Origin of the sequence: Roseovarius atlanticus, from assembly GCF_001441615.1 — a bacterium.
Classification (GTDB): Bacteria; Pseudomonadota; Alphaproteobacteria; order Rhodobacterales; family Rhodobacteraceae; genus Roseovarius; species Roseovarius atlanticus.
The window spans coordinates 110,244-213,947 of the sequence record NZ_LAXJ01000010.1 but is presented as its reverse complement, the minus strand read 5'-3'; the positions used below and the strand labels follow the sequence as shown (position 1 = coordinate 213,947).

Here is a 103,704-nt window from a genome sequence, read left to right as displayed (position 1 = left end):
GGGAGTGTACTCTCCCGCCGTTTTCTTTTAGGGAACGGGAAACCGTTCCCTTTTTGATGTGCGCCGCGAAGGATGGACATGAAACGAAGCATTGTCTGGCTGGCATCGTATCCGAAATCCGGCAATACGTGGATGCGGATATTTCTTGCCAACTACCTGTCCGACGCGCAAAAGCCGCTTCATATCAATCAGATACAGCAGTTCGGCTTTGGCGATTCCAAACCGGAGCAGTATAGGGCGGCAGCGGGGCGGCCGGTGGATTTCAGCAGCCCGGAAGCGACCTTGCACCTGCGCGACCGTGTTTTGCAGCGTATCGTTGCCAACAATGCAGACGTGAATTTCGTCAAGACGCATAACTGCCGGAATATCGCCTTCGGGACCGAGCTGATTCCGCCGCGATTCACACGGCAGGCGATCTATATCCTGCGCAATCCGCTGGATCTGCTGCTGTCCTACGCGCGGCATTACGGGATGAGCCATGCCGAGACCGCCGAGGCGATCGGGCGGGCGGACAATGCCAACGCGCCGGACGCGACGACGACATGGCAGTTTCTTGGAAGCTGGAGCGACCATGTGAAGGACTGGACCCAGGGCGGGGCCTTTCCGGTGCTGGCGCTGCGCTATGAGGACCTGCTGGACGACCCGCAGACCCATTTCGCCAAGACGCTGGACTTCATGGGGGTGCCGGTGGTGCCCGAGCGGCTGGACCGGGCGATCCGGTTTGCCAGTTTCGACGAGCTGAAGAAACAGGAAGACGCGGGCGGCTTTTCCGAGAAATCGCCCAATGCCGACCGGTTTTTCGCCAAGGGGCAGGCGGGCCAGTGGAAGGATGAACTGGACCCCGCGCTGGTGACGAAGGTGCGGCGGGAGCATAAGCGAATGATGAAGAAATACGGGTATTACAGTGTCTGACCTGCGGCGGATCATCTGGCTGGCCTCGTTCCCGAAATCGGGCAACACGTGGCTGCGCAGCCTTTTGGCGCATTACTTCATGCCGCCGGGAATGGCGCCTGATATCAACAACTTGCGGCAGTTCACCACGGCCGATATCCGGCAGGATTTCTTTGACGCGGCCAATGGCGGGCCGTTCCGGGGGCAAAGCGTCGAGCAGTGGCTGGCGGTGCGCACCAAGGCGCTGCACATGATTGCGGGATCGAAGCCCGTAAAGCATTTCGTCAAGACGCACTGCACGCCGATCCGGCTGGGCAACGTGGACCTTATACCGCCAGCCGTCACGGCGGGGGCGCTTTACATTATGCGCAATCCCTTTGACGTGGCGCCGTCATTCGCACGGCACACGTCGGTTTCGCTGGACGAGGCCATCGACAAGATGTGCGACCCGGAAAACGTGATGGGAACCGAGACGGGTATCCTGGATGCGCTGGGGCGGTGGGATGACCACGTCACCCGCTGGGCCACGGTGCCGGGGATGCCGCGGCACCTGATCCGGTACGAGGACATGCTGGAGCGTCCGGCCAAGGCGATGGAGCGGTTGCTGGACTTTCTGAGCATAAAGCCGGACCGGCCCAAGCTGGCCCGCGCGATCAAGGCCACCAGTTTCGAGGCGATGAAGAAGCAGGAAGAAAAGCACGGGTTCACCGAGCGGCCCGCCGGGATGAAAAGCTTTTTCGCCAAGGGCAAGGCGGGCGGGTGGAAGGACGACCTGACGCCGGCGCAGGTGGGGCGCATCCGCGAAGAATTCGCGCCCGTGCTGGAGCGGTGGTATCCCGAGATGCTGGACGAGACCGCGGAATTTGCCAAGTCCGCCTGAGGCAACGCCTCAAGGACGTGCCGCAACGGTCTGAATTACAAGAATTTCACGCCGGACGCAGGCCGAGGATTTCGCGCGTTTGCGCAAAACTCGCCACGGGGCGGTCGTATTTCGCACAGAGGTCGGCGGCGCGTGCGATCAGCGCCGCGTTGGAGGGCGCGAGCGTGTCGCGGTGCAGCCGCACGTTGTCTTCCAGCCCCGCGCGGGTGTGGCCGCCGGCGGCGATGGCCCATTCGTTGACCACCACCTGGTTGGCGCCGATCCCCGCGGCGCACCAGTTGGCCTTCGGCGCGCGGTCCTGCATGGTCTTGACGTAGAAGTCGAACACCGCCTTGTCGGCGGGCATGGCGTTTTTTACGCCCATGACGAACTGGACATAGAGTTTGCCGGGCAGGGTGCCTGCCTCGTGCCGGGCGATGGCCTGAAGGATGTGGGACAGATCGAACGCCTCGACCTCTGGGGTGATGTCGTGGGCGGTCATCTCGGCAGCCAGCCAATCGACGAGGTCGGGCGGGTTTTCATAGACCCGCGTGGGAAAGTTGTTGGAGCCCACCGACAGAGACGCCATGTCGGGGCGCAGGGGCAGCATCCCGCCCCGCGCCTTGCCCGCGCCCGAGCGCCCGCCGGTGGAGAACTGGACCACGACGCCGGGGCAGTGCTTTTCCAGACCTTCCTTGAGCGCGGCGAACTTGTCGGGGTCCGAGGAGGGCGATTCGTCGTCGTTGCGGACATGGGCGTGAATGATGGTGGCCCCGGCCTCGACCGCTGCGTGGCTGCTTTCGATCTGCTGGCTGACGGTGATCGGCACCGCCGGGTTGTCGGAGGTGCGGGGCAGCGAGCCGGTGATGGCGCAACACAGGATGCAGGGTTTGCCGGAGACGTCGGGCATCGGGCAGCTTTCTGTTCAGGGTCAGGCATTGGCCGCAAAACCGATCCGGTCCGCGGCCCTTTGGACCGCGTTACCCCAAACCGGACGGACGTGGCAAGCCGGTGGCGTCAGTCCATCCGCATGGCTTCGGTTTCAATCCTGATGTCGACCGTGTCGCCGACCATGCCGTTCTCGACGCCGTAGGTCATGCCGAATTCGCTGCGCTGGACGCTGGTCTGCATCGACAGGCCGAGGGTGAAGCGCTTGTGGCCGAAGGGGTATTCTGCGGCCTTGTTCAGCGTCACGTCCAGCGTCACCGGGCGGGTTTCGCCGAGGATCGTCAGCTCGCCTTCGACGGTGCCTTCGGTATCCGAACTGGCGGTGCCGCCGTTGGCGGTGAAGGTGATCTCGGGGTGGTTGGCCACGTCAAGGAAATCCGCCTCGCGGACGTGTTCGTTGCGGCCTTCGTGAAAGGTGTCGACACTGGTGGCGGCGATGGTGACGCTGACCTCGCCCAGCTCGTTGGTCTCGGCGTCGTAGTCGAAGCTGCCCTCGACGCCCGGAAAGATGCCCAGCGTCTTGGCGTAACCGATATGCTCGACGGTGAAATAGATGGCGGTGTGGCTGGCATCGAGCTCGTATCGGGCCATTTCAGCTTGGGCGAGCGCCGGAAGCGTGGCGAGCGGGATCGCGGCGAGCAGGGAGGTCGGGAATTGAAAGGACATGGAATCTCCTGTCATTTGGCGGCGTGTGAGAGTGCTATCGGGGAAAGGTAATGCAAGACGTGGAGGCAGCAACGGAGAAATGCCGGACGGAAAACCTGCGCCTGCGCTGTGCCAGCTGGAATGTGCACCGGGCGAGGGGCGCGGACGGGCGCGTGGACCCGGACCGGGTGCGCGCGGCGATTGCGGCGGTGCTGGGGCCGGAAGGACCGGAGGTGCTGGCGTTGCAGGAGGCCGACGGAGAGTGCCGTCCGCACGGGCGCATCCTGGATGTGGCCGGGATCGCGGCGGATACGGGGCTGGTCTGGCAGCACGAGGACACACGGATGCGCTGGGGGCCGCAATGCGACGGGTTCCTGGGCACGATCCTGTTCCTGCATCCGCGGCTGGAGGTGACCCATCGCGACGTGATCGACCTGCCGGGGCATTGTCATCGCGGCGCGGTGACGGTGGAGGCCCGCGCCAAGGGGGTGCCGGTGCGGATCATGTCGATGCACCTGTCGCTGTCGCAGCCGCTGAGGGTGGTGCAGATGCGCATCATCGGGCAATACCTGCGCCGCCGTCCCGAGATGCAGACGGTTCTGCTGGGGGATTTCAACGAATGGCGGCCCTGGGGCGGGCTGATGTTCAATCACCGGCTTGTGGGGCATCGGTTTCAGGGCGCGGCCCCCCGGAGTTTTCCGGCGGCGCGTCCGCTGTTGCCGCTGGACCGGATCCTGACCGACCGGCCCGGCGCGGTGTCGGACGTGAGGGCGGTCGGTACGGCCGAGACGCGGGCGGCGTCCGACCACTTGCCGATCTGTGGCACGGTCCGTTTGACGCCGCCGTACTGAGCGCGCGGTGTTGAACGATTTGTGATCTGGTCGCCGGGTTCGCGCGTTCTATTTAAATGCAGAACGCACAAGGATAATCCATGGTCGACATCACCCCGCAGAAACAGACCGCGACGCTGACGGTCCGGCCGCCGATGGCGGAGTTTGTCGTGATCGCGGCAGCCATGGCGCTTGGCCTGGCGGCTTTCGCCGTTGCGGTGCTGCCGTCCCCGGGCTGGGCGATGATCGCGTTCGGGTCGTGTGTGGGGCTGGTGGCGCTGGGAGTGCGGCGCAGCTATCCTCATCCGTCGTTCGGCCTGTGCAACACGGTGACGTTGGGACGCGCGGCGCTGTTGTCATTGCTGGCAGGCGTTCTGGCCGATGCCGGTGCCGTGTCGCCCTGGCTGGTCTTCTGGGTCGGGCTGACGATCCTGTCGCTGGACGGGGTGGATGGCTGGCTGGCGCGGCGGTCGCATCTGAAGTCCGACTTCGGCGCGCGGTTCGACATGGAGGTCGACGCGGCGCTGGGGGCGGTGCTGGCGCTTTACCTCATGCTGTCGGGCCGGACGGGGGCCGAGATTCTGGTGCTGGGGTTCATGCGCCACGTCTTTGTGCTGGCGGGCTTGGCGTGGCCGATGCTGCGCGGTGCGCTGCCCGAGTCGATGCGGCGCAAGACGATCTGTGTGGTACAGATCGGGACGCTGATCGCGCTGACATGCCCGCTGGTCCCGGCGGCGGTGGTCGGACCGGTCGCCCTCGCGGCATCGGCGCTGCTGGTGCTGTCGTTTGCCGTCGATACCGCCTGGCTGGTGCGACACCGCCGATGATCCGAGCGCTTGTTCTGTTCGCCGCGGCTGGCGTGATGCTGTGTGTGCTGGCCTTGCCCAACCATCCGGGCCAGATGAGCTATGCCGGCGTCGCCTATTGGCCGATCGAGCTGTCGGTGCTGCTGTTTGCCATGCTGGCCGTGGGCCGGACGCGCGGCGTGGCGTCGGGGCTGGCGCTGGTGGTGGTGGCGGTCACGCTGCTGAAACTGGCCGATCTGGTGAGTTTCGCGGCCTACAACCGCCCCTTCAACCCGGTGTCGGACCTTTTTCTGATCGAGGCGGGAATTGGCCTGCTGAGCGACAGCGTCGGTGCGGCGCGCGCGAGTTTGGTGGTAGTGGGATGCGTGCTGGCGACGCTGCTGGTCTACATGCTGTTGCGCGGCGGGCTGAAAGCGTGGGGCCGGATCGACCTGCCGGGACCGGCCCGTGTGGCGGCACTGGTGGCGGTCCTGGCGGCGGGCGGATGGGCGGTGGCGGATACCGGCCATCACTTGGGCTACTGGACATTCGAGAAAAGCCCGCCGGGATCGGCGCGGACGACCCGCGTGGCTGTGGCCCGCATCGACGACGCGCGCGAGACGATGGCGGACCTTGCGCGGTTCCGCACCGCGGCAGAGGACGATCCGATGCGCGACATCGCGGGCGCGTTCGACCGGCTGGAGGGGCGCGACATCCTGCTGATCTGGATCGAAAGCTATGGTCGGGCCAGCATGGACAATCCTGAGTATGCCCCGACCCACATGGCCACGCTGCGCCGGGCCGAAGACGAGATTGCCGCCGCTGGGCTGGAGATGAAGAGCGGTTGGCTGACCTCTCCCACGGCGGGCGGACAAAGCTGGCTGGCGCACGGGGCGCTGGGCAGTGGGCTTTGGACGGCGGACAATGCGCGGTACGGCGCGATGATCGCCAGCGGGCAGAAATGGCTGTTCGAGCTTGCGTCCGAGGCCGGCTATCGCACGGCGGCCGTGATGCCGGCGATCACGATGGCCTGGCCGGAAAGCGCCGCCATGGGGTTCGAGCATGTGTTCGAGGCCAAGGACATCCCCTATGCGGGCGCACCGTTCAACTGGGTCACGATGCCGGACCAGTACACGCTGGCCACGTATGACGCGCTTTTGCCCGACGACCCGCGCCCGGATTTCATCCAGGTCGCGCTGATCTCTTCGCACGCGCCATGGACGCCCATTCCGGAAATGCTGCCGTGGGATGAAATTGGGGACGGCACGGAGTTCAACGACATGGCCGCGAAAGGCCCGACGCCGCGCGATCTGTGGAAGGACCGGGACGCGGTGCGCGACGCCTATCGCCGGTCGGTGGATTATTCGCTGACGGCGGTGTTTTCGCACGTGGCGCGGCTGGGAGAGGACGCGCCGCTGGTGATCGTGGCGGGCGACCATCAGGCGGCTGGATTTGTTGCGGGCAGCGACAACCGCGACGTGCCGGTGCACATGATCGCGCCGCCGGGCGTGCTGGCCATGATTGACGGCTGGGGATGGAGCGACGGGTTGATCCCGGCCTCCGACCTTGAAGCGCAGCGCATGGACGGGTTTCGCAACGCGTTCATCCGCGCCTTTTCGTCGGTCGAGCAGGTGGCAGAGGTGGCGCCATGAGGCTGTGGGCGATCAAGCTTTGTGCCTCGGCGGCGCTGTTGGCGGCGATGTTGTGGTGGACCGACACCGCCGAGGTGGGCGCGCGGTTGGCGCGGGCCGACTGGCCGTGGCTGGCGGTGAGCCTTGGGGCGCTGACGCTGGCCACGCTGTCGATGGCGCGGCGGTGGCAGTTGACGGCGCAGGCGCTGGACATCCCGATCGGCTTCGGCGCGGCGGTGCGGGAATATTACCTGGCGCAGCTGATCAACTCGGTCCTGCCGGGCGGCGTTTTGGGCGACGTGGGCCGCGCGGTGCGGGTCCGGCGGCAGGCCGACCTGGCACGGGCCGGGCAATCGGTGGCGGCCGAGCGGCTGATGGGGCAGGTGGCGATGTTCGGGCTACTGGCGCTGGGGCTGATCGGCGCGGTGCTGGTGCCGGGCGGGATCGCGTGGCCCGGCGGGGTTTGGGCGCTGCTGGTGGCGTTGCCGGTCCTGTGCGCCGTGGCGCTGTGGGGCGCGCGGCAGTTTCAGGCGACACGGTCCTTTCCGGGGCTGGTGTGGCGGCTGATCGGCCACGGGTGGATCGTGATGCACGCGGTGCTGGGGGCGCTTTTGCTGGTGCTGGGCCTTTACGCCGCGGCGCGGGCGACGGGGTCGGTCATCCCGCCCGAGGGCTTGTTCACAGTGCTGCCGCTGGTCTTTTGCGCGATGCTGGTGCCGCTGTCGGTGGCGGGCTGGGGCTGGCGCGAGGGCGCGGCGGCGGCGCTGTTTCCGCTGATCGGGCTGGACGCGAATGCGGGCGTGGCGATGGGCATCTGTTACGGTGCGATGATGCTGCTGTCGGCCTTGCCGGGCCTTGCGTTTCTGTGGGTGCCGGGCGCTGCGGGCGCGGCGCCGGAAGGGGCGGGCCCGTCATGAGTCGTGCGGTGTTTGCCATTCCCGGGGACAAGGATCAGCGCACGGGCGGGTATGTCTATGACGCGACGGTGCTGGACCGGCTGAACGCGATGGGCGTCGAGACGGCGCATCTGGAGCTGTCGGGCAGTTTTCCGGCGCCGTCCGAGACTGACATGCAGGCCACGTTCGGCGCGCTGGCCGCGGTGCCGCGCGGGCGGCCGATCATCGTGGACGGGCTGGCGCTGGGGGCGATGGACCCTGCGCGTATGGATCGGATCGAGGCGCCGGTGGTGGCCATGGTGCACCATCCGCTGGGCTTGGAAAGCGGGCTGGAGCCGGCGCACGCGCAGGCGCTTTTGCGTAACGAGGCCCAAGTGTTGGGCCGAGTGGCGCATGTCATCGTGCCAAGCGCGCATATCGCGGGGACGGTGGTGCGGGATCTTGGCGTTGCGCGTGACAAGGTCACGGTCGCGCATCCGGGGTTCGAGCGGTCCGCGGACGTGGCACGGAGCGGCACAAAGAAGGCGCAGCCGCCGCTGATCCTGTCGGTGGGGCTGTTGGCGCGGCGCAAGGGGCATGATGTTCTGCTGGAGGCGCTGGGCCTGTTGACTGCGCTGGACTGGCAGGCCGAGATCGTGGGCAAGGTGCATGACGAAGCCACCGCACGGGCGCTGGAGGCGCAGGCCGACAGGCTGGGATTGCAGGACCGCGTGCGCTTTGCCGGCGAGGTCGGAGCGGACGCCTTGCAGAACGCCTATGCGCGCGCCAGCCTGTTCGCGCTGGCCACGCGGTACGAAGGATACGGCATGGTTCTGAGCGAGGCGATGCTGCACGGGCTGCCCGTGGTGTCGTGCCGCGTGGGCGCGGTGCCCGAAACGGTGGGGGATGCCGCGCTGCTGGTGGCGCCGGACGATCCGGCCGCGCTGGCCGGGGCAATCGAGCGCGTGCTGATCGAGCCCGGCACGGCCGAGCGCTATGCCGCCGCCGCGCGGGCGCGGGCACAGTCGCTGACGTGCTGGGATCACACCGCCCGCATTTTCGCCGGCGTTCTGGAACGGATCGCCTCATGACCCGGTTACCCTATCGGATAAACGCGGGTTGCGCCCCGCACCACCCCAAGAAATGGAAGTCCTATGTTCGCTGTTGAAGTCCGCGATCACATCATGATCGCACATTCCCTGCCATCCCCCGTCTTCGGCCCTGCCCAGGGCCTGCACGGCGCGACATTCGTCGTCGACGCCGCGTTCTATACCGAGGATCTGGACGAGAACGGACTGGTCGTGGATATCGGGCTGGCGACCGAGGCGCTGAACGCCGCGCTGGAGCCGCTGAAATACGGCAATCTGGACGACAAGCCCGAGTTCGAGGGCAAGATCACCACGACCGAGTTCCTGTGCCACCACATCTGGGCGCAGCTTCGGGACCATACGAAAACCGAAGGTCTGGGCGATGGCGGGCGGGTGAAGCGCATCCGCGTCCAGCTTCATGAAAGCCATGTGGCGCGTGGGTGGTATGAATCAGATATCTGACACCCAGTTCCAGGCCGACTGGCTGAGCCTGCGCGAGGCTGCGGATCACGCGGCGCGGGATGATGCATTATTGGCGCGGGCGGCGGCGTGTGTGCGGCCCGGGATGCGGGTGCTGGACCTTGGCAGCGGCACCGGCTCGACCGCGCGGGCCTTTGCCGGTGCGGGGTATGACGAGGTGCAGTGGTGTTTTCTGGACACTGACGCGGCGCATTTGCAGGTGGCCAAGGCGCGCCACCCGTTGGCCGAGTGCGTGCAGGCCAGCGTCTGGGACGTGGACGCGCTGCCGCTGGAGCATGTCGGGCTGGTGACGGCCTCGGCCCTCTTGGACCTGATGAGCACGGCTTGGGTCGATGCGCTGGCCGAACGACTGGGGCAGGCGGGCATTCCGTTTTATGCCGCGCTGAGCTTTGACGGCCGGATGCGGTGGGAGCCGCCGATCGCGGCGGATGCGGACGTGACCGAGGCGTTTAATCGCCACCAGCGGGGCGACAAGGGCGGACAGGCGGCGATGGGTCCGGATGCGGCGGCGCTGACCGCGAAAGGGTTCGAGGCGCAGGGGTTCACAGTCTCGCTGGCCGACAGCGCCTGGGTGCTGGGGCCGGACGATGCCGCCTTGCAGGACGAATTCGTGGCGGGCGTGGCCACGGCGGCCGCGCAGGCCGGAGAGGTGCAGGCTGAGACCTGGGCACGCGGCCGGCGCAAGGCGTCCGGGCACACCGCGCTGAGGGTCGGACACGCGGACCTTCTGGCGGTGCCCGCTGGGCATGGGCCAAAGCAGGATGATCGGAGATGAGCATGGAACTGATTGATGTCACCCCAAGGGTCTGGGCCCGTATCCTGGCCGCGCGCAACGACGAGGCGTGCCTGTGCTGCGGCGACTGGAGTTCCGGTGAACGCGCCGCGTTGACGCTTTACGGTGGCATGACGCGCACGGTGTCGGGGCAGAGCGTCGTTGCGCAGATAGGGCAGTCGCTGGACGGGCGCGTGGCCACCGAGTCGGGCGATGCGCAGGATATTTCCGGCAAGGACGGGCTGGCGCATCTGCACCGGCTGCGGGCGCTGGCGGATGCTGTGGTGATCGGTGTGAAGACCGCCTTGCATGACAATCCGCGCCTGACCGTGCGGCTGGCCAAGGGCCGCAACCCGGCGCGGGTGGTGATCGACCCCACGGGCCGTTTGCCCAACGATGCCGGCCTTCTGCGCGACGAAAGCGCCCGGCGGATCGTGATCCAGGCGGTGGACAAGCCCCGCCCAGACGACGTGGAGGTGATCCGCCTGCCGCGCGGCGAGTGGATTTCGCCGGCGCAGATCCTGGCCGCGCTGCGGGGTCTGGGCCTGAACCATGTGCTGATCGAAGGCGGCGGGATCACCATCGCGCAGTTCCTTGAGGCGGGGCTGCTGACGCGGCTGCACGTGGCCGTGGCGCCGCTGTTGATCGGGGCCGGGCCGACGGGTCTGAAAACTTCGCCGGTGCCGTGCCTGGCCGAAGCGCTGCGCCCCAAGACCGAGGTGTACGGGCTGGGCTCGGACGTGCTGTTCGACTGCGCGCTGGCGCCCGAGCCGCCGGCGCAGGTGCTGTGGCCGCATCGCGTGCGCGAACGTCCCGCGTTGCGCCATTGAAAGGAACCCGCCCCGTGCCAGATACCCTGTCCGCTCATCCGAAAGTGTCCCCCATGTCCCGAGTTGCCGAAAGCCTTCTTCCCAATGTCGCCGAGCGCCTGAGCCGGGTGCAGTCCGATCTGCGGCTTGGCTTGCCCTGTCTTCTGACCGATGGGTCGGACCGCGCCGTTGCGGTTGCGGTCGAGACGCTGAGCCAGGCGCGGCTGGACGCGTTGCGCGATCTTTTCGGTGTGCCGGAGCTGGTTCTGACGGGCAACCGGGCCCGGGCGGCGATGGCACCGGTGCAAAGCGCGGATATCTGGGATTTGCCGGTGCGGATCTGTCCGCCGAAGCACGCCGATATGGACTGGTTCATGCGATTGGCCGATGCCGGGCAGGATACCGCCGGGCCGGTTGCGCCGCTACACCGGGTCAGGGACCGGGAAGCGCGGCTGCACGGGCTTGCGCTGAGCGTGGTTAAATCGGCCGAATTGCTGCCCGCGGTGCTTATCTTCGGGCTGGCGGACGGCGCGGTGCTGCCCGAGGGGCTGAGCCTGACGGCGATCGAGCTGACCGAGGCGCTGGGCCATTTCGCGCAGGCGCCCGCGTTGTCGCCGGTGGCCGCCGCAGGCCTACCGGTCGAGGCGCATGACAATGGCCGGCTGCACGTGTTCCGCGACCCCGACGGCCGGACCGAGCACTATGCCTTTGAGATCGGCACGCCCGATCCGGCGCGCCCGGTGCTGGCGCGGCTGCATTCGGCTTGCTTCACCGGGGACGTACTGGGCAGTCTGAAATGCGACTGCGGTCCGCAACTGAGGGCGGCGATGCTGCGCATGGGACAGGAGGGCGCGGGCCTGCTGCTCTATCTCAACCAGGAGGGACGCGGGATCGGGCTGGCCAACAAGATGCGGGTCTATGACCTGCAATCTCGGGGGCTGGACACGGTGGACGCCAATCATGCGCTGGGGTTCGAGGACGACGAGCGCGATTTCCGCGTGGCCGCGGTGATGCTGCGCAGTCTTGGTTTCGGCGCGGTGCGGCTGCTGACCAACAACCCCGCCAAGGTGCACACGTTCCGGGCGCAGGGGATCGAGGTGGTCGAGCAACTGCCGCTGCGGGTGGGCAAGAACATCCACAACAGCGGATATCTGGCGGTGAAGGCGCTGAAATCCGGGCACGCGCTGTGAGCGACGGCGTGGCCCAGGCCCTGTGGATCACCGGCGCGGGCGCGGTCGAGATGCGCGAGACGCCGTTCGAGGCCGGGCCGGGCATGGTCGAGGTCGAGACGCTTTATTCGGGGATCAGCCGGGGCACGGAGCGGCTGGTCTGGACCGGGGGCGTGCCGGACAGCGAGCACGAGACGATGAAGGCGCCGTTCCAGGAGGGCGATTTTAGCTTTCCGGTGAAGTACGGCTATGCCGCTGTGGGCCGTTTGGCGGGCGGAGCGCGCGAGGGTGAGACCGTGTTCGTCCTACACCCGCATCAGGATCGGTTCGCCGTGCCGCAGGAGGCCGCCGTACCGGTGCCTGACGGCGTGCCGCCCGAGCGCGCGGTTCTGGCCGCCAACATGGAAACCGCGCTGAACATCGTCTGGGATGCCGGTGTGTCGGCAGGAGACCGGGTGACGGTCGTGGGAGCGGGCGTCGTCGGGGCGCTGGCCGGATATCTGTGCGCGCGGATGCCGGGGGCGGAGGTGTGCCTTGTCGATGTGGATGCCGCAAAGGCGGGGCTGGCCGAGGCCATGGGGTGCGCGTTCGCGACGCCGGGGCAGGCTGCCGGAGAGCGCGACGTGGTGATTCACGCCTCGGCTAGCGCGGGCGGGCTGGCCACGGCGATCGGGCTGGCGGGGATGGAGGCGACGATCGTCGAGGCCAGCTGGTTCGGCACGCACCGCCCCGAGGTGCCGCTGGGTGGGGCGTTTCATCAGCGCCGCCTGCGGATTGTCGGCAGTCAGGTGGGGCAGGTGCCGCCCGACCGACGGGCGCGGTGGAGCTATCGCCGGCGGTTGGAAAAGGCGCTGGACTTGCTGGCCGATCCCGCGCTGGACGTTCTGATTTCGGGCGAGACGGCGTTCGACGGGCTTGCGGCCGAGTATGGCGCGATACTGCAGGATGCGGCGACGCTGTGTCACCGGGTCCGGTACGCGCCGGTGCGGGGGTGAGTGGCGTGGATCAGGCCCGCAGGCCGCGCAGTGCGCTGGTGCAGGCAAAGATGATCGCCGCGACGCAGACGATGGACGGGCCTGCGGGCGTGTCCAGAACGTAGGCCGATTGCAGCCCCGCCACCGCCGAGACTGCGCCGAGAGCGGCGGCAATGAGCGCCATTTGCTCGGGCGTGCGTGACAGCGGGCGGGCGGCGGCGGCCGGGATGATCAGCATCGCCGCGATGAGCAGGACGCCGACCACCTTGATGGCGACCGCGACCGTGATGGCGAGGGCCAGTGTGAGGATCAGCTGTTCGCGGCGCGGGTCGATGCCGCTGGCATGGGCCAGATCCGGGCTGAGGGTGGAGGTCAGGAGCGCGGACCAGCGCCAGCCGATCAGGCCGACCACCAGCACAGCACCGACCCAGATGACCGCCAGATCGCCGCGCGAGACCGCGAGGATGTCGCCGAAGAGATAGGCCATCAGGTCGATCCGGATGCCCGACAGGAACGACACCGCCACCAGCCCGAAGGCCAGCGCGGAATGCGCCAGTACGCCCAGAAGCGTGTCCATCGCGTAGCCGCGCCCGGTCAGCAGGGTCACGGTTAGGGCCATGGCCAGTGCAACGGCCACGGCGCCGGCGAAGATCGAGATCTGCAAGGCCAGCGACAGCGCCACGCCCAGGATCGCGGCATGGGCGGTGGCGTCGCCGAAATAGGCCATGCGCCGCCAGACGACGAAGCTGCCCAAGGGGGCGGCGGCGCAGGCCACGCCGATGCCGGCCAGCGCGGCGCGGGTCATGAAATCGTCCAGCATCATTCGGCGGCCTTTGTTGCGGGGTCGTCGTGGCTATGGTCGTGCGCGTGATCGTGACCGCAGGTCGCGTCATGGCTGTGGTCGTGATCGTGCCGGTAAAGCGCCAGCGCCCCGCCGGTACCGGTGCCGAAGAGGGCCTGGTATTCCGGCGCCGCCGAGACGATCTCGGGCGTGCCTTCGCAGCAGACATGGCCGTTGAGGCAGATGACCCGGTCGGACGCGCTCATGACCACGTGGAGTTCGTGGCTGATCATGACGACCGCGCAGCCGGTCGCGGCGCGCACCTCTTCGATCTGGCGGTAGAAGGCGGCGGAGCCGGGCTGATCAAGGCCTTGGGTTGCTTCGTCGAGCAACAGAAGGTTGGGCTGGCCGATCAGGGCGCGGGCCAGCAAAATGCGCTGCATCTGTCCGCCCGAGAGGCCCGACATCTGCCGGTCCGACAGGTCGGGCACGCCGGCGCGGTCGAGGGCGGCGGCGATCTGCGCGCGCGTCGCGCCGCCCGGCAGGCGCAGAAAGCGCGACACGGTCATCGGCAAGGTCGGGTCGATATGCAGCTTTTGCGGGACGTAGCCGATGCGCAGGCCGGTGGCGCGGTCGATGCGGCCCGAGCCAATATTCACCGCGCCGATGAGCGCGCGCAGCAAGGTCGTCTTGCCCGAGCCGTTGGGGCCGACGATGGTGACGATCTCGCCCGGTTCTATCGCCAGGGTCACGTCGTGCAACACCCGGGTGGCGCCGTAGCCGACGCTCATATTCTGAACGGACACAAGGCTCATGTGTCGGACTTGTCCGAGCAGGTGGGGCAGAGGCCCTCGGCCTCGACCACGGTGCGCTCGATCCGGAAGCCGGCGGCGCGGGCGGCCTCACCCAGGGCGCCGCGGGCAGGCGTGGCCTGTGCCTCGGCGACCGAATCGCAGGCGCGGCAGATCATGAAGGCGGGCGAGTGGGTCGCGCCGGGATGGGCGCAGGCGATGAAGGCGTTGAGACGTTCGATCTTGTGAACAAAGCCGTTGCCGACGAGGAATTCCAGCGCGCGGTAGGCGACGGGCGGCTGCGAGCCGAAGCCAGCCTCTCGCAGGGCGTCGAGCATCTCGTAGGCGCCCAAGGCCCGGTGTTCGCGCAAGAGGATTTCCAGTGCCTTGCGCCGCACGGGAGTAAAGCGCAGGCCCTCGCGGGCGCAATGCGCTTCGGCCTCGGCAATGGCGGAGGCGATGCAACTGGCGTGGTCATGCGACTCGAACCCGACGGGATCGGTCGATGGCGCATCGTCTGGTCGGCTGGTACTTGTCATATTATAACAGTTCGTATATCCGGTGAGAAATGTTATGTAATCACAAGAGGTCGCCGATGTCCAGAAACCTTGTTCCATGTCTGCTTGCCCCCGTCATCCTGGCCGCGCCCGCCTTGGCCGAAGCACCGCAAGTGGCGGTGGATATTGCGCCGGTGCATTCGCTGGTGGCGCGGGTGATGGACGGGGTGGGGGAGCCCGCGCTGATCGTGGCGCCGGGTGCCAGCCCGCACGAATACAGCCTGCGCCCCTCGGAGGCGGCGGCGATGCAGGAGGCGGACGTGGTGATCTGGATCGGGCCGGACCTGACGCCGTGGCTGGAGGATGCGTTGGGCACGCTGTCGGGCGACGCCAAGGTGCTGAGCCTGATTGACGCCGATGGCACGGTCTCATTGCCGATCCGGGAGAATGCCCTGTTCGAGGCGCATGACCATGGCGCGCACGGGGACGACGGCCATGAGGACCATGGGGATCACGCGCATGATCACAAGCACAGCGCCGAGGCGGATCACGCAGAGCACGCCGGGCATGACCACGAGAATCATTCGGACCACGACGACCACGAAAAGCACGACGACGACCATGCGGAACACGATCACGCGCACGGAGATCACGACCCGCACGTGTGGCTGTCGCCCGACAACGCGTCCACTTGGTTGAACGCGATTGCGGCTGCGCTGTCGGCGGCGGATCCGGACAATGCGGGGGCCTATTTCGCCAATGCCAACGCCGGGCGCGAAGAGATTGCCGGCCTCAAGGCCGAGATCGACAATATTCTCGAGCCTGCACGGGATGGCAGCTTTATCGTCTTCCATGACGCCTATCAGTATTTCGAGGCTGCGTTCGACGTGCCGGCCTCGGGCGCGATTTCGGTGTCGGACGCATCCGACCCCAGCCCGGCGCGCGTGGCGGAAATCCAAGAGAGGGTCAGCGACGCCGGCGTGACTTGCGTGATGGCGGAGCCGCAGTTCGACCCGGGCATCGTGGAGGCCGTCACCGATGGGACACAAGTGACTGTCGGGGTGATGGACCCGCTGGGATCGGACCTGGAGCCCGGACCGCAGCTTTATCCGCAGCTTCTGCGCAACCTTGCCACGGCGCTGGCCGAGTGTCTCTGACCCAGCTCAGCTGCCGGTCAGAAGCTGGTAACCGGGGGTGGTGATCGCCTTGACCGTGGTGATCGGGGCGTCATCCACCCAGGTGGTGCGCTCGATCACCAGAAGGGCGGCACCCGGCTCGGTCTCCAGCAGGTCGGAGAGCCGGGGATTGGCCGAGACGGCGTAGAACCGCAGGTCGAGGCGGGTGTAGGGCTTGTTCAGGACCAGCCATTCGTTCGCGCTCTCTTCGGTGAAATCGAGGTCGTTCACCTCGGGCGAGGTTTCGGGACAGATCCAGCGGTCCTCGAAGATATAGGGGCGTCCGTCGGAGAGGTGCAGCGCCTCGACGCGCAGCATCGGGCGGGACGCGCCGAGCCCGAAGGCGGCGACGACACCGCGCGGCGCCGGGGCCATGCGGCGGCGGATCAGCTGATAGCCATAGCGCGCGCCGCTTTGTTCGACCTCGCGCCTTGTGATGGGAATGTCGAGCGTGGCGCGGGTGACGGGTTCGGCCCGGACGCGGGTGCCGCCTTTGCGCCGCCGCTCCACCAGGCCGCTGTCCGACAGATCCTGCATCGCACGCTGGACGGTGGAGCGGGCACAGCCCAGCTCTTCGGCTATGTCGGCGTCGCGGGGCAGGCGGTCGCCGGGGCCATAGCGACCGGTCAGGATATGTTCGTGGATCCGGTCGCGCACGTCCCGCCACGACAGGCGCGAGTCGGAGGTCATATGTCCTGTCCCAGTGCGGTGACGACGTCGACGAAGGCCCGCGTGATGCGGTCGCGGTCGATGTGGCGTCCATCCTTGACCATGTGGCGGCCCGCGCTCCAGACATCGGTGACGCAACCGCGCCCGCGGCCCGTGAAGATCAGGCTGTCAAGAACCGCGTCGCCGGTGCGGTTGCAGAGGAATTCGTTGTCGGTGGAGACCGCGATGAGATCGGCCAGCTGGCCCTCGGCGATTTGACCCGAGGCGCGGCCGGCCGCCTGTGCCCCGGCGCGGGTGACCGCGTCAAACAGCACGCGGCCGGTGGAGTGGTCCGCTGTGGCCATCGCCGCGCGGCTGCGGTCGCGCAGGCGCTGGGAGTAGTCGAGCGTGGCCAGTTCCTCCCACAGGGCGATGTGGATGTTGGAATCCGAGCCGATGCCGAACCGGCCCGCGGAATCGCGATACGTGTTGCCGTTGAAGATACCGTCGCCAAGGCTGGATTCGGTGATCGGGCAGAGACCGGCCACGGCGCCCGTCTGCGCCAAGGCGCGGGTTTCGGCGTCGGTCATCTGGGTGCAGTGGATCAGGCACCAGCGGTCGTCGATTTCGGCATTGTCCAGCAGCCAGTCGACCGGGCGCGCGCCGTGATGGGCCTCGACTTCCTCGACCTCGGCCACCTGTTCGGCAAGGTGCATATGGATCGGGCCGTCGGGGCAGAGGGCCTGCGCTTGGGCCAGCGCCTCGGGCGGGACGGCACGCAGGGAGTGGGGCGCGGTGCCGATGGTGAAATCCTCCGGCCCGTTGCCCACCAGCGCGGCGCTGTCGGCGTGCAGCCGGGCGAAAAGGTCGGGGTCGCTGCCGAACCGGCGCTGGCCGCCTTGCAGCGCGCGTCCGTCGCAGCCGCCTTGCATGTAATGGACGGGCAGGAGGGTAAGGCCGATGCCGGTGGATTGCGCGGCTTCGGTGATGCGCCCGGCCATCTCGGCAAGATTGCCATAGGGCGTGCCGCCGATGTCGTGGTGCAGGTAATGGAATTCGGCCACCGCGCCGAAGCCCGCCTCGAGCATTTCCATGAAGACAAGCTCGGCAATGGCCTGGACGTGATCGGGGGTCAGCCGGTCGAGGAAGCGGTACATCAGTTTCCGCCAGGTCCAGAAGCTGTCGCGCGGGTCGGGGCCACGGGTTTCGGTCAGCCCGGCCATGGCGCGTTGGAACGCATGGCTGTGCAGGTTGACCGGGGCGGGCAGCAGCAGGTCGACCGTTTGCGCCCCGGGGGCCGGCGTGCGGGAGATTCGCGTGATGCGCCCCTGGTCGATGGTCAGGCAAAGGTCGCTGACCCAGCCATCCGGAGTAAGGGTCTGGCGAGACTGGATTTCCTGCACGGGTGATCTCCATTGACAAAATATGTAGCTACATATTACCGTTATGTAGGCCGCTTTGCAAGGAAGGTAAGAATGCCCGATCATCTGACGATCACCAACGCCACCATCGCCTGCATGGACGCCTCGGAAGACGGCTATGGCCTGATCCGGGACGCAGCGCTGCGGGTGCAGGGCGAACGGATCGACTGGGTCGGGCCGATGGCGGATCTGGGCGACACGTCTGCGGAGGCGCAGGTGATCGACGTGGGTGGGCGGCTTGTGACGCCCGGTCTGATCGACTGTCACACCCATATCGTGCATGGCGGCAACCGCGCCCGCGAGTTCGAGATGCGGCTGGAGGGCGCGAGCTATGAAGAGGTGGCGCGCGCCGGGGGCGGGATCGTCTCGACCGTGACGGCGACGCGGGGTGCTGACGAAGATCTGTTGCTGGCGCAGGCGCTGAGCCGCGCCGATGCGTTGATCGCCGAGGGTGTCACGACGATCGAGATCAAGTCAGGCTATGGCCTTGATATCGAAACGGAACTGAAGATGCTGCGAGTGGCGCGCGCGGTGGGCGAGGCGCGTCCGGTGCGGGTGGTGACATCGTTTCTGGGTGCCCATGCGGTGCCGAAAGGGGCGGATGCGGATGCCTATATCGACGAGGTCTGCCTGCCTGCGCTGGAGGCGGCCCATGCCGAGGGGCTGGTCGATGCGGTGGACGCGTTCTGCGAGGGGATCGCCTTTGACACCGCGCAGATCGCGCGGGTGTTCGACCAGGCCGTGGCGCTGGGCTTGCCGGTCAAGCTTCATGCCGAACAGCTGAGCAATATCGGCGGCACCAGGCTGGCGGCGCGGTACGGCGCGCTGTCGGCGGATCACGTGGAATACGCGGATGAGGCCGATGCCAGGGCGCTGGCCGAAGCGGGCAGCGTGGCGGTGCTGTTGCCCGGTGCGTTCTACACGCTGCACGAAACACAAAAGCCGCCCGTGGCGGCGTTCCGCGCGCATGGCGTGCCGATGGCGGTGGCGACGGACTGGAATCCCGGGTCGTCGCCGATGGGCTCGGTCCTTCTGGCGATGAACATGGCCTGCACGCTGTTCGGCCTGACCCCGGCCGAGGCGCTGGCGGGTACGACGCACCACGCGGCGCAGGCGCTGGGGCTCTATGACCGCGGCGAGATCGCGCCCGGGATGCGGGCGGACCTGGCCATCTGGGATGTCGAGGAACCGGCGGAGCTGAGCTATCGCATTGGCGTGAACCCGCTCTACAAACGGATATTCGGAGGGCGGGCATGACCCTGACGCTGGTGCCGGGCGCGACCCGGCTGGAGACGCTGGAAAAGCTGTGGCGCGGCGGTATGGCGGCGGTGCTGACGCCCGATGCACGGCCTGCCATCGAGGCGGCGGCTGGGCAGGTCGCGCAAGCCGCGCGGGGCGATGTGCCGGTCTATGGCGTCAACACGGGCTTTGGCAAGCTGGCCTCGGTGCGCATACCGCCCGAGGATGTCGAGACGTTGCAGCGCAACCTGCTCCTCAGCCACTGCTGTGGTGTGGGAGAGGTGCTGGAGCCGGAAACCACGCGCCTGATGATGGCGCTGAAGCTCTTGTCGCTGGGGCGGGGCGCCTCGGGCGTGCGCTGGGAGATCTGCGCGCTGATCGAGGGGATGCTGGCCAAGGGTGTCGTGCCGGTGATTCCGTCGCAGGGGTCGGTCGGTGCGTCGGGCGATTTGGCGCCGCTGGCGCATATGGCCGCCGCGATGATCGGCGAGGGCGAGGCGCTGCTGGACGATGTGCGGATGCCCGCCGCAGACGCGCTGGCACAGGCCGGGCTGGCGCCCGTGGTGCTGGGGGCCAAGGAAGGGCTGGCGTTGATCAACGGCACGCAGTTCTCGACCGCCTGCGCGCTGGCGGCGCTGTTCGATGGCGTGCGCGCGCTGAGGGCGTCGATCGTGACGTCGGCGCTGTCGACGGACGCCATCATGGGGTCGACCCAGCCATTGCAGCCCGAGATTCACACCCTGCGCGGCCATGCCGGGCAGATCGACGTGGCCACCGCGATGTCGGCCCTGATGGCGGGCAGCGAGATCCGCGAGAGCCACCGCGAAGGCGACAGCCGGGTGCAGGACCCCTATTGCATCCGCTGCCAGCCGCAGGTGGCGGGGGCGGCGCTGGACCTTTTGCGCTTTGCCGCGCAGACGCTGGAGATCGAGTCGAATGCCGTCACGGACAATCCGCTGGTGATCGAGGCGGGGATCGTTTCGGGCGGGAATTTCCACGCCGAGCCAGTGGCCTTTGCCGCCGACCAGATCGCGCTGGCATTGTCGGAGATCGGGGCCATCGCGCAGCGGCGCGTGGCGCTGATGGTGGACCCGGCGTTGAGCCATGACCTACCGCCCTTCCTGACGCCGGCGCCGGGGCTGAACTCGGGCTTCATGATCGCCGAGGTCACCACGGCGGCGCTGATGAGCGAAAACAAGCATCTGGCGAACCCGTGCTCGACCGACAGCACGCCGACCTCTGCCAACCAGGAGGATCATGTGAGCATGGCGGCGCATGGTGCGCGGCGGCTGCGCCGGATGAACGCGAACCTGTCGATGATCCTTGGTGTCGAGGCGCTGTGCGCCGCGCAAGGGATCGAGGCGCGCGCGCCGCTGGTGACGTCGGACGCGTTGCGGCGCGCGGTGGCGACGATCCGGGCGGAGGTGCCGCGGCTGGAAGAGGACAGGATGATGGCGCCGGACATGGAAAAGGCCGCGGCGCTGGTGCGCGAGGATGTGCTGGCATTCCAGACGGGCGTGGAGGTTTCGCTGTGAGTTTTCTGGAGGTGACGCGCGGGCAGAGCCCACTGGTTTTGGGCCTGCCCCATACGGGAACGGATGTTCCGCCCGACGTGGCCGACGGCCTTAACGAGACCGGGCGGGAGTTGGCCGACACAGATTGGCACATTCAAGCGCTTTACGCCGGGCTGGTGGGCGATGCGAGCACGGTGCGCACGACCATCCACCGCTATGTCATCGACGTGAACCGCGACCCGGAGGGCGCGAGCCTTTATCCCGGGCAAAACACCACGTCGCTGTGCCCGGTGACCGATTTCGACGGGCAACCGATCTGGAAGGAGGGCGCTGCACCCGACGCGGCCGAGATCGCGCGGCGGCGGGAGGCTTATCATGCGCCCTATCACGCGGCGCTGGCGGCGGAGCTGGAGCGGGTGCGGGATATTCACGGGTTTGCGGTGCTCTATGACTGCCACTCGATCCGGTCTGAGATTCCGTTTCTGTTCGACGGCACGCTGCCAGATTTTAACGTGGGCACCGACGAGGGCCGCACCTGCGCGCCGTCGATACAGGATAGCGTGCATCGTAGGTGCGAAGCGGCCAAAGGGTACAGCGCCATCCTGAACGGGCGCTTCAAGGGCGGCTGGACAACGCGACATTACGGACGTCCCGGCGAGGGCCTGCACGCCATCCAGATGGAGCTGGCGCAGTGCACCTACATGCATGAAAGCCCGCCCTGGGACTATGCGCCAGACCGTGCGGATCGCCTGCGCCCGCATCTGAAAACCATTCTAGACGACCTGATCCGTTGGAGGCCCGAATGACCAATCCCCGCCATAACCTGCGCGACATCTACCCGCCGACAGGCACCGAAGTCAGCGCGAAAAGCTGGCAGACCGAGGCGGCGATGCGGATGCTGATGAACAACCTCCATCCGGACGTGGCCGAGAACCCGCATGAGCTGGTGGTCTATGGCGGCATCGGGCGTGCCGCGCGGACATGGGATGATTTCGACCGGATCGTTGCCGGGCTGAAGGATCTGGAGGCGGACGAGACGCTGGTGGTGCAGTCGGGCAAGCCGGTGGCCATCGTGAAGACCCACGCTGACGCGCCGCGCGTGTTGATCGCCAATTCCAACATCGTGCCGCATTGGGCCAACTGGGACCATTTCAACACGCTCGATAAGAAGGGCCTGATGATGTACGGCCAGATGACGGCCGGGTCGTGGATCTACATCGGGTCTCAGGGCATCGTGCAGGGGACCTACGAGACCTTTGCCGAAGCCGGGCGGCAGCACTACGACGGAGACCTGACGGGCAAGTGGATCCTGACCGGGGGGCTGGGCGGCATGGGCGGGGCACAGCCCCTGGCCGCGGTGATGGCGGGCGCGTGCTGTCTGGCGGTGGAATGCAACCCGGACAGCATCGATTTCCGTCTGCGCACGCGGTATGTCGATGAAAAGACGGACAGCTTGGACGAGGCGCTGGAGATGATCGACCGCTGGACCAAGGCGGGCGAGGCCAAGTCGGTGGCGTTGCTGGGCAATGCGGCGGATGTTTTCCCCGAGATCCACAAGCGTGGCGTGCGGCCCGATATTGTGACCGACCAGACCAGCGCGCATGACCCGGTGAACGGCTATCTGCCGCAGGGCTGGAGCATGGCCGAATGGCGCGAGAAGCGCGAGAGCGACCCCAAGGCCGTTGAAAAAGCCTCGCGCGCGTCGATGAAGGTGCATGTGAAGGCGATGGTCGATTTCTGGAATGACGGGGTGCCGACGCTGGATTACGGCAACAACATCCGGCAGGTGGCGCAGGAGGAAGGGCTGGAGAACGCCTTTGCCTTCCCGGGTTTCGTGCCCGCCTACATCCGGCCCTTGTTTTGCAAGGGGATCGGGCCGTTCCGCTGGTGCGCGCTGTCGGGTGACCCCGAGGATATCTACAAGACCGACCAGGCGATGAAGGAGCTGTTTCCCGAGAACGAGAAGCTGCACACGTGGCTGGACATGGCGCGTGAGCGGATTTCGTTTCAGGGATTGCCGGCGCGGATTTGCTGGATCGGGCTGGGCGACCGGCATCGGGCGGGGCTGAAGTTCAACGAGATGGTGGCGAGCGGAGAGTTGAAGGCGCCTATCGTGATCGGGCGCGACCACCTGGACAGCGGCTCGGTCGCGAGCCCCAACCGCGAGACGGAAGCGATGAAGGATGGATCGGACGCGGTGAGCGACTGGCCCTTGCTGAACGCGTTGGTGAACACCGCAAGCGGGGCGACCTGGGTCAGCCTGCATCACGGCGGCGGCGTCGGCATGGGCTTCAGCCAACATGCGGGCGTTGTGATCGTCGCGGATGGTACGCCGGAGGCCGCGAAACGGCTGGAGCGGGTGCTGTGGAACGATCCGGCCTCGGGCGTGTGGCGTCATGCGGATGCGGGTTACGAGAGTGCGATCGACTGCGCCAAGGACCACGGGCTGCGCCTGCCGGGCATCCTGGGGAACTGAGGAATGCACTACGCTCCCGGACAGGAAGACTGCCCGCTGCCGTTTTCGCCTTTCAAGAGCTGCACGGTGCCGCGGCCCATCGGATGGCTATCGACGGTCAGCGTGGACGGCGTGCACAACCTTGCCCCCTACAGCCAGTGGCAGAACCTGACCTTCGATCCGCCCATGGTGATGTTCGCGGCCAACCAGTACCCCGACGGGCGGCGCAAGGACACGGTGATCAACGCCGAAGAGACCGGCTGGTTCGTGTGGAACATGGCGACATTTGAGTTGCGCGAGGCGGTCAACATTTCGGCCATGGCCGTGCCGCCGGAAGAGGACGAGTTCGATGCGGCGGGTGTCACCCGCGCGGCCTGCATCGACGCGCCGGGGATGCGCGTGGCCGAAAGCCCGGCGCATTTCGAGTGCCGCTATCTTTCGACGCATCGCCTGCGCGGCGACAGCAACGCAGGCTGGGTCGATGTAGTTTTTGGGCAGGTTGCCCGAATTCATGTCGACGACGCGGTTCTGACGCCCGAGGGCAAGCTGAACATTGCGAAAATTCAGCCGATCGCGCGGATGGGGTACTACGACTACACTTGCATCAAGGACGTCTTCGAGATGCGCATTCCGAATGCGTCGGGCGTCGCCGAGGACGGGCTGGAAGGCAAGGCCTAGGCTTTCGACACAAACGATAACCCACTGACCAACAAGGAGAGACATTATGGACAGACGCAAATTCCTGACAACCGCCGCCGTGGGCACTGCCGCCGCGCCACTGGCCACCCCGGCCATCGCGCAGGACGTGCAGCAATGGAAAATGGTCACGGCATGGCCCAAGAACCTGCCTGGGCCGGGTGTGGCGGCGCAGATGCTGGCCGACCGGATCACCACCCTGTCGGGCGGGCGGATCGAGGTGAAGCTGTTCGCCGCGGGCGAGCTGGTGCCCGGGCGCGGCGTGTTCGACGCGGTCAGCGAAGGCACGGCAGAGCTTTACCACGCGGTTCCGGCCTATTGGGGGTCGAAATCCAAGGGTATCCTCCTGTTCGGCTCGCAGCCTTTCGGGCTGCGCGCGGACGAGCAGGTGGGCTGGCTGTACCACGGTGGCGGGCAAGAGCTGTACGATGAGATGTACGGCCAGTTCGGCATCAAGCCGTTCCTGTGCGGCAACTCGGGTCCGCAATGGGGCGGCTGGTTCCGTAATGAGATCAACTCGGTCGAGGATCTGAAGGGGCTGAAGTTCCGCACGACCGGCCTTGCCTCCGAGATGTGCGCCAAGCTGGGCATGGCGGCCGAGGCGATGGGCGGGCCGGACATGTTCCAGGCGTTGCAGACAGGCGCGCTGGATGCGGGCGAGTTCATCGGGCCGTGGACCGACAGCGCGCTGGGCTATCAGCAGGTGGCCAAGAACTATTACTGGCCCGGCGTGGGCGAGCCGTCCTCGGCCGAGGAATGCGGTGTGAATGCCGAAGTGTTCGGCGCGCTGCCCGACGACCTGAAAGAGGCCGTGTCGGTGGCCTGCGAAAGCCTCTACAACCCGGTCTGGACGGAATACACCACCAAGCACGCGGCCTCGCTGAAAAAGCTGGTCGAGGAAGACGGCGTGCAGGTCCGCAAGTTCCCGCAGGAAGTGATCGACGCCATGGGCGAGGCCGCCAAGGAGGTGATCGCCGAGCTGCGCGAGGATGACGACGCGCTGGTCAAGCGGATCACCGAAAGCTTTGTCGCCTATCGCGACAGCATCGGGGCCTACATGACCTATGCCGACAACGGCCAGATGAATGCTCGTGCGGCGGTGATGGGCTACTAGGACAAGCAGGCGCGCGGGGATCACCCTCGCGCGTCATGACCCAAGGGGCAGGGAAGGCCGCGACATGCTGGCACTGGCAGGGATCATCGACGGGATCAATCGCGCTATCGCCAGCGTCTTGCGGTGGTTCGCGCTGTTGATGGTGCTGGTGCAGTTCGGCATCGTGGTGGGGCGCTATGTCTTCGGCGTCAATTCGATCTGGGTGCAGGAAAGCGTGCTCTACCTGCACGCGACGCTGTTCATGCTGGCCGCCGGTTACACCCTGCTGGTCGACAAGCATGTGCGGGTCGACATCTTTTATGCCAAGGCCGCCCCCGCCACGCGGCGGTGGATCGACATGGCCGGGCACTTGTTCCTGCTTCTGCCGTCGATGGCGGCTTTGCTGTGGTGGTCGTGGCCGTCGGTGCGCAATTCGTGGAAAATCCTTGAAGGGCCCATTTCGGTGGGCGGGATCGAGGCGGTGTTCCTGCTGAAATCCCTGATCCCGGTCTTCTGCGTTCTGGTGGCGCTGCAATCCATCGCGATCCTGCTGCGGCTTGTCGCCGGGGAGGAACCGGCGTGACCGAGTATCTCGACCTTCTGATGTTCGCGGCCCTGGTGGTGGCGATCCTGTCCGGCTTTCCGGTGGCGTTCAGCATTGCCGGGATCGCGGTGTTGTTCGCCTATCTGGGCTGGGCGCTGGGGGCGATGGATATCTCGCTTTTGGGCGCGTTCGGGCAGCGGGTGTTCGGGCTGATTTCCAATCAGGTGCTGATCGCGATACCGCTGTTCGTGCTGATGGGCGCGCTGCTGGAGAAAAGCCGCATCGCGGAGGAGTTGCTGGACACGATGGGCCGCGCTTGCGGATCGTTGCGCGGGGGCCTGGGCATTTCCGTGATCCTGGTGGGGGCGCTCTTGGCGGCGTCGACCGGCATCGTTGGTGCGACCGTGGTGGCGATGGGTATGATCGCGCTGCCGACGATGCTGCGGGCGGGGTATAATCCGAGCGTGTCGGCGGGGATTGTCTGTACTGCGGGCACGCTGGGGCAGATCATTCCGCCCTCGACCCTGCTGATTATCCTCGCCGACGTGATGTCGAATGCCTATCAGCAGGCGCAGTACGAGCAGGGGAAGTTCTCGGTCGAGGCCCTGTCGGTGGGGCAGTTCTTTGCCGCCGCGCTGATCCCCGGGCTGGTGCTGGTTTCGCTGTACCTAATCTACGTCCTGGTGCGCGGTGCCCTGCGCCCGCAGGACATGCCGCCGGCGGATGCGACCATGTCCAAGCCCACCGGGCGCGAAGTGCTGGGGGCCATCGTGCCGCCCGTCCTGCTGATATTCGCCGTCCTGGGCTCGATCCTAGGCGGGCTGGCGACGCCGACCGAGGCCGCAGCGGTGGGGGCGGTGGGCGCGCTTTTGATGTCCGGTGCGCGGCTGGGACGGATGCGTGGCCTGATCCTGATCTCGGCCGCGGCGCTGATCGCGCTGGCCATCGCGGCGGGCGTCTTTCCGGTGCGGTTGCAGCGGGGGGACCTGGGTGCGGGGTCCTACGTGGCGGGCGGGATTTACATCGCTTTGGCGGTGCTGGGGCTGATCGGCGTGCTGGCGGCGCTGCGCAACGTGCTGGCGGAGCGCGTGGTGCATGACGCCGTCACCTCGACCATGACCATGACGGCGATGATCTTTGCCACGATCCTGGCGGCAGGCATGTTTTCTCTGGTGTTCATCGGGCTGGGCGGCGAGGACCGTGTGGCCTATTGGCTGGCGAACCTGCCCGGCGGGGCGACGGGGGCGCTGATCGTGACGATGATCATCGTCTTCTTTATGGGGTTCTTCCTGGATTTCGTGGAAATCTCGGTGATCGTGCTGCCGCTGGTGACGCCGTCGCTGATCCTGCTGGGGCATGACCCGATCTGGCTGGGGATCATCCTGGCGATCAACCTTCAGACCTCGTTCCTGACGCCGCCCTTCGGGTTCTCGTTGTTCTACCTGCGCGGGGCCGCGCCGCCGGAGATCACGACAGGCCATATCTATCGCGGCGTCATTCCCTTTATCGGGTTGCAGGCCGTGGGCGTGGCTGTGGTGTGGATCTGGCCGGCGCTGGCGACATGGCTGCCGCGCGTGATGTTCTGAGGCCTGCGCGACCTAGAGCGTCACGATATGGTTGTCCCAGGCGCAGTCGTACCGGTCGAGCGCCCGGCGGTTGTCGGCACGGATGCCGAACAGCCCGCCCAGCCCGTCGCTGGCGAGGTATCCCGATCCAAGAGGTGCCAGGCCGCAGATATCGGCCCGCGAGACCGCGCCGAGAAAATCGCCCGTATCCGAGAACCGATGCAGCCGTCCGCCCCGGGGCGAGGTGATGGCAAGCTCCCGCCTGTCGCCGCTGAACGCGATGCTGCCGGCATAGCCTTGCATCGCCAGTTCGTCGGCCAGCGGGGCGGCGGCCAGCGTGGCCTCTTGCCCGATGCGGTGCAGGCCCAGCAGAGGCGTGGCGCTGTCCGGCGCGCCTTCCCATTGCATGGCGAAGCCGACCAGCCCGTCGGCGCGAATGGCAAGGTGCCGGATCGAGTTTTGGTGCAGGCCCGGGGGCAGTGTGACCTGCTGGATCACGTCACGGGACAGGCCGAGATAGGTAAGGTTGGGCTGCATGGCGTCGAGGTTCAGCTTGGTCCGGTCGGCGGGATCGGTGGCGATGCCGCCATTGGCCACCGCCAGCGTGGCGCCGTCGGGCATGAGCCGCAGGTCATGCGGGCCGATGCCGCCGGTGGGAAAGCTGCCGATCCTTGTATAGCCAGCCTCCACATCCCAGATGCCGACCTGACCTTGGCTGGTCGTGCCGGATTGCTCGCTGGTGAAGAGTGTCGCGCCGCCATCGGCAAAAACGCCGTGGCCGTTGAACTGCACCCCGTCGGGCGGGGTCAGACGGTGGATCACCTGACCCCTTGCGCAGTCGATCACCAGCGCGAAGGTGCCGGGACGGCGGGCGAAGGCCACCGCCTCGGCCCGGTGGGGATGGCCCGCCCCGGCATGGCCGCGCGCGGGCAGGGGGATGCGGAAGGTGGCGTGGCCCTCGGTGTCGAGGCCATAAAGCGCAAAGCTGTCATCGCGTTCCTTCGCAGCGGCGAGGAAGGCGGGATTGCCCGCCGCGGCCCAGCCCATATGCGGTGCGGTTCCGGCGGCCAGCAGGCTGGCCAGAAAGGCGCGGCGGGTGGTCATCGGTCAGTCTCCGTCCTGGGCATTGAAGCCCGGCGCAATGCCCAGAGGCGCGCCGATTTCTTCCACGATCGTCTGGCGCAAATCTTCGATGGCCTGTTGCAGCACTTCGACCCGCAGGCGGCCTTGCGGTGTTTCCACGTCCTTGAAGGTCGGGTCCTCGATCCGCGCCGCGACGTCCTGAACATGGGCAAAGGCGGCGTCGGTTCGCGGCAGGTCGTGATGGGCCAGCGCATGGGCGAGGTCATGTGCGCCCGCGACCGACAGCAGCACGTTGCGCAGGGACCGGCCCGAGCGACGCGCCTCGGCCAGCGCGGGGCGGGGGCGGTCGAACTCTCCCATCGGAAGGCCCAGCCGTTTGTCGGCGGTGAATTCCAGCGATGAGAGGATCTGGGTGAAGATGGCCCGCTGCGCCTCTGTTTCCGTGAGGTAGGCGGCGTTGTTCGCCTCACCTGCGCTGCGCAGTGTCTGGGCGAAATCGCCGGACCAGTCGTCGTGCAAGGCGTCGGCCTGCCTGGAAAGATCGGCGGCGATGGTGGCGACGAGGGTGCAGGTGTAGCTGTCGGCGCCGTAGTCCGAGAATTCGGGGTCATTCAGCAGCATGTCGAGCGCGAAGAAACCACGCGCGGCAATCGAGACGTCGGCATAGGCGGCGGGATCGCCCGCCACGGGGTCGGTCTCGGCGATGAGCCGGCTGAGGGTGCGTTGGGTGAAGCCGCGCGGGTCGGGCCAGAAGCCGATGGAGAGCGCGCCGGTTTCGGACGGCCCGAGGCGGAGGTCGGCCACGGGCATCCATGCGTCGAAGGCATCCTGGTAGGCGGGACGCACGGCCTTGGGGCGGCAATCGGCCTTGGCCGTGTCGGCGAGCGTTTCGGCCGCGGCGGCGAAGCGGGCCAGTCCCGGCAGTATGTGCTGGTCGAGTGCCGCGTCTATGTCGGCACGGGCGGGCGTGGCCAGCAGGCCGACGCCGAGGACAAGAAGGGACAGGTGTTTCACAGGCTCTCCAGAAATCGGATCAGGGCGGCGCGGTCTTCGGGCGGCATCTGCACCACGCGGTCGCGCGCGGATTGCGCCTCGCCGCCATGCCACAGGACGGCCTCGAGCAGCGAGCGCGCGCGGCCATCGTGCAGAAAGTTGGTATGGCCCGACACCTTTTCGGTCAGGCCCACGCCCCAGAGCGGCGCGGTGCGCCATTCGGTGCCGTCCGCGCGCCCCTCGGGGCGGTTGTCGGCAAGGCCCGGGCCCATGTCGTGCAACAGAAGATCGGTATAGGGCCAGATCAGCTGAAAGCTGGCGGGGTTTTCGCCTTTCAGGCGGTGGGTGACGTGGTTGGGACGGTGACAGGTAGCGCAGCCGCTGTCGAAGAACACGCGACGCCCGGCCAGCACCTGCGGGTCGTCCACGTCGCGCCGGGCCGGCACGCCAAGCGTGCGGCTGTAGAAGGTCACGAGGTCAAGGCCCTGCTGGTCGATCTCGAGCCCGCCCTGTTCGGGATCGCCGCCATGCAGGGCGGCGGTACAGTCGGTCTGCGCGTCGGTGCAGTCGCCGGATCCGGCGCGGTGGATGGGGTTGGAAATGCCGATATCGCCGGCAAAGGCGCTGGCGACCTGATCCATCACCGTGGGATTGCCCGCCTTCAGCCCGAACCGCCCCAGCATCGGCTGGTCGTGCACGTCGGACCAGACGACCTGTGCGCGGCCGGAAATGCCGTCGTCATCGGTGTCGTCGGGATCGGCAAGGCGCAGGATGTCCTGCGCCGGGATCGCCTCGAGCAGGCCCATGCCGATCATCTGCGGCGCCACGCGGGGGCTGAGCATCGCGCCCGCGGTCAGCGGGCCATAGCCTAGGTCGGCGGCGCGGTAGGTGGGCTGGCGCAACGAGGCGCTCTGGCCGCCGGACAGGGGGACCGTCACCTCGTCATAGGTGACCTCGAGCCGGTATTCGGGGGCGTGACCCGGTAGGCTGAAATCCTGCAATTGCGTGCCATAGGTGGGGTCGGGCGCGGTTGGGTGCGTGCCGTCGATGAAGGCCGCGACCTCTTGCGGCGATGCCGCGGGGACCGAGATGCGCAGGAACATCGACACCGCACTGTCGTCGGGGCCTTCGGGCGGATGGCCGCGCCCGTCCTTGAGGTGGCAGCGCTGGCAGGAGCGCGCGTTGTAGAGCGGGCCGAGCCCGTCCGACGCAAGGGTCGATGCGGGCGGCGACACCCAGAGGCGGCGAAAGAGGCCGTTGCCGACGCGAAAGTCCAGTTCCTGCGCGAAGGTCAGGTTTTCGGCGGGTTGCGAGAACGCGTCGGGTGTGGTGCGGGCGCGGACGGTCTGGGCCCCGGCGGTGTTTTCCTCGAAGCGCCAGGGGGTGTCGAACGTCTGCGGCAGGGCGGTGACATCGGCGATCCGGGCGCGTTCGGCGTCGGTGCGAGGCGCGGTATCCAGATGCACGTCGCGCAAATCGGCCCAGGGCGGGGCCGCCATGTCCCCGGCATGTGCGAGGGGGAGCGCGGTCAGGACAAGCATTGCCGCGAGGGGCAGCCGGGGGACGGGGGTGAAGCGCATGGCGGTCAGCTGGTGCAGGGCCGGGCGGTGCGACGCGCGCCGCCCGGCATTTGGGTCCAATCTACTGGAAAACGGCGGAGGGATTGTCGAGGCTGTCGGAGCCTTCGATCGAGATGCCGCCAAGATCGAGGGCCGAGACGACGCGCTCGATCGACCGGGTCTGCGCGATCAGGCCGTCGACGCCGCCCATGATCAGCGCCTCGCCGCCCTCATCGCCGCGGGCGAGCATCTGGTCATAGGCAAAGCCCGCCTCGGCTGCCGTCTTGATGCGGCCAAGCGCCAGCACGGCGTGTGAAAGACGGGTGCGCATTTCCTGGTCCAGCTCGGGATTGTCGGCGGCCACCAGGTCGGAGACGGAAGGGCCGCTGACCGTGGTGCCGTCGGTGCGCACGTATTCGCCCAGATAGACGTTGCGGATGCCGACACCGTTGTAGAAGTGGTCGTTATGCGTGTTGTCGGCAAAGCAGGAATGCTCTTCCTCGGGGTCGTTGAGCATCAGGCCCAGCCGCATCCGCTCGCCCGCCGTCTCGCCATAGCTTAGGCTGCCCATGCCGGTGAGGATGCTGGACAGCCCCGCCGTTTCGTCCTGGGTCAGCGTGGTGCGAGCGTCGCCGTCTGCGGCCCATTGCGCGGCCATCCATTCCAGGTCGGAAACCAGAAGATCGGTCGCCGCCGACAGGTAATCGGCGCGGCGGTCGCAATGCCCATGGGTGCAGTCCTCGCCCGTCGCGTAGTCGGTCCAGGGGCGGTTGCCCGCGCCGGGCTGATGCCCGTTGAGGTCCTGGCCCCAGAGCAGGAATTCGATGGCGTGGTAGCCGGTGGCGACATTGGCCTCGATCCCGTCAGCCTCGTGCAGCGTGTCTTGCAGAAGGGTGGGCGTGATGTCGGAGGCGTCGATTTCAGTGCCCGACAAGGTAAAGGTGGGGTTGGCGATGACGTTGAGCGCGGCCAGTTGGTTGGCATCGGTGGGCCCGCCATAGGCGCCGTCGACATAGTCGATCAGGCCTTCGTCCAGCGGCCAGGCATTTACCTTGCCTTCCCAGTCGTCGACGATGGCATTCCCGAAGCGGAACACCTCTGTCTGCTGATAGGGCACGCGCGCCTTCAGCCACGCGTCCCGGGCGGCCTGCATGGTTTCGGCCGACGGGCTGTCGATCAGGGCGGTCACGGCGTCTTGCAGGGATCGGGCGGCGGTCAGGCTATCGGTGTAGTTGGCCTGCGCGATATCGGCGTAATTGTCGAGAACCTCTGCGGCGCTTTGGGCCTGGGCGGTGCCGCCAAGGCAGAGCGCGAGGGCGGTCGTGGTCGACAGGAGTCGTGGCATGGAAATGTCCTTCGATTGTCGTCTGGGTCGAGCCGGGCCGGGGCGCCGGGAATCGGCCATTCGACAATAGTCTGACTGAAATTGTCGGAAACAACAATTCCCGATTTAAAAAGTCAGATTTGCCATTCGCTCGAACGGCATTTCCCGGATGGCGGAACGCCACAATCCGGGCAGGTCGCGAAGGGATACGAAGGACCGGCCGGGACGCCGAAGCGTCGCGGCGCGGCAGGTTTCAGCGCAGGTGGGCGCGCAGCATCCAGGCGAATTTCTCGTGCGTCTGACCGCGGGCGATGCATAGGTCTTCGGTCAGCGTGTCGCCATGCTTGGCGGCCAGTTCCCCGGCGCCCGCGATGGTTTCGGCCAGGGTTTCCTGGGCCTCTTTCAGCAGGCGGATCATCTCTTCGGCGGCGGGTGTGCCTTTGGCTTCGGGGACCTTGGAGCGCTTGATCATGTCGGCAAGCACGCCTTCGGCGTGGCCGTCGAGCGCCTTGATCCGCTCGGCCAGGTCATCCTGTGCCACGAAGTGATCTTCGTAGATCGTCTGAAACAGCTCATGCAGCGGGCCGAAGGCCATGCCGGTGACGTTCCAGTGAAAGTTCTGCGCCAGCATCGTCGTGACCGCGGTTTCCGCAACGCATTGGTTGAGGGCCTCGGAAATCTGTGCGTTTGCGTCGGTCGAAAGTGATTGTGCCGTCTCGGTCATACTCGCCTCCTTGGTTGTGTGGAAATGTCTGTTCGGAGTTGTGCTGGCTGGCGATTGGCTGGCTTGCAGGTTCAAAATAGGGCCTGCACCAGCGTTCGGCAAGACAATTTAGAATCTTTCTAAATCCGAGGGAAATTGTCAGCCACATTGCCCAAGAGAAAGACGAGATTGCGGTGTGCGTGTTTGGGAACACGGGAATGCAGCAGGAAGGTGCAACTGGCCGTGTCACCCGTCTGAAGGCTGCGGGCGAGAGCGAGCAGCCAGTCCTCGTCGAACGAGGTTTCGGGCTCGCCGGCGCGGAACAGGATCGGCCGACGGCCAAGCGCCTGAGACAGGCAGCGCATCAGCACGTCGGACGCCGCTTGCATGGCGATATCGCGGTTGACCGACAGCGAGGCGCAAGCGCCGAAGAGGTCGACATAGCTTTTGCACCGCGCATCCCGCGCGACGTGGCGCAGGTGGTCGAGCAGGGGCGCGTGACCCTGTTGGATGCGCGCGTCGTGCAAGTCTTCAAGATGTGGAAGGCGAAGCGGTGAGGTCATGAGAGGTCGATGGTCCTGCGATCCTGTCCTGTTTTCCAAAGGGTGAGCCGGGTCAGGCGGCTTTGCCGCCCTCGATCGCGGTGAGCGTGACTTTCTTCTTGCGGCATTTCTTGGCATAGGCAGCATCCCAGTGCTTGTAGCGGCCCATCACGGTTTGCTGCGCCACCAGCATTTCGACGAAGGCTTCGCGCTGCTTGTCCTTTTTCAGCTGCTTGAACAGGCTTTTCTGGGCCTTGGTCATCGAACAGCCGATGCAATGGCCTTCGCGCTTGAACTTGCAGACGTCGATGCAGGGGCTTGGAACTTTGGGCATGAGGCCTCGCTGAAGTGTGGCTGGGTCTGTCTTGGATCGGGATCGGGGTCACTTGGTCAGGATCAGGTTGCCGGCCTGGGTGATGCGCAGGGTGTAGACCTGGCCGTCGAGCGCGATGTCGGCCGTGACGCCATTCGGAACCAGATCGCGGGCATCGTGGGTGGCGATGCCGGTGCTGTCCGTCGCGGGGCGCGGGGCGGGTTCGGATGTGGTCATGCGGTTACCTGTGCGGCGATCCGGCCGGGTGGTGTCAGAAGAAACCCGACTTTTCGAGTCGGGATTAAGGCCTTCGTATATTATTCCGATTGTTTCAGTCAAGAAATTGTCGTGGCCGCGGCGGCAGAGTCACGCCGCGATCAAGGGCCAAATCAATCGCCATCCGCTTGATCGAGGAAGCGAAGGCGGTTTCCGAAGGGGTCGGTCACCTCCATCTGTAGGCCCCAAGGCATCGGCTCGAGGCCCGGACGCATGTTCGGATTGGCGGGCAGGGTGGCGTGCCAGTCGCGCAGGTTGTCGACATGCACCATCGCGGTCGATCCGGGGGTGGCATCGCCGTGGTGCTCGGTCAGGTGCAGGTGGAAATCCCCCAGGCGCAGAAATGCATAGAGCGGGGCACCGTCGAACACGCGGACCTCGCCGGTCCAGTCGAAGCCCAGCCAGTCCACATAGAATGCCCGCGCGCGCGCCTCGTCGAAGCTGCGAAAGACGGGCGCGGTGCGGGTGACCCGTGGTGTCATGCCGGGGCGTCGGCGTCGATCTTCTGGATCGCGCGGAACCCTTCGAAACGCGGCGTTCCTTCGTGCAGCTTGCGGCTTTGGCCGGCCCGGGCGTGGGAGGCGCGGAATTCCTCGCTGGTGGTCCAGGCGCGGAAATGTTCTTCGCTTTCCCAGACGGTGTGCGAGGCATAAAGCACGCGGCCGTCTTCCTCGGGACCCTTGAGCATGTGGAACGACACGAAGCCGTCCATGTCCTTGAGACGGCTTTCGCGGCTGAGCCACAGATCCTCGAACTCGGCGGCATTTTCCAAGGGCACGGTGAAGCGGTTCATGGCAAGATACATCTTGGGGTCCTTACTGGTTGGTGAGCGAAGCACAGGGGTCGTCCCGCCGGGCCGGGGGCACTGTGCGGGTCTCGTCGAAGGGGGTGTCGGTTTCGGCCTCGACAAAGCCGATGGCGTGCGTGGTGACGTCAGGGGCCGCCCGGGCGATCTTCGCGGGTATGCCCCAGTCGGTGCGGGCGTGGCCGTTTCCGGCGATCACCACGACGGGAGCGCCGTGGGTGTCGAGCGCGTCGAGGGCCGCGCGGGCGAAGACCGCGTCGCGGTAGCGCTGCACGGCGACCATCCCGGCCATCATGTCGCGCGGCATCGCCTCGCAATGGGCGGCGAACTGCATGTCTTCGCGCAAGGCCTGCTGGTCGTCGGGCAAAGGCGTGTCCAGCCCGAAACGTGGGGCATCAGGGCCGAAGACCGTGGCAGCGCCGTCGGTGTAAACCGTGCGCACGCTGTCGCGCGGGGCGGCGGCGCCGATGATCCGGGCGTCGCCCAGGGCATCGAAGATGGGGGCGTAGAGGTCGAAGTCTGTCCAGCCGCTGGCGGTCCATGCGTCCTCGGCCAGCGACCTGTCGGCATCGACCCGCGCGGCCTCTTTGGCGGTCAGCATTTCGAAGACGACGGCGGTGGGCTGAATTTCGGCAATCTTTGCGGCCTGGCCCAGATGCGCGTCGGGATTGTCGTGCACCTCGCCCAGGATGACGATCTCCGCAGGGGCCTGCGCCAGCGCGGGCGCGGCGAGACAGAACAAGAGCGTGGCAAGGCGCACCGGGTATCCTTTCAGGCAGAGGCCGCGTGCGGCAGTATATAGGGCACACCGAGGGGCGGTGGAGAGCAAACACGCAACGTGCAGCCATAGGCGCGCGAGAGGGTGGCGTCGGTCAGCACCTCGGCGGGCGTGCCGAAGGCCAGGCGCTGGCCTTCGGACAGGACAGCGACGCGGTCGGCGAAAAGTGCTGTCAGGTTCAGATCGTGCATGACGGCGATGACGCCGCCGCCGGCGCGGGCAAAGCTGCGGGCGATCTCCATCACCTGAAGCTGATGCGCGATATCGAGGCTGCTGACAGGCTCGTCCAGCAATAGCCAGCGGGGGCGACCATGCGCGACCGGGCTCCAGACCTGCGCCAAGACCCGGGCCAGCATGACGCGCTGCGCCTCGCCGCCCGACAGTTCCTGAAAGGTGCGGTTGGCATAATGGGCGAGGCCGACGCGGGAGAGGGCCTGCATGGGCACCTCGGGGCGGTCGCCGGCAGTGCCCGCTTGCAGGCCGAGGCGCACCACCTCGATCACCGTGAACGGGAAGGCCAGGCGCGCCGCCTGTGGCAGGACCGCACGTTCGGCGGCCAGCTCCCACGGTTTCATCGCCGCTATGTCGCGGCCGTTCAGGCGGACCTCGCCGGTATGGGGCAGGGAGGCCGTCATGGCGCCCAGCAGGGTGGACTTGCCCGAGCCGTTGGGGCCGACGATGGCCGTGACCATGCCCGGATCGGCGGTCAGCGATACGTCGCGCAGCGCCTCGCGGGCGCCGTAGGAAACGCGGATGTTCTCGGCGACGAAGCTCATAGGTCGGCAAGCCCCCGGCGTGTTAGCAGGATCCACAGGAAGACCGGCGCGCCAAGGACCGCGGTGACGATCCCGATGGGCAGTTCAGCGGGGGCGATCACGACACGGGCGATGACATCCGCGAGGATCAGCAGGATGGCGCCAAGCAGCGCGGAATTCAGAAGCAGCGTGCGGTGGTCCGGGCCCGAGGCCAGCCGCAGAAGGTGCGGTACCACGATGCCGACGAAGCCGATGCCGCCCGAAACCGCGACGGCGGCGCCAGTGGCCGCTGCGACGGCGAGGATCGCGATGGATTTCAGGCGCTGGACGCTGACGCCGATATGGGCCGCCGTCGCCTCTCCCAAAGCCAGCCCGTTGAGGCCGCGCCCCAAGGTCAGCGCCGCGGCGATGGCCAGCAGGATCATCGGCCCCGCCGTCAGCACCTTGGCCCAACTGGCCCCGGCCAGCGAGCCGAGGCCCCAGAAGGTGAGGTCGCGCAATTGCGTGTCGTCGGCGATATAGACCAGGATACCCGACACCGCCCCTGCCAGCGCCCCGAGCGCGATGCCCGCGAGCAGCATCGTGGCCACAGACGTGTGCCCGTGCCGGGTGGCGACGCGGTAGAGCAGAAGGGTCGCGCCCCATCCCCCGAGAAACGCGGCGAAGGGCGTCAGTTGATTGCCGGCGAGGGCGTTTACCCACGACGGCAGAAGACCGCCCAGCACGATGGCGAGGATGGCCCCCAGCCCGGCCCCGGCGCCCACGCCGACGATACCGGGATCGGCCAGAGGGTTGCGGAAAAGGCCCTGCATCGCCGCCCCCGACACCGCGAGCGCCGCGCCGACCAGCCCGCCCATGGCGAGGCGCGGCAGACGGATATCCCACAGCACAACGCGGTCCATCTGGGTCAGCGCCTCGCCCCGCGCCAGCTTGGCTGCGAGATTCGAAAGCGTCACGTCGGTTGCGCCGACTTGAAGGCTGGCGAGGGAAACGAGGACCAGCGCCGCAGCCAGCGCCCAATGCAGGGCGCGGGCGCGGGAGGCGCGGTCTCGTGGGGCGGCGTCGATATCGGTGAGAGCGGCCATTCTCTAGCTGTCCGTGCCGTAAAGCGCGGCGTTGAGCTGGCGGATACCAGTCGCGGTGCGGGGGCCGAAGCCGAGCAGCAGAAGGCCGTCCATGCGCACCACCGCGCGGTCCTGTGCCGCGGGGGTCAGGCGGATCGCGGGCATGGCAAAGAGCGCGTCATCGTCGGCGGCATGATCGCCGGTGCGGTCCATCATCAGGATCACGTCGGGCGCGGCGGTGCCTATCGCCTCGTCGGTGACCTGCTTGTAGCCTTCGAAGTCAGAGATAGCATTCACGCCGCCGGCCATTCGGATGATCGCGTCGGCGGCGGTGCCGGTGCCCGAGGCGTTGATCCGGCCGCCTTGGGTCGACAGGACGAACAGAACGCGCTTCTTGTCCGCGTCGGGGCGGCGGGCGTCTTCCATGGCCGCCTGCATCTCGGCATTGACCTTGGCGGCGAGCGCATCGGCCTGCTCGGGCACGCCAAGCGCGTCGCCCACGATGTCGATCTTGTGCAGGATGCCATCGGTGGTCAGGGCGTCGGGCACCTCGACGAAGGCCACGTCGGCGGCGCGGATCACGTCCAGCGCCTCGGGCGGGCCGGCGCCTTCGCCTGCGATGATGAGGGAGGGGCCAACCGACAGAACGCCCTCGGGCGAGAGCGCCCGCATGTAGCCCACGTCGGGAAGGTCTTGGACGGAAGGCGGGTGAGTTGAAGTCGTGTCGCGCGCCTTCAGCCGGTGCTCCTGCCCCAGGGCGGCGACGATCTCTGTCACCGCGCTGCCGATGGACAGGATCTCGGCATGTGGATTGGCGGGGGTCTCGGCCTGCTGCGCGCTGACGGCCAGGGCGACGAAGGCCCCGACCATCGAAGTGCAGAGCGCGACAATCGCGGCGCCCGTCGATTTGCTGCACATCATGCCGGCACCTCCTCGAGCGAAGGCAGGTTTGCGACGATCCGGCCCCATGCGGGCCGCGAATCGCGTCCTTCCTTGCCCAGCCCGAAGGTCTGGAAGATCAGGCCGCCCTCGGCATCGAACGCCTCGACGGATATTGCGGGGCCGCGTTGCGTGGGTTTTTCGACCGCCCAGACCTCGGCCACCTTGTCGCGCCGCAGGTGCAGGTTGAAGCCGGGGTCCATCACGTTCTGCCACGGCCCCATCGGGCGCAGGGTGCGGATCGGGCCGGAATGGATCTGGATGCAGCCGCGGTTGCCGACGAAAAGCATGATCTCGATCCCGGCATCGCGCACGGCGTGCAGCATGGCGTCGACCGCAGTGGGATCAAGCTGCCGCACGAAGGGCGCGCCGGCGATGCGGTAGGCGCCGAGGCGGTTCATCTTCAGCTTGGAACACAGGCGCAGAAACTGGTGCGTGTCGGTCAGGCGCGCCCATTCCTCGCGCAGGATATCCAGCTTGTCGGGCCGCGATTTCGGTGCCTCGACGGGTTGGCGCGCGGCGACAGTCTGACCTTCGGTCTGATTCTGATGCGCAAGGTCGGTGAGGATGACCGGCCAGGCGTCGTGATGCGAGGCCTCGCGCAGGTGGATCTTATGCACCGCGTCGCCGGCGGCGTCGAAAACCTGGAGCGAGCGGCGCGGGCCGTCCTCCGTCTGCGTTTCGACGGCGAAGGCGTGCACCCAGTGCGACTGGAAGATCCGCAGGTCGATATTCTCGGTCAGCGTCATCGCGGCGTGTTCGCCAGGATGGTAGTTGCCGTATTCACCCACCTTCTCGTGCACGCAGGCCTCGACCCGGGTGAGGGCCATGACCTCGCCCAGCTTCTCGGCAGCGGGGATAATTCGGTCAGGAGGCGCGGCAATCCGCATCGTGCCGAAACTGACATGGGCGGCGACGGCTTGAGCCTCGGAGATCCCCAGCGTGTCGGCCTGGTCGCGGCTGCGCATCTTGGGGTTCTCGGCCTGAAAGGCGCGGATGGATTCGGGGGTCGGTGCAGTTCGCTCGCTCATTGGGCATCCTCGGAATGAAGGTGGGTCCGATGGCTTGGCTCGCGATGCTGTGGAGCGTGGCTGTCGACAAATTACTTGACTGTTTTAGTTGGTTAAAAGTATCGGTGCAACCCATCGCGATGATGTGCATCGCAAATCAACCAATCTACCGCGCCAGCCCTTTGCAAGCACCGGTGACCAATGTGCAACAAGGATGGCGTTTATGCTTACCACATTCATGCGTGGGACGACCGCGCTCGTCTGCCTGTCGCTGGCCGGGACGGCCATGGCGCAGGACGAGCCCGGCTTTCTGGGGACCCTGGTCCTGACCCCCGGCAAACGGGATCTGACCTTCGGCACGGCGCTGCCCCGGACCGTTGTCGACGAAGAGGAAATCAAGGACCGGCAGGCCAGCACCGTCGCGCAGCTGATCGATTCGGTGCCCGGCGTGACGCTGGTGAACGGCACCACGCCGCAGGGGTCGGGGATCAACATCCGCGGATTCGGGGCCAACACCACCTATGGTTCGGACCAGAAGATCGCGGTGCAGATCGACGGCGCCTCGGTCGGGTCGGAAGAGATCTACCGCCTGGGCACACAGCTTTTCACCGATCCGCTGCTTTACAAGGAAGTCGAGGTGATCCGGGGCACGATCGGCAGCTTCGCGTATGGCTCGGGCATCGTGGGCGGCGTGGTAAAGCTGGAGACCAAGGATGCGTCGGAGTTCACAGGCGGAGAGCTTGGTTTCGGCGGGTCGCAGACGCTGGAGTTCAGCTCGAACGGTCATGGTTTCACCAGTTCGACCAACCTGGCCTGGATGCCCGCCGAGGGGGCGGAGTTTCTGCTGAACTACACCTGGCGCGAGCAGGGCACGCTGGAGGCCGGGGACGGCACCAAGATCGGCAACAGCTCGTTCGAGACGCCGTCATTTCTGGCCAAGGCGCGGTTCACCTTCGGCGATGACGACGCGCATTCGCTGATGTTCAGCCATTCGCGGACCGAGGCCGACGACAAGGACGTGCCCTATGACCAGTTCGAGACCACGGCGGGCAGCTTTGGCCGGGTCGACCGTATCACCGACACGAAACAGACGACCGTCGAATACCGCTTCAACCCGGTCAACGACCTGATCGACCTGCGGGCGAACCTGTCCTATGCAGACCAGAAGATCGACACGAACTATATCGACGGAAGCTCGCCCTTTCAGGGCGGGCAGCCGGTGGCGGTTTTCTGCGCCAATCCGTTCTTCGGCGTGATCTGCGCCGACAACCGATACGAGACGACCAAGCTGACCATTTCCAACAGGGCGCTCTTTTCGACGGGGCAGGTCGAGCACGACATGCTGGCCGGGATCGAAGGCATCCACAAGAAACGCCTGGATGCGGCCGCAGCACCCGGCGGCACGGACGACCGGTTCGCCGCCTTCATGGTGAACGAGATGACGATCGGCCAGGTGACGGTAACGCCGGCGCTGCGCTATGAAAGCTCGCGGATCGAAAGCACGGTGCCGTTGGCCGGCGTGCCCGACCGCTACAGCAACGATGCGCTGATGGGCGGGCTGGCGCTGGCCTATGATTTCGGGAACGGGATCTCGGTCTTCGGCAGCGCGGCTTACACCGAGGGGTTGCCGCTGATCGACGATCTTGATGCCACGGCCACGTCGCAACGGCGGCTGGCGATGACCGAAAAGTCCCACACGTTCGAGATTGGCGCGGCCTATACCGGCACGGACGTGTTCGCGGAGGGCGACTCGTTTACCGTGCGCGGCAACCTTTACCAGACCAAGCTGTGGGATATCACTACCTACACGGTGGCCGGGGCGACGGGCACCGATCTTGATGGCGTGACGACCGAGGGGCTGGAGTTGGAGGCGTCCTATGGCACGGCGGGCGGGTTCTATGTCGATTTCGCGGGGCATGTCGGGGAGGGGCGGGAATACAATCCCGACGGCACCTCGGACACCTGGCGCAACAGCGCGGCGGACCGGCTGCAACTGACGGTGGGTCAGCGGATCGGTGACGATCTTGACCTCAGCTGGGAGGTGGTACATGTCGCCGACCGTTTCGACGCCCTGGGCGCGGATCTGGGCGATACCACGGTGCATAACCTGCGCGCCACGTGGCGGCCCGACAACAAGTGGCTGGACGACACCGAGGTGCGGTTCGGGATCGAGAACGCGTTCGACAAGGACTATGTCGGGCACCTGTCCTCGCCCACGCGCAAGGCGCCCGGGCGGACATTCAAGGTGTCACTGACGCAGGCGTTCTGACGCGACGTCGGCAGGACCGGCGAGGGGCTGCCGGGTGTTTGCGCGCGGCGCCCGGTTGCTGTTTTCGATGCGCCGGGGAACTGGCCAACGGACCATAGGACATGCGACAGAAGGGTGGAGGTCCGGGCGCGCTCTGACTATGGTCCGGCCTGTGATTTCCCGCGCGCCACAGGAGAGCCTTCAATGTCCCAGACCCCAGCCACAGAGGCCGCGCGGCTGAGCGTGGCCCCGATGATGGATTGGACCGACCGGCACTGTCGGTTCCTGCATCGACAATTGTCCGAAAAAGCGTTGCTTTACACGGAGATGGTGACCGCGCCTGCGCTGGTGCGGGGTGGGGCGGTGCACCTTCTGGACCATGCGCCGGAGGAGCATCCCGTCGCCCTGCAACTGGGTGGGTCCGAGCCGGAGGAACTGGCCGAGGCTGCCCGGCTGGGGGCGGAGGCGGGGTATGACGAGATCAACCTTAACGTGGGCTGTCCCAGCGACCGGGTGCAGTCGGGCACGTTCGGGGCGGTGCTGATGAAGCAGCCGGACCTGGTGGCGGAGTGCTGTGCCGCGATGATTGGGGCGGTGGAGACAGAGGTGACGGTGAAATGCCGGATCGGGGTGGACGATCAGGACGCCGAGACGGTGCTGCCGGACTTTCTGGAGCGGGTCGGCGCGGCGGGGGTGCGGCGGTTCACCATTCATGCGCGCAAGGCGTGGCTGCAAGGGCTGAGCCCCAAGGAAAACAGGGATATTCCGCCGCTCGACTATGACCTTGTGGCGCGGATGAAAGAGCGGTTTCCGCAGTTTCACATCTCGCTCAACGGTGGGATCGAGACGCTGGATGCGGCGGTGGCGCATTTGGAGGCCGGGTTCGATGGCGTGATGCTGGGACGCGCGGCGTATCATCGGCCGGTCGATATCCTGGGCGCGGTGGACCGGCGGGTGTTCGGCGCTGCCGGGCCGGACCGGACGGGAGAAGACGCTGTGAAGGCCATGCTTCCTTACATCGAAAACCATTTGATTTCAGGAGGTAAGCTGCATCAGGTGACTCGCCATATGCTGGGGCTTTTCACCGGTCAGCCGGGGGCGCGGGCATGGCGGCGGGTGCTGTCGGAGAACGCCACCAAACCGGGCGCGGGAACGGAGCTGGTGGAGGAGGCGCTGGCGCAGGTGACGGGGATTGCGGCGTGAAGGATCTTCTTGAGACCGGATGGGCGCGGTTTGCGTTTGATCCGTCCGTAGCGGCCTGGGCTGAGGCTGCTTTTACCGTTGCAAAAGAAAGGGTTAATGCGCCCGAGGAGCAACGCTGGCTATATTGCGAAGGCACGTGGTTCGTGGGTGTGGATACGCTGCCCAATGCGCCCGACGGCGCTGTGGGCGGGTCCGGGCCGCTGACGGGGCAGGCGTGGGAGGCGATGTCGGCGCTGTATGGCCGCCTGCCGCTGCACCGGGGGCAGGTGTCGGTGATGTATCCCGGATACCCCAGGCCGAAGGATGGCGAGGGAGATGCCGCATTCGGCTACAGGCTGCGGCGGGACGCGGCGCATGTGGATGGGCTGCTGCTGGAAGGGCCCGACAGGCGGCGGTATCTGAAGGAGCGGCACGCCTTTATCCTGGGGTTGCCGTTGACCACATGCAACGCCGGGGCCAGCCCGCTAAGTGTCTGGGAAGGCAGTCATAATGTGATGCGGGCGACGTTTTCTGAAGCCTTGGACGGCGTGGCGCCGGAGGCGTGGGACGAGGTCGATCTGACGGAGATCTACAAGGCCGCGCGGCGGCGGGTGTTCGACACCTGCAAGCGGCGTCTGCTGCCGGCAAGACCGGGAGAGGCTTATGTGGTGCACCGGTTGGCGGTGCATGGCGTGGCACCGTGGGAGGACGGGGCGGAGGCGCCGGAAGAGGGGCGGATGATCGTCTATTTCCGGCCCGAATGGCCCGATCCGGGCGACCAGTGGCTGACCGCGCCCTGACGGGACGTGCGACTAGAAGCTTAACGGCGCAGAATGGGCAGAAAGCACGTCGGTATCGTGTCGGTATTTCCGACTGTATCGCGTCGGTGCCATTGGCTGACGCGTGGAATGAACAGAGCGCGCGGTGCGTTTGGCCGGTGGCAATCGTTGCGGCCTTATTCTGACCGGTTGGTTTAGGCGTGGCGCCGGAGCTGGGCGCGGAATTTTGCAAAATTCCGGACCGAAAAATTGCAATTTTTCGGCGCGCCGAGGGAGACGGTCCGTGCCTGACCTGTCAGCCGCGCTTGAGCCGGGCGGCGCGGCCGCCGCGGCGGCGGGTGAGGGTGGTGGCACGGTCGGGCAGGTCGGTCATGATCTCGTGGCGTTCCTCGGACGTCATCCTGGACCAGCGGGCGATTTCGTCGATGGTGCGGTAGCATCCCGTACAGATCCGCGCCTCGGGGTGGACGACGCAGATGCGCACGCAGGGGCTTTCGATCTCTTTGCGGTTCCAGACGGGGCTGTCGTTCATGTCTCGGCTTTCAGGTGGCGGATTCGGTCCAGCGCTCCTTGCAGGATATACGCCGCCGCGACGGCGTCGATCACCTCTGCGCGACGCTTTCGGGTCAAATCGGCCTCGATCAGTGCTCTTTCTGCCGCAACTGTCGAGAGGCGCTCGTCCCAGAAGCCGATGGGCAGATCGGTGCGCGCGGCCAAGTTGCGGGCGAAGGCGCGGGTGGATTGGCAGCGCGGACCTTCGGAGCCGTCCATGTTGCGGGGCAGGCCGAGGATGATCCCGGCGGCGGTGCGGTCGGCGGCGATGGCCAGAAGGCGGTCGGCATCGGCGGTGAATTTGGTGCGCTTGACGGTCTCGACCGGGTTGGCGGAGGAGAGAAGCGCGTCGGAGGCGGAGACGCCGATGGTCTTGGTCCCGAGATCGAGGCCCAGGAGCGCGCGAAAGCCGGGCAGGGCGGCGGCGAAGGCGGCGAAATCCTCGAAGATCATTCGGAGAAGCCGGCCTGCTTGGCGGCGTTGATGATGGTGTCGATCACCATGGGGTCGTCGAAGCGGTCCTGGGCGCGGGCGATGAGGTCGCGCACGGCGTCGAAATCACCCAGGACGGCGTAGGCATTCGAGAGGCGCACCCATTCGGCCTCGGTGCCGCCAGTCTCGTCGATGCGGGTGGCGAGGCGGTCGACCATGCCGCGGATCATGGCGGCGCGGTCCTGCGCGCTCATGTCGCCGGCGGCGTCGATGTCGCCCTGCGAGGGGCCGGGTGCGGCGTTTTCGGCGGGCGGCTCGTAGCGGTTGATGCCGGCGCGCCAGGCCAGTTCCTCGATCCGGGGGCGGATCAGGGCGGTCCAGGGGGCGTCCGGCGTGCTTTCGCGCAAAAGGCTGTCCCAGGTGCGGAAGGCAATGTCGGGGCGGTCGACCTGGATCATGTAGAGCCCCATGTAGTAGCGCGCGCGCGGCTCCTTGGGATCGCGGGCAAGGGCGGCGCGAATGGCTTCGGCGGCCTCGGCCGAGACATAGCCGCCGGCGGCGGAGACCATCATGTCCGACAGTTCCGCGTAGTCGGCGGCAGTCGCGGCGTCGCCCTTGAGCTCGATCACCTTTTCCTTGGCCTCGGCGGCGGCGGAGAGATTGCCGAGCGCAGCCTCGTTCCGGGCGAGCAGGATGTAGCCTTGTAGGTCGTCGGGCCGGTTGGCCACGGCCTCGCGCAGGCGGTCCATCAACTCGAGATATTGCGGGTCGACCTCGCCCATGTCGGGCGTCACGGGCTGGGAGGCGTTGAAGCGCGCTTCGGCCTCGGCCTGGTCGAGGCGGGTGGCGCGGGCCTCGTCCGAGGCGGCGAGGCGGGCGGTGCGGGGCAGGTCGTCGTAGCCGGGCGCGCCCATCTGCGTATAGAGCCAGCCGGCGCCCGCGACGAGGCCAAGAAGGGCGAGCGCGGCGAAGGCCTTGCCGGCCAGCGCGGGCTGGGCGCCGGCCTGTCCGGTGGCCTGAAGCTGGGCGTCGGCGGCGAGGATTCGGCGGGAGACCTCCGCGCGGGTGCGCTCGGCGTCCTCGGGGGTGATGACGCCGCGGGCGAGGTCGCGATCGACCTCTTTCAGCTGGTCGCGGTAAACCTGAAGGTCATAGGCGGCAGGCGGCGCGTCGCCGACGCGGCCACGGATCAGTACCAGCCCCAGGATGGCGGCGCAGATCAGGCCCAAGGCAATGGCGAGCACCCAGAATGTCATGTAATCTCCCTGTCGTCGGGAGTGATTTAACGATTGGGCGGGCAAACCGAAAGGGGCAAGTGGTCGCCCGCGATGTCGCAGGGGCGGATCGGCGGGGTCGTGTCGCAAATCAGGCCATTCGTGCCGCATGAGGTGTCGGCGGTAAAGGCGCTCTGATACATACGGGGGCAATGACAAGGTGCCGGGGCGAATCTGTTCCGCGCCTGACCCTTTCTATGCCATGAGCGAGACCCGCCTGATGAAACGTTATTCCGCCTTTGCCGTCGCGAAAGAAGCGCTGAAATACCACATGGGGTGGGAGCGTGCCTGGGCCAGCCCGGAGCCCAAGAAGAAATACGATGCGATCATCATCGGCGCGGGCGGGCACGGGTTGGCGACGGCCTATTACCTGGGCAAGAACCACGGGATCCGGAACGTGGCGATCCTTGAGAAAGGCTGGCTGGGCGGTGGCAACACCGGGCGGAACACGACGATCATCCGCTCGAACTACCTGCAGGATGCGTCGGCGGCGATGTACGAGAAATCGCGCAGCCTGTACGAGACGCTGAGCCAGGACCTGAACTACAACATCATGTTCAGCCCGCGCGGCGTGATCATGCTGGCCCAGACCCAGCACGAGGTGCGGGGATACGAGCGGACGGCCCACGCCAACGCATTGCAGGGCGTGAAGACCGAGTTCATCAGTCCCAGCCGCGTCAAGGAGCTGTGCCCGATCATCAACCTGGAGGGTCCGCGGTACCCGGTGCTGGGCGGGCTGTGGCAGGCGCGCGGCGGCACGGCGCGGCACGACGCGGTGGCCTGGGGCTATGCACGGGCGTGCTCGGCCATGGGCATGGACGTGATCCAGAAATGTGAAGTCAGCGGCATCCGCACCGAGGGCGGCAAGGTCACGGGGGTGAGCACCAACAAGGGTGACATTGCGTGTGACAAGCTGGGCATCGTGGTGGCGGGGCATTCAGGGCATCTGGCGGACATGGCCGGGTTCCGCCTGCCGATCGAAAGCGTGGCGCTGCAGGCGCTGGTGAGCGAGCCGATCAAGCCCTGCATGGACGTGGTGGTGATGGCTAACACGGTGCATGGCTACATGAGCCAGTCGGACAAGGGCGAGATGGTGATCGGCGGTGGGGCTGATGGCTACAACAACTATACCCAGCGGGGCAGCTTCCATCACATCGAGGAAACGGTGCGGGCGCTGATCGAGACCTTCCCGATGATCAGCCGTCTGAAGATGCTGCGGCAATGGGGCGGGATCGTGGACATGACCGGCGACCGCTCGCCCATCCTGTCGAAGACGCCGGTGGAGAACGTGTTCATCAATTGCGGCTGGGGCACGGGCGGGTTCAAGGCGATCCCGGGCAGTGGCTGGGGCTTTGCCGAGCTGATGGCCAAGGGGTATTCGCCGCTGACCGCCGAGTTCGGGCTGGAGCGGTTCTACGAGGGCCGGTTCATCGACGAGAGCGTTGCCGCGGGGGTCGCGCACTGATGGGGAACCGCCTTGGCATATCGGGCGTTAAGGTGTCGGAATCCAGAAGGAACGGAGAACCGACATGTCCGATCATAACAACAACAACCACACCCCCCCGCCGCAGCGATCCGGTGGCGGCGGAACCATGGCGTTCATCGTCGGCGGTCTTGTCGTCGCCGTGGGCGTCATCGCCTGGGTCATCTTCGGCGACAACGGCGGTGGTGGAGACCTCATCGGCGGATCCGAGTCGTCGGACGTCAACGTGTCGGTCGAAACCTCGGGTGATGCGGCAGATGACGTGGCCGACGCGGCCAACGATGCGGCCGACGCCGTGGAAGGGGCTGCGGAAAACGTCGAGGGCGCTGCCCAGGACGTTGAGAACGCTGCCGAAAACGTCGAGAGCGACACTCAGCAGTAACATTCGCGGGGCCGCATCTGGCCACGAGACCGCGATATGGTTCGATGCAGGGGCGTGTGACGTCCCTGTGTCGCTGCGCGCACATGTGGCGGAAAGCGGCGCATCCGTTCGCGCAGAAGTTGCGGGAACCGGCCCAAACCCTGAGCGGGGTTTTGCCGGTTCTTCCGCGTGCGCCTTGAGGGGCGCATGGTTGAACTCCCACCATGAGGAGTTCGAGAGATGTCTGACTACGAACGATGGCAGCAGCGGCGCGGCTATGGGATGCCCGTCCATGACGCGGGCAGTGCGGGTCTCTTCTGGGTGCTTGTTGTCGTCGTCGCGCTGGGCGCGCTGGTCTTTGCCGGCTCGCTGGGCAACGGCACCGTGCCGGACCTGTCCCAAGTGCCTGAAGGCTTCATCGTGCCGGACGACGCGGCAGACGGCGCGGCAGGCACGGCTGCAGTCGCGGAATAGCACGCCTCGCTTCGGCGGGGGTGATCGCAATCCAATGGGCGGGTGCCAGTCGGCGCCCGCCTTTGTCGTGCCCGGGGCACGCGGACTCAAAGTCGTGCGGGATGCACGCAACATGGAAAGGTGGATGTCATGCTGATCCTGGAATGTCCCTATTGCGGGGTGAAGGGCGAGGAAACCGAGTTCACTGGCGGTGGCGAGGCGCATCTGAAGCGGTTCGGCCCCGGTGCCAGCGATGACGATTTCCATGGGTACCTTTTCAAGCGGGAGAACCCCAAGGGCGTGCACCTGGAACGCTGGCGGCACACCAATGGCTGCGGCAAGTGGTTTCATGCCGCGCGCAACACGGTGACGCTGGAGGTCTACGGGACGTATCCCGCGCAGACCACCGAGCCGCCGAAGGACATCAAGGACAAGATCTCGGCCCGTGTGCCGGGCTGGAGCTGGAGAGAGTTTTCATGAGCACGCGTCTGGCAGATGGCGGGCGTCTTGTTAACAAGGCGCACGCGATGGAATTCACCTTCAACGGCAAGCGGTTGAAAGGCTACGAGGGCGACACGCTGGCGTCGGCGCTGCTGGCCAATGACCAGATGCTGGTGGGCCGGTCGTTCAAGTATCACCGCCCGCGCGGGATCGTGGCGTCGGGCGGGGAAGAGCCCAACGGGCTGGTCAACATGGGCCGGGGCGAGACGTTCGAGCCGAACCAGCGGGTCACGACGACGGAGCTTTTCGACGGGCTGGAGGCGACGAGCCAGAACCACTGGCCGAGCCTGGAGTTCGACGTGGGCGCGGTGAACGCCAAGCTGTCGCGGTTTTTGCCCGCCGGGTTCTACTACAAGATGTTCATCCATCCGCGCCCCCTGTGGAAGCATGTCTACGAGCCGTTCATCCGCCAGTCGGCGGGCCTGGGCAAAGCGCCCAAGGACAAGGACGGCGACACCTACGAGCATCTTTACGCGTTCTACGACGTGGTGGTGATCGGCGGCGGTGTCGCGGGGCTGATGGCGGCCCGTGCGGCGGGGGCGTCGGGCGCCAAGGTGCTGTTGATGGAACAGACCGCCGCGTGGGGCGGGCGTACGCCGGTGGATGGTCCGCTTTACGACGCGACTGTCGATGACGGGCCTGTGGACAAGTTCGTGGATGAATTGGTCGCTGAACTGGGCGAGATGTCCAATGTCGACATGCGTTTGCGTATGATGGGCGCGGGCGTTTACGACCACGGCTATCTGCTGGGCTATGAGCGGGTGAACGATCACAAGCCAGGCGCGCAAGGGCCACGGCACCGTCTGTGGCGCATTCGCGCCGGTCAGATCGTGACCGCGACAGGTGCGATCGAGCGCCCCCTGAGCTTTGCCGGGAACGATGTGCCGGGCGTGATGCTGGCCTCGGCGGTGCGCGATTACGTCGTGAATTATGGGGTTTCCGTCGGGGACCGTACGGTTGTCGTGACCAACAACGACGACGCCTACCTGACCGCGCTGGCGCTGAAAGCGGCCGGTCTGGACGTGCCGGCGATCATCGACGCGCGGGCGGCGGGCGCGGGCGTTCTGGCCGAAAAGGCCAAGGCGGCGGGCATCCGGGTGGAGACCGGCAAGGGCATCGCAAAGGTCAAGGGCGGCAAGCGCGTGACGGGTGTGGGTATCTGTGCACAAGCCGGCGAAGGCTCGGTCCTGGAAGAGATCGCGTGCGACGCGGTTGCCATGTCCGGCGGCTGGTCGCCGGTGGTGCATTTGTGGTCGCATTGTGGTGGCAAGCTGATCTGGGACGAGCAGCAGGCGATGTTCCGGCCCGACCCCGAAAAGGCCCCTACGGGCGCGTCGGGAGAGGCCTATGTGTCGACAGCCGGGACCGCGAGTGGCGAACTGGATCTGGGTGCTGTCTTGGCCGATGCCGAAGAGGCCGGGCGTGCGGCGGCCGAGGCCGTGGGCAAGACGCCGAAGGAGGCGACGAAGCCCGAGGCGGCGGAGCTGAAGAGCAACCTCATTCAGCCGATCTGGATGATGCCGCAAGGTGCGAATGTGAAGCTGCGGATGAAGTCGTGGCTGGATTACCAGAACGACGTGAAGGTCAGCGACGTGCAGCTGGCGGCGCGCGAAGGCTATGAAAGCGTCGAGCACGCCAAGCGCTATACCACGCTGGGCATGGCGACGGATCAGGGCAAGCTGAGCAATATCAACGGGCTGGCGATCCTGTCGGATGCGCTGAACCAGCCGATTCCGCAGACCGGGACGACCACGTTCCGGCCGCCCTATACGCCGATTTCCATGGCGTCGATCGCGGGCGAGGCGCGGGGCGAGATCTTCCAGCCGCTGCGCAAGACGCCGATGCATGACTGGCACGAGGCGAACGGCGCCTATTGGGAGCCGGTGGGTCACTGGCGGCGCCCCTACACCTTCCGTCAGAACCCGGGCGAGGAAATTTCGGCTGCCGTCAAGCGCGAGATCAACCAAACGCGCGGGAGCCTTGGGCTGCTGGATGCCTCGACGCTGGGCAAGCTGATCGTGAAGGGGCCGGATGCGGGGAGGTTCCTCGACATGCTCTACACCAACATGATGAGCACGCTGAAGCCGGGGCGCTGCCGCTATGGCCTGATGTGCAGCGAGAACGGGTTCCTGATGGATGACGGCGTGGTGGCGCGGCTGGATGAGGACACGTTCCTGTGCCACACCACCACGGGCGGCGCGGACAGCATCCATGCCCATATGGAAGAGTGGCTGCAGACCGAGTGGTGGGACTGGAAAGTCTATGTCGCCAACGTGACCGAGCAATATGCGCAGATTGGCGTGGTCGGGCCGAATGCTCGTAAAGCCTTGGAAAAGCTGACCGATGCGGATCTGAGCGCCGAGGCGCTGCCGTTCATGGCGTGGCAGGACATCGACTTTGGCGATGTGACCGCGCGGGTGTTTCGGATCTCGTTCTCGGGCGAATTGTCCTACGAGATTGCCGTGCCGGCGAGCCAGGGCCGGGCGTTCTGGGATCAGCTGCTGGAAGCCGGGAAAGAGTTCGGCGTGATGCCTTACGGCACCGAAGGGCTGCACGTGATGCGGGCCGAGAAGGGGTTCATCATGATCGGGGACGAGACGGATGGCACGGTCATTCCGCAGGACCTGGGGATGGACTGGGCTATTTCCAAGAAGAAGGACGACTATATCGGCAAGCGGGCGCAGCAGCGGAGCCATATGGCCGACCCCGAGCGGTGGCAGCTGGTGGGCCTGCAGACGGTGGACGGATCGGTCCTGCCCGACGGGGCCTATTGCGTGGCCGAGGGCGACAACGCCAACGGGCAGCGCAATGTGCAGGGGCGGGTGACCTCGACCTATTATTCGCCGACGCTGGATCGCGGCATTGCCATGGGGCTGGTGAAGCATGGCCCGGACCGGATGGGCGAGGTGATCGAGTTCGCCAAGGTCGACGGCACCACCGTGCCCACCAAGATCGTCAGCGCGGTCTTTTACGACCCTGAAGGGGAGAAGCAGAATGTCTAAGGCTGTCAGTGCTTTGCAAGGCGCAGTTTACCAAGGCTACGTGGAGGTCCGGGAGATGGGCCTGGTGGGCATGATCACGCTGCGCGGGGATCTGTCCTCGGCCAAGATGAAGAAAGCCGTGAAGGACGCGTGCGGCGTAGACCTGCCCGGGCAGCGCGAGATCGCGGTTGCCGGGGAGAAGGGCGCGGCGTGGATGTCGCCGGACGAATTGCTGCTGATGGTGCCCTATGAGGGCGTCGCGGACGCGTTGGCGGCGGTTGAGGCGGCGCTGAGCGGCGAGCATTTTCTGGCCGTCAACGTGTCGGACGCTCGGGCGGTGTTCCAGTTGAAGGGCGCGGCGGCGCGCGAGATCATCGCCAAGCTGTGCCCGGTGGACATGGCACCCGGCGCGTTCGAGCCGGGGATGATCCGGCGGACGCGCATGGCGCAGATCGCGGCGGCGTTCTGGATGGTCGATGCCGAGACGATCCGGGTGGTGTGCTTCCGGTCGGTGGCGGAATATGCGTTCAACCTGTTGAAGGATGCGGCGGCGCCGGGGGGCGAGACCGGGCTATTCGCGTAAGGGTCAGCGCGTCCTGCCTTTCGGGGCGCGCGTGGGTTTTCACCCACCCTACGCAGGTCCGGGACGGCGTGGGCGGCGCGGCCATGTCGGGCCTTTGGTCCGCGCGCCGGGCAATGATCTGCGATGGCGCACAGCACGCCCGGAGCGCAGGAACAAAACATCAGCCTTGACGTTGATCCCTTAACGCTACCATGTAGTCGCGAAATATCACCTCAAAGAAAAGGGGGCCCGAAATGGCTTTTGAACTTCCCGATCTTCCTTACGCACATGACGCGCTTGCCGGCAAAGGCATGTCGAAGGAGACGCTGGAATACCACCACGACATTCACCACAACGCCTATGTCAACAACGGCAACAAGGCGATCGAGGGGACCGAGTGGGACGGCAAGTCCATGGAGGAGATCATCAAGGGCACCTATGATCCCAACGCCGTGGCGCAGTCGGGCATCTTCAACAACATCAGCCAGCTGTGGAACCACAACCAGTTCTGGGAGATGATGACCCCGAACGACAGCAAGATGCCGGGTGAGCTGGAAAAGGCGATCACCGAAAGCTTTGGTTCGGTCGACAAGTTCAAGGATGAGTTCAAGGCCGCCGGTGGCGGTCAGTTTGGCTCGGGCTGGGCGTGGCTGGTCAAGGACACCGATGGCAGCCTGAAGGTCACCAAGACCGAGAACGGCGTGAACCCGGTGTGCTTCAACCAGACGGCGCTGCTGGGTTGTGACGTGTGGGAGCATTCCTACTACATCGACTTCCGCAACAAGCGGCCCGACTACCTGTCGAACTTCCTCGACAAGCTCGTCAATTGGGAGAACGTCGCAAGCCGCATGTAAGTGCCTGCGACAGCTCACTGATTTTCAGCCCCCGGCCGATTGGCCGGGGGTTTTCTTGTCGGAGCCATCCCGCATGACCGAAACCGCCAAGGGCGTCGCCGCCATAATTCTGGCCTGTACCGTCTGGGGGCTTTCGGGCCTGTTTTACAAGCTGCTGGCCGGGTTGCCTGTGCTGGACGTGCTGGCGCATCGCACGATCTGGGGGGCGGTGTTCTTTATGCTGATCCTGAGCGTGCAGGGCCGGGTGGCGGTGCCGTTCCGGGCGTTGCGTGCTGGGCGCACGCTGCGGGTTCTGGCGGCGGCGTCGCTGCTGATCGGGTTCAACTGGATGTTGTTCGTCTGGGCCATCAAGTCGGACCAGGCGCTGGAGGCCTCCCTGGGCTATTACATCTTTCCGCTGGTCGTGGTGCTGTTCGGGTTGATGTTCTTTGGCGAACGGCTGGGCCGGGGCGAGACGCTGGCGGTGCTGCTGGCGGCGCTGGCGGTGGTGGTGCTGACCGCCGGGCTTGGCGTGGCGCCGTGGATCGCGCTGGGGATCGCGCTGAGTTTCGGCGCCTATGGTGCGGTGAAGAAGCGGCTGGACATGGGGCCGGTCGTGTCGGTGACGGCGGAATCGCTTTTGCTGGTCGGACCGGCGCTGGCATGGCTGGCGTGGTCGGCGGCGCAGGGCGGGGCGGTGATGGGCGGATCCTGGCCGCTGGCGCTGACGCTGATGCTGGCGGGTCCGATGACGGCGACGCCGCTGATCCTGTTCAGCTATGGCGCGCGGCGGATCGACCTGGCGAGCGTGGGGGTGCTGTCTTACCTCAATCCCAGCCTGCAATTCGCGGTGGCCGTCGTGATTTTCGCCGAGCCCTTTACGGGCTGGCACATGGTCGCCTTTGCCATGATCTGGGCCGCGCTGGCGCTTTATAGCCTGGCGCGCTGGCGTTACCGGCCCGTGGCGCCGAGGCCGTCCATCAGGTCCTGAACCGTGTCCACGACGGTGGTGTAGTCGCGCAGGGAGGCGTCGGCGAAGCCCTCGTCGATGACATGGTCGATAAGATGTATGAGCTTTGTCCAGTAGCCTTCTGTATTCAATAGGAAAACCGGTTTTTCATGCAGGCCGATCTGGCGCCAGGTGAGAACCTCGAAATACTCGTCGAGCGAGCCTGCGCCGCCCGGCAGGACCACCACCGCGTCGCAGTTCATGAACATGACTTTCTTGCGCTCGTGCATCGTCTCGGTGACGATGTAGCGGGTGAGATCGGTCTTGCCGACCTCCCATTTCACGAGGTGGTCGGGAATGACGCCGAAGGTTTCGCCGCCCGCGGCCTGGGCCGCGCGCGCCACGGCCCCCATCAGCCCCACGTCGCCCGCGCCGTAGACCAGCCGCATGTCGTTCTGCGCGAGGGCGGTGCCGAGGTCCGTGGCGGCGGCCTCATGGGCCGGGTTGCGCCCTTTGCGTGAGCCACAAAAGACACAGACGGAACGCTTGAACATGAAATCACCGATGGCTGGAGGGGCTTCTTTTGACCGTTTTAGCCGGTGTTGCTAAACTCTCGCAACCGCAGAGCTGTCGCGCGGTTGGGGGAAATGCATATGAGCAAGCTGTCTGGCATGGCAGGGGGGCAAGGGATCTGGATCGCCGGGGCGGTCGGGGCGGCTGTGGTCGTGGGCGGGCTGATCGCCGGCGGGGTGTTCGGGCCCGCTGAAGATGCGCCGCAGCCCGCGGGTCTGAGCGCGCCGGAGGTGCCGCAGGACGAGCAAAGCGGAGAGACCGCTGGGGCCGAGACCGGGACCGAGACGGAAGCGTCGGACGCGCCCGCCGAGGCCGAAGGCGATGTGTCCGCCGATACGGCAGAGACTCAGCCCACACCCGAGATGCCGGGGCCGCCGAAGGTGAATACCTTCAGGCTGGACCCGGATGGCCGGATGCTGGTGGCCGGGCGGGCCGAGCCGGGTTGGGAGACCGCGATCCGGCTGGACCGGGACGTGCTGCGCAGTTTCGTACCGGAGGGCAATGGCGAGTTCGTCGAGTTCGTGACGGTCGACCCGAGCGAGGAGCCGCGGATTCTGTCGCTGACCATGCGCTCGCCCGAGACCGGCGAGGACGTGGAAAGCGAAGGCCAGATCATTATCGCGCCGCTGCGTGCGGCCAAGCAGCCGGATGCGGTAGAGGCGGAGGCCGCGACGGCGGATACGGCTGCGATACCTGAGACGCCCGAGGCGGAGACCGCGGACCGGGCCGAGGCCGGGGCGGTAACGCGCCCGGCCGAGACGGATGATATGGCGCAAGCGCAGGCTTCCGAGCCGGTCGAGACCGCTGAGCCGGAGGAGACGGCGCGCCAGACCGTGGCGAGCGCGCCTGACCGCGAGGTCGAGACGGTTGCGCTGTTGGATCCGGCGGATGAGAGCGCCGACGCGGGCACGGGCCAGGCGGAAGTGGCGCAACCGGCGCCCGAGAGCGCGACCGGCGCGGAAAGCGAAACGGGCGGCGTTGCGGATGCCCAAACCGAGGCCGAGGACGGGCAGGACGGCGTGACCGAGGCGGGGACCGGGGCCGCCAGCGCGAGCGCGGACGACCCGCCGACGAGTGCGGCGACCGGCGCGGCCGGAACGGAGCGCGCCGCGGCCTTGGGGGCAGAAGATGACGCTGTGGACACCCTTGCCGCGAGCGGCGGGGCCGAGACGGGGCAGGGTAGCGACACGTCAGGCGCCGCGCAAACCGCCGTCGCCGCAAGCGATGGTGGGTCCGGCCAGGAGACCAGCGATCCCGCGCCCGGCGCGGCGGTGCTGATGTCTGACAAGGACGGCGTGCGGGTGATCCAGCCTGCGCCCGGAGACGCCAGCCCCGAGGTGATGTCGGTGGTGGCGCTGGACGCGATCAGCTATTCCGACACCGGCGGCGTGGAATTGTCGGGCCGGGGCGCGCGCGACGGGTTCGTGCGTGTGTATCTGGACAACACGCCGGTCACGACCTCGCGGATCGAGGCGGACGGCAGCTGGGACACCGAGTTGCCCGAGGTGGATACCGGCGTCTATACCCTGCGGATCGACGAGGTGGATGCCGATGGCAACGTCACCAGCCGGGTCGAGACGCCGTTCAAGCGCGAGGACGAGACGCTGCTGGCCGAGGCCACGCAGGCGGGCAAGCTGGTGCAGGCGGTGACGGTGCAGCCGGGATACACGCTGTGGGGGATCTCGCGGCGCAATTACGGCGAGGGGATCGAATATGTGCGGATCTTCGAGGCCAATCGCGACCGCATCCGCGACCCCGACCTGATTTACCCCGGTCAGGTCTTTACCATCCCCGACCAGGTGGCGGTGGAGTAGGCCCGCCAAAGGAAAACCCCGACGCGGGATCCGCGCCGGGGCCTTGTAACTTTCCCTGGCGAACGCCGTGATCGAGTTTGGATCGGGGGATCACGACGCCGCTTGAAAGAGGGCTCAATCGTTTTCTTCGGCCTCTTCCTCGATGCTGTCGCCGAGGTTGGACAGGTCGCGCCCGAACCCTTCGGTCGTCTCGCACGCGGCGAGGGCGAAAAGGGCGGTAAGTGCTGCGATGATACGCATTTTCTTTCTCCGTTCATAAGGCACGATGCCTGCCGTTGGCATTGTAACGCGGGCCGGCGGAATTGGTTCCGGCGTCCTTGCGGAAAGTGCGACAGGTCTGTGCGGTCCTGCCGCTGGTCTTGCGGGCGGGCTTGGCCTATGTCAGCGGAGGGACGAAGGAGATCAGATGCGGCGCAGACCCACGACAGCGACGGAAATGCCGGACAACGCGCTTCAGGTGATCCGGCGCGTGGCCCCGTACCTGTGGCCCGAAGGACAGACCTGGGCCAAGCGCAAGGTCGTGCTGGCGATGATCGCGCTGGTGCTGGCCAAGGTCGTGGCGGTGGGCACGCCGTTTTTCTACAAGGCGGCGGTGGATCAGTTGGCTGGCGAGGGCCGGGAGGCGGCCTGGATGCTGGGCGCAGGCGCGATCGGGCTGACCGTGGCCTATGGCATGGCGCGGCTGATGAACGTGGGCTTTCAGCAGTTGCGCGACGCGATATTCGCACCGGTGGCGCAGCGCGGGCTGCGGCGGCTGGCGCTGGAGACGTTTCAGCACATTCACCAGATGTCGATGCGGTTTCATATGACGCGCAAGACCGGGGGGCTGAGCCGGATCATCGAGCGCGGTGTGAAAAGCGTGGAATTCCTGCTGCGGTTCCTGCTGTTCTCGATCGGGCCGCTGATCCTGGAGCTGCTGATGATCGGCGCGGTGCTGTGGACGTTGTTCGACTGGTCGTATCTTGCCGTGGTGATGGCGGTGATCGCGGCCTACACGATCTTTACCTTCAAGGTGACGGAATGGCGCGTGAAGCTGCGCCGGCGGATGAACGATCAGGATACCGACGCCAACCAGAAGGCGATCGACAGCCTGCTGAATTTCGAGACGGTGAAGTATTTCGGCGCCGAAGGGCGCGAGGCGGCGCGGTATGACCGGGCGATGGAAGGGTACGAGAGCGCGGCCTTGCAGACCTCCTATTCGCTGGCTTTCCTGAATGTCGGGCAAAGTTTCCTGATCACCGGCGGGCTGGTGGCGGTGATGGTGATGGCCGCGGTGGGCGTGCAGAGCGGTGACCTGACGGTGGGCGATTTCGTGATGGTCAACGCCTACATGATCCAGATCACCATGCCGCTGAACTTTCTGGGTACGGTCTATCGCGAGATCCGGCAAAGCCTGGTGGATATGGCGCATATGTTCGATCTGCTGGAGCAACGGCCGGACGTGACCGACGATCCGGATGCAAAGGACCTGAAAGTCGACGGTGGGTCGGTGCGGTTTCGCGACGTGTCCTTTGGCTATGACCCGGAACGGCCGATCCTGCATGGCGTTTCGCTGGATGTGGCGGCGGGCGAGACCGTGGCGCTGGTGGGGCCGTCGGGGTCGGGCAAGTCCACCATCGGGCGGCTGCTGTTCCGGTTCTATGACGTCAGCGGCGGCGCGCTGGAGATCGACGGGCAGGATGTGCGCAGCGTGACCCAGAAGAGCCTGCACGGCGCCATCGGGGTGGTGCCGCAGGACACGGTGCTGTTCAACGACACGATCGGGTACAACATCGCCTATGGGCGCGACGGGGCCACGCAGGCCGATATCGAGGCGGCGGCGCAGGCGGCGCAGATCCACGCGTTCATCGAAGGGCTTCCCGAGGGCTATGACACGCAGGTGGGCGAGCGTGGGCTGAAGCTGTCGGGCGGGGAAAAGCAGCGTGTGGGCATCGCGCGGACGCTGCTGAAGGATCCGCCGATCCTGTTGCTGGACGAGGCCACCAGCGCGCTGGATACCGAGACCGAACGCGACATCCAGGACGCGCTGCGCCGTGCGGGCGAGGGGCGCACGGTGATCACCATCGCGCACCGTCTGTCGACGGTGGCCGATGCCGACCGCATCGTGGTGCTGGAGGACGGCCGGATAGTCGAGGAAGGCACCCATGCCGAGCTGTTGGCACGGGAGGGGCGCTATGCGGGTCTCTGGGCGCGGCAGGCGAGCGAGCGAGAGCGGGCCGCCTGAGGACAGAGCGCGCCGCGTGCCTTACTGTCGCCATGGTTGTGACATATTGATTTTGGCACTGAAGATGTCACGAGGTGGCGGATGCCCGAATCATCGTTTCCGACGAGGCACGACGCACGGGCGCTGCATATCAGTGTACTGGCGCGTTGTGCCGGCAAGAGGCCGAGGTTGCCGGTCGGCGATGGTCAAGCCGGTGGACTCCGGACCGCACGGCTTGCTGTCCCGAGGGTGACGAAACTTTTCTGGATTTTGGGGTCATTCCGATTATTTCACGGTGGAAGAGGTCTGACGACTCGCGTATGTGCGGGGCTTCGCGGCCCCTGTTTTACAAGTGTTCTTCTGGTTTTGGTGCGAGCGGTCGACGCTGGAGACGCACAAGGCAAGGGGTAACATGCGCCGCGGGACGATCCTGTATTTTTCGCAAGATGGAAGCATTGCCCATATCTGGTCGGATGAGCCGGGGAATCCTCTTTTCCGCGCGCGAGAGGCCGATTTTCCCGAGCTTTGGCAGAAGCTTGAGGTCGGGACGGTCGTGTTGTTCGTCGGGGGCGGGCCGGATGCGGACCAGGGCGTCATGTCGCTGGACCTGTCGACCGACGCGAAAGGCTGAGCGCGCCGTGATCTGACATGGTGGCGCGGGGTGCAACTTATGGGAGTGTCATTCGGCGGCGCGCAGGGATTTGTCCTTGGGCGGCGTGCCGTCGTCGTCATCCGAGCCCTCCGTCGCGGCCTTGCGGGCCGCCAGCACGCCCTTGACGTCGTCGAGCGCCAGTTCGGGCTGGCTCGTGTCGTCCTCGTAGGCGGTGTCGGGGATCTCTTCGGTCCAGATAATCTCGGGCGCGCGGACGCGGGCGGCCTGGCGCGACAAGGCCCAGTCGCGGGCGGCGCGGCTGGTGCGGCCGAAGGAGAGCTTGGCCAGAAGCTGCGCCCCCCAGGCGACATAGGTGGTGGCCCAGATGCGCAGCGCCAGCATGGAAGGCGTGAAGACAAGCGTGAGCACGGTGGCGATTCCGAGGCCGAAGACGACCGCGGTGGCCAGCTGTTTCCACCAGAGCGCGGTTGGGCTGTTGAAGGTGTAGCCGCCGGCGAAGAAATCGAGGCTGAGGCCGAACATCATCGGCGCAAGGCCCGCCATGGTGGTGATCGTGGTCAGCAGGACGGGACGGATGCGCGCCTCGGCCGTGCGGGTGATCGCCTCGATCCGGGGCATGTAGCGGGAATATTCCTGGTAGGTGTCGATCAGGACGATGTTGTTGTTCACCACGATGCCCGCGAGCGCCACGATGCCGGTGCCGGTCATGATGATGGAAAACGGCTGGTTCATCACCAGCATCCCGATGAGGACGCCGGCGGTGGAGAGAATCACGGCCAGAAGCACGAGCACGGCGTTGTAGACCGAGTTGAACTGCGCCAGCAGGATGATGAACATCAGCCCCAGAGCGCCAAGGAACGCCTGTTGCAGGAAGGCGCCGGATTCTTCCTGATCTTCGGCGTCGCCGGTCCATTCATAGGAGACGCTGCGCGGCATTTCGGTGCTGTCGAGCCATTCGGTGAGGGTCGCGATCCGCTCGTTGGCGGTGAGCGGCGCTTGGGTTTCCTCGCCGTTCTCATTGGTCTGGGTGACCGTGAGGCCGTCGGTCACCGCGGCCTTGACGTCGAAATAGCGGGTCTGGTCGACGCGGTCGATCTGGGCCAGTTTCGGCACCGGCTGTCGGGTGATGAAGTTCGAAAGCGGCACGAGGCCGTCCTCGGTGCGGACCTTGAGCGTGTCGAGGGTGGAGAGCACGCGGTCTTCGGCGGGCAGGCGGACGCGGATGTCGATTTCCTCGTCCGAGGAGGGCACGCGCATGGTGTCGAGCAGGATGCCACGGGTGACGAGCTGCACCATGGCGCCGACGGTGGCCACGTCGGCGCCGAAGCGGCCGGCCTTTTCGACGTCCACGTCGATCTGCCAGTCGATGCCGGGCAGGGGCAGCGTGTCCTCGATGAGTTCCAAGCCGCGGGTTTCTTCGAACTTTTCGCGGGCGCGGGCGGTGAACTCCTGAAGCTCCTGCCAGTTGTCACCCTTGAGGCGCAGGTGCACGGGCTTGGCCGAGGCGGGGCCTTGTTCCAGCGACAGGATCTCGACCTTCATGCCGGGGATTTGTTCAAGCTGTGCGGTCAGCTGGTCGATGGTGCGCTGGCCGTCCGCCACCGGGTCGTTCACGCGGCGCTGCACGTCGAAGTCGAGGATGGGGACGGTGAACCACGTCTCAAAGGTGGTCGGGCGGTCCTCCCACTTGATGAGTTCGAACTGGACCTGGCCTATGGTGTCGAGCGGGGGCTGCGCGCCGCCGGTGTTGTTGTTCAGGCCGCCGTCGCCGGCGAAGGAGAAGGCCGAGAGGACGTTGGGGTGTTCGAGCACGACCTGTTCCGCCTCGCGCACCAGCGCGTCCTTCTGGCCGATCGAGAGGTTGCCGCGGGCGCGGACATAGACGACGGCGTTCTCGGGTTCGGAGGCGACGAAGAACTCGGTGCCGTTGTTGTTGTTCACGTAATACATCAGCACCGTGCCGACGAAGACGAAGATCGCGCAGAAGGCCACCAGCGGCATGACCGGGTTGGCGGCGATGGCGTGGATGACCCAGCCGAAAGGCGAGCGGCGGTAGCCTGCGTCGATGCGGTCGGCGCGGCGCTGGCGGGTGTATTGCCGGATCGCGATGGCGGCGAAGACGATGAGCGCGAGCGCGATGGCGGCGGGCCAGCCGATCCCGGAGGCCCAGGCAGCGCCGATGGCGGCGGCGGCGAAGATCAGGCCGCGCGCGGCGGGGAAGGGCAGCTTGCGGGCCTGCCAGTCGTCGAGGCTTTGCCACAGGAGCGACAGGCGGCGGACGAGGGCCAGCGCGCAAAGAAGCGCAGTGAGCGCCCCTGCGAGGGCCACGCCACCGGCGATGACCATGCCGAGGCCGAGGCCGAAGGCGGTGAGTAGCGATGGGATGACCGAACCGAGGATGTCGCCGCCGTCCATGCCCGCGAATTGCGCGCCGGCCTGCTGGGCCAGCGGTCCGATGGCCTGTCCCGCGAGCATGAGCGCGCCCACGGCCAGCACCGCGAGCGCGATGTGCAAATACCAGTGGGTCGTCGCGATGGCCTCGATTCGCTGGGTGAACCAGCGTTCGATGCGGCCCATGACGCCGCCCATGACGGGCAGGTACACGAGCGCGACCAGCAGCGAGGCCGACAGCACGAAGATGAGCGTGACGGGCAGCATCATCATGAACTGCCCCGGCACGCCGGGCCAGAAGAGCATCGGCAAAAAGGCGCAGAGCGTGGTGGCGGTGGAGCTGACCACCGGCCAGAACATGCGCTTGGCGGCGGCCACGTAGGCGTGCATCGGGCCTTCGCCCTCGGCGATCTGCTTGTCGGCGTATTCGACCACGACGATGGCGCCGTCCACCAGCATCCCCACGGCGAGGATCAGGCCGAACATTACGATGTTCGAGACCGGCACGCCCATCACGGCCAGAAGCGCGAAGCACAGCAGGAACGAGGTGGGAATGGCGAAGCCCACGAGCAGCGCGGGACGGATGCCGAGTGCGGCCAGCGTGACGATCATCACCAGCGCGATGGCGGTCAGCACCGAGCCTTCGAGCTGTGAGACCATGGAGGCGATGATGCGCGACTGATCGTTCGAGGTGTCGACCTGCACCGCGACCTGAAGCTCTGACGGCCAGTCATCCTCGGCCTCTGCCACGACCTCGCGGACGAGGGCTGTGGTGTCGATGATGTTGAAGCCCTTGCGCTTGACCACTTGCAGGGCGATGGCCGTCTCGCCGTTGTAGCGCGCGGTGCCGACGCGGTCCTCGAACGTCAGGTTGATGCGCGCGAGATCGCCCAGCGTCACGACACGGTCGCCATTGGTCTTGACCGGCAGGGCGTAGATGTCGCCGGTGTCGTCGAAGGACGAGGGGATCTTGACCGAGAACGCACCCTGCGCGCTGTCGACCTCGCCCGCCGCGATAAGCTGGTTGTTGTTCTGGACGACGTTCAGAAGCTCGCCCGCGGTGACGTTGTAGGCTTCGAGCCGCAGGGGGTCGATGACCACCTCGACCATCTCGTCGCGGTTGCCGGCGATGCCGGCCTCGAGCACCGGTTCCAGCCCTTCGAGGCGGTCCTGCAGGTCCTTGGCGATGCGGGCCAGCGTGCGTTCGGGCACCGGACCGGAAAGCGACACGATGATGATGGGGAATTCGGAAAAGTTGATCTCGTTGATCGTGTATTGCTCGGCGCCTTCGGGAAAATCGGCCTCGGCGGCGTTCATGGCATCACGGACGTCGGCCATGATCTGGGTCTTGTCCCAGCCGAATTCGAATTCCAGCGCCACGCCGGCATAGTTTTCGGCCGCGGTGCCGGTCATTTCCTTGAGACCGTCGAGATCCGACAGCTCGGTTTCCATTGGCTTGACCAGAAGCTTTTCGGAATCCTCGGCCGAGATGCCGGGGAAGTTGACGGACACGAAGAGGGCCGGGATCTCGATATCCGGCTCACCTTCCTTGGGAAGGGAGATATAGGCGGTGGTGCCCGCGACGATGGAGAGGATGATGAAGGCGATCACCATCCGGGCGCGGGAGGCGGCCCAGTCGACGATGCCGGTCATTGGATCGCCTCGCGGTAGGTGGGTTTGACGGGCACGCCGTCCGAGACGAATTCCTGCCCGATGATGATGACCTCGGAGGTTTCATCCAGGCCGGTGACGAAGACGCCGGTGGCGGTGTCGCGCACCAGGGTGACGGGCTTGAACTCTGCGGTCTTGTCGGGGGTCACGATGCGGACCCCGAGCGCGCCGTCATCGTCGAGCGTGAGGGCGGATTGGGGAAGAAGATGCGCCTTGAGACCTTCGGACTCGATGTTGATCTCGGCGGTCTGGCCGTCGCGCAGGGCGAGATCCTCGTTCGGGACGCGGATGTCGACGCGGAAGGTGCGGGTGGTGGGATCGGCGGCGCGGGAGATGAATGTGACCTCGCCTTCGACACTGCCGCCTGACGCGAGCCGCGCGGTCGCGGGTGCACCGAGCGAGACCTTGCCGATCTCGGTTTCGGGGATGTAGCCCACCAGCATGATCGGATCGAGCTGGATCACGGTGGCGCAGAGCGTGCCGGCCTGAAGGAAGCTGCCAAGCTCGGCGGTGTCGGATTCCAGCAGGCCCGAGAACGGCGCCTTGATGGTCAGCCGGTCGATATCCTTGCGGGCCGAGGCCACGGCGGCCTCGGCGCTTTGGACGCCCGAGCGGGCGGCCTCGATGCCCGCGGCGGCGGTTTCCTCGCCCGACTGGGCGGCCTTGAGCGCGGCCTCGGCGCTGGTGATCTGGGCCTTGGCGCCTTCGACGGCGGCGCGGGTCTGGGCCACGCGGGTCTGCGAGGCGAAGCCGTCCGTGGAAAGCGTTTCGGCGGCGTTGGCGTTGATCTCGGCCTCGTTCAGCACGGCGCGGGCCTCGACCAGGCGGGCGCGGCTTTCCTGGATGCGGGCCTCGGCCTCGGGAACGGCGGCCTCGGCCTCGGGGATGCGGGACTTGGCCTCGGCGAGACGGGCCAGCGCCTCGGCCAGGTTGGCCTCGCGCGTGCCGGGGTCAAGCTGGCAGAGGGTTTCGCCCTCTTCGACGAAGGCGCCCTTGCGGATAGGGTCCGAGACGATCTGGCCGGAGGTTTCGGCGCGCAGTTCGACCTGGCGGTCGGCCTCGGTCTGGCCCCTGACGGTGACGGCGCTGTCGATGGTGCGGGCGGTGGATTTCAGGGCGACGACGCCGACGGTGCCGTCGCGTTCCTCGGGCGTCTCGGCCAGCGGATCGGCCGCGTCGGTGTCCGGCGTGACGGCCTCGGCCAGTTCGGTGTCCTCGACCGGGGCGAAGAGGGCGGCGATGCGCTCGCGTTCCATCACGAGCGCATAGATGGCCGCGCTGACCAGGATGGCGGCGAGGATGGGAAACAGTCGCATGGAAAGGCTTTCTGGACGTCGTCTAATCTAGTTTACAGGGACGTGACCCGGCAGGCCATGCGTCTTTATAGCGAGATACGCTGAACTATCCAGTTCAGATTAGTTCTTTTCCGCGGAATGTTCAAGCCGGTCCGACGACACGCGCCGCGCGCCCCTTGGCAGGGCCGGACCGACACGGTAAGAGGGGCGAAATCGTAAGGAAAGGCGTGCCGAGTGAGCCAGTCTGACAGCTTTATCGACGAGGTGACCGAGGAGGTCCGCCGTGACCGGTTGTACCGGAATTTCAAGCGGTATGGATGGATCGGTATCCTGGCGGTCCTGTTGCTGGTTGGCGGCGCGGCCTTCAACGAGTGGCGCAAGGCGCAGGAGCGGGCCGAGGCGCAGGCGCTGGGCGATGCGATCATCGCGGCGCTGGGCGAAGAGGATCGCGCGGCGCGCAATGCGGCGCTGGACGCCATCCAGACCGAGACCGGCGGCGCGCGGGCCATCGTCGGGCTGCTGGCCGCGGGCGAAGGCGGGGCCGAGTTGGCCCCCGAGACCGCCGAGCAGCTGTTGACGCTGGCAGATTCGCCGGATGTGCCGCTGGTGTACCGCCAGATCGCGACCCTGAAGGCGGTGGCGCTGCCGGATTCGGGCCTGAGCGCCGAGGACAAGCGCAGCCGGCTGGAGGGCATGGCGGCGAGCGGCGGTGTGGTGCGCCTTTTGGCCGAGGAACAGCTGGCGCTGGTCGATCTGGCCGAGGGAAACCGCGACGCGGCGCTGGAGCGGTTGCGTGGCATCTATGAAAGCGCGGAAGCCACAGCGGGCTTGAATCGGCGCGCCGAGCAGTTGATTGTTGCGCTGGACGGTGACATTGAAGAAGAGCCGGACGGCGCGGCCGACGGCAACTAGGCGTGACTGCGGCCCAAAGGGGCCGGCGCGAGGACAAGTACGGGGGCGACCAGCGGTGAAGACGTTAGCGGGAGTGATTGGCCTGAGTGCGCTGTGCCTTGTCGCGGCCTGTACCAAGAAGGAAAACATCCTGACCGGCGAACGGCTGGAGGTGAACGAGATCCTTCAGACCGAGCAGGGCGAGCCGGACCTGGCGCCGCAGACGGTGTCGGGCAGCGTTCCGCCCCTGGCCCTGCCGGCGGCGCGCAGCAACGCCAACTGGACCCAGAGCATCGCCAACGCGCGCACCCGGGTGGCGCATCCGGCGCTGCGCGGCGCGCCGCAACTGGCCTGGACCGCCAATATCGGACAGGGCGACGGGCGCAAGTCGCGCATAACCGCCGATCCGGTGGTGGGCGGAGGCCGTGTCTTTACGCTGGATTCCCGTGCGCAGGTGACGGCGGTCAGCACGGCGGGACAGGTCATCTGGACCCGCGACCTCGTGCCCGAGAACGACGGCGCCATCGACGGCAGCGGCGGCGGCCTGGCCTATGACAACGGACAGCTGTTCGTCTCGTCGGGCTTTGGCCTGCTGACTGCGCTGGATGCGGCCACGGGCCAAGTGCAGTGGCAGCAGAACCTGCGCGCCACCGGATCGGGCAGCCCCACGGTGGCCGGGAACCTGGTATATGTGGTGGCGGGCGACGAGTTGGCTTGGGCGCTGGACCGCACCGACGGGCGCATCGCCTGGCAGATGGAGGCGCGGCCCGACATCCAGAACGTTCTGGGCGCGCCGTCGCCGGGCATTTCGGACAAGTTCGTGGTCTTCGGCTTTGGCTCGGGCGAGGTGCAGGGCGCGTTCCTGCAAGGCGGGCTGCGGCGCTGGACGACGCAGATTGCGGGCCGGCGGGAGGGCTATTCCAGTGGCCAGATCGCGGACACGACCGGCGAGCCGGTGATCGACGGCAACACGATTTTCGCGGGCAACCATACCGGGCGCACCGTGGCACTGAACCTGGGCAATGGCGAGCGTCTGTGGACCGCCGCCGACGGGCCGCTGAACCGGGTGTGGCCGGCGGGCGATTCCATTTTCCTGGTGTCGGACCGCAACGAACTGCTGCGACTGGCCAAGTCCGACGGGCGGCGCCTGTGGGGCGTGAAGTTGCCGTTCTTCACCAAGTCGAAGCCGCGCAAGCAGGCACGGATCTTTGCCCATCACGGGCCGATCATCGCGGGCGGGCGGCTGATTATCGCGTCGAGCGACGGGCTGATGCGGTTCTACGATCCGACCAATGGCGCGGCGCTGGGACAGGTGCAGATGCCGGGCGGAGCCACGACCAACCCTGTGGTTGCCGGAAACACGCTTTATGTCGTGTCGTCGAAGGGCCAGTTGATGGCTTTCCGTTAAGCCGGACTTGGTGTAACAGGGCGCTTTCGCGGGGGTCCTGATGCGCAGGATCCGCGCGGTTCATCCGATCCGGAGCCTGACAAGATGAGTTTCACACTGGCCATCGTCGGCCGCCCCAACGTGGGCAAATCCACGCTGTTCAATCGGCTTGTGGGCAAGCGGCTGGCGTTGGTTGACGACCAGCCCGGCGTGACGCGCGACCTGCGGGAGGGCGATGCGCGGCTGGCTGACCTGCGGTTCACAGTGATCGACACCGCCGGGCTGGAGGACGCCACCGACGACAGCCTTGAAGGCCGGATGCGCAAGCTGACCGAGCGGGCGGTGGACATGGCCGATGTGTGCCTGTTCCTGATCGACGCGCGGGCAGGGGTGACGGCGCTGGATGAGATGTTCGCCGAGATCCTGCGCAAGCGGGCCGATCACGTCTTTGTCGCCGCCAACAAGTCCGAGGGCAGTGCCGCCGATGCGGGTGTGCTGGAGGCCTACAGTCTGGGCCTGGGTGAGCCGATCCGGATGTCGGCCGAGCATGGCGAGGGGATGCACGACCTTTACACCGCGCTGTTGCCGCTGGCCGACGGCTATGCCGAGCGGGCCGAGGCGGAAGCGCCCGAGGTGGACGTGGCCGTGGACGAGGACGGCGAGGCCGACCCCGAGGGCGTGCGCAAGCCCACCAAGGCGCGGCCTTTGCAGGTGGCGGTGGTGGGGCGGCCCAACGCGGGCAAGTCCACGCTGATCAACAAGATCCTGGGCGAGGACCGGCTGTTGACCGGCCCCGAGGCGGGGATCACGCGGGATGCGATCTCGGTCCAGATGGACTGGGACGGGCTGCCGATGCGGATCTTCGACACGGCGGGAATGCGCAAGAAGGCCAAGGTGCAGGAAAAGCTGGAAAAACTGTCGGTGAGCGACGGTTTGCGCGCGGTGAAATTCGCCGAGGTCGTGGTGGTGCTGCTGGATGCCGCCATTCCGTTCGAGCAGCAGGATCTGAGGATCGCCGACCTCGCCGAGCGCGAGGGGCGCGCTGTGGTGGTGGCCGTCAACAAGTGGGACATCGAGGACGACAAGCAGGGCAAGCTGCGCGACCTGCGCGAGGCGTTCGAGCGGCTGCTGCCGCAGCTGCGCGGTGCGCCGCTGGTCACGGTTTCGGCCAAGACGGGCAAGGGGCTGGACCGGCTGCATGCCGCCGTGGAGAAAGCCTATGACGTGTGGAACCGGCGGGTCAGCACCGCGCGGCTGAACCGTTGGCTGACAGGCGTGCTGGAGGCGCATCCGCCCCCCGCACCGGGCGGGCGGCGGATCAAGCTGCGCTACATGACCCAGGCCAAGACGCGGCCCCCCGGTTTCGTGGTGATGTGCAGCCATCCCGACAAGATGCCGGCAAGCTATTCACGCTATCTTGTCAACGGGTTGCGGGACGACTTTGACATGCCGGGCACGCCCATCCGGCTGACCTTGCGGTCGCAATCGGACAAGAACCCCTACAAGGCCAAGAAGAAGGCCGGTCCGTCGAAGCTGCGCAAGCATCTGGGTAAACCGCCTCGAAATTCCTGATCATTTTCACCTGTTGTGAAGGTTTCTGGCTTGACTTCAAGCCCTGCAACCTTAGCATTTGGCAATGACTTAGATGATCAAGCTAAAGTTGTAGATTTATTGTGCGCCTCACCTGTTAAGAGGTCTTCTCTTACATAGGTGGAAAGGTGCTATGTCGACATCCGTCAAGGGTACGCAAAATGGCGAAACGATCGTCACCGTCCGGAACGGCTCCGGCGACAATTATGGAACAGCTGCCGAGATAAGGAACCCCGATTCCTCGCAGATCCACGTTTGGGGCGAGGCCGGTGACGACACGATCGAGATCGCATTCAATGACATCACGGTGTTTTCCAAGGGGCATCACGTACGTGGCGACCAAAAGCGGTTTAGCGGCGGGCTTTTCGCCGACACGTTCGTGTTCACGGATCTTCATGAGGTCAGCAATGGCGCGGTGATCACCGGGCGGATCGAGGATTTCGACCCCAGCCGCGACACGTTGAGGATCGGAACGGATGAGATCGACCTGTTTGCCGGGCAGGGTGTTGCAGGCGGATACGCGTGGAAGCTGGTCCATTACGATTCGAACCCGGCCGACGATGCCGACAGTGAACAGCCCTTTCTGGTGATCGATACCGGCGACGGTTTCGCCTTTTATGCGATGGAAGGCGCGCGCGTCACGATGGATAACTCAGTCGGCGCTGAAGAGGCCGCGCAGGAGGACCATTTCGTGAGAGCGTTGAACCTGCCGGCGGATCCTTGGGCGCTGCCGGTCGTGGCCTATGTCGATCCGGTGAATTTCGTGCCGGCAGGATACGTGGCGCAGGGCGGGGTGACGATCAACGACTATGACGATGATCCGGCGGATGTTCTGGCGATCATTGCCGGCAGCGCCAACGGCGACCTGATCGCCGCCGGACTGAACGACGATCATGTGCAGGCGCTTTGGGGCAACGACGTGGTCTGGGGCGGGGTAGGCAACGACACCATCGAGGGGGATGTCGGTTTCGACCTGCTGTACGGCGGCCCGGGCCACGATCTGTTGCAGGGCGGCGACCAGGCGGACAACCTATACGGTGACGATGGCGACGATGTCCTACATGGCGAGCACGGCTTTGACCGGCTGTTCGGTGGAGATGGAGCCGACCTAGCCTTTGGCGGTGCGTCAGGCGATGCCCTTTTCGGTGAAGGGGGAGACGACACGCTGCACGGCGGGGAAGGTGATGACCGCCTGTTCGGAGGACACGGCAACGACGAGTTGGCAGGAGACCGCGGGGCCGATTTCCTTTCTGCCGGCTCGGGCTTCGACAGGATCGACGGCGGGCCGGGCGACGACCTTCTGCGCGGCGATCTCAATTGGGATGTGTTCATTTTCGCGGATGGTCACGGGCAGGACACGATCGCTGATTTCGAGGCGTTGAACCATTTTGAAAGGATCGACCTGTCGGCGTTGTCCGGGATCGACGGTTTTGCCGACCTGGTGGAGCAAATCCGGCAGGTCGGCGCGAACGTCGTCATCGAGACCGGTGACGGGAGTTCGATCACGCTGCTGGACGTGTCTCTGGCGGATCTGAATTCGGACGATTTCATTTTCTGAGGTGCCCGGAACCCGAACGCAGGGCAAGGATCACGAAGGCCACGAGCCCGGCCCCGCACAGCGCCAACACCGGCCAGTTGGCGGGGTCGGCATTGGCGACGGCGATTCCGATCAGGGCCCAGATCACCGAGGCGGCGTATTCCGTTGTGTCGGGGCGCAGCGTCAGCAGGGTGGCCGCGAGGAGGAGGGCGAGCGCGATCATGGCCAGGGCGGCGGTTTGTTCCGAGACATAGCCGTAGCCCGCCAGCAGCAGGCCGAGCGCCACGCAGGCGGCTGCCGTCAGCCAGCCGGTATAGAGCGCGATGGGCGTGCGCAGCCAGATCCTGTCGCGGCGCCCCATGCGCAGGAAGGCCAGTGCGGCGGTGGCCCACATGATCCAGATGAGGACGGTGGCCCAGGCGGGATTGATATTGGCCACCGGGATCCAGGCCGCCCCGATGACGAGGCTGGCGATATAGGGCCAGCGCATGGTGTCCCAGGCGGGATCGTCGTAGCGGTTGAGCAAGCCGAAGAGCGCCCCGGCGAGAAGCCAGATATAGATCAGGCCCCAGATCGAAAAGGCATAGCCGGCGGGCTGCACCGGGGGATTGTCCTGCGGGATCGGGAATTGCCCGGCGCTGAAGCCGTTGAAGCCCGAACTGTAGACCGGGGACAGCGCGAAGAGGATGGCGGCGACGAGCGCGAAGACGGCCTTGACCTTGTGCATGATGCCTCTCATTTTTCGGTGCGGGAGGCGGCCCCACGGAAATTCGCTGCCGCCCCTTGCAAATGACTGAAATAGTTTCAAATTGATCCTGTAAAGGGTATTTCTGGTTACGTTTTTTGGGATTTTTTGCCTGTGGAGGCGTTTTGCCATGACAATCCGCGATTACCTCAGGGAGTACACGCGCAAGTCCGACGGGATGGGCGCGCTGAGCTATGGCGCGAGTTTCGCGGTCTATATCGCGGCCTTGGGGCTGGGCGCTTGGGCGTGGCCCGCATGGTGGGCGGTGGTGCCCTGCGTCGTCATCCTGGCCTTCGCGTCGGTGCGGCTGTACGTCCTGCAGCATGATTGCGGGCATTATTCGTTGTTTGCCACGCGGTGGCTGAACGACGTGGCCGGGCATGTCCTGTCGGTGTTTTCGCTGACGCCTTACCGGGTGATGCAGTTCAATCACAACCAGCACCATGCCTATCTGGGCAATCTGGAGCATCGCGAGACCACCGAGGTCTACACCATGACCTTGCAGGAATGGCGCGACGCAGGGATCTGGACGCGCACCTGGTATCGCATCTATCGCAACCCCGTTGTGATGCTGAGCCTTGGCGGGATATATGCCTATTTCATCGCCTATCGCTGGCCGGTGAACACGCGGCGCGTGGGTCCGTGGGGCGTGGTGGCGCATAACATCGCCGTCGCGGCCTATGTCGCCCTTGTCTGGGCGCTGCTGGGCGTGCCGGGGCTGGTGGTGCTGGGGGCGAGCGCGGTGCTGGCGGGGGTGATCGGGGTGTTCCTGGTCTATTTGCAGCATAATTTCGAGGACACCTATTGGGACCGCAAGCCAGACCTGGATTTCCGCCGCGCCACGCTGGAAGGCTCGTCCAGCCTGGACCTGGGGCACTGGTGGGATATCGGCACGGGCAACATCGCCTATCACGACCTGCACCATTACAATCCGCAGATCCCGTCCTACAACCTGCGCCGGGCGCAGAAGAACCTGCCCGACGACCTGCGGGTGCATGACGAGATCCGCTGGCGCGAGGCGCTGGCGAGTTTCCGGCTGAAGCTGTGGGACGAGGAGACCGGCAAGCTGGTGCCGTTTCCTCGCCGGGCCCTGGCGCGCGGGGTGGCGGCGCGGCTGGGTGCCGAGGGCGGATGATCGCGGCTCGCGACAGCGCGGAGCATTACGTCTGGGGCGCGGGCTGCGACGGGTGGGTTCTGCGCGGGGGCGAGGACCTGTCGATCATCGAGGAACGGATGCCGCCGGGCACGCGGGAGGAGCGGCATCTGCACCACGGGGCCGAGCAGTTCTTTTACGTGCTGTCCGGGACGCTGACGTTGGAGGTCGCCGGTGCGGTGCATCGGCTGACCGCGCGGCAAGGCATGGCGGTCGGCAAGGGCGTGGCCCACCAGGCCCGCAACGAGGGGGATGCCGAGGTCTTCTTTCTGGTGATTTCGGCCCCGACAAGCCGAGGGGACCGGCAGCGCGTGAAAGAGGGGCCGTCGGGCGAAGAGTCTTCCCAGCACAGGTTTTGGGGGGCCTGAAATTCTTCGTACGAAGAATTTCAGGTGAGATTATTCGTACGAATAATCTGACGCGTCAGACCTGTTCGACGGTGACGTCGTCGGAGGAATAGAACGCAAGGTGGTCCTTGATCCGGGCCACGTCGGGCTTGGGGTCCTCGTAGCTCCAGGCGGCGTTTTCCAGTGTCTTGCTCTTGGTGACGATCGAGAAATAGCTGGCCTCGCCCTTGTGCGGACAGGTGGTGCGGTGGTTGCTTTCGTCGAGGAAGGCCATGGCGATGTCTTCGCGCGGGAAATAGATCACGTCGTTCAGGCCGTCCTCGGCCAGAACCAGCGCGTTTTTGCTTTCGACCAGTACCGCGCCGCCCGCGCGGACCGTCCATGTGCCGTCTGCCTTGTGGATCGTGATCTTCGCCATGTCTTTTCCTTCCCTCTTGAAGCCACTTTAGGCACCGGGACGGGGCCCGGTGTCAAGCTGTTGGCCTGTGCGGTGTCGCGCAGACTTGTCACAGTTTCATGTCAGAGCGGGGCGGTGGCCCCGGTCAGCCAGTCGCGCGTGGCGTCGTCGAGACGCGGCCCGATGCGGTCGCGGCAGGTGGCGTGATAGGCGTTCAACCAGTCGCGTTCGGCTCGGGTCAGCGCCTCCGCATCGACCAGGCGGCGGTCGATGGGCACATAGTTGAGCGTGGTGAAGTGCAGCATCTGGCGCGTGGCGTCGCCGTCGGGCAGGTCGGGGGCGGGGGTGACCACCACGAGGTTCTCGATGCGGATGCCGAAGGTGCCTTCGCGGTAATATCCCGGCTCGTTCGACAGGATCATGCCGGGTTTGAGCGGCTCGGTCGAGGCGCGCGACAGGCGTTGCGGGCCTTCGTGGACGCACAAGTGCACGCCGACGCCGTGGCCGGTGCCGTGATCGTAATCCTGACCTGCGAGCCAGAGCGGAGTGCGCGCGATGGCGTCGAGATCTCGGCCAGCCAGCCCCTTGGGCCAGCGCGCGCGGCTCATGGCGATCATACCTTGCAGCACGCGGGTGAAGGCTGCGCGCTCGGTATCGCCGGGCTGACCTATGGCCAGCGTGCGGGTGATGTCGGTGGTGCCGTCCTGGTACTGCCCGCCGCTGTCGAGGACCAGCAACTCGCCGTCCTCAAGGGTGCGGTTGGTCGCCTGCGAGACGCGGTAATGCGGCAGGGCACCGTGCGGGCCGGACCCGGCGATGGTGTCGAAGGAGATATCGAGGAGCGCGCCGGTGGCGCGGCGGCAGGCCTCGAGCTTTTTCACCACGTCGATCTCGGTGATCGTGCCGGGGGATTGCGCGTCGAACCACGCAAGGAATGTGCACATGGCCGCGGCGTCGCGCAGATGGGCCTTGGTCGTGGCGGCGATCTCGGCGTCGGTCTTGCAGGCCTTTGGCAGGATGCAGGGGTCGCCGGCATAGGCGATTTCGGTGCCGGCCTCGTCCAGCAGTGTCACGAGGCGCAGGGGCACCGACGCGCGGTCGAGCCGGACAGGGCCGGAGAGGGCGCTGACGGCGGGTTCGAATTCTTCCGGTCGATAGAGCGTGACATCCGGTCCGAGATGCGTGCGCACTGTATCGTCGAGCTTGGCGGGGTCGATGAAGAGACCGACCTTGGCGTCGTCGTGCAGGATGGCGAAGGCGTGGGGGATCGGGTTGCGGGGGATGTCGCTGCCCCGGATGTTCAGAAGCCACGCGATGGAATCGGGCAGGGTGAGGATGGCGGCGCGGTGGCCGTCCTCGCGCAGGGTCTCGGCAAGCTCGCGGCGCTTGTCGGCGTGGGATTTGCCGGCGAGGTCGTCGGGGTAGACGCGCACCGCACCCGTGGGCGGCGCGGGGCGGTCGGGCCAGGTGCGGTCGATGAGGTTGTCGGTGGCCTTCAGAGTGATCTGCGTGCCCGCAAGGCCGTCCTCGATCGCGGCGATCTGTTCGGGCGTATAGAGCCAGGGGTCGTAGGCGACCGTTCCGCTGTTCGGCAGGTGGGCTTTGAGCCAACCCGCGGGCCTTGTGTCGGGCCAGTCGACGGGCGTGAAGTGATCGGTGTCGACCTGGGCGCGGACCTGGCCGCGATAGCGGCCATCAACGAAGACGCCGGCGATGTCCTGCAGCACGATGCAGAAGCCCGCGGAGCCGGTGAAGCCGGTGAGCCACGCGAGGCGTTCGTCACCTGGCGCGACGTATTCGCCCTGATGCGCGTCGGCGCGGGGGATCATGAAGCCGTCGACGCCCTCGCGCTCCAGTTCCGCGCGCAGGCGTTTCAGGCGCGGCGGGCCCTGTTCGGGCGAAGACGTTTCGGTGAAGGACTGGAAGACGGTGTCGGGCAAATCTGTCATGGCCAAAGTGCTAGGGCCGCGCGGGGTGAAGTGCAAGTGTGGCGGTGAGAGCGGACCATTTTCCGCGCGGAAAATGGGATAGAAAATGCGCATTTTCTATCCCGGAATTTGCGCAAATTCCGGGGCTTAGCTGGCGCGGCGCATTCCCATCACGCGGGCGCGGGCGCGCGGGTCGCTGTCGAAGAGCGCGGCGAGCTGTTCGGTCATCGCCCCGGCCAGCTGATCGGCGTCGGTGATGGTGACGGCGCGGTTGTAATAGCGCGTGACGTCATGGCCGATGCCGATGGCCAGAAGTTCGACCTGTTTGCGCTTTTCGACCATGGCGATCACGTCGCGCAGGTGTTTTTCAAGGTAGTTGGCTGGGTTCACCGACAGGGTGGAATCGTCCACCGGGGCGCCGTCGGAAATGACCATCAGGATCTTGCGCGCCTCGCGGCGGCCCGCGAGGCGGCGATGCGCCCATTCCAGCGCCTCGCCGTCGATGTTTTCCTTCAGAAGGCCCTCTTTCATCATCAGGCCCAGATGGGCGCGGGTGCGGCGCATGGGGGCGTCGGCGGACTTGTAGATGATGTGGCGCAGGTCGTTCAGACGCCCGGGCAGTTGCGGGCGGCCTTCGTTGAGCCACGCCTCGCGGCTTTGGCCGCCTTTCCAGGCGCGGGTGGTGAAGCCGAGGATCTCGACCTTGACGTTGCAGCGTTCCAGCGTGCGGGCGAGGACGTCGGCGCAGATGGCGGCAATCGAGATGGGGCGGCCGCGCATGGAGCCGGAATTGTCGAGAAGCAGCGTGACGACCGTGTCGCGGAACTCGGTGTCTTTCTCGACCTTGAAGCTGAGCGGGGTGGTGGGGTTGGCCACGACGCGGGCGAGGCGGCCGGCGTCGAGGATGCCTTCTTCGCGGTCAAACTCCCAGGAGCGGTTCTGTTGCGCTTGCAGGCGGCGTTGCAGCTTGTTGGCAAGGCGGCTGACGGCGCCCTTCAGGGGTTCCAGTTGCTGGTCGAGAAAGGCGCGGAGGCGTTCCAGCTCGATGGGCTCGGCCAGGTCCTCGGCGTGGATTTCCTCGTCGAAGGTGGAATTGTAGACGGCATAGTTGGGGTCGGCGTCCGAGATGGGCTGGGGCGCGGGGGGATCGAGCGGGGCCTCGCCCTCGGGCATTTCGGTTTCGTCGCCCTGCTCCTGGTCGGCCATGTCGTCCATGCTGACCTGGGCTTGGGCTTCGTCCTGCTGCTGATCCTGACTTTGCTCGGGATCGGCGTCTGCCTCGGCCTCGTCGCTGTCATCCTCGCCGGTGCTGTCGGGCTGTTCCTCTTCCTCCTGGTCCTGTTCGGCCTCTTGGTCCTGCTCGTCGTCGTCGAGCGCGTCGGGGTCGTCGCCCAGCTGGTCGCCATAGCCCAGATCGTCGATGATCTGGCGGGCGAAGCGGGCGAATTCGGACTGGTCGGACAATTTGCTCTGGAGATCTTCGAGGGTGCCGCCGGCTTGCTCCTCGATGAAGCCTTTCCAGAGTTCCATGACATTGCGGGCGCCGTCGGGCAGCTCGCGCCCCGTGGCCAGGTGGCGGATGAGGTAGCCCGCGGCATTGGCCAGCGGTGCCTCGGAGGCGTCGGTGATCTGGTCGTAGCCGCGGCGGCGGGCCTCGGCGCCGATTTTGGCGTCGATATTGCCGGCGGTGCCGGGCATGTGGCGCGCGCCCATCGCCTCGCAACGGGCGGTTTCCATCGCTTCGTAGAGGTCGCGGGCCATGTCGCCGGGCGGGCAATAGCGGGTGTGGGTGCCCACGTCGTGATACTTGTGGCGCAGCGCCAGCGCGTCGGCGGTGCCGCGGGCCTGCAGCACCTCGTCCTTGGTCATGCGGCGGCTGATCTGGGGCAGGCGCATGGAATCGCCCGAGACCCCGGCGGGATCGACCGAGTAGGAGACGTTCAGGTCGGGGTCGTCGGCCAGCACCTTGGTGGCCTCGGCCAGCGCCTTTTTGAAGGGATCGGCGGGGTTGTCGGAGTGCGCCATTCTGCGGGGCCCTGTCACGCTGCGGTTTCAGGGATGCAACCTAGGCTGACGGGCGCGGAATGACCAGTGGGCGCGGCGCGGAAATTGCCCCGGGTCAGAGGATGAGCTGGCGGCAGGTGGAGAGGCGGCGGTGCATGTCGCGGGTGGCGCGGTCGGCATGGGTGGCGTCGGCGCTGCGCTGTTGCAGGCGCATGAGCTGCGCCATTTCGGACCAGCCCGAGGCCTGCCAGCTGCGGGCGCGGCGCGGGTCTATGCCGGCCTCGGCGGCGTGGGGCAGCATGGCTTCCAGCAGGGATTCGAAACTGCTTTGCAGCTGTCGGGTCGCGTCGCTGTCGGGGTTGTGGGTCGCGCTTTGGCGGGTGGCCATGGCGGAGTAGCGCCCGGCGCAGGTGGCGAAGGCCTCTGCCTGCTCTGCAAGGCTGAGGGCGTTCGATGGAGCGGCCAGCGTGCTCGTTATCAGAAAAGCCGCCGCCGCCAGGGTGTGCTTTTCATTTTTCATGTAACGAATTTATGACGCGTGTATATTTTGCGTCAATACGGCGTATATACAAAATTTGTTTCACCGCGGTAAGGATGCCGCGGGCTGATTAAAGAATGGTCAACGCCGAGGGCGGAGGCTGAAGGGGAGGTCGCGAGTCAGGCCCGAGACGGCGTTATTGTATCATCTTGCGCGGAATCAAGGCGCGGCTTGCCGCGCCGCCGCGCAATCGCCAGACCGCCCCCCGGGCTGGCGATTTGGAGACGTTGGCGCGTCGGTCTTAGGTTATGCGGGAACTCGGAAATAAAGTGCCCTGAACAGTGGTCGGTTCGCCATCCCGCGGTCTGGCGATTGCGCGGCAGAGCCGTGCCTCGATTCCGCGCGAAGTTTCCTATCCAAGCGAACCGTCCGCCAGAAGCCGGGTCTTGCCGCGCAGGTAGGGGTGCAGCACTTCGGGCAGGTTGACCGAGCCGTCCGCCTGCTGACCGTTTTCCAGCACCGCGATCAGGCAGCGGCCCACGGCGAGGCCCGAGCCATTGAGCGTGTGCACGAATTGCGGCTTGCCGCCATCCGCGGGCTTGAACCGGCCGTTCATGCGGCGGGCCTGGAAATCGCCGCACACGGAGACCGAACTGATCTCGCGGTAGGTGCCCTGACCGGGCAGCCAGACCTCGATGTCATGGGTCTTGCGCGCGCCGAAGCCCATGTCGCCGGTGCAAAGGACGATGGTGCGGTAGGGCAGGCCGAGGCGTTCGAGGATGCCCTCGGCGCAGGCCGTCATGCGGTCGTGTTCTTCGAGGGACTTATCGGGGTGGGTCACGGAGACCATCTCGACCTTTTCGAACTGGTGCTGGCGCAGCATCCCGGCGGTGTCCTTGCCCGCGCTGCCCGCCTCGGAGCGGAAGCACTGGGTGTGGGCGACATAGCGGCGGGGCAGGTAGCCTTCGTCCACCACGAGGCCGTTGACGATATTGGTCAGCGTCACCTCGGCGGTGGGCACGAGCCACCAGCCATTGGTGGTCTCGTAGCTGTCCTCGCCGAACTTGGGCAGTTGTCCGGTGCCGTACATCATCTCGGGGCGGACCAGAACGGGGGTCCAGGTTTCCGACAGGCCGTTCTCCTCGACATGGGTGTCGATCATGAACTGCGCGAGCGCCCGGTGGATGCGCGCGACGCCGCCCGAGAGGACGACGAAGCGGGAGCCGGAGAGTTTCGCGGCTGTCTCGAAATCCATGCCGGGCTTGACGCCGGCGAGGTCATAATGCTCGACCGGGGGGAAATCGAAATCGCGGGGGGTGCCCCAGCGTTTCAGTTCCACGTTGTCGTCCTCGTCCTCGCCCTCGGGCACGTCCTCGAGCGCGAGGTTGGGCAGGGTCATCAGCAGATCGGTGAGCTTCTGGTCGAGCGCCTTGGCCTCGGATTGCATCGCGGCGACCTCGGCCTTTTTCTCGGACACGAGCGCGCGGAGGCGTTCGAACTCGGCCTCGTCGCCCCTGGCCTTGGCGGCGCCGACCTCCTTGGAGGCCTTGTTCTGATCGGCCTGCGCGGTTTCGGCGGCCTGGATCCTGGCGCGGCGGTCCTCGTCCAGCGCGAGGACCTCGGACGACGCGTTCGACACCCCGCGACGGGCCATGGCGGCGTCGAACTGGGCGGGGTTTTCGCGGATGGCGCGGATGTCGTGCATCGTCTTGGTCCTTGGGTCAGGTTGAGTCGTGGGCTGGGTTGTAGCAAGTAACACGCGCGGGATAATAGCCGATTTATTCCGGTAACGGGCGTTTGCGGTGCCGCTGCGACATTGCCGCAGGCGGTCCGGTTCGCGCCTTGCAAAACGCAAAAGCCGGACTTAGGTTCGCGCAAACGCGGGCCGGGGGGCCTGCAAAGCCCGAAAAGGAAACAGATTCGCATGGAAGCCATCGGCCAGTTCATCCCGCTCATCCTGATCTTCGCGATCATGTGGTTCCTTCTTATCCGCCCGCAGCAGAAGAAGATGAAAGAGCACCAGGCGATGGTGGCCGCATTGCGCAAGGGGGATCAGATCGTCACCCAGGGCGGGATGATCGGCAAGGTCACCCGCGTGAAAGAGGGCGAGGAGATCGAGGTGGAGATCGCCGAGGGCGTCAAGGTGCGCATCGTGCGCAACACCGTGGCGCAGGTTCTGTCCAAGACCGAGCCCGCCGCCTGATCCGGGGCGCGATGCCCGTCCAGTAGACCCGATACAGACATAAAAGGCACTTCAGATGCTTCAGATCGACCTTTGGAAACGCGTGGTGATTTGGGGCCTGGTGGCCATGGGGCTGCTTCTGGCGATGCCGAACGCGTTCTATTCCCGCGTCGAGACCCATAACGACGCCACAATGGCGCTGGAGATGGGCGGCGACGGAGAGGGGTTGCAGGAGCAGGCCGAGATGTGGCCGGACTGGCTGCCGTCCGGCCTTGTGAACCTTGGCCTTGACCTGCGGGGCGGGGCGCATCTGCTGGCCGAGGTGCAGGTCGAGGACGTCTATGACGCGCGGATCGAGGCGATGTGGCCGGAGATTCGCGACCTGCTGCGCGAGGAGCGCGACCGGGTCGGGCCGATCCGCTTGCAGGACACCGACGCGCCGGAGTTGCGCGTGCGGCTGGTTGAGAATGCGGACGAGGCCGAATATGCCGCGAGCCTCGTGCGCGGGCTGGCACGGCCGGTGGCCAGCGTAACGGGTGCGGGGCAGAACGACATTACGGTGACCGTCGAGGGCGACGCGGTGGTCGTCACGCTGAGCGAGGCCGAGCGGCAGGCCAGCGACGAGCAGACCGTGCGCACCGCGCGCGAGATCATCGAGCGGCGTATCAACGAGATGGGCACGCGCGAGCCGACGATCCAGCGGCAGGGCGCGGACCGCATCCTGATCCAGGTGCCGGGCGTGGGCAGTGCGGCGGAGCTGAAGGAGATCATCGGCACCACCGCGCAGCTGACATTCCAGCCGGTGGTGAGCCGGACCACGAACGGCAATGAAAACCCCGGTGGCGGGAACGAGATACTGCCATCCATCGACGAAGAGGGCGTGTTTTATATCCTGGAACGCGCGCCGGTGGTGACGGGCGAGCAGCTGGTCGATGCGCAGCCCGATTTCGATCAGAACGGACGGCCTGCCGTGTCGTTCCGCTTCAACCCGACGGGCGCGCGGCAGTTCGGCGATTATACTGCAGAGAACGTGGGCAACCCCTTTGCCATCGTGCTGGACAACGAGGTGATCAGCGCACCGGTGATCCAGAGCCATATTCCGGGCGGGACCGGAATCATCACCGGGCAGTTCACCGTCGAGGACAGCACCAACCTGGCCGTTCTTCTGCGCGCGGGCGCGCTGCCTGCCGAACTGACGTTCCTGGAAGAGCGGACGATCGGCCCGGAACTGGGGGCCGACAGTATCGCGGCGGGGCAGATCGCCTGTATCGTGGCCTTCGTGCTGGTGCTGGCCTTCATGTGGGCGAGCTATGGCATTTTCGGGCTTTTTGCCAATATCGCGCTGATCATCAATGTGGGGTTGATATTCGGCCTCCTGAGCATGATCGGCGCCACGCTGACCTTGCCGGGTATCGCGGGGATCGTGCTGACCATCGGGATGGCGGTGGACGCCAACGTGCTGGTGTTCGAACGGATCCGCGAGGAGATGAAGACGGCCAAGGGTGCTGCGCGGGCGATAGAGCTGGGGTATGAAAAAGCGCTGAGTGCCATCACGGATGCCAACATCACCACCTTCATCACGGCGCTGATCCTTTACGCCATGGGGGCCGGCCCGGTGCGCGGCTTTGCCATCACGCTGGGGCTGGGGATCATCACGTCGGTCTTCACGGCGATTTTCGTCACGCGCCTGATCGCAGTCATGTGGTTCGAGCGCAAGCGGCCCAAGACGGTGTTGCAGGGTCGGTCGCTGAAGCTGGTGCCGACGTTCACGGACTGGAATTTCTTCAAGCGCTGGAAGCTGTCGCTGGGCCTGTCGGGTGTTCTGATCGTGGTCGCGCTGGTGTCGTTCCTGTTGCAGGGGCTGAATTTCGGGATCGACTTTCGCGGCGGCACGACGATCCGCACGCAGAGCGCCGAGATGGTGGATGTGGGACAATACCGCGACGCCATCACGCCGCTGGAACTGGGAGACGTGAGCATCACCGAGGTGTTCGACCCCACTTTCGGCCCGGACGAGAACGTGACGATGATCCGCATCCAGGCGCAGGACGGGCAGGAAAGCGTGTCGCAGGACACGATTGCCCAGGTCGAGGCGGCGTTGCAGGAGGCGGTGCCGGACATCACATTTACCTCTGTCGAGAGCGTCGGGCCGAAAGTGTCGGGCGAGTTGATCCAGACGGCGGTGATCGCGGTGCTTTTGGCCATCGGCGCGGTGCTGGTCTATATCTGGCTGAGGTTCGAGTGGCAGTTCGCGCTGGGCGCAGTCATAGCGTTGGTGCATGACGTCGTGCTGACCATCGGCATATTCTCGGAAGTGCAGATCCAGTTCGACCTGGCCATTATCGCGGCGCTTCTGACCATCGTGGGCTATTCGCTGAACGACACGGTGGTCGTGTTCGACCGGGTGCGCGAGAACCTGATAAAGTACAAGAAGAAGCCGTTGAAAGAGGTTCTGAACATCTCGATCAACGAGACGCTGAGCCGGACGATGATGACCTCGGTCACCACGCTCTTGGCGCTTTTGGCTCTGTTCGTGCTGGGCGGCGACGTGATCCGCGGCTTCGTTTTTGCGATGATCTGGGGCGTGATCGTGGGCACCTACAGCTCGATCTTCGTGGCCAGCACGGTTCTGCTGTGGCTGGGGGTCAAGCGCGACTGGTCCAAGCCCGACGCCAATGCCGGGACGCAGTTCGCGAACGTAGATGCCTGAGATCCTGAGCGGGGTGCTGGCCACCCCGGGGCTGGTCTGGCTGTGCTTCGCCATCGGGGTCGCGGGGCTGGTGCGGGGGTTCACCGGCTTCGGCACGGCGCTGATCGTGGTGCCGGTGGCCAATATCTTTCTGTCGCCCAAGGAAGTGATCGTGGTCATCATGCTGACCGGCATCGCCAGCAACGCGGCCATTTTGCGCCGGGCCTGGCGGCAGGGGGAGCCGAAAGAGGTCGGGTTCCTGGTGCTGGCGGCATTGGTGACGGTGCCTGTGGGTCTGATGCTGCTGGACCGCCTGGACACCGACACGGTGCGCTGGATCATCACCGGCGTGGCGGCGGGGATGCTGGCGGCGCTGATTGCCGGGTGGCGGTACTCACGCGCCATCACCCGGCCGGGGCTGTTGGCCATCGGGGCGGCGGCGGGGATCGTCGGCGGTCTGACGGGCCTGACCGGGCCGGTGGTGATCCTGTTCTATCTTTCGGGGCAGGCGGCGGTGCAGTCAGTGCGGGGCAATACGATCCTGTTTCTGGCGGCGCTCGACGTGGTGCTGATCGCCAACCTGTTGTGGCAAGGCGCGGTGACTGCGGAGCTGGCCATGTTGGCCGTGGTGATGTCGGTGCCTTACCTGATCACCACGCTGATCGGGCAGGCGCTGTTTGACCCCACGCGCGAGCGGCTGTATCGCTGGGCCGCCTACGGGGTGATCGCGCTCGCGGTCATCTCGGGCCTGCCGCTGTGGGACTGAGGAGGACGACATGCGCCTGAACGAGGTAAGTTTTTCCGACGTGAAACCGATCGACGGCTACGGGCCGGGCTTTTTCCGCGTGGGCGGAGAGGCGATCGAGGGCGCGGTCTGCGTGGGGCCGAACGGGGTGCGCGCCTGGGGCGGGTTTGACGACAGCGCATCGCTGATAGAGCTGGTGGATCAGGTTGACGTTCTGTTCATCGGCACGGGCGGCGAAACCGCGCATGTGCCAGCCGCGTTGCGTGACCCGCTGGAAGAGGCGGGTCTGGGGGTGGAGGCGATGAATTCGCCCGCCGCGGCGCGGACTTACAACGTGCTGATCTCGGAAGGGCGGCGCGTGGCCGTGGCCCTGTTGCCGGTCTGAACGCGGTGGGCCGGCGATGCGCCTGACGGTCCGGGACCTTTGCGTGGCGCGCGGCGGCGTGCGGGTGCTGGACGGTCTGAGCTTTGCCGTGGCGGCGGGCGAGGCGCTGGTGCTGCGCGGGCCTAATGGCGCGGGCAAGACGACGCTGTTGCGGACGCTGGCCAGGTTGCAACCGCCGGTTTCGGGAGAGGTGGAGTACCCGGCCGACAACGTGGTTTACGCGGGCCATGCCGACGGGATCAAGCCTGCGCTGAGCGTGTCGGAGAACCTGAGCTTCTGGGCGCAGGTCTTTGGCCGGAAAGAGATTTCCCACGCCTTGGCGGCCTATGAGCTGGAGGCCTTGGCCGACCGGCCCGCAGGCTTTCTGTCCGCCGGGCAGAAGCGGCGGCTGGGGCTGGCTCGACTGTTGGTGACGGGCCGGGGGATCTGGATATTGGACGAGCCGACCGTGTCGCTTGATGCGCGTGCGGTGGGGATGTTCGCCGCAGTGGTGCGTGCGCATCTGGCCGAGGGCGGCATCGCGGTGCTGGCCACGCATATCGACCTGGGCCTGGACGAGGCGACGGTTCTGGACGTGGCGCCGTTTCGCGCGGTGCGTCAGGACATGGACGATTTCGACGAGGCGTTCCTGTGATCGCGCTGCTGCTGCGCGACATCCGGCTGGCGGTGCGCGCCGGGGGCGGGTTCGGGCTGGGCCTCGCGTTCTTCCTGATCGTCGTGGTGCTGGTGCCGTTTGGCGTGGGGCCGCAATCGGAGCTTCTTTCCCGGATCGCGGCGGGCATCCTGTGGATCGGGGCGCTGCTGGCCTGCCTCGTGTCGCTCGACCGGATCTTTGCGCTGGACTGGGAGGACGGCAGCCTTGATCTGCTGGCCACGGCCCCGCTGCCGATGGAAGCGGTGGCAGCCGTCAAGGGGCTGGCGCACTGGATCACGACGGGACTGCCGCTGGTGCTGGCCGCACCCGTGCTGGGTGTTCTGCTGAGCCTGCCTGTGCAGGGCTATGGGCCATTGGTCCTGTCGCTGCTCCTTGGGACGCCAGCGTTGAGCATGATCGGTGCGTTCGGGGCGGCGTTGACGGTTGGGCTGCGGCGGGGCGGGTTGCTGCTGAGCCTGCTTGTTCTGCCGCTTTATGTGCCCACGTTGATCTTTGGCGCCGAGATGGCGCGGCGCGGGGTGGACGGGCAGGATTACTCGACGCCGATGCTGATGCTGGCGGGGATCACCTGCGGCACCATCGCGCTTTTGCCTTTTGCATCGGCTGCGGTATTGAGGGTCAACCTGCGTTAACGGAGGATTCACGCGCGTGGCATCATTGTGGGAATACGCCAACCCGAAGAAGTTCATCGACACGACGGACAAGGTCCTGCCGTGGGTGTCGGTGCTGGCGGTGCTGTGCCTGGCGACGGGGCTGATCTGGGGGTTCTTCTTCACGCCGGACGACTTCCGCCAGGGCTCGACCGTCAAGATCATCTATCTGCACGTGCCAAGCGCGTTGATGGCGATCAACGCGTGGATCATGATGCTGGTGGCCTCGCTGATCTGGGTGGTGCGGCGGCACCACGTGAGCGCGCTGGCGGCCCGTGCGGCGGCCCCCGTGGGCGTGGTAATGACGGTGATCGCGCTGGCGACCGGGGCGATCTGGGGCCAGCCGATGTGGGGGACGTGGTGGGCGTGGGACCCGCGGCTGACCTCGTTCCTGATCCTGTTCCTGTTCTATCTGGGCTATATCGCGTTGTGGGAAGCCATCGAGAACGACGACACGGCCGCCGACCTGACCGCGATCCTGTGCATCGTGGGGTCGGTCTTTGCCCTTCTGAGCCGTTACGCGGTGCTGTTCTGGAACCAGGGGCTGCACCAGGGGGCGTCGCTGAGCCTGGACAAGGAAGAGAACGTGGCGGATGTGTTCTATTTTCCGCTGCTCGTTTCGATTGCGGGGTTCGTGTTTCTGTTCATCGCGCTGGTGTTCCTGCGCACGCAGACGGAAATACGCGCGCGGCGGATGCGGGCCTTGCTGGCCCGTGACCGGATGGAGGCGTGATGCCGGATCTTGGAAAATATGCCGAGGCGGTACTGTCGTCCTACGCCGTGTCGCTGGTGCTGTTGATCGCGCTGGTGGTCTTGAGCTGGCGGCGGTCGGTGCGCGTGAAGAACGCGCTGAAAGATGTTGAAAGAAAGCGGAAATCGGATGCCTAAGACCTCTTTCCTGATGGTGTTGCCGCCGGTGATCTTCGCGGCGCTGGCCGCGGTGTTCTATATCGGGATGCAGCGCGAGGATCCCGATGCGCTGCCCTCGGCGATTGAGGGCAAGCCGGCGCCCGCCGTGGTGCTGACCCCGTTGGAGGGCAAGACGCCGTTCACGGATGCCGAGTTGCGTGAGGGCGGTGTTAAGCTGGTGAACTACTGGGCGAGCTGGTGCGCGCCCTGCCGGGTGGAGCATCCGCATCTGGAGGCGCTGGCCGAGGAAGGCGTCACCATCTACGGTGTGAATTACAAGGATCAGCCGGGCAATGCGCTGGGGTTCCTGGAGGAGTTGGGCGATCCCTATACGGCCATCGGGGCCGATCCGAACGGGCGCATGGCGCTGGACTGGGGGCTTTACGGCGTGCCGGAGACTTATGTGATCGACGGCGAGGGGCGTGTCGTGCTGCGCTTTCCGGGGCCGATCACCGAGCGCGTGATGGATAGCCAGATCCGCCCCGCGATCGAGAAAGCGCGGGGCGGCTGAGACCTGTTACTTCTTGCAGTCTTCGACTTTTGCGGGTTCCCCCAGAGGGCAGGCCGGGGGGGTGTCGGGGCCGGCCAGGGCACCGGTGATGGCCAGAAGGGCGATCAGGGCGACCTGTACGGAAATCAGGACTTTTCGCATCGGTAGGCTCCGTCAGTGTTTTTGTTTTTGCTGCTCGTTCGTACGATCCAGATAGGCCCAACCGTCGCACCGCGATAGTCGGAAAATCCTGACCTCGGCGCACTTTTGCGTGTTTCGCCCGGAAGCGGCGGCATCTTGCGCGGGGCGGGCGGGGTTGCTATCTGCGACGGCAAGCCCGACACATTCAGTCGGAAAAGCGAAGAGGCAGATGTGCAGGACCCAATCCCGCGCCTTGAGACCCGGAATCTGGTGCGCCGTTACGACGGTCGTCTTGTGGTGGACGACGTGTCGCTGTCGGTGCTGCCGGGGCAGGTGACGTGCCTGCTGGGGCCGTCGGGCTGTGGCAAGTCGACGACGCTGCGGATGATCGCGGGCGTCGAGATGCAGGATGCGGGCGAGATCTGGGTCGATGGCAAGCTGGTCTGCGATACGGTTTACCGTGTGCCGCCCGAGCGGCGGCATATCGGCCTGATGTTCCAAGACTTCGCGCTGTTCCCGCATCTGCGGGTGGGCGAGAACGTGGCCTTCGGGCTGGGCGGGACGGCCGATGAGAAAGCCGCGCGCGTGGGGGAGCTGCTGGAGCGCGTGGGGCTGTCGGGATACGACCGGAATTTTCCGCACGAACTGTCGGGTGGAGAACAGCAGCGCGTGGCGCTGGCCCGTGCGCTGGCGCCGCGCCCGTCGATCATGCTGATGGACGAGCCGTTTTCGGGCCTCGATAACCGGCTGCGCGACGGCATCCGGGACCAGACGCTGGACATCCTGCGCGAGCAGGACACCGCGGTGCTGCTGGTCACGCACGAGCCCGAGGAGGCGATGCGCATGGCCGACACGATCGCGTTGATGCGTGACGGGCGGATCGTGCAGCAGGGCGCGCCGTATAACATCTACAACGCGCCCGCCGACCGCGCGGCGGTATCGTTCTTCAGCGATGTGAACGTGGTGCGCGGCACGGTGCATGGCGCGCTGGCCGAGACGCCCTTTGGCCAGTTTCTGGCGCCGGGCGTGCCGAATGGGCAGGCGGTGGAGATCGTGGTGCGCCCGCAGCACGTCAAGCTGGATTTCGACCGCGCGGGCAAGGGCCCGGTGCCGACGATCAGCGATGGCACGGCGGTGCGCGGCGAGGTGCGGCGGGCGCGGTTCATGGGCGGCGAAAGCCTGGTCGAGTTCGAGATGGAATTCGGCGGGCCACGGTTCAAGGTGACGGTGCCAGCGGTGTTTTTGCCCAAGAATGGCACGCCGATGTGGCTGACCATCCGGCGCGACAAGTGCTTTATCTTCCCGGTGCACTGAGGCCTCAGGCGGTTTCCTCTTCATCCTCGTCGGGGACGATAAGCTTCAATTCGCCGCTGGCCTCGAGGGTGCGGATGACGTTCACGACCTCGGTCATGGCGGCCTCGCCATCCTTGGGCTTGACCTTGCCCAAGGCCTCGATCTCTTCCCGGAGGGCGTCGGACATACGCTTGGACATGTTTTCAAGGATGAATTCGGCCGAGGCGCTGGTGTCTTCGCTGGTTTGGGCATGGGCCAGCGCCTGCACCAGCGCGGCCTGGTCGACATCGCGGGTGATCTTGGGCACGTCGATGGGGTTGAGACGCTCGGAAATGTTGACGAAAGTGAAGATCGCCTTTCGGACCTTGGCGGCAAAGCTTTGGTCGCTTTCGTCGAGGCCCATGAGCACGTCGTCGCGGGTGGCGGCGGGAGAGAAGTTGAGAATGGCGCCGACCCGTTCGACGGGGCCGTCGGGAAAGGCGGTTTCCGGCACGCTGTGCAGCTGCGCGGCCAGCGACAGGCCGATCCGGTCGACGGCGTCGGGCGTGACCGCGCCGGTCTGGGACATGGCGACGGCGATGCGGCGCGCGGCATCGCCCGGCATCTTGCCGAGGAGTTCGGCGGCGCGGGCCACGTCGAGCTTGGAGAGCAGCACCGCGGCGACCTCGGTGCTTTCGGATTGCAGGATATCTAGAAGATCATCGGCCTTGGCGGTGCGGACCTGTTCCCACGGGTCGCCGAACTGGCGCACGCCGGCCTCCTTGCGCAGGCGCGAGGCGGTTTGCGGGCTGATGCGCCCGTCGAGCGCGGTGAGCGCACCGGCCACTCCGCGCGGGAAGGTCAGGCCCATCGCCTCGACCTCGGAGGCGAATTCGGCCACGACATCGGCCAGCGTGGAGCGGTCGACATAGCGCATCGTGCCCATCTGCTGGGTCAGGCGGTGCTGCAGCTCGTCGGGCAGGTCCTGAAGCGGCACATCCGCGCCTTCGTTGATCAAGAACCGCACGATGATCGCGGCCTTCTGACGGCGGGTCAGCTGGGCCGCCGCGTTTGCGGACGGACCCGGAAGCGCCAGTTGCCCAAAATTACTGCTGCTCATTCCAGTCCCCGGATGACGTTCCGGCAACCTAGGGCGGGAGTCGTGAAGAAATGTCTAAAGCTAAAATTTGAAACGGCGCCGCCCGGTCCCCGGGTGCGCCGCCTCGACTTGGGATATGTGGCCCGGTCAGCTCATCGTTTGTTCGACGCAGGTGCCGGACGCGCGGTCCCACACCATGCCTTCGGCGCAGGAGGCGGCCTGTTGCGCCTTGCCGGGGCACATGGCAGCGGCGGAAAGCGTGGAGGCCAGAACGAGGGCCAGGGACGTGGTAATGGTCTTGGACTTCATGGTTTGAACTCCTTTTCACTAGAACCCCGGTGGTAACACGAAATTCGTGCCGGACCAGTGTTTCCGGCCCGGATCGGGTTCGAGCGGCGCGATCTGCCCGGAAATTCAGCTTTCCCCGAAGACTCGGGCGAAGATCGTGTCGACATGCTTGGTGTGGTAATCCATGTCGAATTTCTCTTCGATCTGCTCGGTTCCCAGGGCGGCGACCACATCGGCGTCGGCCAGAAGTTCCTGTTTGAAATCAGTACGCTGTTCCCAGACCTTGAGCGCGTTGCGCTGGACCATGGCATAGGCGTCCTCGCGGCTGACGCCGGCTTGCGTCAGGGCGAGAAGGACGCGTTGGGACATCACAAGGCCCGGAAACTTGTTCATGTTTTCCAGCATGTTCTCGGGGAAGATGATCATCTTGTCGATGACGCCGGTCAGGCGCGCCAACGCGAAATCGAGCGTCACGGTGGCGTCGGGGCCGATCATGCGTTCGACCGAGGAATGCGATATGTCACGTTCGTGCCAGAGGGCCACGTTTTCCATCGCCGGAATCACCGCCATGCGGACGAGGCGGGCGAGGCCGGTCAGGTTCTCGGTCAGGACGGGGTTCTTCTTGTGCGGCATGGCCGACGAGCCTTTCTGGCCCATCGAGAAGAATTCGGCGCCTTCCAGAACCTCGGTGCGCTGCATGTGGCGGATCTCGATGGCGACGTTCTCGATGGACGAGGCGATGACGCCAAGGGTGGCGAAAAAGGCGGCGTGGCGATCGCGGGGGATGACCTGCGTGCTGATGGGCTCGGGCGTAAGGCCGAGTTTCTTGCAGACGTGTTCCTCGACCCGCGGGTCGATATTGGCGAAGGTGCCGACCGCGCCGGAAATGGCGCCGGTTGCGACCTCGGTGCGTGCGGTGCGCAGGCGGGTCAGGTTGCGGTCCATCTCGGCATAGAAACGCGCGAAGGTGAGACCCATGGTCGTGGGTTCGGCGTGGATGCCGTGAGAGCGGCCGACGCGCAGGGTCATCTTGTGTTCGAACGCGCGGCGCTTGAGGGCGGCAAGCAGGTCTTCCATGTCGGCAATGAGCAGGTCGGCGGCGCGCACCAGCTGGACGTTCAGGCAGGTATCCAGGACGTCCGACGAGGTCATGCCCTGGTGGACGAAGCGGGCTTCCTCGCTGCCCACATGCTCGGCCAGGTGGGTGAGGAAGGCGATGACGTCATGCTTGGTCACGGCCTCGATCTCGTCAATCCGGGCGACGTCGAAGTCCACATCCTTGGCCTTCCACACCGCTTCGGCATTCTCGCGCGGGATCACGCCAAGCTCGGCCATGGCGTCGCAGGCATGGGCCTCGATCTCGTACCAGATGCGGAACTTGGTGGCGGGGTCCCAGATGGCGACCATGTCGGGGCGGGAATAGCGAGGGATCATGCGAACGGACCTTTGGATTGAATGGCTGTCGGGCGCGGTTTAGACGGAGGAACGGATGGCGGCAAGACGGGCGTGGCGTTTGGTACCGGAGCTGACAGAGTTCGAAGGCGCATGGCGTCTGGTGCGCGACGTAGTGCACGAGGGTGCGCCGCCTGCGCGGTTCGAGGGCGAGGCGACGTTCATGCCGGGGCAGGGCGGGCTGGTCTATCGCGAGTCGGGCGTGTTGACCGTGGCCGGGCAGGTGCCGATGCGGGCCGAGCGGGGATACCTGTGGCGGGCGCGAGAGGATGGCGGAATCGACGTGGTGTTTGAGGACGGGCGATTCTTTCACAGCATTACCGGCGACGCGGAAGCGCGGCATTGGTGCGATCCGGATATGTACGTCGTGCGCTATGAGTTTGCGGGCTGGCCGGACTGGTCGGCGACGTGGCAGGTGCGTGGACCGCGCAAGGCCTACCGGATGGTCAGTCGGTACAGCCGTTCGGGAAACTGAACAAACTGCCTTAATTCGGACAAATTGTTTCGTCATAAGAGACAATAGCAAAAACAAAAGCCGGGCGGGCGCAATCCCGACACCAGGCATAGATATATAAAGCCGGATAAACAGGCTTCATACAGGCAGGGCGGCATCTTTGGGATGCCGCCCGTTTCACTGTAACGGACACCCGAGCAGGGGGTGTTCAGCGGTCGCCAGTGATGTCCCGCAACATCGAGTAGGTGAAGAGAAATGCCCCCAAAGGCGCGGTGTAGAGCATGATCGACAGTGCCATGGTGTGCACGGTCAGGCGCAGCGGTTTGGTGGGCACGGCCCGCTTTTCCAGCCAGCCGGGCACGCTGGTGACGGTGTCGGGCACGTCAGTGGACAGGATCACGTCGAAACGGTCTTCGGCCGGTATGGCCGGGGTGGTGCGTGGCCGGTGGGCGTCAGGTTTTCCATCGAGATTGGCCGGGGACGCGGGGCCGGATGTGGCCGGCGACTGGCGCAGAAGATCGTAGAGCGACAGGATGAGGTCGTGGTCGACCAACTCGGGCGTCTCGCCGCGCATGAGCGTGTCATAGGGCATGTCGGCCTTGATCCGGTAGATCAGCCGATCAGCGAGATGCGCGAAAGAGGTGCCGAGCAGCCCGTCATCGTCCGCCGCATCGGGGCCGCGCCCCACGGCAAGCACGAGGTAAGTGTAGCGATCCTCGCGGCTGGGCGGCAGAACGGCCACGGCGATGCGCACGCCGATCCGGTCGATCATGGCGATGGAGTCGCCTGCCCAGGTGATGCGGCGCGGCTGGGCGTCTGTGCTTTGCAGCATTTCGTCGATTGACAGCACGATATCGCCGGCCTGCGCCGCGGGCGCGTGGCGATAGCCGAAAGTCGCAATCGAGGTTTGCTGGTCGTCGTACATGCCTGGCCTGTAAGGAAACGAGGTGGATCCATGATCTATGCTCCAACTGCGTCCGGTATTGGATGAAACTGCGGCAAGATTAAGATCGCAGTCCGCGATAGCGGACCGAGTGCCTTGAATAAAAGGAATAAAAGGGGCGTACCGCGCATTTTGCAGGCGCGGCACGCCATCCGTGTCAGGTTAGATCGAGGACAAGGTGGGGTTGTCCATCCGAGGTTTTCTCGACCGTGCGTCCGGATGCGCCGATGGTGCAGGTGACCCGCCGCCGCAACGCGCTGAAGCGCGGAGAGGTGACAACGTCGACGGGGCTGTCGAAATCGATGCCCAGCTCCACGTGATTCGGTCCGCGGCGGCGCGCCGCGCGGATTGTGCCGGTGAAGGCGTGGCCCAGGTAGCGGCCGGACACCCTTTGTCCCAGCGTCCAGGTCTGGTGCGCCGGGGTCGAGACGGCGTCGGACAGGGTATTCCAGTCGCGATAGCCCCATTGATGCGCCACGTGTTCGAGCGCCGTGGAATGGCTGATGGCCGTACCGGCACGGCCCAGGGTTTGGCGAAGCGTGCGCGCATGGCCTTTCAGCACGTCGCGCGGGGGAAGTGTGGTTTGTGTCATTGCTGTGATCCCAGAAGGGGCGGATAAGATCGGCAGGGCCCGCGTTGCTGCCCGGCCTGTGCCCCGGGACGATGCAATGTCACAGTCAGGGCTTCACCATGGCCGGACGGCCTGCGGGCGGCGGGGGCCTGACGCCCCGTGAGACCCGCAGATAGGCAGCCCGACCTGTGGCGTCAAGTCCCGGGCCGTCAGCCGTCGATCTTGGACGCCATGATGGCGATGGCCTGTTGATAGACCGTCGCGGCGTTCCATTGCTGGATCACGCGGAAATTCGGCTGTCCCTGCTGGTAGCCGGCGCCCGGCTGCCACCCCTTGCGGCGCAGGAAATTCGCCGTCGATACAAGGGCATCGGCCTGATTGTAGAAATCGACGCGACCGTCGCCGTTGCCATCGACGCCATAGGCGAGCGCGTTGCCGGGCAGGAACTGGGTATGGCCCAGCTCGCCATGCTTGGCGCCGCGGGTGTTGATGGTGATCGAGCCACGATCCACCAGTTTCAGCGCGCCGATGGCGTGCGGGCGGAAGAAATCCGAGCGGCGGCAGTCATAGGTCAGGGTGACGATGGCCGAGACGACCGAGCTGTCGCCCATGAAGCCGCCAAAGCCGGTTTCCATCCCGTGAATGGCAATGATGACGCCGGCAGGCACGCCGTAATTCTGTTCGATCCAGTTGTAGAAGCCGGGGTTCTGCGCCTTGCGCTTGCGGCCCTGGGCGATGATCGTGTTGGCACCGCGCACCTGCATGAACTTGTCGAGCGAGTAGCGGAAGCTTTTCTGGTTGCGGTCGGCGGCGATGGTGCTGGAGGCATAACTGGTCTGGGCCAGCGCCTGAAGGCCGCGCTGACCGACGCCGGCGGCCTGGGCCTGCTGGGCGAAGCCGGCCTTCCATTGTTCGAACCCGTTGGCGTTGTTGCCACATTGGGCGAGCGCGGCCGTGCCGGTGGTTGCAGTGGCAACAAAAGCTATTGCGAGCGAGAAAATACGGGGTTTGAGATGAGAATACATTTAGGCAGCTCCAGGTCAGACAAGGCCGATGTTAGCCGAGCCGGGCAGGGGAACAAAGCCAATTCTCCACGACGGTCGGCCCAATGCGACGGGGGCCGTACCGCGGCCCCAGTTCCGGCGAAAAACGCCTGTTTGATCGCATCGGTTCCTCGGAGGATGAAATCGCCTGCGGTCACACCGCTGGCGAAACTGAGCAGGATTTGGGCGTCGGCGGTGTTGTCGCCGGTCTCGTCCAGCCGGACATCCGAACATGTAGCTTGCCGATGTCCAGCATTGCGACGGCGTCGTGGCCCGCAAAACCGGCGGAGCTTATGATCCCGCGGTTGACGATGCCCGCGTCCGGGCCCCCGAACTCTTTGACAGCGTCGCGAAGCGCTTTGGGCCAGAAACGTATTCGGTTTTCTGCCGGTTTGGCGGCCGTTCGCTCAGGGCAGAACGGTTTGCACAACCTGGATCGCCTGTGCCGTGGCGCCATTGGCCTGGAGCGACACGAAAAGGCCGGACAAGGCGGCCGCCTGACCGCTGAGGCGCAGGTTCTCGCCTTTCAGCAGGTTGAAGATCACCAGCGCCAGCCCGACGGGCAGGGCGATGCAGGCCACCGCGATGGACAAAAGCCAGGCCGAGAGGCGCAGGCGGTCGGTGGGTTCGGCATTTTTCGGGACCTGCGAACAGGTGTCCGAGAGCGATTCTGGGATGACGCCGTCCTGTGTGCAGACCGGGACCTTGGCGGGCTGGCGCGCGTCTTTGGCCCGGGTGTCCAGATCGGTATCGAGCGTTTCGGCCCCGGTGAGGGCGGCGCGTGCACGTGCCATCTGCTGATAGTCTTGCAGGCTGTTGGCGGCAGCAGGCTTGGGTTTGGACGCAGGCTTGGCAGGCGTCTCGGCGTCCCCGGCGAGTTCGGTGGCGGACAAGATGGCGTCGGCCTCGATCCATTGCAGGTGGGTGGGCCGGAAATGATCGCTGAGGTCGATGGCCACATGGGCCAGCACAGCCTCGATGCTTGGGCCGGTGTCGCTGTCTGACGCGGTGCGATGGCGGACGTCGATCCGAAGGACAACATCGGCGACCTCTTCGAGCCCTGGCAGGGCGACGTTTTCACTGAGGGCCAGGCAGACGCGGTAGAGCCCGGTTTCGACACCGGCGTCCTGATCGGACAGAAAGCCGAGCGATTGAATTTTCTGACCAAGCTCGGTCAGGGCATCCGCTGTCCGGGTGACCGCATCGAGAAGGTCGATACTCGTTTCCCCCAGAAAGATAAGCCCGGCCATGACGCGGCTGTCGGAGTGGCCCATGGTGCAATTCCCAGTTGAGGCAGTTCACATCCGGATCGTCCTTCAGATTAGTGAAATCAATTTGTTTCAAGTATGAAAACAATGAGGCAACGCGAAATAAACTCTTCTAGAATGCTGATTTCGCGCTGTTTTCCAATCCGTTTTTTCGGACACAACGAAAACGGGCGCGTTCCGAAGAATGCGCCCGCCTGGGATCAGTGCTGCGGTGGAATCAGCAGCTGTAGTACATGCCGAACTCGACCGGGTGCGGCGTGTGTTCGTAGGTTTCGATCTCTTCCATCTTCAGCGCGATGTAGCCGTCGATCTGGTCCTTGGTGAACACGTCACCGGCCAGCAGGTACTCGTGATCGGCCTGAAGCTCCTGCATGGCTTCGCGCAGGCTGCCGCAGACGGTCGGGATGCCTTCCAGCTCTTCCGCGGGCAGATCGTAGAGGTTCTTGTCCATCGCCTCGCCCGGGTCGATCTTGTTCTTGATGCCGTCGAGGCCGGCCATCAGCAGGGCGGCAAAGCACAGGTAGGGGTTGGACGACGGATCGGGGAAGCGGGCCTCGACGCGCTTGGCTTTGGGCGACTCGGTCCACGGGATGCGGACGCAGCCCGAACGGTTGCGGGCCGAGTAGGCGCGCAGAACGGGCGCCTCGAACCCGGGGATCAGGCGCTTGTAGCTGTTCGTCGACGGGTTGGTGAAGGCATTGAGCGACTTGGCGTGCTTCAGGATGCCGCCGATGTACCACAACGCTTCCTGGCTGAGATCGGCATACTTGTCCCCGGCGAAGAGCGGCTTGCCGTCCTTCCAGATCGACATGTTGACGTGCATCCCGGTGCCGTTGTCGCCCGCGATGGGCTTGGGCATGAACGTGGCCGACTTGCCATAGGCGGCGGCGACGTTGTGGATGACGTACTTGTATTTCTGCAGCTCGTCGGCCTGTTTGGTCAGGGTGTCGAAGATCAGGCCAAGCTCGTGCTGGCACGACGCCACCTCGTGGTGGTGCTTGTCGACCTTCATGCCCAGACGTTTCATGGTCGAGAGCATTTCCGAGCGAATGTCCTGGGCTTCATCGGTGGGGTTCACCGGGAAATAGCCGCCCTTGACGCCCGGACGGTGGCCCATGTTGCCCATCTCGTACTCGGTGTCGGTGTTCCACGATGCGTCGATCGCGTCGACCTCGTAGGAGACCTTGTTGATCGAGTTCGAGAACCGCACGTCGTCGAAGAGGAAGAATTCCGCTTCGGGGCCCATGAAGGCGCTGTCGCCGATGCCCGAGGATTTCAGGTAGGCCTCGGCCTTTTCGGCGGTCCCGCGCGGGTCACGCTCGTAGGCTTCGCCCGTGTCGGGTTCGACAATCGAGCAATGCACGCAGATGGTTTTCTCGGCATAGAAGGGGTCGATATAGGCGCTGTTGGTGTCGGGCATCAGTTTCATGTCCGACGCTTCGATCGATTTCCAGCCTGCGATCGACGAGCCGTCGAACATGAAGCCTTCGTCGAGGAAATCCTCGTCGACCTCGTCGGCGATGACCGTCACGTGCTGAAGCTTGCCGCGCGGGTCGGTGAAACGGATGTCGACATATTCGACTTCCTCGTCCTTGATCGTCTTGAGCAGATCTTTTGCGCTCATGTCCATTGATCCCTTCGTTGTGGTTCCAGGTATAGTTTAAAGCGCGTCCGAACCGGATTCGCCGGTGCGGATGCGGATGGCTTGTTCGACGGGGCTGACGAAGATCTTGCCGTCGCCGATCTTGTCGGTCTTGGCGGCATCCACGATGGCCGCGATCGCCGCGTCGACCTGATCGTCGTCCAGCACGACGTCGATCTTCACCTTGGGCAGGAAATCGACGACATACTCGGCGCCGCGATACAGCTCGGTATGGCCTTTCTGACGGCCGAAGCCCTTGACTTCGATCACCGAGAGGCCCTGTACACCCACCTCCTGAAGCGCTTCCTTGACTTCATCGAGCTTGAAGGGCTTGATGATCGCCTCGATTTTTTTCATGGGTCGACTCCTCCGACTGACTTGCGGGATTTGCAGATCATTTCTGTTGACGCGGCACAATCGGATAGGGGGTTTGGGCGAAGTTGCGGCAGGGTGATCCATTTTCGTGATTAAAATTTGGGCAATATGCGGGAATTTTGTGCGAAAATGAATCGTTATGGAGCGGGAATGACCGAATTGCTGACGGCAGCGCAGATGCGGGCCATCGAAGAGGCCGCGATTGCCTCGGGCGAGGTGACCGGGCTGGAGCTGATGGAGCGCGCCGGGCGCGGCGTGGTCGAGGCGGTGTTCGAGGAATGGCCGGAGCTGGCAAAGGCGCCGCACCGGGCGGTTGTGCTGTGCGGGCCAGGCAACAACGGCGGCGACGGGTTCGTGGTGGCGCGGCTGTTGAAGGACTGGGGGTGGGAGGTTGAGGTGTTTCTCTACGGCGATCCGGCCAAGCTGCCGCCGGATGCGCGGGTGAACTACGAGCGGTGGGGGGAGGTGGGGGAGGTTGGCGACATGAGCCTTGACCTCGCGCATGGGGCAACACCTGACCTGTTCGTGGATGCAGTGTTCGGAACAGGGCTTTCGCGCCCGGTGGAGGGAAAGCTTGCGCAGGTCCTGACGGCGTTCGATGGGTTTCGTGCAGTAAGGCATGTTCGAACCGTGGCGGTGGACGTGCCCTCGGGCCTATGCGCCGACAGCGGTCGCGCGATGGGCACCTTTGCGACCGCCGATTTGACGGTAAGTTTCCATGACTCCAAACTGGGCCATTACCTGTCGCGCGGCGCGCAACAGTCGGGAAAGCTGGTGGTCAAGAGTATCGGACTCTCTCGTTCCGCCGCGCCGGACGGGCTGGTGCGATTGGTGCGCCGGGGGTGCGGTGGCCGACTGGGCAAGGCGGCGACGTCGCACAAATATGGACACGGTCACGCCCTGATCCTGACCGGCGGTGCCGGACAAACCGGGGCCGCACGGCTGGCCGCGCGCGGCGCACTGCGAATCGGAGCCGGGCTGGTGACACTGGGCGTGCCGCCGAGCGCACAGATGGAGGTGGCCTGCCAGGTGACGTCGATCATGCTGTCGCGGATCGAGGGAGGCGACGGGCTGGCGGCAATGCTGGAAGACGACCGGCTGAACGCGCTGTGCCTGGGGCCGGGCTTGGGCGTCGAGCGGGCGCGGGAGTTGGTGCCGGTTGCGCTGGGGCGTGGCGGGGTGAAACCCCGCCCTACGGTGCTTGATGCGGATGCGCTGACGGCGTATGCCGAGGCGCCGGAAGACCTGTTCGGGATGCTGCATGAGACCTGCGTGCTGACGCCGCATAGGGGTGAGTTCGCGCGGCTTTTCCCTGACATCGCCGAGCGGTTGAACGCGACGCCGGTGAAGGGCCCGGCCTATTCCAAGGTGGACGCCACGCGGGAGGCCGCGGCGCGGGCCGGCTGCGTGGTGCTGTTCAAGGGCGCCGACACGGTGATCGCGGCGCCGGACGGGCGGTGCAGCATCAACTCCGCCCAGTATGACCGCGCGGCGCCGTGGCTGGCGACGGCCGGGGCAGGGGACGTCCTGGCCGGGTTCATCACCGGGCTGCTGGCGCGGGGGTATGGGCCGATGCAGGCAGCGGAGATGGCAGCATGGCTGCACGTGGAGTGCGCGCGATCCTTTGGTCCGGGGTTGATTGCCGAGGACCTGCCGGAGGAACTGCCGACCGTTCTGCGGGATCTGATCGGGTGACAGGTCCCGGGTCCAAGGCCCGGGACGCCCAAGTTACGCGGCTTTCGACAGCGTGGCGATATCGGCGGTGCTGGCCACTTCGAGCCCGTCGACATAAATCACGTGCGGCGTGTCGAACTCGAGCGTGTAAAGCGTCATCTCGGCCTCGCCCTCGTCGGTGATGAATTCGCCATCGACCAGTTGCGACACCCACGCCATGGCCCGTTTCGCGCCGAACATCGCCTCGGCCCGCCAGTCGCGGATCAGCAGGTATTGCCCTGCCGGCAACAGCACGTCGCGCACCGGGCGGGTGTGGCCCAGTGAGCCGGCCTGGACCCGGATCGCACGGGTGCGCAAGCTGGCCGAGGATATTCCCCGCAGGATGGCCATGCCGGTGTCGCGCGTGATCACGCGGTCGCCGGAACGAAGATCTTCGACCGGTTTCTCGCCGTCCAATGTCATGATGATTGCACCGGCGGCAAAGCCGCTGGCCTGCACTTTGGCCCCGGACGGGTTGATCCCGCCTGCGCCCCCGACCGTTTTCGGTTCCATGGGCTATCTCGCTCTGTTTTCTGCCTCAGATTTTTACCCAGCTTACGTTAACATTTCGCAAATGTCGCGCTTTTTGTTCAATGCCGGAGTACATTTAGTGCAGGTGTTGCGGGCGAAATTTCACTCGCATCCCGCGACACGCTTTGCTAAGACGCGCCGCAGTGCGGGTGTGGCGGAATTGGTAGACGCACCAGATTTAGGTTCTGGCGCCGCAAGGCGTGGGGGTTCAAGTCCCTTCACCCGCACCACACTCCATTATGCAACGACGCTGCTGCCGAATTGAGGGTGGGTTGTCGCGGGCCGTGGGCCGTTGTGGCTGGCGTCGGGGTGGTGGGCTGGAACCCCACCCTACCGTTGCGGCTCTCCCGTCACCCAGACCTGCGCGATGGCGCGGTCGTCGCCCATCATGATCGTTGGAAAAAGGGCCGACCACAGATCGGCCGCCGTGGCGGCGCGTTGGGCGATGGCGGGTGTCGAGGCGAGGTCAATGGCGACGAGGTCGGCCTCGGTTCCGGGGGCGATGGTGCCGATGCTGTCGGACATGTGGAGCGCATCGGCCGATCCCGCGGTGGCGCACCACCAGAGTTGCGCGGGGTGCAGGGGCGTGCCGGAAAGCTGGCCGATCTCGTAGGCGGCGGCCATGGTGCGGAGCATGGAAAAGGACGAGCCACCGCCTGTGTCGGTGGCGAGGCCGATGCGGTGGCCGTCATGGATGCGGGCGGCCATGTCGAAGAGCCCCGAGCCGATGAAGGTGTTGGAGGTGGGGCAGTGGACGAGCGCCGCGCCGACCTCGGCCAGCCGGGCGCGTTCGCGGGGGGTGAGGTGGATGGCATGGCCATAGAGGCCGCGAGGGCCGAGGAGGCCGTGGGACTCGTAGGTGTCGAGATAGTCGCGCGCCGTCGGGAAGAGGGTTTTGACCCAGGCGATTTCCTCGACCTGCTCGGAAAGATGCGTTTGCATCAGGCAGGTGGGGTGTTCGGCCCAGAGCGCGCCTAGGGCGGAGAGTTGATCGGGCGTCGAGGTGGGCGAGAAGCGCGGGGTGATGGCATAGGTCAGCCGCCCGGTGCCGTGCCAGCGGGCGATGAGGGCGGCGCTGTCGTCATAGGCCGATTGCGCGGTGTCCAGCAGGCCGGCGGGGGCGTTGCGGTCCATGCAGGTCTTGCCGGCGACGGCGCGGAGGTTGCGGCTCTGCGCGGCCTCGAAGAAGGCGTCGGTGCTGTGGGCGTGGGAAGTGCAGAACGTCGCGACCGTGGTGGTGCCGTTGGCCAGCGTCAGGTCGAGGTAGCGATGGGCGATCTCGTGCGCGTAGGCGGGATCGGAAAGGCGCATTTCCTCGGGGAAGGTGTAGGTTTCCAGCCAGTCGCGCAGGCGCTTGCCCCAGCTGGCGATGATGCCGGTCTGGGGGTAATGCGCGTGGGCGTCGATGAAGCCGGGCGAGATGAGATGGTCGTCGTAGCGCTCGATCCGGGCATCCGGGGCGGCGGTGCGCAGGTCCGCGAGGGGGCCGGTGCGCGAGATGTGGCCGTTCTCGATCAGGACGGCCTCGTCGAGGCGGGCGGAGCCGGCGGGGTCGCCCTGGAACGGCGAGCGCGTGAAGCAGAGGACCTGTCCGGTCAAGATGCGCGGGGGGGTCATGCGGGGTGGTGTCCTTGGGGCCGGTCGGGCGCAGGATAGGAGGGCCGCGGGCAGGCGTAAATCCCGCATATTGCGTTGTGATTTCCCGCGGCATTGTCCTACATGGTGCCGCAGAACCGGGGAGCGCGCGATGACCGAGGAAGAGCAGAAGACCGATGTGACCGAAGAGCGCAAGCCGGAGACCGAGCCGGGGCAGGTGCCTGAGCCCGAGCGCGAACCCGAGCGCGAGGACAGCGCCTATGTTCTGGACCAGAAAACCGTGGGCCGGATCATGTATGCCGTGGATATCGGCGACCAGGCGATGCTGTGGCAGGAGCTGGAGCCGTTCCACCCCGCCGACATCGCCGACCTTCTGGAGCAGATCAATTCCTTCGACCGACGCCGGCTGATCGAGCTTTACGGGCACGAATTCGACGGCGACGTGCTGACGGAACTGGACGAGACGATCCGCGAGGAGGTGATCTCGATCCTGGCGCCGGAGGTTCTGACCAACGCGGTGCGCGACCTGGAATCGGACGACGTGGTCGACCTGGTCGAGGACATGGAGGAAAGCCGGGCGGCCGAAATCCTGGGTGTGCTGGAAGACAGCGACCGGACGCTGGTGCAGCAGTCTTTGAGCTACCCCGAGTATTCCGCCGGGCGCTTGATGCAGCGCGAGGTAGTGATGGCGCCCGAGCACTGGAACGTGGGCGAGGCGATCGATTACCTGCGCAACCAGGATGATCTGCCGGACCAGTTCTATCATATCGTGCTGGTGGATCCGCGGCTTAAACCCGTGGGCAACGTGACGCTGGGCAAGCTGATGGCCTCAAGGCGCGAGGTGATGCTGAGTTCGATCGTGGAGGAGACGTTTCACGTCATTCCGGCCGAGCAGTACGAGGGCGATGTGGCCTATGCGTTCAACCAGTATCACCTGATTTCCGCGCCGGTGGTGGACGAGGACGAGCGGCTGGTCGGCGTGATCACCATCGACGATGCCATGGCGGTGCTGGACGAGGAGCACGAGGAAGACATCCTGCGCCTGGCCGGGGTGAGCGAGGAAGGGTCCTTGAGCGACCGGGTGATCAGCACGACCAAGCGGCGGTTTCCGTGGCTGGCGGTGAACCTGGTGACGGCGATCCTGGCCTCTTTGGTGATTGCGCAGTTCGAGGCGGCGATCGCGCAGATCGTGGCGCTGGCGGTCTTGATGCCGATCGTGGCGTCGATGGGGGGCAATGCAGGCACGCAAAGTCTGACCGTGGCCGTGCGCGCGATTGCGACCAAGGACCTTACGGGATCGAACGTGTGGCGGTTTATCCGGCGCGAGGTGCTGGTGGGGCTGGTCAACGGGATCATATTCGCCGTGGTGATGGGGATCGTGGGCGTGTTGTGGTTTGGCGGGCCGGAACTGGGCTATGTCATCGGGGCGGCGATGGTGATCAACCTGGTGATGGCGGGCCTGGCCGGCACGGTGATTCCGGTGGTGCTGGACCGGGTGGGTGTTGACCCGGCGCTGGCCTCGGGGGCGTTCGTGACCACGGTGACGGACGTGGTGGGCTTTTTCGCCTTCCTGGGGCTTGCTGCGGTGGTGCTGCTGTGAACGATCTGGCGGAGGTGAAAGCGGCGGCGCGCAAGGCGGCCTTCGCGCGGCGCAAGGCGGCGTTCGACGCGGCAGAGGGCGCGGGGGCGGGCCTCTTGTCCGGCGTGCTGGCCGGGTATCGCGGCGTGCCGCTGGCGGGGTACATGCCCATCCGTACGGAGATTGACCCGCTGCCGGCGATGGCCGAGGCGGCGGCACATGGCCCGGTGGGCGTGCCGGTGATCGAAGGCGAGGGGATGCCGCTGAAGTTCTCGCGCTGGGAACCGGACGGGGCCCTGCGCGACGGGCCGTTCGGTGCGCGGGTGCCGGAGGTGGATGATTTCTTTGAGCCGGAGATCCTGATCGTGCCCTTGGTGGCGTTCGACCGGAATGGCGGGCGGCTGGGCTATGGTGGAGGCTTCTATGACCGGACGTTGGAGCTGTTGAGGGGAAAACGGGCGACGCTGGCCATTGGCTTTGCGTTCGCGGCGCAGGAGGCCGAGGGGCTGCCGCTGGAGCCCACGGACCAGCCGCTGGACATAGTGGTGACGGAGAAAGAGGTGATCGGGTTTTGACGGGGTCCGCCGGCCTGCAGTGTTGAGCCGCGGGATTGCCAGACCGCGGGATGGCGACCCGAGGGGTGTTCAGGGCACTTTGTGGCTGCCGTGTCCGCATGGCTTCTGATCGGAGTGCTTGCGTCAGCCAATCGCCAGCCCGTCGCACCGCAGGTGCGCCGTTCATAGTCGGCACGCCTTCGGCGTGACGGGCGGTCCTCCTTTCGGCGATTGCTAGCAATCGCCTTTCGGTCAGCGGGCGATCGCGCGGCGGCCTGCGGCCTTGATTCCGCGCGTGCTGCGTAGACGGTAGTGAATCAATTCGACCCTATCTTTGGAGAAGTGAACATGGACACCCACGACTACACCGCCAGGGTGGTCTGGACCGGCAACCGGGGCGAGGGCACCCGGAGCTACAAGAGGTATGACCGGACGTGGAATATCGAGACGCCGGGCAAGCCGGTGGTGGCGTGCTCGAACGATCCGGTGCTGGGCGGAGATCCGAACCTGCACAATCCCGAGGACTTGTTGCTGACGACGGTAAGCGCGTGCCACATGCTGTGGTACCTGCATTTCGCCAGTGATGCGGGCATCGCGGTGCACGGCTATGTTGACGACCCGCTGGGCGAGGCGGAGGTGGAGCGGTCCGGCAAGGGGCGGTTCACGCGGGCCGTGCTGCGCCCGGTGATCACGGTGCCCGAGGGAACGGACCTGGAGACGGCGGACGCGATCCACGGGCGCATTCACGAGGTTTGCTTCATAGCGCGGTCGGTGGCGTTTCCGATTGTGTACGAGGCGCGCTACGAGGTGGCGGCGGGCTGAAAGGGGGCGGGGAGGTCCCGGGTCAGGCCCGGGACGGCCGGGCAGCATCGGTGGCTCTTGCCCTTTGGAGGCGGTGTCTCTACCAGTTTCGGCATGAGGATTTTGTATCTTGGAGACGTGATGGGCCGCGCCGGACGGCAGGCCGTCGCGGAGCGTTTGCCGGGCCTGCGCCAGGCGTGGAAGCTGGATTTCGTCGTGGTCAACGGCGAGAACGCCACGGGCGGGATGGGCCTGAGCGGGGCACATGCCAAGGCGCTGCTTGACGCCGGAGCGGATTGCCTGACGCTGGGGGATCACGCCTTCGACCAGAAGGACATGCTGCAATTCATCGAGGGCGAGCCGCGGATCGTGCGGCCTCTGAACTTTGCCAAGGGTGCGCCGGGGCGCGGGGCGGCGGTCTTTTCCGATGCCCGGGGCCGCAAGGTGATGGTGGCGCAGGTTCTGGGGCAGGTGTTCATGAAACGCGCCTTCGACGACCCGTTCAGCGCCGTGGACACGGTGATGCGCACCCATGTGCCGGGCGGCGCGGTGCAGGCCAGCCTGATCGACATCCATTGCGAGGCCACCAGCGAGAAGATGGGGATGGGGCATTACTGCGACGGGCGCGCGAGCATTGTCGTGGGCAGCCATACCCATGTGCCCACCGCCGATGCGCAGATCCTGCCGGGGGGCACGGCGTTTCAGTCGGATGCGGGCATGTGCGGCGATTACCTGAGCGTGATCGGGATGG

Annotated in this window: 104 protein-coding genes and 1 tRNA gene (1 of these 105 cut by a window edge); 58 read left to right on the top strand and 47 right to left on the bottom strand. The window is 66.0% G+C overall.

Going from position 1 to position 103,704, the window contains the following annotated elements; all coding sequences use genetic code 11:
* Positions 1–78: 78 nt before the first annotated feature.
* Positions 79–912, top strand: a complete 834-nt coding sequence (locus tag XM53_RS12425; RefSeq protein WP_057793738.1) for a sulfotransferase domain-containing protein — start codon at positions 79–81, stop codon at positions 910–912.
* Positions 905–1,771, top strand: coding sequence for a sulfotransferase domain-containing protein (locus XM53_RS12420; RefSeq protein ID WP_057793736.1), 867 nt, complete (start codon positions 905–907; stop codon positions 1,769–1,771). Before XM53_RS12425 ends, XM53_RS12420 begins: the two co-directional genes overlap by 8 nt.
* A gap of 46 nt (positions 1,772–1,817) precedes the next feature.
* Here the strand turns inward: XM53_RS12420 and XM53_RS12415 are convergent, their stop codons facing one another.
* Positions 1,818–2,660, bottom strand: coding sequence for a BKACE family enzyme (locus XM53_RS12415; RefSeq protein ID WP_057793733.1), 843 nt, complete (start codon positions 2,658–2,660; stop codon positions 1,818–1,820).
* A gap of 107 nt (positions 2,661–2,767) precedes the next feature.
* Entirely contained in the window at positions 2,768–3,364 is a 597-nt protein-coding gene (locus XM53_RS12410; protein ID WP_082630972.1) for a YceI family protein, read from the bottom strand.
* Positions 3,365–3,414: 50 nt separating this feature from the next.
* On the opposite strand from XM53_RS12410, the gene XM53_RS12405 reads away from it, so the two are divergent.
* The 10 genes from XM53_RS12405 (at position 3,415) to XM53_RS12360 (ending at position 12,777) form a co-directional block, all read left to right on the top strand.
* Positions 3,415–4,194: an endonuclease/exonuclease/phosphatase family protein gene (locus XM53_RS12405; RefSeq protein WP_057793731.1), complete on the top strand. Its 780-nt coding sequence runs from the start codon at positions 3,415–3,417 to the stop codon at positions 4,192–4,194.
* An 80-nt stretch (positions 4,195–4,274) separates the two neighbouring features.
* The gene (locus XM53_RS12400) at positions 4,275–5,000 is read left to right on the top strand and encodes a CDP-alcohol phosphatidyltransferase family protein (protein ID WP_236544485.1); all 726 of its coding nucleotides are present in this window, start codon (positions 4,275–4,277) and stop codon (positions 4,998–5,000) included.
* Complete coding sequence (locus XM53_RS12395) at positions 4,997–6,610, top strand: sulfatase-like hydrolase/transferase (protein ID WP_057793729.1); 1,614 nt, start codon at positions 4,997–4,999, stop codon at positions 6,608–6,610. Before XM53_RS12400 ends, XM53_RS12395 begins: the two co-directional genes overlap by 4 nt.
* On the top strand, positions 6,607–7,506 hold the full coding sequence (locus XM53_RS12390; RefSeq protein ID WP_057793728.1) for a lysylphosphatidylglycerol synthase transmembrane domain-containing protein: 900 nt from the start codon (positions 6,607–6,609) through the stop codon (positions 7,504–7,506). The genes XM53_RS12395 and XM53_RS12390 overlap by 4 nt, the downstream gene beginning before the upstream one ends.
* A complete protein-coding gene (locus XM53_RS12385) occupies positions 7,503–8,555 on the top strand; it encodes a glycosyltransferase family 4 protein (protein WP_057793726.1) in 1,053 nt (350 codons plus the stop codon). Before XM53_RS12390 ends, XM53_RS12385 begins: the two co-directional genes overlap by 4 nt.
* 63 nt (positions 8,556–8,618) lie before the next feature.
* The gene (locus XM53_RS12380; RefSeq protein WP_057793724.1) at positions 8,619–9,014 is read left to right on the top strand and encodes a 6-pyruvoyl trahydropterin synthase family protein; all 396 of its coding nucleotides are present in this window, start codon (positions 8,619–8,621) and stop codon (positions 9,012–9,014) included.
* Entirely contained in the window at positions 8,998–9,807 is an 810-nt protein-coding gene (locus tag XM53_RS12375; RefSeq protein WP_057793722.1) for a class I SAM-dependent methyltransferase, read from the top strand. The genes XM53_RS12380 and XM53_RS12375 overlap by 17 nt, the downstream gene beginning before the upstream one ends.
* Positions 9,808–9,809: 2 nt before the next feature.
* Positions 9,810–10,634 (top strand): RibD family protein, encoded by an 825-nt coding sequence (locus tag XM53_RS12370; protein ID WP_057793781.1) that lies wholly within the window; start codon positions 9,810–9,812, stop codon positions 10,632–10,634.
* A 53-nt stretch (positions 10,635–10,687) separates the two neighbouring features.
* Complete coding sequence (locus XM53_RS12365; protein WP_057793720.1) at positions 10,688–11,803, top strand: GTP cyclohydrolase II; 1,116 nt, start codon at positions 10,688–10,690, stop codon at positions 11,801–11,803.
* Positions 11,800–12,777, top strand: a complete 978-nt coding sequence (locus XM53_RS12360; protein ID WP_236544484.1) for a zinc-dependent alcohol dehydrogenase — start codon at positions 11,800–11,802, stop codon at positions 12,775–12,777. The genes XM53_RS12365 and XM53_RS12360 overlap by 4 nt, the downstream gene beginning before the upstream one ends.
* 10 nt (positions 12,778–12,787) lie before the next feature.
* Here the strand turns inward: XM53_RS12360 and XM53_RS12355 are convergent, their stop codons facing one another.
* Genes XM53_RS12355 through XM53_RS12345 form a run of 3 tightly spaced genes read right to left on the bottom strand, consistent with a single transcriptional unit; the run spans position 12,788 to position 14,867 of the window.
* Positions 12,788–13,576 (bottom strand): metal ABC transporter permease, encoded by a 789-nt coding sequence (locus tag XM53_RS12355; protein WP_057793779.1) that lies wholly within the window; start codon positions 13,574–13,576, stop codon positions 12,788–12,790.
* Positions 13,576–14,352, bottom strand: a complete 777-nt coding sequence (locus XM53_RS12350) for an ATP-binding cassette domain-containing protein (protein ID WP_057793715.1) — start codon at positions 14,350–14,352, stop codon at positions 13,576–13,578. Before XM53_RS12350 ends, XM53_RS12355 begins: the two co-directional genes overlap by 1 nt.
* Positions 14,349–14,867, bottom strand: a complete 519-nt coding sequence (locus XM53_RS12345) for a transcriptional repressor (RefSeq protein ID WP_057793713.1) — start codon at positions 14,865–14,867, stop codon at positions 14,349–14,351. The genes XM53_RS12350 and XM53_RS12345 overlap by 4 nt, the downstream gene beginning before the upstream one ends.
* 56 nt (positions 14,868–14,923) lie before the next feature.
* On the opposite strand from XM53_RS12345, the gene XM53_RS12340 reads away from it, so the two are divergent.
* The gene (locus tag XM53_RS12340; RefSeq protein WP_057793711.1) at positions 14,924–15,982 is read left to right on the top strand and encodes a zinc ABC transporter substrate-binding protein; all 1,059 of its coding nucleotides are present in this window, start codon (positions 14,924–14,926) and stop codon (positions 15,980–15,982) included.
* Positions 15,983–15,988: 6 nt separating this feature from the next.
* On the opposite strand, the gene XM53_RS12335 is transcribed toward XM53_RS12340, so the two are convergent.
* Together XM53_RS12335 and XM53_RS12330 are read right to left on the bottom strand one after the other, a co-directional pair.
* Positions 15,989–16,690, bottom strand: coding sequence for a GntR family transcriptional regulator (locus tag XM53_RS12335; protein ID WP_057793709.1), 702 nt, complete (start codon positions 16,688–16,690; stop codon positions 15,989–15,991).
* Positions 16,687–18,051, bottom strand: a complete 1,365-nt coding sequence (locus tag XM53_RS12330; protein WP_057793707.1) for a formimidoylglutamate deiminase — start codon at positions 18,049–18,051, stop codon at positions 16,687–16,689. The genes XM53_RS12335 and XM53_RS12330 overlap by 4 nt, the downstream gene beginning before the upstream one ends.
* 72 nt (positions 18,052–18,123) lie before the next feature.
* On the opposite strand from XM53_RS12330, the gene hutI reads away from it, so the two are divergent.
* The 8 genes from hutI (at position 18,124) to XM53_RS12290 (ending at position 27,196) form a co-directional block, all read left to right on the top strand.
* Positions 18,124–19,326, top strand: a complete 1,203-nt coding sequence (gene hutI, locus XM53_RS12325) for an imidazolonepropionase (RefSeq protein WP_057793705.1) — start codon at positions 18,124–18,126, stop codon at positions 19,324–19,326.
* On the top strand, positions 19,323–20,843 hold the full coding sequence (hutH, locus tag XM53_RS12320; protein WP_057793703.1) for a histidine ammonia-lyase: 1,521 nt from the start codon (positions 19,323–19,325) through the stop codon (positions 20,841–20,843). The genes hutI and hutH overlap by 4 nt, the downstream gene beginning before the upstream one ends.
* Positions 20,840–21,628, top strand: coding sequence for an N-formylglutamate deformylase (gene hutG / locus XM53_RS12315; protein WP_082630968.1), 789 nt, complete (start codon positions 20,840–20,842; stop codon positions 21,626–21,628). The genes hutH and hutG overlap by 4 nt, the downstream gene beginning before the upstream one ends.
* On the top strand, positions 21,625–23,298 hold the full coding sequence (gene hutU / locus XM53_RS12310; RefSeq protein WP_057793701.1) for a urocanate hydratase: 1,674 nt from the start codon (positions 21,625–21,627) through the stop codon (positions 23,296–23,298). The genes hutG and hutU overlap by 4 nt, the downstream gene beginning before the upstream one ends.
* A gap of 3 nt (positions 23,299–23,301) precedes the next feature.
* Positions 23,302–23,955 (top strand): flavin reductase family protein, encoded by a 654-nt coding sequence (locus XM53_RS12305; protein WP_057793700.1) that lies wholly within the window; start codon positions 23,302–23,304, stop codon positions 23,953–23,955.
* Positions 23,956–24,001: 46 nt separating this feature from the next.
* A complete protein-coding gene (locus tag XM53_RS12300; protein ID WP_057793698.1) occupies positions 24,002–25,087 on the top strand; it encodes a TRAP transporter substrate-binding protein in 1,086 nt (361 codons plus the stop codon).
* A 64-nt stretch (positions 25,088–25,151) separates the two neighbouring features.
* Positions 25,152–25,649 (top strand): TRAP transporter small permease subunit, encoded by a 498-nt coding sequence (locus XM53_RS12295; protein WP_057793696.1) that lies wholly within the window; start codon positions 25,152–25,154, stop codon positions 25,647–25,649.
* Positions 25,646–27,196, top strand: a complete 1,551-nt coding sequence (locus XM53_RS12290) for a TRAP transporter large permease (RefSeq protein ID WP_201455412.1) — start codon at positions 25,646–25,648, stop codon at positions 27,194–27,196. The genes XM53_RS12295 and XM53_RS12290 overlap by 4 nt, the downstream gene beginning before the upstream one ends.
* 12 nt (positions 27,197–27,208) lie before the next feature.
* Here XM53_RS12290 and XM53_RS12285 read toward each other — a convergent pair whose 3' ends face one another.
* From XM53_RS12285 to XM53_RS12220, 15 genes are all read right to left on the bottom strand, one after another.
* Positions 27,209–28,279, bottom strand: a complete 1,071-nt coding sequence (locus tag XM53_RS12285; protein ID WP_057793694.1) for a DUF1513 domain-containing protein — start codon at positions 28,277–28,279, stop codon at positions 27,209–27,211.
* Positions 28,280–28,282: 3 nt separating this feature from the next.
* A complete protein-coding gene (locus tag XM53_RS12280) occupies positions 28,283–29,272 on the bottom strand; it encodes an imelysin family protein (RefSeq protein ID WP_057793692.1) in 990 nt (329 codons plus the stop codon).
* A complete protein-coding gene (locus XM53_RS12275) occupies positions 29,269–30,831 on the bottom strand; it encodes a di-heme oxidoreductase family protein (protein ID WP_408006063.1) in 1,563 nt (520 codons plus the stop codon). The genes XM53_RS12280 and XM53_RS12275 overlap by 4 nt, the downstream gene beginning before the upstream one ends.
* 61 nt (positions 30,832–30,892) lie before the next feature.
* Positions 30,893–32,155 carry an imelysin family protein gene (locus XM53_RS12270; RefSeq protein ID WP_057793690.1) on the bottom strand — a complete coding sequence of 421 codons (1,263 nt, stop codon included), beginning with the start codon at positions 32,153–32,155 and terminating at the stop codon, positions 30,893–30,895.
* Positions 32,156–32,387: 232 nt separating this feature from the next.
* On the bottom strand, positions 32,388–32,858 hold the full coding sequence (locus tag XM53_RS12265; RefSeq protein ID WP_057793687.1) for a Dps family protein: 471 nt from the start codon (positions 32,856–32,858) through the stop codon (positions 32,388–32,390).
* 119 nt (positions 32,859–32,977) lie between these two features.
* A complete protein-coding gene (locus tag XM53_RS12260) occupies positions 32,978–33,400 on the bottom strand; it encodes a hypothetical protein (protein WP_057793686.1) in 423 nt (140 codons plus the stop codon).
* A gap of 52 nt (positions 33,401–33,452) precedes the next feature.
* A complete protein-coding gene (locus tag XM53_RS12255) occupies positions 33,453–33,713 on the bottom strand; it encodes a DUF1289 domain-containing protein (RefSeq protein WP_057793684.1) in 261 nt (86 codons plus the stop codon).
* Between the two features lie 48 nt (positions 33,714–33,761).
* Entirely contained in the window at positions 33,762–33,929 is a 168-nt protein-coding gene (hemP, locus tag XM53_RS22515; RefSeq protein WP_082630966.1) for a hemin uptake protein HemP, read from the bottom strand.
* Between the two features lie 152 nt (positions 33,930–34,081).
* The gene (locus tag XM53_RS12250; protein WP_057793682.1) at positions 34,082–34,450 is read right to left on the bottom strand and encodes a glyoxalase superfamily protein; all 369 of its coding nucleotides are present in this window, start codon (positions 34,448–34,450) and stop codon (positions 34,082–34,084) included.
* Positions 34,447–34,773 (bottom strand): antibiotic biosynthesis monooxygenase family protein, encoded by a 327-nt coding sequence (locus tag XM53_RS12245; protein WP_057793680.1) that lies wholly within the window; start codon positions 34,771–34,773, stop codon positions 34,447–34,449. Before XM53_RS12245 ends, XM53_RS12250 begins: the two co-directional genes overlap by 4 nt.
* 10 nt (positions 34,774–34,783) lie before the next feature.
* Positions 34,784–35,533 (bottom strand): ChaN family lipoprotein, encoded by a 750-nt coding sequence (locus XM53_RS12240; RefSeq protein WP_236544483.1) that lies wholly within the window; start codon positions 35,531–35,533, stop codon positions 34,784–34,786.
* Positions 35,534–35,544: 11 nt separating this feature from the next.
* The gene (locus XM53_RS12235; RefSeq protein WP_057793678.1) at positions 35,545–36,327 is read right to left on the bottom strand and encodes a heme ABC transporter ATP-binding protein; all 783 of its coding nucleotides are present in this window, start codon (positions 36,325–36,327) and stop codon (positions 35,545–35,547) included.
* A complete protein-coding gene (locus XM53_RS12230) occupies positions 36,324–37,391 on the bottom strand; it encodes a FecCD family ABC transporter permease (protein WP_057793676.1) in 1,068 nt (355 codons plus the stop codon). Before XM53_RS12230 ends, XM53_RS12235 begins: the two co-directional genes overlap by 4 nt.
* A gap of 3 nt (positions 37,392–37,394) precedes the next feature.
* Positions 37,395–38,288: a heme/hemin ABC transporter substrate-binding protein gene (locus tag XM53_RS12225; RefSeq protein WP_057793769.1), complete on the bottom strand. Its 894-nt coding sequence runs from the start codon at positions 38,286–38,288 to the stop codon at positions 37,395–37,397.
* Complete coding sequence (locus XM53_RS12220; protein ID WP_057793674.1) at positions 38,288–39,340, bottom strand: hemin-degrading factor; 1,053 nt, start codon at positions 39,338–39,340, stop codon at positions 38,288–38,290. Before XM53_RS12220 ends, XM53_RS12225 begins: the two co-directional genes overlap by 1 nt.
* A 202-nt stretch (positions 39,341–39,542) precedes the next feature.
* Between XM53_RS12220 and XM53_RS12215 the strand changes: the two genes are divergently transcribed.
* From XM53_RS12215 to XM53_RS12205, 3 genes are all read left to right on the top strand, one after another.
* The gene (locus XM53_RS12215) at positions 39,543–41,588 is read left to right on the top strand and encodes a TonB-dependent receptor domain-containing protein (protein ID WP_057793672.1); all 2,046 of its coding nucleotides are present in this window, start codon (positions 39,543–39,545) and stop codon (positions 41,586–41,588) included.
* Between the two features lie 183 nt (positions 41,589–41,771).
* The gene (dusA, locus tag XM53_RS12210; RefSeq protein ID WP_057793670.1) at positions 41,772–42,770 is read left to right on the top strand and encodes a tRNA dihydrouridine(20/20a) synthase DusA; all 999 of its coding nucleotides are present in this window, start codon (positions 41,772–41,774) and stop codon (positions 42,768–42,770) included.
* Positions 42,767–43,549, top strand: a complete 783-nt coding sequence (locus XM53_RS12205) for a hypothetical protein (RefSeq protein WP_057793668.1) — start codon at positions 42,767–42,769, stop codon at positions 43,547–43,549. The genes dusA and XM53_RS12205 overlap by 4 nt, the downstream gene beginning before the upstream one ends.
* 274 nt (positions 43,550–43,823) lie before the next feature.
* Here XM53_RS12205 and XM53_RS12200 read toward each other — a convergent pair whose 3' ends face one another.
* From XM53_RS12200 to ccmI, 3 genes are read right to left on the bottom strand one after another with little or no spacing between them, the layout of a single operon-like run.
* Entirely contained in the window at positions 43,824–44,060 is a 237-nt protein-coding gene (locus tag XM53_RS12200) for a DUF1289 domain-containing protein (protein WP_057793666.1), read from the bottom strand.
* Positions 44,057–44,533, bottom strand: coding sequence for a Holliday junction resolvase RuvX (gene ruvX, locus XM53_RS12195; RefSeq protein WP_057793664.1), 477 nt, complete (start codon positions 44,531–44,533; stop codon positions 44,057–44,059). The genes XM53_RS12200 and ruvX overlap by 4 nt, the downstream gene beginning before the upstream one ends.
* The gene (gene ccmI, locus XM53_RS12190) at positions 44,530–45,768 is read right to left on the bottom strand and encodes a c-type cytochrome biogenesis protein CcmI (RefSeq protein WP_057793662.1); all 1,239 of its coding nucleotides are present in this window, start codon (positions 45,766–45,768) and stop codon (positions 44,530–44,532) included. Before ccmI ends, ruvX begins: the two co-directional genes overlap by 4 nt.
* 238 nt (positions 45,769–46,006) lie before the next feature.
* Between ccmI and XM53_RS12185 the strand changes: the two genes are divergently transcribed.
* From XM53_RS12185 to rarD, 8 genes are all read left to right on the top strand, one after another.
* Positions 46,007–47,251, top strand: a complete 1,245-nt coding sequence (locus tag XM53_RS12185; RefSeq protein WP_057793767.1) for a sarcosine oxidase subunit beta family protein — start codon at positions 46,007–46,009, stop codon at positions 47,249–47,251.
* A 64-nt stretch (positions 47,252–47,315) separates the two neighbouring features.
* On the top strand, positions 47,316–47,651 hold the full coding sequence (locus XM53_RS12180) for a hypothetical protein (protein WP_057793660.1): 336 nt from the start codon (positions 47,316–47,318) through the stop codon (positions 47,649–47,651).
* 219 nt (positions 47,652–47,870) lie between these two features.
* The gene (locus XM53_RS12175; RefSeq protein ID WP_057793658.1) at positions 47,871–48,104 is read left to right on the top strand and encodes a hypothetical protein; all 234 of its coding nucleotides are present in this window, start codon (positions 47,871–47,873) and stop codon (positions 48,102–48,104) included.
* A gap of 129 nt (positions 48,105–48,233) precedes the next feature.
* Positions 48,234–48,563, top strand: coding sequence for a sarcosine oxidase subunit delta (locus XM53_RS12170; RefSeq protein ID WP_057793656.1), 330 nt, complete (start codon positions 48,234–48,236; stop codon positions 48,561–48,563).
* Positions 48,560–51,586, top strand: a complete 3,027-nt coding sequence (locus XM53_RS12165) for a sarcosine oxidase subunit alpha family protein (protein ID WP_057793654.1) — start codon at positions 48,560–48,562, stop codon at positions 51,584–51,586. Before XM53_RS12170 ends, XM53_RS12165 begins: the two co-directional genes overlap by 4 nt.
* Positions 51,579–52,148: a sarcosine oxidase subunit gamma gene (locus tag XM53_RS12160; RefSeq protein WP_057793652.1), complete on the top strand. Its 570-nt coding sequence runs from the start codon at positions 51,579–51,581 to the stop codon at positions 52,146–52,148. The genes XM53_RS12165 and XM53_RS12160 overlap by 8 nt, the downstream gene beginning before the upstream one ends.
* A gap of 233 nt (positions 52,149–52,381) precedes the next feature.
* Positions 52,382–52,981, top strand: coding sequence for a superoxide dismutase (locus XM53_RS12155; RefSeq protein ID WP_057793651.1), 600 nt, complete (start codon positions 52,382–52,384; stop codon positions 52,979–52,981).
* A 73-nt stretch (positions 52,982–53,054) separates the two neighbouring features.
* Complete coding sequence (gene rarD, locus XM53_RS12150; protein ID WP_057793649.1) at positions 53,055–53,951, top strand: EamA family transporter RarD; 897 nt, start codon at positions 53,055–53,057, stop codon at positions 53,949–53,951.
* Here rarD and XM53_RS12145 read toward each other — a convergent pair.
* Positions 53,912–54,463 carry an LOG family protein gene (locus tag XM53_RS12145; RefSeq protein ID WP_057793647.1) on the bottom strand — a complete coding sequence of 184 codons (552 nt, stop codon included), beginning with the start codon at positions 54,461–54,463 and terminating at the stop codon, positions 53,912–53,914. The genes rarD and XM53_RS12145 overlap by 40 nt on opposite strands.
* Positions 54,464–54,562: 99 nt before the next feature.
* On the opposite strand from XM53_RS12145, the gene XM53_RS23725 reads away from it, so the two are divergent.
* Complete coding sequence (locus XM53_RS23725; protein ID WP_057793645.1) at positions 54,563–56,296, top strand: LysM peptidoglycan-binding domain-containing protein; 1,734 nt, start codon at positions 54,563–54,565, stop codon at positions 56,294–56,296.
* 114 nt (positions 56,297–56,410) lie between these two features.
* On the opposite strand, the gene XM53_RS12135 is transcribed toward XM53_RS23725, so the two are convergent.
* Complete coding sequence (locus tag XM53_RS12135) at positions 56,411–56,536, bottom strand: entericidin A/B family lipoprotein (protein WP_057793644.1); 126 nt, start codon at positions 56,534–56,536, stop codon at positions 56,411–56,413.
* A 166-nt stretch (positions 56,537–56,702) separates the two neighbouring features.
* Between XM53_RS12135 and XM53_RS12130 the strand changes: the two genes are divergently transcribed.
* A complete protein-coding gene (locus tag XM53_RS12130; protein ID WP_057793642.1) occupies positions 56,703–58,520 on the top strand; it encodes an ABCB family ABC transporter ATP-binding protein/permease in 1,818 nt (605 codons plus the stop codon).
* Between the two features lie 391 nt (positions 58,521–58,911).
* Positions 58,912–59,130, top strand: coding sequence for a hypothetical protein (locus XM53_RS12125; protein ID WP_057793640.1), 219 nt, complete (start codon positions 58,912–58,914; stop codon positions 59,128–59,130).
* A gap of 48 nt (positions 59,131–59,178) precedes the next feature.
* Here XM53_RS12125 and XM53_RS12120 read toward each other — a convergent pair whose 3' ends face one another.
* Positions 59,179–63,156 (bottom strand): efflux RND transporter permease subunit, encoded by a 3,978-nt coding sequence (locus XM53_RS12120; RefSeq protein ID WP_082630964.1) that lies wholly within the window; start codon positions 63,154–63,156, stop codon positions 59,179–59,181.
* The gene (locus XM53_RS12115; RefSeq protein ID WP_057793638.1) at positions 63,153–64,490 is read right to left on the bottom strand and encodes an efflux RND transporter periplasmic adaptor subunit; all 1,338 of its coding nucleotides are present in this window, start codon (positions 64,488–64,490) and stop codon (positions 63,153–63,155) included. The genes XM53_RS12120 and XM53_RS12115 overlap by 4 nt, the downstream gene beginning before the upstream one ends.
* Before the next feature lie 213 nt (positions 64,491–64,703).
* On the opposite strand from XM53_RS12115, the gene XM53_RS12110 reads away from it, so the two are divergent.
* The 4 genes from XM53_RS12110 to XM53_RS12095 all read left to right on the top strand — a co-directional run bounded on the left by XM53_RS12110 (position 64,704) and on the right by XM53_RS12095 (position 69,895).
* Entirely contained in the window at positions 64,704–65,381 is a 678-nt protein-coding gene (locus XM53_RS12110) for a hypothetical protein (protein WP_057793637.1), read from the top strand.
* Between the two features lie 55 nt (positions 65,382–65,436).
* Complete coding sequence (locus XM53_RS12105) at positions 65,437–66,768, top strand: PQQ-binding-like beta-propeller repeat protein (RefSeq protein ID WP_057793635.1); 1,332 nt, start codon at positions 65,437–65,439, stop codon at positions 66,766–66,768.
* 84 nt (positions 66,769–66,852) lie between these two features.
* The gene (gene der, locus XM53_RS12100) at positions 66,853–68,319 is read left to right on the top strand and encodes a ribosome biogenesis GTPase Der (RefSeq protein WP_057793633.1); all 1,467 of its coding nucleotides are present in this window, start codon (positions 66,853–66,855) and stop codon (positions 68,317–68,319) included.
* Positions 68,320–68,470: 151 nt separating this feature from the next.
* Positions 68,471–69,895, top strand: coding sequence for a calcium-binding protein (locus tag XM53_RS12095; protein WP_057793631.1), 1,425 nt, complete (start codon positions 68,471–68,473; stop codon positions 69,893–69,895).
* On the opposite strand, the gene XM53_RS12090 is transcribed toward XM53_RS12095, so the two are convergent.
* Positions 69,885–70,601: a tryptophan-rich sensory protein gene (locus XM53_RS12090; protein ID WP_057793629.1), complete on the bottom strand. Its 717-nt coding sequence runs from the start codon at positions 70,599–70,601 to the stop codon at positions 69,885–69,887. The genes XM53_RS12095 and XM53_RS12090 overlap by 11 nt on opposite strands.
* 148 nt (positions 70,602–70,749) lie before the next feature.
* Here XM53_RS12090 and XM53_RS12085 point away from each other — a divergent pair, with 148 nt between their 5' ends.
* Both XM53_RS12085 and XM53_RS12080 read left to right on the top strand, forming a co-directional pair.
* Positions 70,750–71,754 carry a fatty acid desaturase gene (locus tag XM53_RS12085; RefSeq protein WP_057793627.1) on the top strand — a complete coding sequence of 335 codons (1,005 nt, stop codon included), beginning with the start codon at positions 70,750–70,752 and terminating at the stop codon, positions 71,752–71,754.
* Positions 71,751–72,140 carry a cupin domain-containing protein gene (locus tag XM53_RS12080; protein WP_057793626.1) on the top strand — a complete coding sequence of 130 codons (390 nt, stop codon included), beginning with the start codon at positions 71,751–71,753 and terminating at the stop codon, positions 72,138–72,140. Before XM53_RS12085 ends, XM53_RS12080 begins: the two co-directional genes overlap by 4 nt.
* A 55-nt stretch (positions 72,141–72,195) precedes the next feature.
* Here the strand turns inward: XM53_RS12080 and XM53_RS12075 are convergent, their stop codons facing one another.
* The 5 genes from XM53_RS12075 to serS form a co-directional block, all read right to left on the bottom strand.
* Entirely contained in the window at positions 72,196–72,537 is a 342-nt protein-coding gene (locus XM53_RS12075) for a DUF427 domain-containing protein (protein WP_057793624.1), read from the bottom strand.
* A 101-nt stretch (positions 72,538–72,638) separates the two neighbouring features.
* The gene (locus XM53_RS12070) at positions 72,639–74,465 is read right to left on the bottom strand and encodes an aminopeptidase P family protein (protein WP_057793622.1); all 1,827 of its coding nucleotides are present in this window, start codon (positions 74,463–74,465) and stop codon (positions 72,639–72,641) included.
* Positions 74,466–74,591: 126 nt separating this feature from the next.
* Entirely contained in the window at positions 74,592–76,469 is a 1,878-nt protein-coding gene (gene cobT, locus XM53_RS12065) for a cobaltochelatase subunit CobT (RefSeq protein WP_057793621.1), read from the bottom strand.
* A gap of 94 nt (positions 76,470–76,563) precedes the next feature.
* A complete protein-coding gene (locus XM53_RS12060) occupies positions 76,564–76,968 on the bottom strand; it encodes a hypothetical protein (protein ID WP_057793619.1) in 405 nt (134 codons plus the stop codon).
* Positions 76,969–77,338: 370 nt separating this feature from the next.
* Positions 77,339–78,631 (bottom strand): serine--tRNA ligase, encoded by a 1,293-nt coding sequence (serS, locus tag XM53_RS12055; protein WP_057793617.1) that lies wholly within the window; start codon positions 78,629–78,631, stop codon positions 77,339–77,341.
* A gap of 219 nt (positions 78,632–78,850) precedes the next feature.
* On the opposite strand from serS, the gene yajC reads away from it, so the two are divergent.
* Genes yajC through XM53_RS12010 form a run of 9 tightly spaced genes read left to right on the top strand, consistent with a single transcriptional unit; the run spans position 78,851 to position 85,652 of the window.
* A complete protein-coding gene (gene yajC, locus XM53_RS12050; RefSeq protein WP_057793615.1) occupies positions 78,851–79,129 on the top strand; it encodes a preprotein translocase subunit YajC in 279 nt (92 codons plus the stop codon).
* Positions 79,130–79,184: 55 nt separating this feature from the next.
* Positions 79,185–81,818, top strand: coding sequence for a protein translocase subunit SecD (gene secD, locus XM53_RS12045; RefSeq protein ID WP_057793613.1), 2,634 nt, complete (start codon positions 79,185–79,187; stop codon positions 81,816–81,818).
* Positions 81,811–82,563 (top strand): sulfite exporter TauE/SafE family protein, encoded by a 753-nt coding sequence (locus tag XM53_RS12040; RefSeq protein ID WP_057793611.1) that lies wholly within the window; start codon positions 81,811–81,813, stop codon positions 82,561–82,563. Before secD ends, XM53_RS12040 begins: the two co-directional genes overlap by 8 nt.
* A gap of 10 nt (positions 82,564–82,573) precedes the next feature.
* A complete protein-coding gene (locus XM53_RS12035; protein WP_057793610.1) occupies positions 82,574–82,927 on the top strand; it encodes an Mth938-like domain-containing protein in 354 nt (117 codons plus the stop codon).
* A 16-nt stretch (positions 82,928–82,943) separates the two neighbouring features.
* Positions 82,944–83,561 (top strand): heme ABC exporter ATP-binding protein CcmA, encoded by a 618-nt coding sequence (ccmA, locus tag XM53_RS12030; protein WP_057793608.1) that lies wholly within the window; start codon positions 82,944–82,946, stop codon positions 83,559–83,561.
* On the top strand, positions 83,558–84,214 hold the full coding sequence (gene ccmB, locus XM53_RS12025) for a heme exporter protein CcmB (RefSeq protein WP_057793606.1): 657 nt from the start codon (positions 83,558–83,560) through the stop codon (positions 84,212–84,214). The genes ccmA and ccmB overlap by 4 nt, the downstream gene beginning before the upstream one ends.
* Before the next feature lie 16 nt (positions 84,215–84,230).
* Positions 84,231–84,965, top strand: coding sequence for a heme ABC transporter permease (locus tag XM53_RS12020; protein ID WP_057793604.1), 735 nt, complete (start codon positions 84,231–84,233; stop codon positions 84,963–84,965).
* The gene (gene ccmD / locus XM53_RS12015; RefSeq protein ID WP_057793602.1) at positions 84,962–85,120 is read left to right on the top strand and encodes a heme exporter protein CcmD; all 159 of its coding nucleotides are present in this window, start codon (positions 84,962–84,964) and stop codon (positions 85,118–85,120) included. Before XM53_RS12020 ends, ccmD begins: the two co-directional genes overlap by 4 nt.
* Positions 85,113–85,652: a DsbE family thiol:disulfide interchange protein gene (locus XM53_RS12010; RefSeq protein WP_236544481.1), complete on the top strand. Its 540-nt coding sequence runs from the start codon at positions 85,113–85,115 to the stop codon at positions 85,650–85,652. The genes ccmD and XM53_RS12010 overlap by 8 nt, the downstream gene beginning before the upstream one ends.
* 6 nt (positions 85,653–85,658) lie before the next feature.
* Here XM53_RS12010 and XM53_RS23920 read toward each other — a convergent pair whose 3' ends face one another.
* Positions 85,659–85,793 carry a hypothetical protein gene (locus tag XM53_RS23920; RefSeq protein WP_268873926.1) on the bottom strand — a complete coding sequence of 45 codons (135 nt, stop codon included), beginning with the start codon at positions 85,791–85,793 and terminating at the stop codon, positions 85,659–85,661.
* Between the two features lie 210 nt (positions 85,794–86,003).
* Between XM53_RS23920 and XM53_RS12005 the strand changes: the two genes are divergently transcribed.
* Positions 86,004–87,086, top strand: coding sequence for an ABC transporter ATP-binding protein (locus XM53_RS12005; RefSeq protein WP_057793765.1), 1,083 nt, complete (start codon positions 86,004–86,006; stop codon positions 87,084–87,086).
* A 4-nt stretch (positions 87,087–87,090) separates the two neighbouring features.
* Here XM53_RS12005 and XM53_RS12000 read toward each other — a convergent pair whose 3' ends face one another.
* The 3 genes from XM53_RS12000 to purB form a co-directional block, all read right to left on the bottom strand.
* Positions 87,091–88,164 (bottom strand): flagellar motor switch protein FliG, encoded by a 1,074-nt coding sequence (locus tag XM53_RS12000; RefSeq protein WP_057793598.1) that lies wholly within the window; start codon positions 88,162–88,164, stop codon positions 87,091–87,093.
* A 126-nt stretch (positions 88,165–88,290) separates the two neighbouring features.
* Entirely contained in the window at positions 88,291–88,452 is a 162-nt protein-coding gene (locus XM53_RS23060; protein ID WP_144435523.1) for an adenylosuccinate lyase, read from the bottom strand.
* 105 nt (positions 88,453–88,557) lie between these two features.
* Positions 88,558–89,865: an adenylosuccinate lyase gene (gene purB / locus XM53_RS11995; protein ID WP_057793596.1), complete on the bottom strand. Its 1,308-nt coding sequence runs from the start codon at positions 89,863–89,865 to the stop codon at positions 88,558–88,560.
* 55 nt (positions 89,866–89,920) lie between these two features.
* Here purB and XM53_RS11990 point away from each other — a divergent pair, with 55 nt between their 5' ends.
* Positions 89,921–90,358 (top strand): DUF6314 family protein, encoded by a 438-nt coding sequence (locus XM53_RS11990; protein ID WP_057793594.1) that lies wholly within the window; start codon positions 89,921–89,923, stop codon positions 90,356–90,358.
* 187 nt (positions 90,359–90,545) lie between these two features.
* Here the strand turns inward: XM53_RS11990 and XM53_RS11985 are convergent, their stop codons facing one another.
* The 6 genes from XM53_RS11985 to XM53_RS11960 form a co-directional block, all read right to left on the bottom strand.
* Complete coding sequence (locus XM53_RS11985) at positions 90,546–91,262, bottom strand: hypothetical protein (RefSeq protein ID WP_057793592.1); 717 nt, start codon at positions 91,260–91,262, stop codon at positions 90,546–90,548.
* A 175-nt stretch (positions 91,263–91,437) separates the two neighbouring features.
* On the bottom strand, positions 91,438–91,872 hold the full coding sequence (locus XM53_RS11980) for a glyoxalase superfamily protein (RefSeq protein WP_057793590.1): 435 nt from the start codon (positions 91,870–91,872) through the stop codon (positions 91,438–91,440).
* Positions 91,873–92,060: 188 nt separating this feature from the next.
* Entirely contained in the window at positions 92,061–92,876 is an 816-nt protein-coding gene (locus tag XM53_RS11975; protein WP_082630962.1) for a lytic murein transglycosylase, read from the bottom strand.
* 425 nt (positions 92,877–93,301) lie between these two features.
* Positions 93,302–94,168, bottom strand: coding sequence for a hypothetical protein (locus XM53_RS11970; protein ID WP_144435522.1), 867 nt, complete (start codon positions 94,166–94,168; stop codon positions 93,302–93,304).
* Between the two features lie 211 nt (positions 94,169–94,379).
* Positions 94,380–95,786 carry a type I glutamate--ammonia ligase gene (gene glnA, locus XM53_RS11965; RefSeq protein ID WP_057793762.1) on the bottom strand — a complete coding sequence of 469 codons (1,407 nt, stop codon included), beginning with the start codon at positions 95,784–95,786 and terminating at the stop codon, positions 94,380–94,382.
* Positions 95,787–95,822: 36 nt separating this feature from the next.
* Complete coding sequence (locus tag XM53_RS11960; protein WP_057793586.1) at positions 95,823–96,161, bottom strand: P-II family nitrogen regulator; 339 nt, start codon at positions 96,159–96,161, stop codon at positions 95,823–95,825.
* Between the two features lie 168 nt (positions 96,162–96,329).
* Here XM53_RS11960 and XM53_RS11955 point away from each other — a divergent pair, with 168 nt between their 5' ends.
* Positions 96,330–97,874: a bifunctional ADP-dependent NAD(P)H-hydrate dehydratase/NAD(P)H-hydrate epimerase gene (locus XM53_RS11955; RefSeq protein WP_057793584.1), complete on the top strand. Its 1,545-nt coding sequence runs from the start codon at positions 96,330–96,332 to the stop codon at positions 97,872–97,874.
* Positions 97,875–97,907: 33 nt separating this feature from the next.
* Here the strand turns inward: XM53_RS11955 and XM53_RS11950 are convergent, their stop codons facing one another.
* Positions 97,908–98,405, bottom strand: a complete 498-nt coding sequence (locus XM53_RS11950) for a Hint domain-containing protein (protein ID WP_057793583.1) — start codon at positions 98,403–98,405, stop codon at positions 97,908–97,910.
* Positions 98,406–98,568: 163 nt separating this feature from the next.
* On the opposite strand from XM53_RS11950, the gene XM53_RS11945 reads away from it, so the two are divergent.
* A tRNA-Leu gene (locus XM53_RS11945) sits at positions 98,569–98,653 on the top strand.
* Positions 98,654–98,753: 100 nt separating this feature from the next.
* Here the strand turns inward: XM53_RS11945 and guaD are convergent.
* On the bottom strand, positions 98,754–100,040 hold the full coding sequence (guaD, locus tag XM53_RS11940) for a guanine deaminase (RefSeq protein ID WP_057793581.1): 1,287 nt from the start codon (positions 100,038–100,040) through the stop codon (positions 98,754–98,756).
* A gap of 130 nt (positions 100,041–100,170) precedes the next feature.
* Between guaD and mgtE the strand changes: the two genes are divergently transcribed.
* From mgtE to XM53_RS11920, 4 genes are all read left to right on the top strand, one after another.
* The gene (gene mgtE, locus XM53_RS11935; protein WP_082630960.1) at positions 100,171–101,619 is read left to right on the top strand and encodes a magnesium transporter; all 1,449 of its coding nucleotides are present in this window, start codon (positions 100,171–100,173) and stop codon (positions 101,617–101,619) included.
* The gene (locus XM53_RS11930; protein WP_057793580.1) at positions 101,616–102,173 is read left to right on the top strand and encodes a 5-formyltetrahydrofolate cyclo-ligase; all 558 of its coding nucleotides are present in this window, start codon (positions 101,616–101,618) and stop codon (positions 102,171–102,173) included. Before mgtE ends, XM53_RS11930 begins: the two co-directional genes overlap by 4 nt.
* A gap of 327 nt (positions 102,174–102,500) precedes the next feature.
* The gene (locus XM53_RS11925) at positions 102,501–102,974 is read left to right on the top strand and encodes an OsmC family protein (RefSeq protein WP_057793578.1); all 474 of its coding nucleotides are present in this window, start codon (positions 102,501–102,503) and stop codon (positions 102,972–102,974) included.
* Positions 102,975–103,067: 93 nt separating this feature from the next.
* Positions 103,068–103,704, top strand: the 5' portion of a protein-coding gene (locus XM53_RS11920) for a TIGR00282 family metallophosphoesterase (RefSeq protein ID WP_057793576.1). 176 nt of this gene lie beyond the right edge of the window; 637 of the gene's 813 nt are visible here — the first part of the coding sequence; it begins with the start codon at positions 103,068–103,070; its stop codon lies off the right edge, out of view.

Excerpts from the sequence above, each read along its gene's own strand:
- XM53_RS12425 (WP_057793738.1), top strand. The coding sequence starts at position 79 with ATGAAACGAAGCATTGTCTGGCTGGCATCGTATCCGAAATCCGGCAAT.
- XM53_RS12415 (WP_057793733.1), bottom strand. The coding sequence starts at position 2,660 with ATGCCCGACGTCTCCGGCAAACCCTGCATCCTGTGTTGCGCCATCACC.
- XM53_RS12410 (WP_082630972.1), bottom strand. The coding sequence starts at position 3,364 with ATGTCCTTTCAATTCCCGACCTCCCTGCTCGCCGCGATCCCGCTCGCC.
- XM53_RS12405 (WP_057793731.1), top strand. The coding sequence starts at position 3,415 with ATGCAAGACGTGGAGGCAGCAACGGAGAAATGCCGGACGGAAAACCTG.
- XM53_RS12400 (WP_236544485.1), top strand. The coding sequence starts at position 4,275 with ATGGTCGACATCACCCCGCAGAAACAGACCGCGACGCTGACGGTCCGG.
- XM53_RS12395 (WP_057793729.1), top strand. The coding sequence starts at position 4,997 with ATGATCCGAGCGCTTGTTCTGTTCGCCGCGGCTGGCGTGATGCTGTGT.
- XM53_RS12390 (WP_057793728.1), top strand. The coding sequence starts at position 6,607 with ATGAGGCTGTGGGCGATCAAGCTTTGTGCCTCGGCGGCGCTGTTGGCG.
- XM53_RS12385 (WP_057793726.1), top strand. The coding sequence starts at position 7,503 with ATGAGTCGTGCGGTGTTTGCCATTCCCGGGGACAAGGATCAGCGCACG.
- XM53_RS12380 (WP_057793724.1), top strand. The coding sequence starts at position 8,619 with ATGTTCGCTGTTGAAGTCCGCGATCACATCATGATCGCACATTCCCTG.
- XM53_RS12375 (WP_057793722.1), top strand. The coding sequence starts at position 8,998 with ATGAATCAGATATCTGACACCCAGTTCCAGGCCGACTGGCTGAGCCTG.
- XM53_RS12370 (WP_057793781.1), top strand. The coding sequence starts at position 9,810 with ATGGAACTGATTGATGTCACCCCAAGGGTCTGGGCCCGTATCCTGGCC.
- XM53_RS12365 (WP_057793720.1), top strand. The coding sequence starts at position 10,688 with ATGTCCCGAGTTGCCGAAAGCCTTCTTCCCAATGTCGCCGAGCGCCTG.
- XM53_RS12355 (WP_057793779.1), bottom strand. The coding sequence starts at position 13,576 with ATGCTGGACGATTTCATGACCCGCGCCGCGCTGGCCGGCATCGGCGTG.
- XM53_RS12350 (WP_057793715.1), bottom strand. The coding sequence starts at position 14,352 with ATGAGCCTTGTGTCCGTTCAGAATATGAGCGTCGGCTACGGCGCCACC.
- XM53_RS12345 (WP_057793713.1), bottom strand. The coding sequence starts at position 14,867 with ATGACAAGTACCAGCCGACCAGACGATGCGCCATCGACCGATCCCGTC.
- XM53_RS12340 (WP_057793711.1), top strand. The coding sequence starts at position 14,924 with ATGTCCAGAAACCTTGTTCCATGTCTGCTTGCCCCCGTCATCCTGGCC.
- XM53_RS12335 (WP_057793709.1), bottom strand. The coding sequence starts at position 16,690 with ATGACCTCCGACTCGCGCCTGTCGTGGCGGGACGTGCGCGACCGGATC.
- hutI (WP_057793705.1), top strand. The coding sequence starts at position 18,124 with ATGCCCGATCATCTGACGATCACCAACGCCACCATCGCCTGCATGGAC.
- hutH (WP_057793703.1), top strand. The coding sequence starts at position 19,323 with ATGACCCTGACGCTGGTGCCGGGCGCGACCCGGCTGGAGACGCTGGAA.
- hutU (WP_057793701.1), top strand. The coding sequence starts at position 21,625 with ATGACCAATCCCCGCCATAACCTGCGCGACATCTACCCGCCGACAGGC.
- XM53_RS12305 (WP_057793700.1), top strand. The coding sequence starts at position 23,302 with ATGCACTACGCTCCCGGACAGGAAGACTGCCCGCTGCCGTTTTCGCCT.
- XM53_RS12300 (WP_057793698.1), top strand. The coding sequence starts at position 24,002 with ATGGACAGACGCAAATTCCTGACAACCGCCGCCGTGGGCACTGCCGCC.
- XM53_RS12295 (WP_057793696.1), top strand. The coding sequence starts at position 25,152 with ATGCTGGCACTGGCAGGGATCATCGACGGGATCAATCGCGCTATCGCC.
- XM53_RS12285 (WP_057793694.1), bottom strand. The coding sequence starts at position 28,279 with ATGACCACCCGCCGCGCCTTTCTGGCCAGCCTGCTGGCCGCCGGAACC.
- XM53_RS12275 (WP_408006063.1), bottom strand. The coding sequence starts at position 30,831 with ATGCGCTTCACCCCCGTCCCCCGGCTGCCCCTCGCGGCAATGCTTGTC.
- XM53_RS12270 (WP_057793690.1), bottom strand. The coding sequence starts at position 32,155 with ATGCCACGACTCCTGTCGACCACGACCGCCCTCGCGCTCTGCCTTGGC.
- XM53_RS12265 (WP_057793687.1), bottom strand. The coding sequence starts at position 32,858 with ATGACCGAGACGGCACAATCACTTTCGACCGACGCAAACGCACAGATT.
- XM53_RS12260 (WP_057793686.1), bottom strand. The coding sequence starts at position 33,400 with ATGACCTCACCGCTTCGCCTTCCACATCTTGAAGACTTGCACGACGCG.
- XM53_RS12255 (WP_057793684.1), bottom strand. The coding sequence starts at position 33,713 with ATGCCCAAAGTTCCAAGCCCCTGCATCGACGTCTGCAAGTTCAAGCGC.
- hemP (WP_082630966.1), bottom strand. The coding sequence starts at position 33,929 with ATGACCACATCCGAACCCGCCCCGCGCCCCGCGACGGACAGCACCGGC.
- XM53_RS12250 (WP_057793682.1), bottom strand. The coding sequence starts at position 34,450 with ATGACACCACGGGTCACCCGCACCGCGCCCGTCTTTCGCAGCTTCGAC.
- XM53_RS12245 (WP_057793680.1), bottom strand. The coding sequence starts at position 34,773 with ATGTATCTTGCCATGAACCGCTTCACCGTGCCCTTGGAAAATGCCGCC.
- XM53_RS12235 (WP_057793678.1), bottom strand. The coding sequence starts at position 36,327 with ATGAGCTTCGTCGCCGAGAACATCCGCGTTTCCTACGGCGCCCGCGAG.
- XM53_RS12230 (WP_057793676.1), bottom strand. The coding sequence starts at position 37,391 with ATGGCCGCTCTCACCGATATCGACGCCGCCCCACGAGACCGCGCCTCC.
- XM53_RS12225 (WP_057793769.1), bottom strand. The coding sequence starts at position 38,288 with ATGTGCAGCAAATCGACGGGCGCCGCGATTGTCGCGCTCTGCACTTCG.
- XM53_RS12220 (WP_057793674.1), bottom strand. The coding sequence starts at position 39,340 with ATGAGCGAGCGAACTGCACCGACCCCCGAATCCATCCGCGCCTTTCAG.
- XM53_RS12215 (WP_057793672.1), top strand. The coding sequence starts at position 39,543 with ATGCTTACCACATTCATGCGTGGGACGACCGCGCTCGTCTGCCTGTCG.
- dusA (WP_057793670.1), top strand. The coding sequence starts at position 41,772 with ATGTCCCAGACCCCAGCCACAGAGGCCGCGCGGCTGAGCGTGGCCCCG.
- XM53_RS12200 (WP_057793666.1), bottom strand. The coding sequence starts at position 44,060 with ATGAACGACAGCCCCGTCTGGAACCGCAAAGAGATCGAAAGCCCCTGC.
- ruvX (WP_057793664.1), bottom strand. The coding sequence starts at position 44,533 with ATGATCTTCGAGGATTTCGCCGCCTTCGCCGCCGCCCTGCCCGGCTTT.
- ccmI (WP_057793662.1), bottom strand. The coding sequence starts at position 45,768 with ATGACATTCTGGGTGCTCGCCATTGCCTTGGGCCTGATCTGCGCCGCC.
- XM53_RS12185 (WP_057793767.1), top strand. The coding sequence starts at position 46,007 with ATGAAACGTTATTCCGCCTTTGCCGTCGCGAAAGAAGCGCTGAAATAC.
- XM53_RS12180 (WP_057793660.1), top strand. The coding sequence starts at position 47,316 with ATGTCCGATCATAACAACAACAACCACACCCCCCCGCCGCAGCGATCC.
- XM53_RS12175 (WP_057793658.1), top strand. The coding sequence starts at position 47,871 with ATGTCTGACTACGAACGATGGCAGCAGCGGCGCGGCTATGGGATGCCC.
- XM53_RS12170 (WP_057793656.1), top strand. The coding sequence starts at position 48,234 with ATGCTGATCCTGGAATGTCCCTATTGCGGGGTGAAGGGCGAGGAAACC.
- XM53_RS12165 (WP_057793654.1), top strand. The coding sequence starts at position 48,560 with ATGAGCACGCGTCTGGCAGATGGCGGGCGTCTTGTTAACAAGGCGCAC.
- XM53_RS12160 (WP_057793652.1), top strand. The coding sequence starts at position 51,579 with ATGTCTAAGGCTGTCAGTGCTTTGCAAGGCGCAGTTTACCAAGGCTAC.
- XM53_RS12155 (WP_057793651.1), top strand. The coding sequence starts at position 52,382 with ATGGCTTTTGAACTTCCCGATCTTCCTTACGCACATGACGCGCTTGCC.
- rarD (WP_057793649.1), top strand. The coding sequence starts at position 53,055 with ATGACCGAAACCGCCAAGGGCGTCGCCGCCATAATTCTGGCCTGTACC.
- XM53_RS12145 (WP_057793647.1), bottom strand. The coding sequence starts at position 54,463 with ATGTTCAAGCGTTCCGTCTGTGTCTTTTGTGGCTCACGCAAAGGGCGC.
- XM53_RS23725 (WP_057793645.1), top strand. The coding sequence starts at position 54,563 with ATGAGCAAGCTGTCTGGCATGGCAGGGGGGCAAGGGATCTGGATCGCC.
- XM53_RS12135 (WP_057793644.1), bottom strand. The coding sequence starts at position 56,536 with ATGCGTATCATCGCAGCACTTACCGCCCTTTTCGCCCTCGCCGCGTGC.
- XM53_RS12130 (WP_057793642.1), top strand. The coding sequence starts at position 56,703 with ATGCGGCGCAGACCCACGACAGCGACGGAAATGCCGGACAACGCGCTT.
- XM53_RS12125 (WP_057793640.1), top strand. The coding sequence starts at position 58,912 with ATGCGCCGCGGGACGATCCTGTATTTTTCGCAAGATGGAAGCATTGCC.
- XM53_RS12120 (WP_082630964.1), bottom strand. The coding sequence starts at position 63,156 with ATGACCGGCATCGTCGACTGGGCCGCCTCCCGCGCCCGGATGGTGATC.
- XM53_RS12115 (WP_057793638.1), bottom strand. The coding sequence starts at position 64,490 with ATGCGACTGTTTCCCATCCTCGCCGCCATCCTGGTCAGCGCGGCCATC.
- der (WP_057793633.1), top strand. The coding sequence starts at position 66,853 with ATGAGTTTCACACTGGCCATCGTCGGCCGCCCCAACGTGGGCAAATCC.
- XM53_RS12095 (WP_057793631.1), top strand. The coding sequence starts at position 68,471 with ATGTCGACATCCGTCAAGGGTACGCAAAATGGCGAAACGATCGTCACC.
- XM53_RS12090 (WP_057793629.1), bottom strand. The coding sequence starts at position 70,601 with ATGCACAAGGTCAAGGCCGTCTTCGCGCTCGTCGCCGCCATCCTCTTC.
- XM53_RS12085 (WP_057793627.1), top strand. The coding sequence starts at position 70,750 with ATGACAATCCGCGATTACCTCAGGGAGTACACGCGCAAGTCCGACGGG.
- XM53_RS12080 (WP_057793626.1), top strand. The coding sequence starts at position 71,751 with ATGATCGCGGCTCGCGACAGCGCGGAGCATTACGTCTGGGGCGCGGGC.
- XM53_RS12075 (WP_057793624.1), bottom strand. The coding sequence starts at position 72,537 with ATGGCGAAGATCACGATCCACAAGGCAGACGGCACATGGACGGTCCGC.
- XM53_RS12070 (WP_057793622.1), bottom strand. The coding sequence starts at position 74,465 with ATGACAGATTTGCCCGACACCGTCTTCCAGTCCTTCACCGAAACGTCT.
- cobT (WP_057793621.1), bottom strand. The coding sequence starts at position 76,469 with ATGGCGCACTCCGACAACCCCGCCGATCCCTTCAAAAAGGCGCTGGCC.
- XM53_RS12060 (WP_057793619.1), bottom strand. The coding sequence starts at position 76,968 with ATGAAAAATGAAAAGCACACCCTGGCGGCGGCGGCTTTTCTGATAACG.
- serS (WP_057793617.1), bottom strand. The coding sequence starts at position 78,631 with ATGCACGACATCCGCGCCATCCGCGAAAACCCCGCCCAGTTCGACGCC.
- yajC (WP_057793615.1), top strand. The coding sequence starts at position 78,851 with ATGGAAGCCATCGGCCAGTTCATCCCGCTCATCCTGATCTTCGCGATC.
- secD (WP_057793613.1), top strand. The coding sequence starts at position 79,185 with ATGCTTCAGATCGACCTTTGGAAACGCGTGGTGATTTGGGGCCTGGTG.
- XM53_RS12040 (WP_057793611.1), top strand. The coding sequence starts at position 81,811 with ATGCCTGAGATCCTGAGCGGGGTGCTGGCCACCCCGGGGCTGGTCTGG.
- XM53_RS12035 (WP_057793610.1), top strand. The coding sequence starts at position 82,574 with ATGCGCCTGAACGAGGTAAGTTTTTCCGACGTGAAACCGATCGACGGC.
- ccmA (WP_057793608.1), top strand. The coding sequence starts at position 82,944 with ATGCGCCTGACGGTCCGGGACCTTTGCGTGGCGCGCGGCGGCGTGCGG.
- XM53_RS12010 (WP_236544481.1), top strand. The coding sequence starts at position 85,113 with ATGCCTAAGACCTCTTTCCTGATGGTGTTGCCGCCGGTGATCTTCGCG.
- XM53_RS23920 (WP_268873926.1), bottom strand. The coding sequence starts at position 85,793 with ATGCGAAAAGTCCTGATTTCCGTACAGGTCGCCCTGATCGCCCTTCTG.
- XM53_RS12000 (WP_057793598.1), bottom strand. The coding sequence starts at position 88,164 with ATGAGCAGCAGTAATTTTGGGCAACTGGCGCTTCCGGGTCCGTCCGCA.
- XM53_RS23060 (WP_144435523.1), bottom strand. The coding sequence starts at position 88,452 with ATGAAGTCCAAGACCATTACCACGTCCCTGGCCCTCGTTCTGGCCTCC.
- purB (WP_057793596.1), bottom strand. The coding sequence starts at position 89,865 with ATGATCCCTCGCTATTCCCGCCCCGACATGGTCGCCATCTGGGACCCC.
- XM53_RS11990 (WP_057793594.1), top strand. The coding sequence starts at position 89,921 with ATGGCGGCAAGACGGGCGTGGCGTTTGGTACCGGAGCTGACAGAGTTC.
- XM53_RS11985 (WP_057793592.1), bottom strand. The coding sequence starts at position 91,262 with ATGTACGACGACCAGCAAACCTCGATTGCGACTTTCGGCTATCGCCAC.
- XM53_RS11980 (WP_057793590.1), bottom strand. The coding sequence starts at position 91,872 with ATGACACAAACCACACTTCCCCCGCGCGACGTGCTGAAAGGCCATGCG.
- XM53_RS11975 (WP_082630962.1), bottom strand. The coding sequence starts at position 92,876 with ATGTATTCTCATCTCAAACCCCGTATTTTCTCGCTCGCAATAGCTTTT.
- XM53_RS11970 (WP_144435522.1), bottom strand. The coding sequence starts at position 94,168 with ATGGGCCACTCCGACAGCCGCGTCATGGCCGGGCTTATCTTTCTGGGG.
- glnA (WP_057793762.1), bottom strand. The coding sequence starts at position 95,786 with ATGAGCGCAAAAGATCTGCTCAAGACGATCAAGGACGAGGAAGTCGAA.
- XM53_RS11960 (WP_057793586.1), bottom strand. The coding sequence starts at position 96,161 with ATGAAAAAAATCGAGGCGATCATCAAGCCCTTCAAGCTCGATGAAGTC.
- XM53_RS11955 (WP_057793584.1), top strand. The coding sequence starts at position 96,330 with ATGACCGAATTGCTGACGGCAGCGCAGATGCGGGCCATCGAAGAGGCC.
- XM53_RS11950 (WP_057793583.1), bottom strand. The coding sequence starts at position 98,405 with ATGGAACCGAAAACGGTCGGGGGCGCAGGCGGGATCAACCCGTCCGGG.
- guaD (WP_057793581.1), bottom strand. The coding sequence starts at position 100,040 with ATGACCCCCCCGCGCATCTTGACCGGACAGGTCCTCTGCTTCACGCGC.
- mgtE (WP_082630960.1), top strand. The coding sequence starts at position 100,171 with ATGACCGAGGAAGAGCAGAAGACCGATGTGACCGAAGAGCGCAAGCCG.
- XM53_RS11925 (WP_057793578.1), top strand. The coding sequence starts at position 102,501 with ATGGACACCCACGACTACACCGCCAGGGTGGTCTGGACCGGCAACCGG.